This window comes from Cobetia sp. BMC6 (assembly GCF_029991385.1).
Classification (GTDB): Bacteria; Pseudomonadota; Gammaproteobacteria; order Pseudomonadales; family Halomonadaceae; genus Cobetia.
On sequence record NZ_JAKUMF010000003.1, the window covers coordinates 402,995 to 493,696 of the forward strand.

Here is a 90,702-nt window from a genome sequence, read left to right on the forward strand (position 1 = left end):
TCGTAGGGGTCAGCGTCGTCTTCTTGGTTGTTGAGCATCACTTCGCCCATGTCAGCCGGGGTCCAGGCGAAGTTGTCGAGAATCGCGTAGACCTCCGGCATGTCTTCCTCGAGCCCCTTGCGCGCCAGGGTGTGAATCTCCTCGGCACCGCCGTAGACGCCCTTCGGGTCATCCAGATACTTGAGGTCCCAGCGGGCGAACATCCAATGCGGCGTCCAGCCGGTGACGACGATCTCACGCTCACCCTTGATCGCATTGCTCAGCGCGGCGGTCATGGTCGCACCGCTGCCGGTGGTCAGGTCGATGTCCTCGAGATCGTAGTCCTCCAGCACCTGCTCGGTCAGACGCGTCAGACCTGCGCCCGGCTCGATGCCGACGATGCGCTCATCGATATCCTCGGCGTGGGTCTTGATGTCGTCGATGGTCTCGAGCTTGCTGTAGGACGGCACGACCAGCCCGAGCTTGGTGCCTTCGAGGTTGACGCCCAGGTCGTCGACCTTGTCGGCGATCTTGGCCATGTAGTCTTCGTGGGTGGTGGGGAGCCACGCACCGACCATGCCGTCGGCATCGCCGAAGGCGACTGCCTGGAACATCGCCGCCGCAGACAGCGCCTTGAGTTCGACGTTGTAGCCCTGTGATTCGAGCACCGCCTTGACCACATTGGTGGAGGCGACTTCAGAGGACCATTCGACGTAGGCCAGCGTCACATCGCCCTTGTCACCGGCGGCATACACGGCGCTTGCCCCGGCCAGTGAGGAGGACATGACAGCGCCGAGCAGCAATGCCTTGGTGGCGGCATTCATCTTCGCGGTGACGTTCAAGGTAGTGTGGGAGGCATCTTGCTTGTTCATCATTTTCCCCTTTATTCGAATTTACTCATTGTTTATCGAAGCACGTCTGTCGAAAAACGTGTGTCGACGGCCAAACGTTGAGTCGGGTATGGAAGTGCTCGAGGCGGCCTCCGCATGGGCCAGGCAATACACGGAGGCCGCTGGTGAATCCCCTCATGAACGGGGCTTCTTTTCCTTGCTGAAGGTCTGGGTCAGGCGGTCGAGCAGCATGGCCAGGATGACCACCGCGATGCCCGCTTCGAAACCATCTCCCGGACGCAGGCGCTGGATGGCTTTCCAGACCTCATTCCCCAGGCCATCGGCGCCGATCATGGCCGCGATCACCACCATCGACAGTGCCAGCATGATGGTCTGGTTGATGCCGGCCATCACGGTGGGCAGGGAAAGCGGCAGCTGCAGCTTGAAGAGCTTCTGGCTGCGGGTGGCGCCGAAGGCATCGGCGGCTTCGATCAGGTCATTGGGCACCTGACGAATGCCCAGCGTGGTGAAGCGAATCGCTGGCGGCATCGAGAAGATCACGGTGGCGAAGATGGCGGAGACCGAGCCGATGCCGAAGAAGGGAATCGCCGGGATCAGGTAGACGAAGGCCGGCATCGTCTGCATGAAATCCAGCACCGGCATGATGACCTTGTAGAAGCGGTCAGAGAGTGCCGCCAGTATCCCCAGCGGTACCGCGATGACCACGGCGACCAGGGTGGCGATCACCACCAGGGTCAGCGATTCGATCATCGGGTCCCACAGATCCAGGTTCCAGATCAGTCCCAGCCCCAGTACGGAACCGATGGCCAGGCGCGTGCCGGCCAGCCGCCAGCACAGCAGCGTCACCAGGGCGATCAGCGCCCACTCGGGCAGCCACATCAGCGCATCGTTCAGGACGTCGATGCCGGTCTCGGTGAACTTGGAGATGCCGCGCGTGATGCTGGAGTAGTTGGTCGTCAGGTAATCAAGCCCCGTCTCGATCCAGTCACCCAGCTCTATCTTCGGGATGGTAAAACCGGTTGCGTCGCTCATGCGTGTGCCTCCCCTGCTTCCGCCAGTTCCGCGAGTACGGACCCTTTGATCACCACGCCCAACAGGCGGGATTGCTCATCGACCACCGCCAGCGGATGGTGATGACCGGCAAACATCGCGAACAGGTTGTGCAGCGGTTCTTCCGGCGAGACCTGACAGCAATCGGAGTGGATGATGCTCGAGAGATCGGTGAGATTCTCGCGCACGGCACGTTCGGTATCCTCGGCGGTGATGATCCCGAGCACAGTGCGATCACGACGCACCACGAACAGGCTATCGAGGCCGTTGTCGCCCATCTTGCGCAGCGCCGTGCGCGGGCCATCATCATCGCGTGCGGTGGCACGGACATCGGTCATCGCCGAGCGGGCAGTGAGGATGCGCGACATGTCGACGCCTTCGACGAAGCGCGCCACATAATCATTGGCCGGGGAAGTGAGGATGCTTTCGGGGGAGCCGATCTGCACGATCTCGCCATCCTTGAGCAGGATGATGCGGTCGCCGATGGAGAGGGCTTCATCAAGATCGTGGGTGATGAAGATGGTGGTCTTCTTCATCTTGTGTTGCAGCGCCAGCAATTCCTGCTGCATGTCCTTGCGGATCAGGGGATCAAGCGCCGAGAAGGCCTCATCCATCAACAGCACCGTGGAGTCGTTGGCCAGCGCTCGCGCCAGGCCGACACGTTGTTGCATGCCGCCGGAGAGCTGGCTGGGGTAGGCATCTTCCCAGCCATCAAGGCCGACCTGCTTGAGCGCATCGCGACCGCGCTGATAACAGACTTCCTTCTCCTCGCCGCGCACCTCAAGCCCGAACTCGGCATTCTGCTGCACGGTGCGGTGCGGGAAGAGCGCGAAATTCTGGAACACCATCGAGAAATGCTTGCGACGACAGCGCAGCAGCGACTTGTCATCCAGCTTGGCGACATCATCGCCGTCGATGAGGATCTCGCCCTCCGTCGGTTCGATCAACCGGTTCAGGCAGCGGATCAGGGTCGATTTTCCGGAACCGGACAACCCCATGATGACCAGCAACTCGCCTTCCATCACATCAAAGTCCACGTTGGAAAGCCCCAACGTCTGGCCAGTCTTCTCGAGAATCTCGGGGCGTTTCATGCCCTCATCACGCAATTTGAGCGCCTTGTCGGGCTGATTGCCGAACACCTTGCTCAGATTGCGCACTCGAATCTTCACGTCGCGAGTGTCAGTCATTGGCTTTCCTGTCGTCAGCGGGCAGGAAATATCCACGGATTCTGTCAATTACGCACTCAATCCGGCAGGGAGAATGGCTCGCCCTGCCGCTGACATCGCGCAATCTGGCCGCAAGCATCGCTTGCCGACCTGCTGACAGAATACTGTGTCATCCCCTGCGCCATTATCCATAAAGGATTCTTATATTTGTAATTACAATACAGTTTTATTGATAAGCGCTCAAACACGAACAGACGCTTATACGACCAAGGTGGTATGCCCTTGACGCTTCTGCTGATACCTCCCTGAATCACGACATTGCATGTTGTTATTGGTCTATTGCTCTCCATTCCCTGACGCATTGCGTGTTGCCGAGAACCGCCTGGCAAGCCCGCGCACGCGCCCTTGAACAACCCCCGCACACGCCTATCAACAAGCCCAGGCACACGCCTATCAACAGGCCCTTGCACCATCAAGGCGCATCAGGCCTTGGCTTCCAGCCTCAGGCGCTGCCAATCACTGACTGGCTCGTTGAGACGGATGCTGGCATCGATGACCTGCTCCTCCATGTTGTAGCGGCAGGTGAAACCGAGGTGCTTCATCAGGGCGCGCATCGGGTGGTTGTCGATCATGATCTTGCCGACCATCTCCAGCGTGCCCAGCGAGCGGCAATAGCGCAGCATCTTCTCCATCAGCAGACTGCCGATCCCCTCGCCTTGCATGTCATCACGGATGATGACGGAGAATTCGGTGCGAATGTTGTCCGGGTCATTCCATACCCGCACCACCCCCAGCATCTCGCGCTGCGGCGACTCACCTGACTGGGCTTCCACTTCACGCTCGGCGATGAAGGCCATCTGGCGGTCGTAATTGATCTGGGCGAGCAACGCGAGATCTCGCTGAGTCAGCGCCGCCTTGTGGTGGAAGTAGCGGAAACGAATGCTCTCCTCGGATAGCCGCGCATGGAAGGCCGTGATCAAGGGCGCATCCTCGCCGCGTATCGGGCGAACCTCGACGTGCATGCCATTGTCCAGCGACACCCATTCACGCAGCTCCTCCGGATACGGCATGATCGCGAAACGGGCCGGTTTGCCGAGATCCAGCGCGAAGTCCACTGCCACGGCCTCCTCGCGATTGAGCAACAACGGATTGATTTCCAACCCTCTTATGTCACGCAAATCCGATGCCAACTGTGAGAGCTTGATCAACAGCGTGCTGACGCGCTCGAAATCGCGCTCCGGGTCCGGCGAGTGCTCGGCGATCAGGCGGGAGGCATGGCTGCGCGAGATCAGCTCACGCGCCAGTGTCATGTTGAGGGGCGGCAAGGCCACCTGGCGGTCCGCCAGCACATTGACCTTGTAACCGCCGATACCGAACACGATCACCGGGCCGAATTCGTCATCGCGCGTGATGCCTGCGCTCAACTGCAGCGAGTGTTTGCCACGCTGCATCGGCTGCAGGCAGAACTCATGAATGCGCGTGCGCTCGTGGTCACCGCGGCCACGCTCGGCATCGCCCTCCGCCACCTTCTGGGTGATGCGGCGAATCGCCAGCGCGATATCCTCCGGACCGGAAAGGTCCTGCACCACGCCGGAAGACAGCCGCTGTGGGTAGCGGCGATAGCGGAACGGCTGGCTGTTGTGTTCATGCACCACGCGCAGCGCATAGGGGCCCTGGCGAGAAGGCTTGTCGTCATCCGTGGCAGATCGCTGCAATTCGACGATGGCGCGCGCGCCTTCGGCGGCGTCGAGCACATAGCGACTGGGCGCGGTCGCGATGCCGTAGGTATCGAGCACCTGCGCCGTTTCCGAGTGGGTCAACCATTCACGGCCGGCACGCCGCGCACTGTGCACCAGATCATGGGCGCGGGCGCGGATCTCGGCACTGGTCGAGAAGGCCAGGCTCGGCGGCGTCTGCTGCAACAGTGTCTGCACACGGTGGTAATCGACCATCTGCAAGAAGGCCTTGACGCCCTTCTCCGGCGACAGATAGGTCGGAATGCCGGCCAGATGGCATTCATGGCGGGCTGAAAGCGCCTGCTCGAGCCCCATCCAGCTGGTCAGCAGGTTGCGTCGGAATTGCTTGCGATGCGCCACCAGGGCCTCGGCCGTTGCCCGTGAGGGAGCAAGGCGTGTCGGCGCATGCACGACCAGCACGGCGTCCACGCCACGGTCATTGGCCACGATGTTGACCGCGGCCAGGAAATCTTCCGGCGTGGCATTGCCGCCCAGATCCACCGGATTGCGCCCCGGCAGGCTGACATCCAGCTCGGCCTTGAGCAGCGCCTGGCGGCTCTCCTCGCTCAGCTCGGCCAGCTTGCCGCCACCCGCCATCAGCTTGTCGATGGCCAGCAAGGCCGGGCCCAACCCATTGGAGACGATCGCCAGCCGATCACCGCGCAACGGCTTCATGCGATTCAGCGTCTCCAGCGCATCGAACATGTCTTCGCTGTCATTGACGCGCACCACCCCGGCACGCGCGAGGGCAACATCGACGATCCGGTCGCGATTGGGCACGCCACGTGTGACATGTGTGCCGAACAGGTCGGCTTCCGGGGTACGGCCACTCTTGATCGCCAGCACCAGCCGATTGCGGGACGCCTCGCGCAGCGCGGTCATGAAGTGCATCGGGTCGTGAATGCGCTCCAGGTGCAACAGCAAGGCCTGCGACGGCCCGTACTGGTTCAGATAGTCGATCAGATCGGGCAGCATCACATCGACGCTGTCGCCCAGGGTCACCAGATGCGAGAAGCCGATGCCGCGCCCTGCCGCCCAGTCGATCATCGCATTGCCCAGCATCCCCGACTGGCCGAGATAGGCGACCTTGCCCTTGGCCACTGGCTGCCCGCTGAAGGAGGCATTCAGGTGCCGATTTGGCACGCAGATGCCCATGCATTCCGGCCCGAGCAGGCGAATCCCACTGCCTCGGGCGGCCTTGAGCAACCGACTGTTGAGGCTTTCCTGATCACGGTGGATACGCGGGACTTCGACACCCGGCTCTCGTGCCTGCGAGGCATCCAGCACGTCGTCCGTGCTGTCGGCGATCCGCGGGTAGCGCTCGGCGCTCGGCGCGGCAGGCTCGCCGGCCTCATCCAAAGACGACGCCTCGGTGACGGAGGGTTCGGGGCCTGGCTTGCCCGTAGTGGACCTGTGAATGCCCGGCAGACGCGGGGCAGTGAAGTTCAGCCCGTCGCGGCGTGACAGCATCTCAAGCCCCTTGCCGGTGACGCGGGCCAGCGAGCTGACCGGTGTCGGCGCGACACCTCCCGAAATCAGCAGCGCCGCCTTGACGCCGCGCCGGCCCAGCTTCTCGACCACACGCGGCAAGGTATCCGGCGGTGAGCACAGAATGGCCAGGTCCGGCACCTGCTCTAGCTCACTGACCCGCTTGACGCACGCCACGCCATGCACCGTCTCATATCCCTTGGGGTTGACCACCGTCAGGGCGCCCTTGAAGCCCCCTTCAAGCAGATTGCGCAGTACCTGCCCGCCCAGTGAATGCGGCTTTTCCGAGGCGCCGATCACCACGATACTGGCGGGCTCGAAGAAATTGCGCAGAAATCGCGTTCCCATAGGCTTGTCCTGTCAGCGGTTGCGCCTCGTCAGCGCGATATGAGCAGCATGCCGCGAAAGCGCAGGTCTGAACAGCCATCCTCGCGCCCTTCATGCGTGAAACAAGGTAGACCATCGGCGACTGGCTCATGCCATTGACGACTCTTACTGTTACGTCATGGTGCAGACCATTATGACCCGCACACTCACGCAGGCATGCCGATGATCACCTCCTACATATCCCATCGCGACTGCGGTCAGCATTTCATGGGCCCCACCCATCCCGAGAGCCCACTGCGTCTGCAGGCCATCGAGCGTCAGCTGGCGCTGAGCGGCGTGATTCAGCATGTCCAGCAATACAGTGCGCGAGCGGCAACGCTTGAGCAGCTGGCGCGCGTGCACCCCATGCGCCACCTGCAGGCGTTGGAGAAATGTCCGCCCCAGGCCGGGCAGCTGCTGACCATCAACGAAGACACCGTGATGTGTGCCGATAGCCTGGTCGCGGCGCGACTGGCCGCCGGCGCGGTGGTACGCGGGGTCGACCAGGTGATGCGTGATCAGGCCGACAACGTCTTCTGCGCCGTGCGCCCCCCGGGCCACCATGCCGAACGCGCCGATGCGATGGGCTTCTGCTTCTACAACAACGTGGCGGTGGGCGCTCTGCACGCCCGCCAGCATTACGGCGTGAAGCGGATCGCGATCCTCGATTTCGATGTACACCAGGGCAACGGCACCGTCGATATCTTCAAGCATGACCCCGATACGCTGGTGTGCTCCTCCTTTCAGGACGCCATGTACCCGTGGCGCTACCTGGAGAGCCGCTGGGAGCACATCCACAACACGCCCCTGAGCGAAGGCAGCGGCTCACTGGCCTTCCGGCGCGCCATTGAAGCCCAATGGCTGAAGAAGCTTGATGATTTCAAGCCGGAGTTGATCCTGATCTCGGCGGGCTTTGACGCGCACCGTGAAGACCCGATGGCAGAACTGTGCCTGGAAGATGACGACTATTACTGGGTCACCCTACTGGCGATGGATGTCGCGCGGCGTCACTGCCACGGGCGTATCGTCTCCGTGCTGGAGGGCGGGTATTGCCTGGAGGCGCTAGGGCGCAGCACCGAGGCGCATCTCAAGGCGCTGGCGGGCTTGCCGATGCAGGATGGCCTCGATGCACGTGCCGGCAGCCAGCACCCATCAGCCCAGCTCCCTTCAGAGCCACCGGCTTCTGAGCAACCCACGTCAGAGCGACCCGAGTCAAAGAAACCCGAACCAGACCAGCTCGATCTCGCGCCTCCCACCGTGGATGCCCTACCACCCCGCTCCGCCTCTGGCACACCAGACAGCGTACAGCCGCCGCTTTCCAAGCCCGCCGAGGATGAGCGTGATCACCCGCTATTCTAGCGCCTGGCTGTTCTAGTGCCCGGCTGTTCTAGCGCTGGGCATCCCCCGCACCGGTGACTTTCACTCCTGGCGCACATCACACCTCACGACAGGTTTCCCGCAGCCAGGAAACCTGTCGCTGCATCAAGGGAGTACCAGCGAGCCTTAGGTATCGCGAACAGCCATGTCGCGGACTGCCATGTTGGCTACGTGTCGGGATGATGCGCACTTGCCATGCTGTGATAAGCTGGCGATAAAGTTTCCGATAGTAAACTTTATCGCCAGCTGACAGCGCTGCGACTCCCGATGTCGTGCGCCGCCAATATCACGCCCATAGCGAAGCTACTCTCATGAGCACACCGACAGACAAGGACGCCGCCGTCCGGATCGCCTCCGGTCGCAAACCCTTCGTTGAGCCCCTGAAGCTTGGCGAACGCGTGAAGCAGATCCGCCTCTCCCATCATTGGACGCTGGAAGATGTCAGCCAGCGCACGGGACTGGCACGCTCGACATTGTCCAAGATCGAGAATGAGCAGATCTCGCCGACCTTCACGGCGGTCCAGAAGCTGATTCATGGTCTCAACATCGACCTGCCGCAGTTGCTGAGCCCGCCCAAGCGCCAGAGTGGCACTCTCGGGCGTCGCGACCTGACGCGCGTCGGTGATGGCAAGTCCCACCCGACACCGACCTATGAGCACGAGCTGCTGTCGTGGCAGCTGGCGCAGAAACGCATGATTCCTTTCAAGACTCGCGTGCGTGCGCGCAGCTTCGATGACTTCCCCGACTGGGTGCGTCACGACGGCGAGGAGTTCCTGATGGTCTTGGCGGGCAGCATTCTGCTCTATTCGGAATTCTATGAACCCTTGCCGCTGGGCGAAGGGGACAGCATCTATTTCGACTCCGACATGGGTCACGCCCTGGTTTCTACCAGCGAAGAAGATGCCATCGTGCTGTCGGTGTGCACTCGCAATGATTCGGATCTGAGCTGAGCCGATTTGAAGTGAGCCGGGCTGTGTTGAAGTGAGATAGGCACGTAACGCGCTGGCGGGAAGCTAAACCGTAAAGATAGCCTTCACGCGAGCGTCACCTGGCCGGTCCATTCAAAACAACGACTTGCTTGACCATGCTCGCCGTCAGCCCGCAATAAAAAAATCGCCCACTAGCCATGCGCTAATGGGCGATTTTTTGGATGTCGCAAAGACGCTCATGCCTTGCGCCGAGTCCTGACCGCCAGCATCCGCTGGGTGTTCAGCGTACCGAGCACTTCAATCGTGCTGTGCGGCATCGCCGCGCCAGATCAACTGACCGCATTCGCGCAGATCATAGCCGCCGAGGGATTGCGCCAGCTGGATGCCATTCGGCGTGGCCAGATAGTCCAGCAATCCCTGGAAGAGATCGCGGAAATAGACATTGCGCGGCACCACCAGATCGAAGGCCTCTTCACAGACCGGAACGAAGCCGAGGCCGAACTCATTGGCGGCCGACAGCGTACCGGGGCCGACGTCCACCTCGCCCCGCGCCACCATCGAGGCCACTTCACGCTCGGAATAGGCGATCGCCAGGGTATTGAGCTGCTCGGCACGCATCTGATGGCCGGACAGCCACTCCTGAAGGAAGCGCTGCGAACCCGCCCCCTCCTGTCGCACCGCCCAACGCCGCTGCGAACCGAACAGGCCGCTTGGGTCGATGGACAGATGGCGATCATCATTGCGGATGATCAGCCCCTGGGTACGGCGCGCAAGCCGCACCATCACCCATTGGCGATAGCCATCGTGACCACGAATCAGCGCCGGGTGACGCAGCGCCGCCTCCTCCGCGCGCCCCCAGTGAATGGCGCAGACGTCAGCACGCCCCTGGCTGAGCAGATCAAGCCCCAGACGCGTGCCGGTGACGCTCATGCCATAGAAGGAGCTACCGGCATGCTGCTGATTGAGGCGCATGGAGAGCGCAGCCAGCAGCGGGTCATCACTGCCGGTGATCATTAGGCGATCCGCCAGCACACCATGATGGCTGGACTCGAGAATCCATTGCTCCACCAGGCGCCGCGGAAACAACCACTTGCCGGTCACCTTGGTCGCCGGCATGGTCCCGTCACTGGCCAGCTGATAGATCTTCTTCTCGTTGAGGTGCAGCAGGCGCGCGACTTCCTGCACCGTCAGAAAGGGGTTGTCGTGGGGGACGGGAGCCTGCCGGCCGGTGGCCGCATTCAGGGGCTCGCCTGAAGACTCAGCGACAGAGCCACCTGAAGGCGCGCCGAGTTCAGAGGAAAATCCCTGTGAGGGTATGACGCCCAGCGGCGAAGAAAGACGACTCATCACTGCGCCCCCTTGTCATATCCGGCTGCGCCGTCTGCTGAAGATGGCTTGCCTGACGCATCATGGCGCGATGACTTGAGAGCGTCGCCGGCACGCAGCGGCGGGATGGCGTCCAGCACCAGCCGCCCGGCAGGGTCCACCGCCTGGAAGTGGCGCCCCTTGGCGCGCGCGATCAACAACACGCCAAAGCGTTCCGCAAGCTCCACCCCCTTCTGCGTGACGCCGGAGCGTGAGACCAGCACCGAGATCCCCGCCTGAGCCACCTTCAGTACCATCTCGGAGGTCAGGCGGCCGGTGGTGTAGAAGATGTTGGCCCCCTGATAATCACTGTCATCATCACTCAAGGGCGCCAACCAGCTCAGCCCCGCCAGCGTATCGACGGCGTTGTGGCGGCCGACATCCTCGATGAACGCCAGCACTTCATCATCCCGACACAGGGCGCAACCGTGAACCGCACCGGCCTTGCGATAGGTCGCGTTGTGCGCCGCCAGCGCCTCCAGCAGGCGATACAACAAGGCCTGACTGAAGGGGCCTGCGTCCAGCGCGGCCAGCGATTGACGCTCCAGCAGATTGCCGAATACCGTGCCCTGCCCACAGCCGGTGGTCACGGTGCGCTTGCCGAGGCGCTGCTCGATATCCTCGGGCAGATGACGCGTCACCACCGAGGCGCTCTCGACTTCCCAGTCCACCTGCAGCGCCTCGAGGTCCTCAAGCTCACCCAGCAGGCCCTGATTGCGCAGATAACCGGCCACCAGCGCCTCAGGTTCGGCACCCAGGGTCATCAAGGTGACGATCTCGCGACGATTGAGATAGATGGTCAGCGAGCGCTCGGCGGCAATGGACTGCCGATGGCGCTCACCGCGCTCATCCATGACTTCGATGTCCAGCGTAGTGGGTAGTGTGGCGCGACTGATCGCTGGCCGTGCAGAGGGCATCATGAACTCGGGTCTCCCTGATCGAGCCGGTTGGAATGGCAATTCTTGCGCTGAATCGCCGTAGAGTACCAGCCTGATGGCAGAGCTGTCCCCGCACTGACTCACGGTGACCCTGATATCGCATGCGCCGGCATGTATCTTGCACACTAGCACCATCGCAGCATTCTTTTCAGACCCGCTTGCGGGTACAGCAGTGAACAAGGAAGCCATGTCTGAATCCATCCCTCCCCGCAGTGACGACACCCGCTGGTTGAGCGTCACCCTGGCACCCACCACGCAGAAGCTGGGGCGTTTCAGCATCGACACCTGGCGGATTGCCGACCTCTCGCCCTCTGCAACGCCAGAGACGGAATCGCACGTAGCAGAGCCTGCCACCGCTGATGAAGTAGCGCATCGCCGCATCCTGCCGCTGCAGCTTCACCTCACCGAGCGCACCGATTACCGCTACAACCTGCGCTGTGAGCAGCCGCGTCTGTTCGTCCAATGCGACGAGCGCGAAGCCGACGGCATGCAGCCCCGCGTGGTGACGGCCTGTCAGGAGGTAGCATCGCATTGGATGGATGGCGACCAGCTGGTGCTGGACGTGCCGATGCCCCCTGCCTTGATGGTGTGGCTGGAAGCCTACCTCGCGCGTCACGGCGAACGACTCGACGAGGGCAAGAAGAAGAAACGCAAGGGCGCCGGGCGCGCCAGTCAGGCAGAGCAGCTCGCCGCGACGCCCAACAAGACGCATCAGCCCGGTGATGGTACGGAAAGCACGTCATGAGCCAGCACGACGATAACGCAAGCCCTGCCAATGAAGGCCTGTTCTCGCGCTGGTCACGCCGCAAGCAAGGCGACAGCCGCCGTGAAGACCAACTGGCACAGCCGGACAGCGCCGAGGTGACCAAGGGCGACAGCCTCCCGCCGTCACAGGTGGGAGTCGCCTCTGACCACAGCGCTGACGCCCCTGCAGCGAGTGGCTCGCAGCACGAAGCCCTGGGCGGCGACAGCCCCTCCTCGGCAGCAGAGCAGTCAGCCGAACAGCCAGCAGAACAGGCATCAACCGAGAGCGATCAGCAGGCAGCAGACGCTGACAACGCTGAAGCGCCAGTCATCGAGCTGCCAGACCCCGACACCCTGACTCCAGACGCCGACATCAGCGCCTTCATGCAGAGCGGCGTGGACCCGACGCTACGCCAACGTGCGCTGCGACGTATCTTCATGGGTGGCGAGCACTCGGTGCGCGATGGGCTGGATGACTACGACCAGGACTTCTCCCAGATGCGCCCGCTCGCCGAAGGTGTCGCCGACACGCTGCGCAGCTGGACCCGCAAGGTCGAAGAAGGCCTGGAAAAGCTTGATGAGGCAAGCGAGACACCCACGGCGGATACGGCGCAGGAGACAGACGACCAGATCGCTGAGCAGGCGCCTGACGGTGAGGTGCCAGTGGGCGAGTCACACGCGACGCCCAGCGACGAGATAGTCGAGTCGCCTGACCCGCAAGCAATACCAGCAGAAGACTCGCGCGAGCCAGCTCCCGCGTCAGATGATGACAGCGGGGTCCGCCACAAGCCGTGACCCGGGCTGGCCCCATAAACGCCTCCAGCGCCAGGGCTGAGCGCGTCAGGGCTCAGGACACCAGGGCGTCAGGATGACGCGCCGCACAATCAAAATGCGTCATTATGACCCACAAGAAAGCCGGATACGCCTGACCGAGGTCATCCTGATGCCTCATGGGTCACCCTGACGCGCCTCATCAAGGCGCACTGACTGCAACGCACATGCAAGATTCAGCATGACATGCCAACCCTTGAAGATTATGACTGACGTCAACCGCCTGCGCTGATGAGTGCCTGCGCGACCTGACCGCGCCCCTCTTCTCGCCGGGCGTGAAAACAGCAATGTCATCAACAGCATGCAAAGATGGTTGGCCTGTCATGAATCCCCCACTGAACGACTGTCGATCGCCGACCCGGCCCTAACCGCGAAAGACCGCGAAAGACCGCGAGAATCAGCGACGACCGGGACCTGCATCATCCGCCTGCCACCTGACGGCAGCTTGCATGCAAGGTCCGCCACGACCGAATAAGGATGAGGATGCTCAGCTCAAGCCTCGAGAGCGCTCAGCGCGCCCTCAATCAACAAGCACGCCAACGCGCCCTGTCATCCGCCATGGGTGGCTCGCCTGCCTCCAGTCTGCCGCTGTTGGCGACGGATGCCGGTAGCGCCCCCATCCGCTATCACAGTCAGGGACGCACCGTGATCATCGGCAGCGAAGCACGAGTGCGAGCACTGGCGAGTCTGCTGACCCGCCTGCCGGCTACCGCTCAGCTGCCGGTGGCACTCTTGATCAGTGAGCAGGACAACAGTGCGCTGGTGACGATGGATGAACAGCATCTCGCCGCCAGTGAGTCGCTGCCTGCGCACAGTGCTCCGCGTGACATGCTCGCGCTGAGCGGTCACCTCGGCCAGTTCAGCCTTGCCAGTGATGGCGTCAATCTGGCCGCCGCGCTGGTGCCGGCAGGTGCCGGCAGCGCGACCCATTTCGACCTGATCGCCGACCTGTCCAGCCAGCCGCTCAACCAGGCGGAACTGCCACCGCCCGGTTATCTGCAAGCCGGCGCGGACGTCATCGCCGAGCTGGATCAGCTGGTCGCCGATACTGAGGCCTCTCAGGAATCACTGTCACAGCTGACCGCCTGGGCGATGCAGTTCGCAGGCCTGATCGGCAATTTCGACAAACCGAATTACGTGACCGTCAATCTCGATACCTGCGCGCATTCCAGTGCCGGCAATATCGGCTGTACGCGTTGCCTTTCGTCGTGCAGCGCTGATGCTATCTTCTCGGTAGCCGGTCGTCGCAATGCGCATATCGAGATCGACCCTTACCTGTGCCACGGCGCAGCCAGCTGCGTCAGCGCCTGTCCGACCGGCGCGCTGAGCTTTACCCAGCCCCCGGCCGAGCAGCGCATGGAGCAGATCCAGCGCCTGCTGGAGCGCTATCAGGATGGCGGTGGCCTCTACCCGCTGCTGCGCTATCGCCTGGAGCAATCCCCTGCCTCGCAGACTGCCCTGGCGAGTGTCGACCAGGAGCGCTGCCTCGACATCACCCTCGAGGAAATCTCCGCCACCGGGCACGACGAGTGGCTGGCCGCTCTCGCACTCGGCGCGACGCAGGTCATCGTCGAACTGCCCCACGACCTGCCCGCAGGCCAACACCAGCAGCTCGATAGCGAACGTCGCCTGGCGCTGACCCTGCTCGACAGCATGGGGCTTGCCAATGCGGCCAGTGGCGAGCCGCGCATTCGCTTCGTCTCTTTGCCATCCGCCCTGCCACAAATGGATAGCAACGAGGCTGACCCCCTGCCCCTGATCACGCCGCTGTGTGTCGCTCTGGCACCGGGCGCGGACAGTGAAGAAGAGCAGCAGCCCAGCCAGCCGATCGCACGTGACTGGCTGCTGGGTCAGCCGCAGGCACGCCCCGGCAAGCGCGAACGCCTCAATCGGGTGCTCGACCACCTGGCGACACTGTCGGTCGCGGACCTGGCGCAGGACAGCGTCGCCGTGCCGACAGGCGCGCCCTTCGGCGTGGTGAACGTCGACAGCGACAACTGCACGCTGTGTCAGGGATGCGTCGCCGTCTGCCCGACCAGCGCCCTCTCGGCCAATCGCACGTCGCCTGCACTATCCTTCACTCAAGGTGACTGCGTGCAGTGTGGCCTGTGCGAGCAGGCATGCCCGGAGCAGGTCATCACCCTGACACCAGGCTTTGCTCCGCAGCCCGACGTGCGCCGCGAACCGCAGCTGATCAAGCAGGATGTGCCCTTCCCCTGCATCAGCTGTGGCACGCCGTTCGGCTCCACCGCCACCATCACGGCGATGCAGACCAAACTGGCCTCGCATGCCTACTTCCAGGGCGATGGCGCACTGCGCCTGAAGATGTGCAGCGACTGCCGCGTCAAGGACATCTGGCACGAAATGGCACGTAATCCCGATGCCCAACTCAAGGTTTGAGCCAATGACATCACCCACGTCGACTCCCGACGACTTTGCAGCAGGTGGGACTGACGATCGTGCACCTGACACCCCTGCGGCCGACTCTCTGATAAGCCATAGTGAAGAACAGCAGGCATTGCGCGCCGACCTCTACCGGCTGCTGGCGCGGCTGTTGCGCGCGGCGCCGGATGCGGAACTGATCGACTTTCTGGCCGAACTCGACCATGACGCCATCAGCCTGCCCGGGGCCGCCGAGCAGCAACTGCCGCGCGCGCTGGCGTCGCTGTCATTGGCCGCCCGCGTCAGCGACTCGCGCCGGCTGGAAGACGACTTCTTCCAGAGCCTGGTAGGCGTGGTGCAGGGCGAGGTAGTGCCCTACGCCAGCTGGTACCTCACCGGCTCGCTGATGGAAATGCCGCTGGTCGCCCTGCGCCAGGACCTGAAACGCCTCGGCTTCGAACGCCAGAGCGATGTGCATGAGCCCGAGGATCATCTCGGCGCACTGTGCGAAGTGATGGCCATGCTGATCGATGAGGTGCCCGGCGAGCAGGTCAATTTCTTCCGCCGCCATTTGGCCAGCTGGGGCGAGCGCTGCTGCGCCGACCTCGCGGGACGCGAGAGCCCCTTCTATGCCGCCGTCGGCTACCTGGGGCAGGCCTTCCTGCGGGCAGAGCGCCTGAACCTCGGTGACTCGATCCCGCTGCATGCGGCAACCGAAAACAGGTCTGGCGAGCAGGTGACGGCCGAGGCCGTCCAGCTCGTCACGCCAGCCAGTGTGGCGCCCGACGCAAGACACTGATGTCACGCATGACGTGAAGCAACATTCGAGACTGCAACGCTATCCATCTCGCATCACCCAGCAGCATTGCCGACAGGAGATCAGCATGAAGACTGATGACGCAAAAGACAGCCATAACCAGGCGCGCCAGGGGCGCCGCAAATTCCTGCGCGTATTGGGCGCCAGCACCGTAGGGGTAGCCGCAGCAGGGTCATTAGCCGGTGCCGTGATTCCGGACCAGGCCGCGCCAGAGGCACCCGCCAAGGACAAGGGCACTGACAATTATCGCGAGAGTGATCACGTCAAGGCCTTCTACGCCACGCTGCGTGACTGAATGCTAGACAGACAGTGTCCCGAGCCAGCGCCATGCGCGCGGCCAGCGGCCTGAACAACGGGCAGCGCGGAGAGGTTTCCGCCCGCCATCGACAGTGACAAGTCGGCACGGATCAGGACTGCCCCTGATCTGAAAGACCGCCGCTCCCGACATTGCCCCCTGACCCGCTCACGCGGCCCGGGCAATGATTCGGGTGACGAGGAGAGATGATGTCATGCGACTGACCCCCACCCCCTCTGCCAAAGAGACCTCAGGACTCGGTATCAACCGCCGCCAGTTCCTGAAACGCAGCGGTGTCGCCACCGGCGGCCTTGCCGCCGCGAGCTTCATGGCCGCCCCGATGATGAAACGCGCCGAAGCCAAGACCGAAGTGTCTGATGCGCCGGTCGAGACGAAGCGCACCATCTGCTCACACTGCTCCGTGGGCTGCGGCGTCTATGCCGAGGTCCAGGAAGGTGTCTGGACCAAGCAGGAACCCGCCTTCGATCACCCCTTCAACCGTGGCGCACACTGCGCCAAGGGCGCATCCCTGCGTGAGCATGGTCACTCTGACCGTCGCCTCAAGTACCCGATGAAGCTCGAAGGTGGCAAGTGGAAGAAGCTCTCCTGGGAGCAGGCCATCGAGGAAGTCGGCGACAAGGTGCTCGAGCTCACCAAGGAGCACGGCCCCGATAGCATCTACTGGCTGGGCTCGGCCAAGTTCAGCAATGAACAGGCCTACCTGATGCGCAAGTTCGCGGCCCTGTTCGGCACTAACAACGTCGATCACCAGGCGCGTATCTGCCACTCCACCACGGTTGCCGGTGTCGCGAACACCTGGGGCTACGGGGCGATGACCAACTCCTTCAACGACATGCACAACTGTCGTTCGATCCTGTTCATCGGTTCCAACCCGTCCGAAGCGCACCCGGTGGCCATGCAGCACATCCTGCTGGCCAAGGAGCGCTCCAACGCCGAGATCATCGTCGTCGACCCGCGCTTCACGCGGACCGCCGCCAAGGCCAACAAGTACGTGCGCCTGCGTCCGGGCACCGATGTCGCCTACATCTGGGGCCTGCTGTGGCACATCTTCGAGAACGGCTGGGAAGATGAGGCCTACATCCAGCAGCGTGTCTACGGCATGGATGAAGTGCGTGCCGAAGTCGCCAAGTTCCCGCCGGCGGAAGTCGAGCGCATCACCGGCGTAGCCGAGGCCGACATGCTCGACGTCGCGCGCCGCCTGTCCCAGAACCGTCCGGGCAGCGTCGTGTGGTGCATGGGCGGCACCCAGCACACCACCGGCAACAACAACACCCGCGCCTACTGCATCCTGGAACTGGCGCTGGGCAACATCGGCAAGTCCGGTGGCGGCGCCAACATCTTCCGTGGCCACGACAACGTCCAGGGCGCCACGGATCTGGGCCTGATGTCCCACTCCCTGCCGGGCTACTACGGCCTCTCAGAAGGCGCGTGGAAGCACTGGTCCAAGGTCTGGAACGTCGACTTCGAGTGGATCCAGAACCGCTACGACCAGACCGAATATCACGACGGCAAGCCGATGCACACCAACGGCATCACCGTCTCGCGCTGGGTCGATGGCGTGCTCGAGAACCCGGACCGTATCTCCCAGCGGACCGCACTCAAGGCGATGTTCTACTGGGGCCATGCCGTCAACTCCCAGACCCGCGGGCCGGAGATGAAGAAGGCGATGGCCAAACTGGACATGATGGTGGTGGTCGACCCCTACCCGACCATCGCCGCCGTCATGCACGACCGTACCGACGGCGTCTACCTGCTGCCGGCCGCGACCCAGTTCGAGACCACCGGCAGCGTGACCAACTCAAGCCGCTCCCTACAGTGGCGCGATCAGGTCATCGAGCCGATGTTCGAGTCCAAGCCTGACCACGAGATCATGTACCTGCTGTCTCGCAAGCTGGGCTTCGCCGACGAGTTGTTCCGCAACATCAAGGTCGAGGGCAGCGTGCCTGTCGTCGAGGACATCACGCGCGAGTTCAATGCCGGCATGTGGACAGTGGGTTACACCGCCCAGAGCCCTGAGCGCCTGAAGGCACACCAGCAGAACTGGCACACCTTCGACTTCGAGACGCTCAAGGCCCGTGGCGGTCCGGCCAATGGCGACTTCTACGGCCTGCCGTGGCCGTGCTGGGGCACGCCGGAAATGGGTCACCCGGGCTCTCCCATCCTGTATGACACCTCCAAGACGGTGGCCGAGGGCGGCGGCAACTTCCGCGCGCGTTACGGCGTGGAGCACAACGGCACCAACATCCTCGCGGAAGGCTCCTGGTCCAAGGGCGCCGAGATCGAGGATGGCTATCCGGAGTTCACCGACAAGCTGCTCAAGCAGCTGGGCTGGTGGGATGACCTGACGGCCGAGGAAAAGCAGGCGGCGGAAGGCAAGAACTGGAAGACCGATCTCTCCGGCGGCATCCAGCGCGTGTGCATCAAGCATGGCTGCATGCCGTATGGCAACGCCAAGGCGCGTGCCCTGGTCTGGACCTTCCCGGACCCGATCCCCAAGCACCGCGAGCCGCTGTACACCGCGCGTCGCGACCTGGTGAAGGACTACCCGACCTGGCCGGATTCCGAGTCCATCTATCGCCTGCCGACACTCTACGCCTCCATCCAGGAGAAGGACGTCAGCGCCAAGTACCCGATCACCCTGACCTCGGGCCGCCTGGTGGAATACGAAGGGGGTGGCGAAGAGACACGCTCCATTCCGTGGCTGGCCGAGCTGCAGCAGGAGATGTTCGTCGAGATCAATCCGGCTCTGGCCAATGACCAGGGCATCAAGGACGGCGACATGGTGTGGGTCGAGGGCGCCGAGGGCGGCCGCGTCAAGGTGATGGCGATGGTCACCGAGCGTGTCGGTCCGGATGTCGTCTTCATGCCCTTCCACTTCGGTGGGCATTACGAAGGCGAATCCCTCGAGTCCCGCTATCCGGAAGGCACCGTGCCCTATGTGCTCGGTGAATCGGCCAATACCGCGACCACCTACGGCTACGACCCCGTGACCCTGATGCAGGAAACCAAGGTCACCTTGTGCCGCGTCAGCCTTGCCTGACTCGAGTGACGGCCGCGTCCGAGTGACGCGGCCCGGACGCAGCGCAAGACACGATCGGACGTATCCGTTACCAGAATCATCCGGCCTGTTGACCGAGGAACCCGGCGACAGGCCGTGAAGGAGAAGCACCATGGCCCAGATGAAATTTTTGTGTGATGCAGAGCGCTGCATCGAGTGCAATGGCTGCGTGACAGCCTGCAAGAACGCCAACGAGACCGAGTGGGGCGTTCAGCGCCGCCGCGTGGTGACCCTGGACGACGGCAAGCCGAGTGAAGTCTCCATCTCGGTGGCGTGCATGCATTGCGATGACGCGCCGTGCATGGCGGTCTGCCCCACCGACTGCTTCTACAAGACCGATGACGGCATCGTGCTGCACGACAAGGACATCTGCATCGGCTGCGGCTACTGCCTGTACGCCTGCCCGTTCGGCGCCCCGCAGTTCCCGCAGCAAGGCGCCTTCGGCGAGCGCGGCAAGATGGACAAGTGCACCTTCTGCGCCGGTGGCCCGGCCGAGAGCCCGGAAGAAGAGTTCGAGAAGTACGGTGCCAACCGCATCAGCGAAGGCAAGCTGCCGCTGTGCGCCGAGATGTGCTCCACCAAGGCCCTGCTGGCCGGCGATGCCGAGACCGTCTCCGACATCTTCCGTCAGCGTGTGGTCTATCGGGGCCATGAAGACGGCGCCTGGTCGCCGGTCGACAAGGCCAGCCATCCGGAAACCTCTGCCAACCTGACCACCAGCAGCGTTCAGCAGGCGGACCACCTGGCCTACGACGCAGCCCGCAAGGGGTAAGGAGGCGACATGCGCGCGCACTTTACAGCTTCACGGTTGACCGTGGTCGCCATGTTCCTGTGCCTGATGCTGGCCAGTCTCTGGCTGGCTCCTCAGGCACTGGCCGCGAACCCTGACGGCGAGATCGGTCAGGCGGTCGGCACGGTGGACGCCGATACCTGGCGGCAGGTCAAGAATGGGGGCAACTCCATAGACAGCCGACATGACTCCAACTACAGCCTGATCAACCAGAGCGGCGAGACCTGGCGTCAGATCCGCAATCGCTGGATCTCACCGGGCGGCCTGATCGCACTGGGTGGCATGCTGGCCGTGCTGGTGATCTTCTACCTGCTGGTGGGACGCAACAATCTGGACCATCCGCGCAGCGGCAAGCTGATGCTGCGCTGGACGGCACTGGAGCGCGCCATGCACTGGACGCTGGCGACGCTGTTCCTGACGCTGGCCATCACCGGCATCAATCTGCTGTGGGGCAAGTTCGTGTTCCGCAATGTATTCGGGGATGTGTTCTGGGCCAACATGATCATGGCGACCAAGGTGATCCACAACTATGTGGGGCCCCTGTTCTCGATCATGCTGATCCTGGTGCTGGCCAAGTGGCTGAAGCTCAATCTTCCCAAAAAGCATGACCTTGACTGGTTCCGTCAGGGTGGCGGCATGATGAAGGGCAAGCATCCGGACGCCGGCTTCGCCAATGGTGGAGAAAAGGCCTGGTACTGGATTCTGGCGACGGTCGGCCTGGTAGTGATTGCCAGCGGGCTGGTACTGGACTTCCCGATCTTCGGCCAGACGCGTGACAACATGCAGTGGGCCAATGTCTTCCACGGCATCGCCTCGCTGATGCTGATCGCGGTGTCCTTCGGCCACATCTATATCGGCACCGCTGGTACCGAGGGTGCCTTCGAGGGCATGAAGACCGGTTACGTCGATGAGACTTGGGCCAAGCAGCACCACAATCTGTGGTACGACGAGGTCAAGCAGGCCGAAGCGGCAGACCCGGCAGCAGACCCCGCCACGGCACCTGACGATAGTCTGGCACGTCAGCAACGTCCGAATTAGCGCGGCGTCAGACATCCGCTGGATGAGTGAAGATACGCCCGGTCAGGTTCGCCTGCCGGGCGTTTTCGCTTGCCAGCGCCTGCTCTCTCGCTTGCCCGCGCACACTCTTTCGCGACTCTGCCACCCACTGGCGTTCCACCGGCCAACCCGCCTGCCAATCCGTCTGCCAAACCACAGACCAAACCACAGGCGTGCAGCACTGGTTCACAGCTCTGCATTAGTTGCGTAAAGTTTCAGATATCCCGCCTGGGCCCACCAGGCACCCCGACAGCATGAAGGCTGGCGCTTGGCTGCGCCTTCTCAGGAGAATTCGATGAGCGACCCGACCCCTCAAGCCGTACAAGACCTGAGCCAACTGGACGAACAGACCCGCACCGAGCTGGAAGCGGCCGCGTTCCGTCGTCTGCTCAAGCATCTGGATGACAACAAGGATGTCCAGAATATCGATCTGATGATCCTCGCCGACTTCTGCCGCAACTGCCTGTCCAAGTGGCTGATGGCCGCTGGCGAGGAGCGCGGCGTGAGCTTCGATTACGATGCGGCGCGCGAGCATGTCTACGGCATGCCCTATTCCGAGTGGAAGACACATCACCAGGCCAAGGCGACACCTGAGCAGCTGGCAGCGCTCGAGGCACGTCAACAAGGCAAGAAGGACTGATCATGAGCGGCAATGACGAACAGATCGGCCTCACCATCGCGGTATTGACCGTCTCGGATACACGCACCGCAGAGAATGACCGCTCCGGCGACGCCCTGGTCGACAACCTGACGGCGGCTGGCCACAGCCTGCATGAAAAGCGCATCGTGCCCGATGACGTCTACCAACTGCGCGCCGTGGTCAGCGAGTGGATCGCGGACCCGGCCGTGCAGGTCATCCTGACGACGGGCGGCACAGGCTTCACCGGGCGTGATTCCACACCGGAAGCCATTCGCGTGCTGCTCGACAAGGAAATCCAGGGCTTCGGCGAACTCTTCCGTCAGCTTTCACACCAGGAAGTCGGCAGCTCGACGATCCAGAGCCGCTGTCTGGGAGGGCTGGCCAACCGTACCGTGGTGTTCTGTCTGCCCGGCTCCACCGGCGCCTGCAAGACGGCCTGGAACGGCATCCTCAAGGAGCAGCTCGACAGCCGTCACCGCCCCTGCAACTTCGCCAACCTGGTGATTCCGGAGCGCGGAACCCATGCCCACTGACGCCAGTAAAGACCCGCATTCCCAGCCGTCGCCTTCCGCGGCGGCAGAATGTGGCTGCGACGCCGTGCCTGCCGGCGCCAAGGGGCTGGCGCCCCTGGCCAGTGCACTCGCAGCGCTACGTGACAGCTGCCCGCTGATGCCAGCCGAGCGCGTGGCAGTCAGTGACGCCGCCGGACGTGTGCTCGCCGAGGACGTGCATGCCGAGCTTGACGTGCCGCCTGCCGACAACTCCCAGATGGATGGTTACTGCGCCCGGGTGGCGGACATCGGTGACGGTGCCTGGCTGCCGATCAGTCAGCGTATCGCGGCAGGCCAGCCTGCCACGCCGCTGGCCGTGGCGAGTTGTGCGCGCCTGTTCACCGGAGCGGAAATCCCAGACGGCGGTGACGTGGTGGTCATGCAGGAAGAGGTGACACTGCGTGAAGGCGAAGGTGGCACCACTCTGGCCTGGCTGCCCGGGCCTCGCACCCGCGGCGACAACATTCGCGTTCAAGGCCGGGATGTCAGCAAGGGCAATCGATTGCTCGCGGCGGGCACACGACTGGACGCTGCCGCGCTGGGCCTGCTGTGTGGCCAGGGGGCAAGTCACGTGCTGGTGCGCCGCAAGGTACGAGTGGCCTTGTTCGCGACCGGCGATGAACTGATCGAACCCGGCCAGCCGCTCAAGCCCGGCCAGATCTACAATTCCAATCGCGTGATGCTCAGCCAGATGCTCAGCAACTTCGGGGCTGAGGTGGTGCTGGCGCCACTCAATGTGGCCGATACCTTCGAGGCCACCCGTGATGCTCTCGCTTCGGCGGCGCAACAGGCTGACCTGATCGTCACCTGCGGTGGGGTCAGCGTCGGCGAGGAAGACCACGTCCGCCCCGCCATCGAGGCGCTCGGCAGTCTGGATCTGTGGCGCCTGGCCATCAAACCGGGTAAACCGCTGGCGCTGGGGAGTATCAACAGCCCCCGGGGTGACACGGTGCGTGTCGTGGGCCTGCCGGGCAATCCGGTCTCCAGCTGGGTCGGTGGCTGGTTGTTCCTTCGTCCGCTACTGGGCGAGATGACCGACTGCTCTGCATTGCGCGAGCTGAAACGTCTCACGGTACGCGCGGCCTTCTCAGCCCGCACCGCCATCCGTCAGGACCATCTGCGTGTCACCTTGGCCACCGGCAGTGATGGACAGCTTGAGGCACATGCCTTCCCGGACCAGAACTCGGCGGTACTCTCCTCCTGCGCCGGTGCTCAGGCACTGGCCGTGATTCCGCCCCATGCACAGCTCAACCACGGCGACAGCGTGGAATGCCTGTGGCTCGAGCGCTGACACCGCTCCCCCCTCCCTGTTTTGACAACTGTCTTTACAACTGTCGTGACTACTGACGCGATAACTGTAACGACAACTGACGCTGGAATGCGACACCCTAGTGACACTCCAGCGTCATCTTGACCTCGCCCCTGAGTCCGGCACACTGACTGCCTTCATTCATCTGAGTTCTGACTGCCTACGGCGGCTCAGGACACTGATCGGTTACGGACTCTTGAGCAAGGACAACTCAATGCCAGCCTCTTCCTCGTCGCCCCACGCGCTGTTACGCCCACTTGCCATGGCTGTGCTGCTTGCCACCACGTCGTCATCCTTGCCGGCGCTCGCCGATGACATTGCCACGTCGCCTGCGCCGGGCACGTCGGTCACCGAATGGAGCTATGCGAGTGAATCCGCGGATGACACCAACGCCGGAGCCAATGGCCCCGAGCATTGGGGAGAGCTCACCCCGGGCTATGCCGAGTGCTCGGTCGGCAGCCAGCAGTCGCCGATCGATATCGACAGCCAGTCACGCACGCTGAATGAAGCGGGCCCGAAACTCGACTACCATTCGCCGCTGCTCGTCACGCGCGATACGGGCCACACCCTGCAGATCGAAGGGGCCAGCGGCAATACCATGACGCTGGATGGCACCCAGTACACCCTGTCGCAGGTGCACCTGCATGTGCCGTCAGAGCACGCCATCGACGGCAAGCGTGCCGCCATGGAAATCCATCTGGTGCACAGCACGCCGGAAGGCAAGCTGGCCGTGCTGGCCGTGCTGGTCGAGGAAGGGCATGACAACCTGGCTCTCAGCCGCCTGTTGAGCCGCCTGCCCCAGCGCGGCCTCTCCGAGACCCTGACAAGCGGCCTGTCTGCCAATCTGCTGCTGCCACGCGAACATGCTGGCTGGCAGTACTCCGGCTCGCTTACCACCCCGCCATGCTCTGAGCCCGTCACCTGGTTTGTCATGCAGACGCCGATCGAAGCCTCCCAGGCACAGATCGACGCCTACCATGAATGGCAAGGCGGAGAGAATGCCCGCCCCCTTCAGCGCTGATTGACAAAAGCACGTCTACTTAGGCCGGCTAGCGCAATACCAGCATGTCCGGCCACAACCGCGCGAAGCTGTCCTCGAGCATCGCGCGGTTATCCGCCAGCCAGGGCGTCATGTCCGCCAGCGGATTGGCGCCTGCATCCAGATTCCCCACTTTGTGCGTAAGCCTTCCATTGCGTGAATCACTTGTCTGGCAAGTATCACTTGTCTGGCGTAAGCGGCGCCTGGCCGTCATGCGCTCGCCGATGCTGGCAATGGTCGCGAGCGTGAACTCCAGCTCCTGATAACGCCTGAGTGCATCGCGCACCTGAATCCATTCGATGAGGCTCGACAGGCGTGACGGCACCTCCTCACGCGCCAGCAGGCGATAGAGGCGCTCGATATCGTCATCATGCATCTCGGCGGCCAGCAGGTGATCCCACATCATGTCGAAGGCGATGCCGGCGACACGTCGCGACGAAGGCGGCACCTGGGTCAACAACCAGCGTGTCTCGGGATGGGCGTCGATCACCGCGTCGCAGCGGCGGTGAAAACGGATGCCCGCCTCTACCTCCGGCGACCAGTCGCTCAGGTCACTGCCGCGCACGCCATCGGCAATCAGGTTGCCAAACAGGAAGTTATCGCTGCCCGCCAGACTCAGGCGTGCATGACCGAGAAAGTTCAAGTTGCTAGACTCCTGCTTTTGCGAATCCTGTCGCCGGTCTCATCTGGCGCGCCCTGGCTCTGCATACCCTGCTCCTGTTTCCCTACTCTACTGACTATCGAGATTCACGATGCCGTCCGCCTCCATGCCAGTCAAAGCGCCTATCGTGCGTGATATCGTCCTGATCGGCGGTGGGCACAGCCACGTCGGCGTGCTGATGCGCTTTGCCATGCAGCCAGAGCCCGGTGTCCGGCTGACCGTAATCTGTCGCGACACCGACACGCCCTATTCCGGCATGTTGCCGGGCTACGTCGCCGGTCATTATACGTTCGACGATGTGCATATCGACCTGCGCCGGCTGTGTCAGTTCGCCGGCGCCCGCTTCTATCGCGATCAGGTGATCGACATCGACCGCCGCGAGCGCCGCGTGATCTGCGCCGAGCGCCCGGCGGTGGACTACGACCTGCTGTCGATCAATATCGGCTCCACGCCTCGCCTGTCCCACATCGATGGTATCGGTGACCCTGAAGCCGCAGACGCCCCCGTGGTGGCGGTCAAGCCGATCAGCACCTTCCAGCAGCGCTGGCTGAGTCTGCTCGAGCGCGCCAGGAGCGCCGAGCGTCCGCTCGATATCGTGCTGGTCGGCGGCGGTGCCGGCGGTGTCGAACTGCTGCTGGCCATCCAGCAGCGCCTTGCCACCGAGTTGCCCGATGCGCTCGCGCCGAACCTGACGCTGATCACCCGCGGTCAGCGTCTGTTGCCCACCCATGCGCACACGGTCAGTGAGGCGCTTGCCACTACCCTGCACGAGCGCGGTATCCAGGTGCATTTCGGTGAGGAGATCACGGCCGTCGAACGCGCATCCTCGACCGCCCAGCGCCAGCTGATCAGTGCCAGCGGTGCCTGCCATCAGGCCGATGAGGCCATCTGGGTGACACGGGCCGGTGGTGCGCGCTGGCTGGAGAAGACCGGACTGAGCCTGGACGAGGATGGCTTCCTCAAGGTTCGCGATAGCCTGCAGACACTTGAGGATGACGCCATCTTCGCCGCGGGCGATATCGCACATCAGCTCAACCATCCCCGCGAGAAGGCCGGCGTGTTTGCCGTGCGCCAGGCCCGGCCGCTGGCCGACAATCTGCGACGGGCCGTGCGCGGCGAGCCACTCAAGGACCATGTGCCGCAGTCGCGCTGGCTGGCGCTGATCAGCACCGGGGATCGCGATGCCATCGCCTCACGCGGCAAGCTGGGGCTGGTCGCGCCGCGTCTGCGCCCGTGGCTGTGGCGCTGGAAGGACCATATCGACCGCCAGTTCATGGCTCGCTTCAATGAACTGCCCAGCATGCAGGACGCCGCGAATGCCGGCGACCTTTCCGGGTTGCACCAGCGCATCAGCGCTGCCTGGCAGGCACTCAGGGGACGCGTTGGCAAGCTGCATCCGCACCTGACAGCCGAGCTGGATGAGCAGGAGGCACACCAGGCCCTGTCCGCACTGGCGATGCGCTGCGGCGGCTGCGGGGCCAAGGTAGGCGCCAGCGTGCTGTCGCGAGCGCTGCAGAGTCTGGCCCCGCGCGAGAACCCGGACGTGCTGGTCGGGCTGCATGCCCCGGATGATGCCGCCATCGTGCGCGTGCCCGAAGGACAGGCGCTGGTGCACAGCGTCGACTTCTTCCGCGCCTTCATCGATGACCCCTATCTGTTCGGGCGCATCGCCGCCAATCACGCGCTGGGCGATCTCTACGCCATGGGCGCGACGCCGCATACGGCGACGGCGGTGGCCACGGTGCCACAGGGGGTCGAGCGCAAGGTCGAGCCGCTGGTACGCGAGCTGATGCAAGGCGCGACCGAGGTGCTCAACGAGGCGGGCTGCAGTCTGGTCGGCGGCCATACCGGCGAAGGTCAGGAGCTGGCACTGGGCTTCGCGCTCAATGGTCTGGTGGAGGAGAGCCTGGCCGGCGTCACCTGCAAGGGCGGCATGCAGCCGGGTGATGTGCTGTTGCTTACCAAGGCCATCGGCACCGGCACGCTGTTGGCAGCGCACGCACGCCTGGAAGCCCGCGGCCGCTGGATCGACGCCGCGCTGGACAGCATGCAGCAATCCAGTCAGCGCGCGGCGGATATTCTGAGCACGCATCAGGCGAGCGCCTCCACCGATGTCACCGGCTTCGGTCTGCTCGGCCATCTGGTCGAGATGACCCGCGCCAGCGGCGTGGATGCCGAGCTCGAGATCGATGCCCTGCCGGTGCTCGACGGCGCCGAGGACTGTGTCGCCCGCGGCGTGGTCAGCTCGCTGCAACCGGCCAATCTGCGCCTCAAGCGTGCCCTGAAGGACCAAGCCGGCGTCATCGATCATCCGCGCTATCCGCTGCTGTTCGATCCGCAGACGGCCGGTGGCCTGCTGGCCAGTGTGCCGCCCGGGGAAGCCGAGGCCTGTCTGGCCGCGCTCAAGGCCGCCGGCTATCACGCCAGCGCCATCATCGGGCGCATCACCCCCCAGGGCGATGCACTGGCGCCGATCAGCATCAAGCACTGAGCACGGTTAGAGGGTCACACGGTGAGCCAGCCAGTTGGCGGTCAATGACAACCGGCGACACCCAGCGATGCTTCACAAGCGTTGTGACATTAAGCGTTGTGACATTCAGATGCCAAGATGCCCGCCAGAGAATTCTCTGGCGGGCATCTTCATGACTGGCGACTCATGCGCGGGGCGTCTGGCAACAAGCCTCAGACTGACCGGCTACCTCAGGCTTCGGCTTCGCGCTTGAGCGCCTCGAAGGACTCCACGAACGCATCCATGGTCTCGGCGCAGTAATCCCGCAGCCCACTGACGACCAGCTTCTTGGAACCACTGCCGATGCACTGCTCGCCATCATGGATGCTGAACTCGAGCAGGGTATCGCCGCGCTTGCCGTTGACCTCGAGCGAGGACCCCACGAAGTCGAGGTGCAGGTCGGCGATATCCAGGCGCTCGAAACAGAAGCCCATGCTGTCGTAGATCACCAGCGGGCGGGCCGGGTTGAACATCACGCCCTTCTCCAGCATCAACGGCTGCAGGAAGTGCGGGAAGTTGCGCCCGGAGAAGGCGATATACTGGCGAGTGAAATTGGCGACCACTTCCTCGTCATGGGTGGTATCGCCGCTGCGCTCGACCGTCAGGTAGACCTTGCCGGCTTCATCGCGCACCAGCAGGGACACGCCATTCTCGTCGGGGGCGTCCAGCGCTTCGAAGATCAAGGGCACATCGTTGCCGACCATGCCGCAGAAACGGATGGTCATGCACTGCGACAGACCGAATTTCGCCAGCAACAGGGAGAACAGCAGGTCGCCGGGCACACAGAAGCGTCGCGCGTCCGGGTCATGAATGGGGTTGTAATCCCCCGCCATCTGCTTGGCGAAACGACTTGCCTGCTCGGCGGTGATCCGCACGCGGCCATCTTCGACCCGGTGAAACTGATCAAGAAACATGGACTGCCTTCCTGCCCTGCTTGAATGATGATCGATGGTCCGTCCTGAACCATCGCGGAAATGCCTCCGAGGGGAGGAATCGCGGTCGACGCGCTGTCACGCCTGCCCACCTGTCGTGTCATGAAGCTTTCAAGACATGCAGATGAAACGATTTTACCACTGGATGACAGTCAGGTGGTGACTCGTGACAGGCTTTGCAAGAGATTGCAGCGCGACAGATGGCCATATACTGTATATAACCCCATGCTTTCGGGCAAACTGCCGCACTGCCCGCCACTTCGACAGGTCGCCATGCAAGCCGCTCCCCTCGACAATCCGCGCTACTACCTGGCCAACTTCGACACCCTGATCGACTGGGTCTGCCAGTGTCACGCCGATCTGCTGACAGAGGCGGAGCGTGCCACGGTGGACGCCATCACTCGCCTGCCGGATGCCTCGCGGGCCTTGCTGGTGCGACTGCTGATGCGCAAGGGCGATCATTTCGAACGCTCGCAGCTGCATTATCCCGAGATCGGTGCGATCGAGGCCGCATGCCAGCCATTGATCACACCGCTCGCCGACAGTGCCACGCCTGACGGCCTGTGCCGCCACAATGCCGACCTGAGTCTGGACGAGATGCTGGCGCTGGTGACCTTGCCGCGCCTCCGGGCAGCCTTTGCCGAGCTGCCCAGAAGCACGCCCAAGCGCCGCATGCATGATGCCATCAGCGAGCTGCTGGGTGACGTCACGCCACGGCCACTGCCAGCCTGGTTGAACGACCCCGCAGCCGACACCTTGAGTGTCGGGCTGGGTGAGCTGTCGCGACGCCTGAGCCTGATGTTCTTCGGCAACCTGCGCCAGAATCTGTCGGACTTCGTACTCAGCGAGCTGGGCCTGCTGCGTTGCGAGACGGTCGCCCTGTCGCCGGCCTCTCGCGCCTTCACCCATCGCTGGGAGGTGGATCGCTATCTGGCGCTGGAGCAACTGCGTGAGGACTGGCAGCAAGCCAGCGAGCGGCTGGACCGCACGGCGAACGCTGAACTTGAGCGGCACTGGCAGCGCATTGTCGCGGCGCTGGATGCGACGGCGTCTGCAGCGGCAAACGAGCTCCACAGTGAGCCGTCCGCGACTCATCAGCTCACTGACGCTCATGCCACTGGCGGGCGTGCTATTGATGATCGTGCCAATGCCTGGCTGGCGCAGCGGCGTGACCGGCTGCGCTTCTCGCTGGCCCGCGACGCCGAGCGTCAGGGCTGGCATCAGGCGGCTGCCCGCCAGTACGCCTGTCTCGAGGATTCCGCATATGCCCCGCGTGCCATGCCGCGCCGGGTGAGAGCACTGGAGCTGTCGGGCGATATCAGCGCAGCTCACGCGCTGGCCAGCGAGCGGTTGGCGCGCGCCGAGATCACGCTGGACGAGCAGCTGGCACTCGAACGCGCCCTGCCGCGTCTGTGCCGTGGCCTCGGATTGCCCGCGCCCAGACGCGCCAGGGCGCCGACCACGCCACAGATCGCCCTCACGGTGCCCGACCTTGCCACCTCGGCGGCTGACGGTATCCACGGGGTCGAGCGCGCGGCCGCCCATGCGTTGGCCACGCCCGAGGCACCGGTCTTCTATGTCGAGAATGGCCTGATTCCCGCGCTCTTCACCCTGCTGTGCTGGGAGGTGCTGTTCGCCCCCTTGCCGGGGGCCTTCTTCCACGCCTTCCACACCGGCCCGGCGGACCTCTATCGCCCTGATTTCGTCAGCCGTCGCCAGGCCGCTTTCGAGGCCTGCTTCGCGCGCCTGAAGGACGAAAGCTACCGGACGGTGATCCGTGAACGCCATCAGCAGAAACAGGGCATTCAGGCACCCTTCGTGCACTGGGAGCTATTGAGCGAGGAACTGCTGAACCACGCACTGGACTGCATTCCGCCCGCGCATCTGGAAGCCTGTTTCCGCCACCTGCTGGCCAACCCTCGTGAACATCGCGCTGGCCTGCCGGACCTGATCCAGTTCTTCCCCGAGCACAGCAGCGACCGTTATCGGCTGATCGAGGTCAAGGCGCCCACCGACCGTCTGCAGGACAACCAGCGTCAATGGCTGGCCCTGTTCGCACGCCATGCGATTCCGGCGCTGGAATGTCGAGTCGAATGGCTGAGCGCGACCGAGGCCTCAGCGGACGAATGCTCCCGGCACAAGGCACCTCCTGCATCATGATCAAGGCGGACGAGACCCACGCTGAGCCCGCACGCTACCGGATCGCAGTACGCGAACTGTGTGCCTTTGCCGCGCGCGAGGGCGATCTGGACCTGCGCTTCACGCCATCGCCTACCGCCCAGCAGGGCATCCGTGGTCATCAGCGTATCGTGCGCCGACGCGGCAAGGACTATGAAAGCGAGATCTCGCTCAGCGGTGACATCGGCAATTTGACCATCCGTGGGCGCGCCGATGGCTATGATCCCAAGCGCAACTGCCTCGAGGAGATCAAGACCCATCGCGGCGACCTCTCCCGCCAGCCCGCGCACCATCGCGCCCTGCATTGGGCCCAGGCACGCGTCTACGGCGCACTGATGTGTCGCAGCCGGGACCTCGAAGGTATCACGCTCGCGCTGGTCTATCTGGACATCGCGGCGGATGCGCCCAGGGGCACCAAGAGCGAGCATGATGAGCAGAACGAGCAGACTGACCAGGCTGACCCCAAAAGCCGCAAGGCACAGCCTGATGAGCAGCGTCTGGAAGCCTGGTGGAGCCGTGAGGCGCTGGAGGCGGAGCTGGCACGTCTGGCGGCACGCTTCAGCGAGTTCGCCGCCAATGAGCTGGCCCATCGCAGTGCCCGCGACAGCGCGCTGAGCCGCCTGGCCTTTCCGTGGCCGAGCTGGCGCCCCGGTCAACGCCAACTGGCCGAGCATGCCTACAAGGCGGTGATGACCGGCCGCGAGCTGCTCGCCGAGGCGCCGACCGGTACCGGCAAGACCCTGGCCACGCTGTATCCGGCACTGCGCGCGATGCCCGCAAGCGGCACGGACAGACTCTTCTACCTCACCGCCCGCACCCCGGGCCGCGCGCTGGCACTCGACGCGCTGGCCACCTTGGCACCAGCCGCTGACGACAGCGAGGGGCAGAAAAAGACACCGGCGACACCGCTGCGCATTCTGGAACTGGGCGCGCGCAGCAAGACCTGCGAGCACCCGTCCCTCGCCTGTCATGGCGAGTCCTGCCCGCTGGCGCGCGGGTTCTATGATCGCCTGCCCGCGGCACGCGACGCCGCGCTCGCCGACCAACGCCCCCTGAATCTGGCGACGACACGCCGCCACGCCCTGGCCCACGACATCTGCCCCTACTTTCTCGCCCAGGAGCTCTCGCGCTGGGCGGATGTCATCATCGGCGACCATAACCACTACTTCGACAGTCATGCGCTGCTGTTCGCCCTGAGCCAGGCCAATGATTGGCGCACGGTGGTGCTGGTCGATGAGAGCCACAACCTCATCGAGCGCGCCCGCGGCATGTACAGCACCGAGCTCGACGCCCGCCAGTTCCACTTCCTGCTCAAGCAGTTGAGCCGCAAGGGCCATCCGGCCCCGCTGCGCTCGGCTTCACGCGCACTGGCTCGGCAATGGCGAGCGCTGGAGCAGCTCAAGCAGGGTGCTGACGGCGAGACACAGGCAAGCAAGGTCGATAGCAAGGACGCAGGCCACAAGGCGCAGCGCCTTGCACTGGAGGCGCTACCCGGCGACTTCCTCAAGGCCTTGAGCCAATGGACCGGCGCGATGGGCGACTGGTTGGCGGAGCCTGACAAGGCCGCAAACCCTGCTGCGGCCAGGCAACAGCCAGCGACAGCCACACAAGCCCCCGAACAGCTGGGCCTGATCGCAAGCGATGCCCCCTCTGCTGCTCCGAGTGCTACCGATACAGGCACTGCAACGACAGTCTCCGGCTCGGCCTCTTCCACGGCCAGGCGCCGCGTGGAACCCGATGTCGAGATGATGGAGGCCTACTTTGCGGCACTGACCCTGGCGCGACTCGCCGAAGGCTTTGGCGATCACTCGCTGTTCGAGGTCGAACTCTCCGCCACGCCCCCTGCGCGGCAGGCGTCGCTTGCCAGCGATTCAAGCTCGAGTTCCGGCGCAGCATCGGATGCAGGAACAGAAGCTGACGCGTCAGCCCGGCCACACAAGGCCCGCGGGCGCAGCGTGCGCCAGATCCAGCCGCGACTGCGCTGCGTCAGTCCGGCGCCGTGGCTGGCACCCCGCCTGCGCGCCAGTCACGCCATCCTGTTGTTCTCGGCCACACTCAATCCACCGGCCTATCACCATCGCCTGCTGGGTCTGGCGGACGATGCCGTCTGGCTGAGTGTCGATTCCCCGTTCAGCGCGGCCCAGGTGCAGGTCAGTCGCCATCGGCTCTCGACACGCCTGCGGGATCGCGACGCCTCCTGCCGGCCGATCGCCGAGTTGATGGCGCGCCAATACCGGCAACGCCCGGGCAACTATCTGGCGTTCTTCTCGAGCTTCGCCTATCTGGAACAGGTCGCCAGCACCCTGCAACAGCTGGCGCCGGAGATTCCCCAATGGCGCCAGACCCGCGCCATGACGGAAGCGGAGCGCACCGGCTTCATTCAGCGCTTCACGCCCGAGGGACAAGGCATCGGCTTCGCGGTGCTGGGTGGCGCCTTCGGCGAAGGGATCGATCTGCCCGGCTCGCGTCTGATCGGGGCCTTCATCGCCACCCTCGGACTGGCCGGTTTCAGTCCCGAGAATGAAGCACTCAAGCAGCGTCTTGCCACGTGGCTCGACAACGACGCACAGCGGCGTAGCCAGCCGGAACAGGCTGAAGGCGACCCACACGACGATACGCGCGCACCGTACCCGGTCATCCAGCCCTTGAATGCCGATGACTGCACCTATCTGTACCCGGGGCTCACCAGAGTGGTGCAGGCTGCCGGCCGAGTGATTCGCAGCGAGCAGGATCAGGGCGTGATCCACTTGATCGATGACCGCTTCATGCGCCCGGAAGTCGCACGGTTGCTGCCACGCTGGTGGTCACCGACGAATTGATGCGGGCTGCAAGCGTGACGCCGCCACGATGCGCCGTGATGGCACAAAGCCTGCACATCAATGGAGATGTGATTGGGTCTTCATTTCGCACTTCATTTCGCTCTTGTCTTCGCTCTTCATTACGCTCTTGTCTTCGTTATCCACCCGCAAGGAAGCCGCACGATGCCAGACACCGACAATGCCCTGTGGGGCGATGAGTATCCGCGTGACCTGATCGGTTATGCCGACACGCCACCGCATGCCAACTGGCCGGGTGGCGCGAAGATCGCGGTCCAGTTCGTGCTCAACTACGAGGAAGGCAGCGAGAACTGCCTGCTGCACGGCGATAGCGAGAGCGAGAAGTTTCTCTCCGAGATCATCGGTGCCGAGGCCTACCCCGCGCGGCACATGAGCATGGAGTCGATCTACGAATATGGCTCGCGCAGTGGCGTGTGGCGGATTCTGGATGAATTCAAGCGCCGCGAGTTGCCGCTGACCGTCTTCGGCGTCGGCATGGCGCTGGCGCGCCATCCGGATCTGGTGGCGCGTTTCCTGGAGGATGGTCACGAGATCGCCAGTCATGGCTGGCGCTGGATTCATTATCAGCACATGGATGAGGCCCATGAGCGCGCCCACCTGGAACGCGCGGTGGAAAGCTATCGCGAGCTGGTCGGTCATGCGCCACAGGGCTGGTACACCGGGCGCGACAGCCCCAATACCCGCCGACTGGTGGTGGAACACGGCGGTTTCACCTACGACAGCGATTACTACGGCGATGACCTGCCGCTGTGGATGGAGGTGACTACCGCCAATGGTGAACAGGTGCCGCATCTCGTCGTGCCCTATACCCTGGACACCAATGACATGCGCTTCGCCAGCGCCCAGGGCTTCAATAGCGGCGAGGATTTCTTCCAGTACCTGCGCGATGCCTTTGATGTGCTCTATGCCGAGGGCGACACGGCGCCCAAGATGCTCTCCGTCGGGCTGCACTGTCGGATCGCCGGCCGCCCGGGACGCTTCGCGGCGCTGAAACGCTTCCTCGATTACATCCAGTCCCACGACAATGTATGGATCACGCGACGCATCGATATCGCCGAGCACTGGCAACGCGAGCATCCCTATACCCCCGCCAGCTGACGAACCATCACCTCAATCCCAAGTGCCAGCATCAGAAACGCCGCAGCCCTTTCGGGATGCGGCGTTTCTGTTCAACTCCAGACAATGTCTGCAATCGCACATGCAAGGCAGCGCTGGTCAGTTTTCCAACATGCAGATCAGTCTTCCAACATGCAGGTCAGTTTTCCAACATGCTGGCCAGTGCCAGCAGACTCTCATCACGTCCCGGCAGGCCCAGCAATGACACGCCCCAGGGCGGGGGCGCGGCTTCCTGTGGCAGACGTGCCGCCGAGTCGGCAAGCCACGGCAGACTCAGCTGCGGCGCACCGTTCAAGCCCGCCAGTGCGGTGAGTCCCATCAGGCGATGACGATAGGCCTCCATTACCTCAAGGCTTGCACCCAGCAGCGGTGAGGCGCCCGGCGTGGTGGGCAACATGAAGACCGCCTCGCTGGTAGCTTCGGCCTGGGCGTGAAGCGCGCGACTGCCAGCCTCCGCTGGTGCCTCGCTGCCTTCCTGATGACTGGCTGCCTGGCTGGCCGGCTGACTGGCTGCCAGCTGCTGGCGAAACCAGCGGCGAACGGTATCCGCCTTGGCTTCTGCTGCCTGCTCGTCGCTATCGCTGAGCGTCATGCACCATTTGAGACGCGCCGCGATATCCGGGTTGAGGCGCGGCCAGCGCGATTCGGGCCCCTGCTCCGGCGTACTCAACCACGCCTGGTGAGTACGCCGAATCTCGCAGCCCTGCAGAATCCGGAAGGCTTCACTGGCGCGCGCCATGAAGGTCTGACTCAGCATGCGCCGCTCGCACTGAAAGCCGAGTGACTCAAGGCGCCGAGACAGCGGCCCGAGCAGGCGCTGATAAGGCCCAGCGGCGAGCCCTTCCGGCACCAGCAGGATGATGCGCGCCGGCAGTCGAGTGGCTGTCGCCGCCGGCATCAGCACCTCACTGACCTGCGTCAGCGTCCCCAGATCCCGCGTCATCCAGCCGACGGTGTCGAAGCGCGGCGCCAGCGGCTTGAGCCCGGTCATGCTGATACGACCATGGGTCGGGCGCAGCCCATAAAGCCCGCAGTAACTGGACGGCACGCGGATGGAGCCGCCGGTATCGGTGCCCAGTCCGACCTCCGCCTCACCGCGCGCCACCGCCACCGCAGAGCCCACGCTCGAGCCGCCCGGCAACCTCAGCGGCGCGCGAGGGTTCTGCGGCGTGCCGAAATGCGCATTGGTGCCATTGAGGCTGTAGGCCAGCTCATCGGTGGTGGTACGGGCACGATAATCGGCCCCCGCCTGCTGAAGCGCGAGGACAGCAGGCGCCGTCTGCCGCTCGATGGGGGCGCTGGCCAGCAGGTCAGGGTTGCCCTGGCCGATGCGCTCGCCCTTGATCGCGAACAGGTCCTTGACCACCAGTCGCTGGCCATTCAGCGGGCCTTCTTCCTGCCACCCCTGACCCCGCGGCCCCGAGAAACGTGCCGGCGCTACATAGATACGCTTGTCCACTGGGAGCGACTCCTTTCGACTCATGATGTGGTCCACCGCTGCACGCTCAAGACGCTGCACTCATAGCACCGCGCCGAGGAACTGGCGCAGCTCTTCCGTGGCCGGATTGGCGAACAGTGTCGCGGGGTCGCCCGACTCATGCACACGCCCCTGGTGCATGAAGATCACGCGATCGCCCACATCACGGGCGAAATTCATCTCATGGGTGACCAGAATCAGCGTCATGCCCTCACGTTTGAGCTGTTCCAGCACCTTGAGCACATCGCCAACCAGTTCCGGGTCCAGAGCCGAGGTGATCTCATCGCACAGCAGCACCTTGGGGTGCATCGCCAGGGCGCGCGCGATCGCCACCCGCTGCTGCTGACCACCGGAGAGCTGACTCGGCCAGGCATCGAATTTCTCCCCCAGCCCGACCTTGGCCAGCATCTCGCGGGCCTCGCGCTCGGCGATATCGCGGGCGACACCCTTGACCAGCATCGGTGCCAGCATCACGTTCTCGCCGACGCGCTTGTGGGGAAACAGATTGAAGCTCTGGAACACCATGCCGACATCCTGCGCCAGGGCGGCGGCGTCCATCTCGCTACCGTCCAGCAGCTTGCCGGCGACATGAATGGCGCCGCCGTCATGCTGTTCAAGCTGATTGATACAGCGCAGCAAGGTGCTCTTGCCGGAACCGCTGCGCCCGATGATCGACACCACCTCACCCGGACGCACCTCGAGATCGATCCCCTTGAGGACCGCCACGTCACCGAAGGACTTGGTCAGCGCCGACAGGCTGACCAGCGGTGCCTTGGCGCTCTCGGTATCAAGGGCGCTGTCGGAGACGGGAGCGCTCTCGGTGACGGCGGCCTTCTCGGAGACAGCAGCGTCGGATGAGGCGCTATCCAGCGCAGAGACTTCAGCGAGCAGTGACATTGAGACGTGCCTCCAGGTGGCGAGCCAGCCGCGACAGCGGATAGCACATGGCGAAATACAGCAACGCGACCAGCGCGAAGACGGTGAAGGGTTCCAGGGTGGCGTTGTTGAGCATGGTGCCGGCCTTGGTCAGCTCGACGAAGCCGATCACCGAGGCAAGCGCGGTGCCCTTGATGATCTGCACCGAGAAGCCGACGGTCGGCGCGATGGCCATGCGCAGCGCCTGCGGCAGGATGATGTGACGCATGGTCTTCAGGTAGCCGAGCCCCAGCACCCGCGCCCCTTCCCACTGCCCCTTGGGCACCGCCTCGACACAGCCCCGCCAGATGTCATGCAGGAAGGCACTGCTGAACAGCGTCAGCGCCACGGCCGCCGCCGTCCAGGCCGAGACATCCAGCCCGAAGACCGCCACGCCGAAGAAGGCCAGGAACAGCTGCATCAACAGCGGCGTGCCCTGGAACAGCTCGGTATAGAGACGACAGAAGAGCGCCGCCCCCGGCCAGCGGGTCAGGCGCAGAAAGGTCAGCGCCAGCCCGACCAGACTGCCGCCGATGAAGGCGATCAGGGATAGCGCCAGTGTCCAGCGCGCCGCCAGCAACAGGTTGCGCAGAATGTCCCACAGCGTGAAGTCGATCATGAGTGGGCCTCTTTCAGGACATGGGAAGACAGACAGCTGCGCGGGGCGGGCGTCAGGTGGCGAAAGCCGAACAGGCGACGCCCGATGCGGTTGAGCAAGGCGCGCATCGCGATGGCCAACAGCAGGTACATGCCTGCCGTCACCACGTAGCTCTCGAAGCTCAGGAAGGTACGTGACTGGATGAAGTTGGCCGCGAAGGTCAGATCCGCCACGCTGATCTGGGAGACCACGGCGGAGCCCAGCATCACGATCACGCACTGGCTGGTCAGCGCCGGATACATGCGTTCCAGCGCCGGCATCAGCACCACATGGCGATAGCTCTGCCAGCGGGTAAGCCCCAGTGCCCGCCCGGCTTCCCACTGGCCGCGACCGGTGGCATCGACCCCGGCACGCAGGATTTCACTGCTGTAGGCCGCCAGGTTGAGTGTCATCGCGATCACAGCGGCCATCTCGGCACTGAGTGACAGTCCCAGCGCCGGCAGACCGAAGAAGATGAAGAACAGCTGGACGATGAAAGGCGTGTTGCGCAGCAGCTCCACCAGCATGCCCAGCAGCCGGCTGAAGATGCTGGTCGGCGCACGATGGCGCTGCCAGACACACATCACCGCGCCGAGTATCCCCAGCGTGGTGGTCAGCGCCGTCAGCCAGACCGTCGTCATCAGCCCGGCCATCAGGTCGGGCAAATACGGCAACAGGCGCGGGAAATCCGGGAGATAATTCATCGATCAAGCCTCACGGGCAAAGGGATCAGACGTGTGACGTCTCGAGTCAGGCATCCAGTGACGGCAGTGGCGCCTTGAACCAGATCTCGGAGAGCGTATTGAGCGTGCCATCCTCGATTCCCTGGGCGATCAGCTCATTCACGCGCGCCTTGAGCGCCGGCGTGTCATGCCGCATGCCCACATAGCAGGGAGAATTCTTGAGCGGCAGCACGCTGACCGGCACGCGGGCAGGATTGCGTTCGGCGATGGCGGCGGTGACGAGATTGCCGGTGGCGATCATCTCGACCTGGCCTGACAGAAATGCCGACAAGGTCGTGTTGTTGTCTTCGAAGCGCTTCACGGTGGTCGATTCCGGTGCCACCTTGCTGAGTTCCATGTTTTCCACCGAGCCACGTGTCACGCCGATGGTCTTCTCGCTCAGTCCTTGCGCGGAGTCCACCTCACTGCCCTTCTCGCCGAACACGCCGAGGAAGAACGGCGCATAGGCATCGGAGAAATCGATCGCCTTCTCACGCTCGGGATTCTTGCCCAGGCTCGAGACCACCAGATCGACCTTGCGGGTCTGCAGGTAAGGGATGCGATTGGCCGAGGTGACCGGCACCAGCTCAAGCTTCACGTCCATCTCGTCTGCCAGATAGCGCGCCATGTTGATATCGTAGCCACGCGGCTTGAGGTCCGGGCCGACCGAGCCGAAGGGCGGGAAGTCCTGTGGCACCGCCACTTTCAGCACCCCGCTATCGGTGATGTCACTCAGTGCATCCGCGTGTGCACTCAGGGCGGTGGACGCCAACGTGCCCCACAGGGCCAGCAATATTCCCTTGCGGACCCAGTTGCCAAGACGCTGCTTGTTGCCTGTCCGTGTGGCGCGCTGCTGGGCCTTGCTCTCGTGACGCTTGCTCATCGGTCGACTCCGGTATCCGTCAATGCCAGGCGCTGATGCGAGGACGACTCGTCATTCACCTGGTGCCTTGCGGCAGTGGATTGTTGTTGGTTGTTGTTGATCGTCTTGCCGAGTGTCTCGCCGAGTCAGGTCCATTGACTCCTTGTCGCATTCGTCTTCAGAACCTGACCAATGAAACGAGTGATTCCCTTATCAATCTTTGCAACAGGTGTGCCAAAGCACTTCCGCCAGGTGCTCAACAAGGTGATCGAGTTGCAGGCAGCGCAGAGTCACCAGCAGCTCACACGCCTGTGCATGGGCTTGCGAACGCACTTGAGCACGCGCCTCAGCACAGGATCGAGAACAGGCCTGAAAGCAAAACAGCGAGAAGAAATGAGTAGCTACGATAAGAAGAGACACACGCCTGCGGGAGGCGAAATCGCGGATGACGCCCTCGCCTGGCGGCGAGATCAGGGCGCCGACATCAGCGACATGGCAGCAGATGGTGCAGTCAGGGAGGCATATGCGCCCTGCGGGTGCGCAGAGCGCGCCGGGTCGAATCGGGCCGCCGCACAGATCAGAAGCAAGACTGGCGGCCCACAGGGAGATAGATAGAGAGGAAGGAAAGGCAGGAGCACTTCAAGCTGGACGATCAGCCGTCGCCCAGTTCCTCCAGCGCATCGAAGGTATCCGTCACGCGGCGTATCTGACTGCGCCCGCCGACGAGGTCGTCATGCAGCAGGCGCGTGGCCAGCAGATTGATCTGGCTCATGGCTGCGGCGTAGCTGTCGAAGGCGCTGACGCTGTCCAACGGGCAGCGCAGGACATGCTCGATACCGGCGGGGATGGTGCTCAGGCTGTCATCGCAGACCAGCAGCACCGTACATGGCGCCTGCCCCAGCCATTCAAGCAATCGTGCCAGCCCATGCGGTCGCCGGCGCATGGCGAATACCACCACGGCGTCATCGACGCCCAGGCGTGCGATCTCCTCGCCGAGTGATTGGCCGGGTTGCGGCAACACCGCCACCTGCTCGCGCAACTGCAGCAACTGCTGGCGCAGGTGCAGCGCGAGTGGATAAGCATTGCGAAAGCCGATGATCTGCAGCCGCTCGGCCTTGGCCAGAGCGCCGCTCAAGGCCTCCATATCGAGCATGTCCAGCGCCGCCAGTGCCTGACGCAGGTTGCGACACTCCTGCTCATAGTGGCGCTGGTGATGGTCTGCCGTCGGCGCTGCCGCCACCGGCACACCCGAATGACGCAGACTACGCGCCTGGTCCCGCGCCTCACGGAAGTCCTGATAGCCAAGACGGCGGAACAGGCGGCTGACCGTCGCCTTGGAGACGTCGGTCAGGCGTGACAGTTCCGCGGCGTTGTATAGCGCCAGTTCATCCTGATGCGCGAGCAGAAAGCGCGCGATGCGCTGCTCATTCGGTGTGAGCTCCTCAAGCGAACGGGTCAGACGCTGATGCAGGCTCAGGCTCCTGGTGCCCTGGCTTGCGGCATGGCGAGCGAGACTGGTAGCAAGATTGACGCTGGCATCGGCATCGGGGGCAGGCGCTTCCCCATCCGGGTGCACTGCCCGGGATTTACCGGACACGTCATCCTCGGGGGGCGCGCTGTGATCTATGGGCGCTCGTGGCATGAAGACACACTCCTGAAAAGATTCTGCGTGAGCGCAGAGCAACGATTGCATCAACGATTGCATCAAGACAGTGCAAAGCCTGGGCCAGGTGCTGACTGACAGTGCATAGACGAAAGGCGTAACCCTCGAGATGAGCGCTTTTTCTTCATCCTGAACGCCTCTGACGCCCTCAAGCGCTGCACGACGCCAACCATCCGCACCGCGCGACAGACACAAGCGCCTGTTTTTACTGTTCATCACAACAAATCGGCACGCAAGCCGCTTGATCAAGACTAGCCAGCCGACAGGTCATACGCCGCGCAGTAACGCCAACGACCCTTGCCGGACTGCAATATTCCCGATAAAGCGCTCGCGATGCGCAAGGAGCATTCTCATGGCCACCTCAACGATGACTGCCCTCCTCGATACCTGCCGAGCCATGACAGCCAAGGTCACGACACAGACATTCACCCTCTTGCCCCGCTCTAGCAGCGCCACACAGGATGTCGCCAATGCCCAGTCCGCTCAATTGCTGGGCGTGATGGCGATGGGCTACGAGGCACCGCCGCTGAGCCTGAAGACAACGACGGCCCCCACGACGCCTTCACCGGCCCATGACACGCGCAGCCAGGCCGACATTGCCGCCTCGGCCGTGGCGGCCCAGGCCTCAGCCGAGACACCGACTCCGACAGCATCGCCCATCGCGCAGCAGAAAGCCGTCTTCAATCCTGACATCAACCACAAGGCTCACGCTGACTGGGAGGCGATGCACCGCCACCACACCCTGCTGCGTCAGAGCATGACGCGTCGAGGAATGCTGGCATGAGCGTCTATACCATCGGCATGGAATGCGGCATGCACATACCGCTGGAGAACAGCATCGCCCTCGCCCCGGCGCCTCGCATCAAGCTGGAACTGACCGCCGGCCAGCACGCTGGCGAGTACCTGAGCATGATGTCAGGAGCCATCCAGCCGCTGACGGATAGCGACGATGCGTTGCTGAAAAGCCTGGAGGCGCAGCTGCCGCGGCGCAGCCTGATCTGGACGGCGCGCGGGATCACCGAGGTCGGGCGTGGCTGGCGCTGGCAGTCATCGCCCGGCCATCCCCAGGCGCCCTGGCTGGACGCCGTGCATCACAGCTGGCCGAGTCATGCGCCGCGCTGGCTGCGCAAGGCGCCGGTGGTGGTAGTCACCGCCGATGCGCTGCCGCTGGCCAACCGCACCCGCCACCAACGTGACCTCGCGCGGCTGTGGGCAAGCGCCGATGCCGCGCTGATCTATCTTGCCGACGATGCCCGCGATGGCTGGCAGATGCATCAACACTGTGACATCTCTCAATTGGAGAAAGCCGAGTTGTCGGGGACCAAGCAAGAGGAAGAAGCAGTGCTGGATCGCGATGCTGGCATGCCCTTGGAGATGGCAAGCTGATCGCCTGATGGCCTTATCCTTCACATTTCCAGAATGACGCAAGAGCGAGCGACGCAAGAACGACTCTAGACTCAAGAACCAAAAAAGCCCGCCCCGGATACCGGGGCGGGCTTTTTGCTGTGCGGCGAGGTACTGACAACAGACAGCTGAAACAGGCGACCGACAGAGCGCCGAATCCGCCGGCTCAAGCGCTCATGCCGCTCATGCCGCTCATGGCTGTCGCGGGCACAGACCATCACATAGCGTGCTGGCCACGAAATCCGCCAGCTGCTCCCAGTCTTCATCGCTCTGCGGCGCTCCCCCCAGCTGATCGATCTGGGCGGCGAAATCCGCGTAATGCTGAGTGGTGGACCAGATGAGGTAGATCACCCACATCGGCTCCGCCTCGCGCAGTTTGCCCGCGGCCATCCAGGCCTTCATGACATCGCAGCGCGCCTGCACCCAGTCGCGCAGGTCGCCACTGAGATAATCGCGCAGGAAAGGCGCCCCACTGATCACCTCCGCCGCGAACAGACGCGAGGCCTGCGGTGCCTGGCGTGCCAGCTTGAGCTTGACGCGCACCAGCGCCTCCAGCACCTCACGTGGCTCGTCATCGGGCGAGATATCCTCGAGCGAAGCATTCCAGCGCGTCAGGGTCTGCTCCAGCAGGTGAACGTAGAGCTTCTCCTTGGAGCCGAAATAATAGAGCAGATTGGCCTTGGGCAACTCGGCCACTTCCGCAATCTGCTTCAAGGTGCTGCCGCGATAACCGTGACAGGCGAATACGCATTCGGCGGCCTCGAGAATACGGCTCTCGGCTTGCTCACGCGGAGAGCTGGCAGGCGGCACGCTCAATTCCGCGCTACGGGTACGACGGACTTCAGCGTAAAGGGAAGAAGGAGAATCCGCGGGCATCGGCATCACTCATCAGGTCAGAAAAAAGCATTCGAGTCTCTTGGCGACAGTCCCCTGTCTGTCTCACTCGCCAGTCAGCGACGATGTGCGCAAGCAGGAGGCTCTGGTCAAGCGGCTATCACGTGGCGTTGGAACAGCAGTGAAAACAGCCCGTTGAGACACCGGCGAACAAAATACCACAACATGCACTGACCATTTGGTCAGATTCTTGCAGGAATCACAATACGACCTGTTACATTGATAGAGACAACAGCCTGCAGACCAACGCTCGTCGCCTGGATAGAACAGGCCCGCTGGCAAGACAGCCCCAGCCCGCCGGCAGCGTAGAACAGAGGACTTGAGCGTTGGAAGTACGCTGTACGCAACAAGGCACCACAATGACAATACGACCTGACAGGATGCCCGCATGATCGACTTCACCTTGAACGGGCGCGCGTGCCGACTGCCCACACCTGCACCGGGAACGAGCGTACTCGAAGTGCTGCGCACCTCACTTGGGCAAGACGGCACCAAGGAAGGCTGTGCCTCCGGCGACTGCGGCGCCTGCACCATTGCCTTGCAGGGGCCGGGCCACAATGTGAGCACCGCCAACGCCTGCCTGATGCCCGCCCACCAGCTGGCCGGCTGTGACTTGATCACCGTCGAGGGTCTGGCGGATGCCAGCCAGACACCAACTCTCTCGGCGGTGCAGCAGGCATTGGTCAGCACCCATGCCAGTCAATGTGGCTTCTGCACCCCGGGCATCGCCATGAGCCTTGCGGTGCTGCATGCCCGCCATCAGCGCCAGATCGATCAAGGCGAAGTGATTGATGCCAGACAGCGCGAAACCATGATCGACCATGCACTGGGCGGCAACCTGTGTCGTTGCACTGGCTATCGGCCGATCCGCGAGGCCGCTCACCGTCTGCTGCAAGGCGAATTCGGGCCAGCCAGCCTGCTGGACGCTCGCGTGAGCACAGGGGAGGCACAGCACGACACCGCCCCTGATGATGAGAGAGACGCCGGCCGCTTCTATCGGCCGGTCACCTTGCAGGCCCTACTGGCGCTGCGCGCCGAGCGCCCGGATGCCGCGCTGATCGCCGGCGGCACGGACCTGATGCTGGAGCACACCCAGCGCCTGCGCGACTTCCCGGCCTTGATCGACACCACCCAGGTCGCGGCGCTCGGCAAGATAGAGGAAGGCGAGCACGCCGGTCAGGCAGGCTGGTGGATCGGGGCCGCGGTCAGCTATCACCAGCTGATGCCGCTGCTGCGGGAACATTACCCGGATGGCGCGGAGCTGCTCACGCGGCTGGGCAGTGAACAGATCCGTCATCGTGGCACCCTGGGTGGCAATATCGGCAATGCCTCGCCCATCGGGGACATGCCTCCGCTGCTGATCGCGCTGGACGCCTATATCCAGCTGATGAGCCAGGACAATGAGCGCATTCTGAAGCTCGAGGACTACTTCCTCGACTACAAGCGCACCCAGCTGATGCCGGACGAGATCATCCACTCCGTCTTCCTGCCGCGTCCGCTGCACAACCAGCGACTGGCGGTGCACAAGCTTTCCAAACGGCGTGACGATGACATCTCCACCCTGCTCGGTGTCTTCGCCTGGCGACGTGATGCCAGCGGGCGCGCGCAGCACTGGCGCGTGGCCTTCGGCGGCATGGCCGGGGTTCCGGCCCGCGCCCCGCACCTGGAGGCACTGCTGACGCTGCAAGCACTGGAATCTCTTACTCCCGCCAGGCTGACGGGACAGACTCGCCAACAGATCGAGCAGGCGGTGCAGGACGATTTCTCACCGCTCAGTGACGTGCGCGGCTCACGCGAGTATCGCCTGCTGGCGGCCAGCCATCTGATTCCCCGCGTGGCCCAGCGCATCCTGAATGAGCGTCAGACCACGACTTCCCTCACGTCACTGGAGAGCCTCGATGCGTACCTTGCACAGTCTTGAGTCCGACGCCAGCGCCGCGCCGACCGCCCCCGTCCTCCAGTCGCGTCAGCATGAAAGCGCCCAGCGCCATGTCAGCGGTGCGGCGCGTTATGTGGATGACCTGCCACTGCCCGCGGGCACGCTGCATCTGGCCATCGGCATGAGCGAGGTCGCGCACGCCAGCCTGGAGGCGCTGGATCTCGAGGCGGTGCGCCGTGCCCCCGGCGTGGTCTGCGTGCTCAGCGCCGCCGACATCCCCGGCCACAGCGATGTGGGGCCGGTCTTCCCCGGCGACCCGCTGCTGGTCAGTGACATCATCAGCCATCATGGTCAGGCACTCTTCGTGGTCGCCGCCGACAGCGAGCGCGCGGCACGTCAGGCGGCGCGACTAGCCAAGGTCGCAACGTCCCCCCTGCCGGTGTGCCTGGACCCGCGCGAGGCGGCCAGCCGCGGTGATCTGGTGCGCCCGACCCACACCCAGGCGCGGCTCGCCAATGGCCGCGCCGGCGATCTCGACAGCATCAGCGCCAGGCTCGCCAGATCCGCCTGGCAATTGAGCGGTGAGCTGGAAAGCGGCGGTCAGGAACACTTCTATCTGGAAAGTCAGGCCGCACTGGCCTTGCCGGGTGAGGATGACGAGATGCTGGTGCACAGCTCCACCCAGCACCCCAGCGAAGTCCAGAAGTTGATTGCCGAGGTGCTCGGAGTGCCCTTCCACGCCATCACGGTGGAGACCCGCCGCATGGGGGGCGGCTTCGGCGGCAAGGAAACACAGGCCGCGCCGGTGGCCTGTCTGGCCGCGATGGTCGCCCGCCGCACGGGCCGCGCGGCACGCCTGCGTCTACCACGTGGCGATGACATGCGCCTGACCGGCAAGCGCCATCCTTTCCACCATCGCTATGAATTCGGCGTCGATGACAGCGGGCGCATCGAGTCCGCCATCATCGAGCTGACCGGCGACTGCGGCCACTCGCCGGATCTGTCGGATGCCATCGTCGATCGCGCCATGTTCCATGCCGACAACGCCTACTATCTGGGCAATGCCCACGTGCGCGGCATTCGCGCACGCACCAATGTGGCGTCCAATACCGCCTTCCGCGGTTTTGGCGGCCCTCAGGGCATGTTGGCGGTGGAGGCCGCGATGGAGGATATCGCCCGACGTCTGGGGCGTGACCCGCTGGAGATCCGCAAGCGCAATCTCTACTGCGAGGGCCGTGAGACCACGCATTATGGCCAACACGTCAATCAGCACCCGCTGCTGGCGACCCTGATCGATCAGCTCGAGGACAGCGGCCGCTACTGGGAGCGCCGCGCCGAGATACGCGCCTTCAATGCCGCCAACCCGGTGGTCAGGAAGGGGCTGGCACTGACACCGGTCAAGTTCGGCATATCCTTTACCGCCAAGCACCTCAATCAGGCAGGTGCCCTGGTACATGTCTACACCGATGGCAGCGTGCAGGTGAATCACGGCGGCACCGAGATGGGCCAGGGCCTGCACACCAAGATCACCCAGGTCGCGGCCCGTGAACTGGGGCTGAGCGTGGACAAGGTACGCATCACCGCCACCCGTACCGACAAGGTGCCCAACACCTCGCCGACGGCGGCAAGCTCCGGCGCTGACCTCAATGGCATGGCGACGCGTGATGCCTGCCTGCGCCTCAAGATGCGTCTGCTCGACTTCGCCGCCGAGCATCTCGCTCAGCCACGCGTCAGCCTGAGCCTTACGGATGGCGAGCTGCATGGCCCGAACGGTGTGCTGATGACCTGGGGCGAGCTGATCCAGGCGGCGTATCTGGAACGCATCTCACTGTCCGAGAAGGGCTTCTATGCCACCCCGGATATCCATTACGATCGCGCCAGCGGCACCGGCCACCCCTTCTACTACTACGCCTTCGGCGCAGCGCTGTGCGGAGTGGTCGTCGATACGCTGAGTGGGGAGTACCGCCTGGAAAGCGCCGAGATCCTGCATGATGTCGGAGATTCGCTCAATCCGGCCATCGACATCGGCCAGATCGAGGGCGGCTTCGTGCAGGGCATGGGCTGGCTGACGACGGAGGAGCTCAAGTGGAACGAGGATGGTCGGCTGCTCACCGATGGCCCGGCGACCTACAAGATTCCGGCGATCAGTGACGTGCCAGCCGGTGCGCTCAAGGTGCGCCTGCTGGAAGGCCACCCCAACTCGGCCGCCAGCATCTATCGCTCCAAGGCGGTCGGCGAGCCACCCTTCATGCTCGCCATCAGCGTGTGGGCGGCACTGCGCGATGCACTGGCCTCGCTGACCGACTACCGCCGCGCGGTACGCCTGGACACCCCGGCCACGCCGGAACGTGTGATGCTGGCGGCGCGCGAACAGCGTGACTGGCAGGAGCAGCACGACACTCCCGGCGCAGAGTCAACGCAGGTGACGTCATGAGTGCCGGCAAGAATGTCGACAAGAGTGCCGTCCGCTGGTATCAGGCGCTCGCCGAGGCCCAGGCAGCATTGACGGCGCATGCACTGGCCACCGTGGTGACGGTGGCGGGCTCTGCCCCGCGTGGGGCCGGCAGCAAGATGCTGATCACCCCCGATACACTCCATGACAGCCTCGGCGGCGGTCGGCTGGAACAGCTGGTGGTGGAGCGCGCCCGCGAGAAGCTGGCCCGGGGGCAGTCAGGCTGCCTGCTCGAGGAGATCGCGCTCGGCCAGCATGCCCAGCAATGCTGCGGCGGCCATGTGCAGGTGCTGATCGAGCTGTACCCGGCGCTTGCGCCACGCCTCGCCCTGTTCGGCGCCGGCCATGTCGGGCAGGCGATCGTCACGCTACTGGCACCGCTGGGCTGGCAGATCGACTGGCGGGACTCACGCGCCGAGCAGCTCACGAGTGCCACGACTCCGGCAGGCTGTGAGGGCCGTGTAGCGCGTCAGACGTTCAATGTCCTCACGGAACTGCCGACCGGGAAAGCTGCGCCAGGCAGTGAGGCGCTGCCCGTGATGGCAGGCAGCCATGTGCTGGTATTGACCCATGACCATGTCGAGGACCAGGTGTTGATTGCCGCGCTCGCAGCGCGTGATGACCTGGCCTCGCTGGGGTTGATCGGTTCCAGCAGCAAGTGGGCGCGCTTTCGCCAGCGCCTGCGTGGCGATCTCGAGGAGCATCAGGCCGCCCGCGTTCGCTGCCCGATCGGCGTGCCCGGCATCCCCGGCAAACGCCCTGAGGAAATAGCGATTGGCGTCGTCGCCGAGCTACTGCAGATCGAGGCACGGCGCAGTGACGAAGCGGCCTTGAACTCGGCCGACAAGGCCGCCAGACATGGCACGTCTCTCCAAAAAAGCACGTCAGCCCAAGGCACGTCACTGGACAGCCATGGGCTGACGCGTCAGGGTGCCCGCCAGCTGCGCGCCCAGTTCGCCCCTGACGCGATGCATCAGACAGAAACGACACAGAAGGCCGAATGATGACTGACCAAGACACGTCGCACACTGCGGCCTGCCACCTGGATGAGCACCGCCTGACGGCAGCCCTGCGCGCGGCCGCCAGGGACGCTTCCTGCGTCAGCCTGCTGCGCGGAGCACTGCTGCATTTCGTCGCTGACCCTGGAGACGCCATGCTGAGTGAGGCGGCCTCGAGCGATGGCAACGACAAGGGAGACACACGAGCCTCTGACATGGCGGCGACCCTGGCACGCGCCGTCGAATACTACGCCGATGCGCTGCTGGTGATGCATGCAGGCCATGTGGTCGCCGTGGGGGATCATCACTCGCTTGCCCGACATGAGGCCGTGGGCGAGCTGATGCGCCTATCTCCGCCGCGCAACGTCGAAGGCCTGATGATGCCGGGCTTCATCGATACCCATGTGCACTTCCCGCAGCTGGATATCATCGCAAGCTACGGCCACTGCCTGATCGACTGGCTGAACACCTACACCTTCCCCGCCGAGCAGCGCTTCGCCGACCCCGCACATGCCGCCGAGGTCGCCGATGCCTTCCTCGATGCGCTGTTGTGTCATGGTTCGACCAGTGCCCAGGTGTTCGCCACCTCACATGCCACCAGTGCCGATGCCCTGTTCAGGGCCGCTCGCGCTCGCGACATGCGCGTACACGCCGGGCGCGTGATGATGGACCGCAACGCCCCGCCCGAGCTGCTGGACTCCGGAGTCGCCGCGCTCAAGGACGATGAGCGCCTGATCGCCGACTGGCACGGGCGTGACCGCCTTGGCTATGTGCTGACGCCGCGCTTCGCGCCGACCTCCACGCCCGAGCAGCTGAAGGCTGCCGGCCAACTGCTCAAGAGCCAACCGGACCTGCACCTGCAGACCCATCTGGCCGAGAATCTCGATGAGGTGAAGTGGGTCGCCGAGCTATTCCCCGACGCTCAGGATTATCTGGCGGTCTATGAGGATGTCGGCCTGAGCCATGAGCGCACCACCTTCGCCCACGGCATCCACCTGGACGATGGCATGCGCCAACGCATCGCGGATCAGGGCGCCAGTATCGCCTTCTGCCCGACCTCCAACCTGTTTCTCGGCAGCGGACTCTTCGATCGCGCCAGTGCTCGCGCCATGGGCATGAACATCAGCATCGCCACCGATGTCGGCGGTGGCTCCAGCCTGTGTCAGCTGGAGAGCCTCAAGGCCGCCTATCAGGTCGGCCAGCTTCACGGCGCGGTCGCCCATGATGTGACGGGGCTTGAGTCACGCACCAATCAACCGCTGACACCCTGGCAGGGCTTCTATCAACTGACGCTGGGCAATGCGCGCGCCATGCGTCTGCAAGACAAGGTCGGCAACCTGCGTCCGGGCATGGAAGCCGATGTCATCGTGCTCGACCCCGCCGCCACGCCCTTGCTGGCACGGCGCACTCGCTGGGGTCAGTCCAGCCAGGTATCGCTGCAGGAGGTTCTGTTCGCATTGATGATGCTGGGCGACGACCGCGTGATACGCGAAGTCCATGTGGCGGGCCAATGCCGCAAGCTGCACGGCCTGATGCTGAGTGCTTCTTCTGATGCGCCATCCAGAGAGCCTGCCGCAGCATTAATGCCATGAAAGCATCACAGCGATGACAAGCAATTGACATATGGCACCAATTCTCGGGATTGGTGCCATTTTTTCATCTTAAAGATGCGCGCAATGCGGATACTCAACGCTGAATCCACTCGCTATGATGGCGACATCTTCTTCCAAAAGGTCATGGACGCTCAGCGACTGGCCTGCCACTACGAGGACCATCATCATGACTCCCACCGCCATCATGCAACGTCGTTATTCCACCAAGGCCTTCGATCCGGCACGCAAGATCAGCGCCGCCGACTGGCAGGAACTGGAAAACGTGATGCGCCTGAGCGCCTCCAGCGTCAATTCCCAGCCGTGGCACTTCCTGGTGCTGGAATCCGACGATGCCAAGCAGCGCTTCGCGCGCGCCGGTACCGATGACAAGTACGCCTTCAACTCGCCGAAGATCACCAATGCGTCTCACGTCGTGCTGTTCTGCACTCGCTCCACCCTGGACGACGACTACCTGAACCACCTGCTGGACACCGAAGCCTCTGATGGCCGCTTCAAGAAGGATGACGAATTCAGCGCGATGATGGATGGCGCGCGTCGTCTGTTCATCGACCTGCACCGTCATGACCTCAAGGACCTGCAGCACTGGATGGACAAGCAGGTCTACCTCAACTACGGCAGCCTGCTGTATGCGGCCTCCAGCCTGAACATCGATGCGGTGCCGCTGGAAGGCATCGACCCGGTGGCGCTGGATGCGGAGTTCGGTCTGCGCGAGAAAGGCTTCAACGCCCTGGTCGCCGTGAGCCTCGGTTACCGCGCCGCTGACGACTTCAATGCCGAGCTGCCCAAGTCCCGTCTGCCGGCAGACGAGATCTTCACTCGCCTGTAAGGCTCGCGCTCAAGAGCGGATTCTGAAGATCTGTTCAGAAAGCTGTCCGCAAGACATCGACGTGCGCGCCTTGCGGGCCAACGACGGGCACGGGGGGCAAGTCGCTGCCCGTGCCCGTCGCATTGCATCCCGATGACGGACATGCCACCTTTTCGAGGCAGGCCGGCGCAGTGCATTCCCGGCGGCGATGTCCGGCTTGCGTGCCTGATTCGTTTCGCCTAACCGTCACGTCCACTTCTTACGCCCACGACAGGATTCATGCCATGTCCATCAAGCTTATCGCGACACTGACCTTCCCCGCCGACCAGCAGGACAAGGCACGCGATGCTCTCGCCGAACTGGTCGAGAAGAGCCAGTCCGACAAGGGCTGCCTGCAGTACGAATTCTTCGCGATCGACAAGAACGTCGCGGAAGGTGAGCCGGTACCGGAAGGCGACTTCGTGGTACTGGAAGAATGGTGGGATGAAGAAGCCATCGAAGCCCACGTGGCCACCGAGCACTTCCAGGGCTTCCTGAGCACCTTCGGCGAAGGCGAGATCAGCCTCAATATCCAGCGCCTGCTGACGCCCTGATCCGCTGAGCGTACGTTTGCTCAGACAAGGCGCCGCGAGAGCGCAGACAGACCCCCGCCGGGCATCACACCCGGCGGGGGTCTTGCGTTTCTGGCACACGGGCCTGGCCGCGGGACACGCTACAAGTGACGGAAAAATCGATACGAGCACTGAACTTGGTTCATATCTTGCTTATAATTGGCTGCCCGCGCTGAACACTCCAGTGCCCGACACCATTTCCGTTATTGCACCGCGAGCAGAACAAGGAGCGTCACATGAGCCAATCCTCTTCCGATTCCAAGGGGATCGACGAACCACTGCTCGGCCTCGAAAGCTGCCCGTCGGTCCCCATCTCGGCACTCGCTGGCGCCCAGCATCTGCTGGCCAGTCTGGCCGGCATCATTGCACCGACATTGATCATCACCAGCGCGCTGGGCCTCGGTGCCTACACCGCCAGCCTGCTGTCGATGGCACTGATGGTCTCCGGGGTCGCCACCTGGATCCAGTCCCAGCGTATCGGCCCGTTCGGCTCGGGGCTGTTGAGCATCCAGGGCACCAGTTTCAGCTTCGTGTCTGCACTGATCACCGCCGGGTTGATCGCTCGATCGCAGAATGCCAGTGACGAGCAGGTACTGGCGGTGCTGTTCGGCACCTGCCTGGCGGGCAGCCTGATCGAGATGGCACTGGGCACGGTGCTGCCATGGCTCAAGCGGGTCATCACGCCCGTGGTCACCGGCGTGGTGGTGATGCTGATCGGCCTGAGCCTGATCCAGGTCGGCATGACGGACATCGGCGGCGGCTTCGGCGCCGAGGACTTCGGTGCGCCCGCCAATCTGGCGCTGGCCGGTTGTGTGCTGATCACGGTGCTGGCCTGTCAGGTCTCGCGTCATCCGTGGCTGAGAATCGCCTCCATCTTCATCGGCATGGCCGTCGGCTGCATCATCGCCGCCATCGGTGGCCTCTATGATGCACCGCAGCTGGCCGATGCCGCCCTGCTGGCCCTGCCGCATCCGGCGACCCTGAATACCGGCTTCGATTTCTCGCTGGCCGCCTTACTGCCGGTGGCCTTCATCTTCATGATCACCGCCATCGAGACGGTCGGTGACCTCACCGGCAGCGCACGCGCCTCGGGTCTGGCGGTGGATGATGAGCTGCACCAGAAGCGTCTGCGCGGCGGCGTGCTGGGCGATGGCCTGAATTCCGCACTCGGCGCGCTGGCCGGCACCTTCCCCAACACCACCTTCAGCCAGAACACCGGCGTGATCCAGCTGACCGGCATCGCCAGCCGCCATGTGGGCCGCTACGTGGCCGGCTTCCTGTTGCTGCTGGGGCTGTCGCCCTTCATCGCCACCCTGCTGACCCAGATGCCGCGTCCGGTGCTCGGTGCCACCACCACGCTGATGTTCGCGCTGATCGCGGTGTCAGGCATTCGCATCCTGATGGCGCAACCCATCGGGCGTCGCGAGATGATGATCATTGCGCTGGCCCTGGGGCTGGGGCTTGGTGTCGGCATGGTGCCGGATGTCCTGAACGCCATTCCGGGCGCCTTCGCCGATGCGCTGCGCTCGCCGATCACCATGGGCGGCCTGACCGCCATCATCGCCGAGCTGCTGCTGCCGAAGATGGAAGACGCCGAGGTGTTCAATCCCAGAGCGAGTGAGCGTGAATCCACCGACAGCATCAGCGCGGACCAGGAACACGCCTGACCCGCAGGCTCAGCGATGAGACATGAAAGAACCGGCGCATCATCGGCCGGTTTTTTCATGTCGGTCTGGAAAGTTCGCACTTCGGGTGCCGGTCATCCAATCTCCACATTGGCAAGACAGGCTCGCACAGCGGTGACTCTTGCCATCGGTTACATCGTCACCTTCCTCATATCAGCACTTTCACACTCAACACCCTTACACTCAGCCCCCTGGCAGTCACTCCCCTTTCCAGCAGCATTTCAGATCGGGACGCGACATTGCGCCCCAAAGCCATTGCGCCCCAAAGCCAGACACAAGGAACGTATCGCTCATGAAGAACACTCGACTCATCTCATCAAATGCGCCGGGCTTGAACGCATCCCCCGACTCGCTCATGGCGCTGAAGGCCCTGCTGGGGGCTGCACTGCTCAGTACGCTGAGTGCCTGTGCCAGCCAGGCGGGCCATGAATGGCAGGCCGACACCACCTATCAACTGACGGTGCTGCATACCAACGATCACCACGGTCGCTTCTGGCAAAGCAGTGATGGCGAATACGGCATGTCGGCGCGCAAGACGCTGGTCGACCGTGTCCGCGCCGAGGTGGAATCCGCAGGCGGCAGCGTGCTGCTGCTGTCGGGTGGCGACATCAACACCGGCGTGCCGGAATCCGACCTCCAGCAGGCTGAGCCCGACTTCAAGGGCATGAATCGCATCGGCTACGACGCCATGGCGGTGGGCAACCATGAATTCGACAACCCGCTGGAGGTGCTGCTCAAGCAGCGCGACTGGGCCGATTTCCCGATGCTGGCCGCCAACATCTACGACAAGAGCACCGGCAAGCGGCTATTCGCGCCCTGGAAGATCTTCGATGAGCAGGGTGTCCGTATCGCGGTGATCGGTCTGACCACCGAAGACACCGTTCGCATCGGCAATCCCGAATATTTCAGCAAACTCGACTTCCGCGATCCCAAGGAAGAAGCCCGCAAGGCCATCGAGCAGCTCAACGAGCAGGAGCAGCCGGACCTGATCTTCGCAGTCACCCACATGGGCCACTATCAGAACGCCGAACATGGCATCAATGCGCCGGGCGATGTCTCGCTGGCACGTTACCTGCCCTATGGCGAACTGGACATGATCGTCGGTGGCCACTCCCAGGAGCCGGTCTGCATGGAGGGCATCAACCGGATGGCGGGCTTTGCGCCCGGCGATGATTGCCAGCCGGACCGCCAGAACGGCACCTACATCGTGCAGGCGCATGAATGGGGCAAGTACGTAGGACGCGCCGATTACGAGTTCCGCAATGGCGAGCTGACCATGCGCAACTATCAGCTGATTCCGGTGAATCTCAAGAAGACCGTCGAAGTGAACGGCGAGCGCAGGAAGGTGCTGGTCGCAGAGGAAATTGCCGAGGACAGCGAACTGCGCGAATTCCTGCGCCCCTATCAGGAAAAGGGCCAGGCGCAGCTCAACGTCACGGTCGCGCAGAGCAACGGCAAGCTCGAAGGTGATCGCGATGTGGTGCGCTTTGCCCAGACCAACCTGGGCCGCCTGATCGCCACCGCCACCATGCAGGCCGGCAAGGCCGACTTCGGCGTGATGAACGCAGGTGGCGTGCGCGCCTCCCTGCCCGCGGGCGAGATCACTTACAAGGATGTACTGACTGTACTGCCCTTCGGCAACACCGTGGGGGTCGTCAGCATGTCAGGCAGCGAGGTGCTCGACTACCTCAATGCCGTGGCGACCCAGCCGGTGGACTCCGGCGCCTATGCCCAGTTCGCCGGCATCAGCCTGCGCGTAAATCGAGCAGAAGGCAGCGTGTCCGACGTGATGATCCAGGGCCAGCCTCTGGACAGAAGCGCGCAATATCGCTTCAGCGTTCCGAGCTTCAATGCCGCCGGCGGGGATGGCTATCCCAAGGTCTCTGACCAGCCAGGTTACCTGGATACCGGCTTCGTCGATGCCGATGTGCTCAAGGCCTATCTTGCCGAGCAGAGCCCGATCGACGTCGAGGTATACGCGCCCCAGGGCGAGATCGTCTATCAGTGACGCTTGAGGCTGCTGTCATACAGCATGCACATGACAACGGAGTGCCTTGGCGCCCCGTTGTCGTTTTCAGAGCGGGAATATTCTCGCCAGAGGCGGAAGTCGGACTATACAAGTGCGGGTCGCACAGGTTTGATAAGACAGGTGCACCACTACAACAAAGACCATCGAGACCCTGGCCCATGAACCTCAACCGCACCGACAGTGAACTGCTCAACCTGCTGATCAAGGACGGTCGCATGTCCTATGCCGATATCGCCCGCAAGCTCGGCATTTCACGTGCCCATGCCCGCAGTCGCGTCCAGGCGCTGGTCGAGAGCGGCGTGATCGAACAGTTCACCGCCGTCATCAACCCCGACAAGCTCGGCAAGGGCATCTCCACCTTCGTGGACCTGACCGTCGCTCCCAGCGCCATCGAACGTATCGCCGAGGAGCTCTCCGCCTGCGTCGAGGTGGTCAGCCTCTACATCATGAGCGACCTGAAAAGCCTGCACATCCACACCCTCACCGACAGCTACGAGGCCTTCGATGCCTTCGTGCGCGCGCATATCTTCAATCGCGACGAGATCCTCTCCGTCGACTGCAAGTCGCTGATGACTCGCGTAAAGCACCGGCGTGGCGGTGCGCGGCTATAACGTCTCTGTTTCTGCCTCCGCCTCTATCTCTGACGCCGCAGCCCCGGCCGGCGCCATGGCTGTCATCTCAATCGTCATCTCCAGTATCACCTCAAGCGTCACTGCAATCTTCCCAACCCGCGCAGCAACCGTAGCGCGATCCACAGAAAGCCCAGCGGGAACAGCACCGTCTGGGTGATGAACAGCATGGTGAGGTCGATCACCTTGTCGGTCATCGCATCAAAGCCCTGGGTGATACTGGTGATCGGCCCGCCGACCCAGCCTTCCATGCTGCCCTTGAACTGCTGCCACCAACTGCGCTCCTCGTGCGCGCCGCCTACCTGCTTGTCGGCGACTTCCGCCAGCTGCTGCTGCGTCACGCTCAGCTGCGCCATCTGGGTATCGCGGCTGTCATCGAGAAAGGCCTGACCTGCGGCGCCGCTGGCCAGCGCGACACTCAGCACCGCGAAGCGCAGTGCGATGCCCCACAGAGCCAAGCGCAGTATGGCTACCTGCCACCAGCGCTGACTGGGATGCACGCCATCGACCGATTGGCGACTGCCCGTGAGCAGCCCGAGTGCCGCCAGCAGGCAGGTACCGCTGGCGAATACCTTGATGATCACGGAACCGGAGATGCCCAGCAGCAGCTTCTGCAGCGCCAGCGAGCCAGTCGCCGCGAACATCACCCACGAGAAGCGCTCGATCATGTCATTGGCGGGGTCCAGCGCTTCCCCGGGCGAGACCTGAAAGACCTGCAGGTCGATGGTCGAGGACTGCAGCACCGAGATGGTCGCGTTCAGGCCCTTGGCGATGGCGAAGGCACTGAACGCCTGGCCCAGAGTGGCGTCGAGGAAGTCCAGCGCCCACTGCTGCGGCATTTCCCACCAGGCAAGCACCGCCATCACCACGAGGATGGCGACCAACGGGATGCGTGGCACCTGCGCCCCTCCGGGTGCCCCAGGCGTGGCGGGCAAGCGAGGCCCGGCAGACTTCATCACGAAGGCGGATGAGGCGGCAGGTGAAGACACCGAGCGGGCGGCGGGCTCTTCAGGCTCATGAGGTGACATTCAAAGCTCCATCAGGACAAAGCCGCATGATGCCACCGCCCCGATAGACTGTCGTCTTTGGTGCCTCGCATGAAGGCTCGATGTGGGCGAACCGGCTCTTATTGACCTGCTCAGGTTGACCGACTCCGAGCACCCCTATCCAGATGCACCATGATCGATCGTACGCACCATCAGGTCGCAAGCATGACAATTGATCATTTCCACCCCACATTCGTGAGCCAGATGTCACCCTCTAGGTCGCTATCGGTGAACAAATGCCGCGACAAGCGCCATCTTCCGACATATGTCAGGCCCTGCCCCCTGCCAATCAGCGCTGACACGGCCTCACCTAGGCAACGCCAGGGGCGCACTCACGCTCCATCAGCGGAAAACAGCACCGAAAACCACCATCCAGTCGATTGAAAATAAAGGACAAATATCCCTACGCGCAAAATGGCACATGCCTTGCAACGTCATCCGTGTAGCCCACTGACAAATGGCAGCCTTCTGGCTGACAAATGACAGGCATCGCTACTCAAGAACATGCAGAAACACCTACACAACAAGATCGCCGGCCGCGATGTCGGCATGCCGTACAGGCGCCCCTTGAGACAGAGAACTCTTTCACAAAGAGCATTCAGAGCCGTCTGTCGCAAGGGCATTACTGGTCATCCGTCCGCAGGAGATCCTCCCATGACATTCGATCGTCGCAAGTTCCTGGGTGCCGCACTGGCAACCTCAACCGCTGGACTCGTGATGGGTGCGCCCGCCATCGTGCGCGCGGAATCCAACAAGACCTATCAATGGAAGATGACTAATGCCTACGGCCCGGGCTCGCCCTTCTATGTCGAGGGCCCGGGCAGCCCGACCGATTTCTGCCGCAAGGTGGAGGCCATGTCGGGCGGGCGCATGAAGATCCAGCACTTCGCGGCTGGTGAGTTGATTCCGGCCCTGGAGGGCTTCAATGCCGTCGCCAGTGGCGTGGTGGAGATGAACGCCGGCAATGCCTACTTCTGGGCTGGCAAGATTCCCGCCGCCCAGTACTTCACTACCGTGCCCTTCGGCATGAATACCCAGGGCATGAATGCCTGGCTGTATCACGGTGGCGGGCTGGAGCTGTGGCATGAACTCTACGCCCCCAAGGGGCTGATCGCCTTCCCGATGGGCAATACCGGCGTGCAGATGACCGGCTGGTTCCGCAAGCCGATCAATACGGTCGAGGACTTGAAGGGTCTGAAGATGCGCATCCCGGGGCTGGCCGGCAAGGTCTACGCCGAACTGGGCGTAGCCGTGCGTCTGTTGCCCGGCGGAGAGATCTTCCCGGCGCTGGAGCGCGGTGTCATCGACGCCGCCGAGTTCGTCGGCCCCTATCAGGATCGTCGTCTGGGGCTGCAGAAGGCCGCCAAATACTACTACACCACCGGCTGGCACGAGCCGACCAACGTTACCGAGCTGATGATCAACAAGGCGGCCTGGGAGGGCCTGCCCGAAGACCTGCAGGCCATCGTCAAGGCTGCCGCCCAGGCGTGCAACGTCGAGAGCCAGGCCTGGTGCGAGTCGGTGAATGCCGAGGCGCTCAATGATCTGGTCGACAACGAAGGCGTCACCGCCCAGCCGCTGCCGGACGAGGTGGTAGCGCGCCTGAAGGAAGTCACCGAGAAGACGCTGACCGACATGGCGGCGGCCGATCCGGACACCGCGCGCGTCCACGAGTCCTTCATGGCCTTCCGTGACCAGCACAAGGAATGGGCCGCCGTCAGTGAGAAGACCTTCCTGGCGCTCTGACGGCTGACATCGAACTTCCCTCTCCATCGCGCCTACTGCAGCTCACGCCCCAGAGCCTGAGCGAGTCATCGCTGGTGTCATCCCTGCTTCCCTGTCCAACGCCACGACCTGTCCCGTCGTGGCGTTCACGAGGCCATGTCATGCTGTACATCATCCATTTTCTCGAGGGCATCATCGAGCGACTGGGCGTCATCGCCCGTTACTCGCTGCTGGCGCTCGTATTGCTGGTCGCCGGTAACGTGCTGCTGCGTTACTTCTTCAGCATCAGCCCCGTGCCACTCCAGGAATTCGAGTGGCACCTGATTTCTCCCATCGCGCTGCTGGGCATCTCCTACGCCCTCAAGCATCGCGCCGACGTTCGCGTCGATGTCTTCTACGACCGTTTCTCCCTCAAGGGCCGCGCGCTGGTGGATCTGATCGGTGCGCTGATGACCATCGCCATCGGCGCCGCCATCGCCTGGCTGGGCCTGAGCTACACCGAGCAGTCCTGGCAGCTGATGGAAGGCTCGCCCGACCCCGGCGGCCTGCCCTATCGCTATCTGCTCAAGGCCTTCATTCCCCTCGGGTTCTCCGCGCTTGCGCTGCAGGGCGTGGCAGATTGCCTGCGCGCGCTGCTGGTGCTGTCCGGCAAGTCCGTCGACGGTGACCTGGAATGCGAGGTGACGCCATGAGTCCGAACGAGTGGATCGCGCTGGCCATGATCGGCGGTTTTCTGGTCCTGATGCTGATCGGCATTCCGGTCGCGATTTCCCTGGCCGTAGCCGGTTTCGTCGCAGGGCTGGCGGGTTTTGGCCCGTTGCTGTTCAGCCTGATGCCGGCACGTCTGTATGGCGTGGTCACCAACTACACCCTGCTGGCGATTCCCTTGTTCGTCTTCATGGGGGTCATGCTCGAGAAATCACGGGTCGCCGAGGACATGCTCGAGACCATCGGGCGGGCCATGGGTGGCGTCAATGGCGGCATGGGCATCGCGATCATCCTGGTGGGCGTGCTGATGGGCGCCTCTACCGGCATCGTCGGCGCGACCGTGGTCACCGTCGGCATGCTGACGCTGCCGACCCTGTTGCGGCGTGGTTACCACCCCGGCGTGGCCTCGGCCACCATCTGTGCCTCCGGCACCCTGGGGCAGATCATCCCACCGAGTCTGGTGCTGATCCTGCTGTCGGAAATTCTCGGCGAATCCGTCGGCACCCTGTTTGCCGCCGCCTTCGTACCGGGGCTGGCCATCGCCGTCATCTATATCGTCTATCTGCTGGTAGTGGGCTGGTGGAAGCCGGCTCTCGTCCCGGCCATCCCGGAAGAGGAGCGCGCCGCTGCCGGTGGCATGAAGGAATTGCTGCGTGACCTGGCGCGTAGCGTGATTCCGCCGCTGATGCTGGTGTTTGCGGTACTCGGCTCGATTCTGGGCGGCGTGGCCGCTCCCACCGAAGCGGCCTCGATGGGCGCGTTGGGCAGCATGCTGATCGCGCTGCTGGCGCGGCGTCTCAACTTCGCCATGCTCAAGGCCTGTCTGCACTCGACCCTGACCATCACCGCCATGGTCTATTTCATTCTGCTGTGCGCGCAGCCCTTCTCACTGGCCTTCCGCGGCCTTGGCGGCGAGAACATGGTGCATGATCTGTTCAACCTGCTGCCGGGTGGCGAGCTGGGCGCGCTGATCTTCCTGATGGTGATACTGTTCGTGCTCGGCTTTTTCCTCGAGTGGATCGAGATCAGCTATATCGCGCTGCCGATGTTCCTGCCGGTCTTCATCGGCTATGGCACCGACATGGTGTGGCTGGGCGTGCTGGTGGCGATGAATCTGCAGATGTCCTTCCTGACGCCGCCCTTTGGCTGGGCGTTGTTCTTCCTCAAGGGCATCGCCCCGCCAGAGGTCACCACCCGCCATCTGTATCTCGGTGTACTGCCCTTCGTGGGCCTGCAGGCTACGGCAGTCGTGCTGCTGTTCTGCTTCCCGGGGCTTGCCACCTGGCTGCCGGAAGCGATCGGTTGGTAAGCCGGCCAGCCATGTACCGGCGCGGCTCGAGACACTTGACGGGTAATTCAGCGCAAAGGCCATTGGAAAGGTAATTCAGCAACGCGTAATGTCTTGTGGCCTGCCCATCGGCTCGCCTCCCTGGAGACAGTACACCCGCCAGCGCTTCAGGCAGTGCTTCAGGGGACAAGCATCGACTGCCGATGGCGTTCATCGGCAACCTTCATCAGCAATGAACTACCCCGCGCCATACGGGGACGACAAGGAAACACCATGGAACTGTTCTCAGCCTATCCACTGCACTGGATTCTCGGCCTGATCGCCGCACTGATCGTCACCGGCATGATTGCCGGCGTGATGGCCGGCCTGCTGGGGGTCGGCGGCGGCATCGTCATCGTGCCCGTGCTCTTTCACCTCTTCAGCCTGCTGGGCGTCGATGAAGCGGTGCGCATGCACCAGGCCGTCGGCACTTCACTGGCGACCATCATTCCCACCTCGATCATGTCGGCCAGGGCGCATTACGCCAAGGGCAATCTTGACCCGGCGATTCTCAAGCGCCTGCTGCCGGGCGTGATCATCGGCGTCATCATCGGCGGCCTGCTGTCCAACCTGTTCAGCGGTGCGGTACTGATGGGGCTGTTTGCCACCGTGGCCTTCCTGGTCGCACTCAACATGTTCCGCCGTCAGTCCACCGTGCTGGGCAGTGGGCTGCCGGGTCCGCTGGGCAGCAGCGCACTGGGTACCTTCATCGGGAGCGTCTCGACGCTGATGGGCATCGGCGGCGGCACCCTGAGCGTACCGACCCTGAGCACCCTGGGCACCCCGATGCACCTGGCCGTCGGCACGGGCGCGGCGCTGGGTCTGGTCATCAGCCTGCCGGGCACTGCCAGCTTCCTGCTCAATGGCATCGGCGAACCTAACCTGCTGCCGGGCTCCATCGGCTACGTCAACCTGCTCGGCTTCGCCGCCATCGTGCCGGCCACCATGCTGTGCGCCCCGATCGGCGCGAAGCTGGCCCACGCAATGGACGCCGCCAAGCTCAAGAAAGTCTTCGCCATCTTCCTGATGTTCACGGCACTGCGCATGTTCTACGACCTGTTCACCGGTAGCTGAAACGTACTGGACGCTCAATAACAACAACGGAATCCCCAGGAGCAAGACGCCATGATTCATACCCGACGTGGTTTCGGCGGTGCCTGCGCCGCGCCTCACCATCTGGCGGCGCAAGCAGGCCGCGATATTCTGCGCGATGGCGGCAATGCCATCGAGGCAATGGTCGCGATGGCGGCAACCATTGCGGTGGTCTACCCCCACATGAACGGCATTGGCGGTGATGGCTTCTGGCTGATCAAGCGTCCGGGGCTGGCGCCGCTGGCGATCGATGCCTGTGGCCCAGCGGCAGGGCTTGCCAGCCGGGAGTTCTATGCCGCCCAAGGCTACGGTGTCGCTGATGATGAGGCTGCCGCCCCCCTGATGAATGGCGACAGCATCCCCTCGCGGGGGCCACTGTCCGCCTTGACGGTGGCCGGTACCATCGGCGGCTGGCAGGAGGCGCTGGCCTTCTCTGCCGAGACCTCGGCGGATGGACGCTCGCCCGTGGCGCTCGCGACACTGCTGGGTCATGCCATTCGGCATGCCAATGATGGCGTGGCTGTCAGCGCCAGCCAGAAGGCACTCAGCGAAAAACACCTGGCTGTGCTCTCGCAGCAGCCCGGCTTCGCTGAGCGCTATCTGGGCCAGAGCGAGTCAGGTGAGCCGATCGCGCTGGAAGAAGGCGCACGCCTGCGTCAGCCGGCGCTGGCCGCGACGCTCTCACGTCTGGCAGATGCCGGACTCGATGACTTCTATCGTGGTGAACTTGCCACGCGCATGGCACAGGAGCTGGAAGCCGGAGGCAGCCCGCTGCGCCTGGCAGACCTCAACGGCTATCGCGCCCAGCGCGTCACGCCGCTCAAGGTTCGCCTGCGTGACAGTGAGGTATACAACCTGCCAGCGCCTACCCAGGGCCTCGCGACGCTGATGATTCTGGGGCTCTACGATGAATTGAGCGCCAGGCATGGCATCAGCGAGGCGGATGGCAATACACCGCGTCATCTGCATGCGCTGATCGAAGCCACCAAGCGTTCCTTCCTGGTGCGTGACAGTCTGATCACCTCGCCGGAATGCCTCGAAGGTGGCCTGGCGGGCAGTGTCGCGACTCAGCAGAGGCATCTCGCCGCGGAGGCTCTGGCAGAACAGGCAGCCAGGGTCGACATGCAGGTCGCACTTGGCTGGCCCTACGAGCCCGCCGAGGGCGACACCATCTGGATGGGCGCCACGGATAGTGACGGCACCACCGTCAGCTTCATCCAGAGCGTCTATTGGGAATTCGGCAGTGGCATGGTGCTGCCCAGCAGTGGCGTGATGTGGCAGAACCGTGGGCTGGCGTTCGATCTGGAGCCGGACAGACTGCGCAGCCTGGCGCCGGGCCGCAAGCCCTTCCATACCCTCAATCCGTCACTGGCCTGCTTCGATGATGGCCGTGTGATGGCCTTCGGCACCATGGGCGGTGAAGGCCAGCCGCAGACCCAGGCGGCAGTCTTCACGCGCATCGCGCGCCACGGCATGTCACTCCAGGACGCCATCAGTGCGCCCCGCTGGTTGCTCGGCCGCACCTGGGGCGATGTCAGCACCAGCCTCAAGCTCGAATCACGCCTCGCGGGTGAGATGGCTCAGACACTCGCGGCCATGGGCCATGAGGTGGAAGTCCTCGATGAAGCCTTCAGCGACACCCTGGGGCACGCCGGCGCCGTGATGCGCCACCCGGACGGACAGGTCGAGGCAGCCCACGACCCACGCAGTGATGGTGGCGCGGCGCTGACGTGATGAAAGCCGGCCAGTGTCGTGTCACGAACTGGCCGGCTTATTGCTTATATTCATGGGGGATGGACCCTTCCGGCTGGCTCCCACCGCCACCGCATACTGGGCAACAATCACCACACAAGATGACAAGGAGAACAGGCACCATTAATTAGATATTCATTATCCATAAACAATGAAAATACAGCGACACGACCTTCATCTGCACTCATAACAACGACAGAGCGACTCACCACAATGACAACAGCTTCCTTCATGACACCCCGCCGCCTTGTAGCTGCCATCTCGATCGCCGCCTGCTATCTGGCCTATGGCAACCAGGCCAACGCCGCGGACCACCCGGGGGTGAAGATCTATGCCACCGGCGGCACGATTGCGGGTAGCTCAGCCTCTTCCACGGACACCACCAATTACAAATCCGGCAGCATCGGCGTGCAAGCGTTGCTGGACGCCGTGCCGGAACTGGCCGATGTCGCCGAGGTGAGCGGTGAACAGATCGCCAATACCGGCAGCAGCAATATCGATCAGGAAATCCTGCTCAAGCTGTCAAAGGCGATCAACGAAGAGCTCGCGACGGACACCACCCATGGCGTGGTCATCACCCACGGCACAGACACGCTGGAGGAGACCGGCTTCTTCCTGGATCTCACCGTCGACAGTGACAAGCCTGTGGTCATGGTGGGCGCCATGCGGCCGGCAACTGCCATCAGCGCCGATGGCCCCTTCAATCTGCTGGAGGCGGTTACCTTGGCAGCCGATGAAGGTGCAGAGGGACGTGGGGCGATGATCGTGCTCAATGACCGTATCGGGTCGGCGTATTACACGACCAAGACCAATGCCATCATGATTGACACCTTCAAGGCGACCGAGCAGGGTTACCTCGGTGCCTTCGTCAGCGGCAAGCCGCACTTCTATTACACACCGGCGACACCGACCGACAAGCCTCACTTTGATGTGACATCCCTCGATGGCCTGCCGAAGGTCGATATCATCTACGCCCACCAGGACATGGACCCGGCGCTGTTCACCGCCGCCCTCGACAACGGTGCCGAGGGCATCGTGATCGCCGGCAGCGGCAATGGCTCGATTCCGGAGACAGTCAAGCCGCTGGTCAAGCAGACCATGGCGGATGGCATCCCGGTCGTGCGCAGCACCCGTACCGGCAATGGTATCGTCAGTGCCAAGGAAGAAGGCATCGGCAGTGGCGCCCTCAATCCTCAAAAGGCGCGCATTCTGCTCTCGCTGGCGCTGACGGAGACCGATGACATGGACAAGCTGCGTGGCTACTTCGAGTGAGTTGGCAGTCACATGACGGAACGTGACTGACTATCGATGCAAAAAGGGACTGCTCAGGCAGTCCCTTTTTGCTGCGTCCCCCCTCTGTCGAGACGTGAAACGCTATCACACCTTCAAGGCGCGTTGCGCTGCGAGGGGCTGCGCGTGAAAGCACCGGGGCGCTTCTCACCGTCTTCGCACTCGTGATAACGCCTGGCGGCATTCGCCCACCAGGCAAGTTGTTCGAAGGCCCGCCCGAGATAAACATCCCATTCCCGGCCATCCTGATTGCTGGCGTAGCCGCCATCCTCGTTGAGCACTTCCTGGGCCCTGGGTACGTGGATCATCGCCGAGACCGGCAGACAGCCCAGCTCCGACAAGAAGGTGCGCATGTTGACCGCTGCGCGTACCCCACCCCACTGCCCTGCGGAATAGGTCGCGATGACCGAGGGCTTGTAGGAGTAAAGCGAGCTGCCGAAGTGATTCAGCAGATTGGCCAACGCCGGACTCATGGAATGGTTGTACTCGGGGCTGACCATCACGTAACCATCCGCCGCTTCGATTTGCTGGGCGAGATTGAGCAAGTCCGGGGGGGCATTGCGTTGCGCATAGGAGAACAGTGGCTTGAAAGGGTCTGCCAGAGCGTAATCCAGTGGATCGATCAACACCGCTTCATGGCCGCTTTCCTCGAGCAGTGCGACGCAACACCTGGCGACCCTCTCCCCAAGGCGTGCAGGTGCGGGAGGTGTGCTGGTCCGCACCGACCCCAGAAAGACGAGTATCTTCAGTGCCATTGCTATCTCCTTGTGGTGAGCCCCACGAGGTGAATTCCTGTGCTCGAAATTCGCTCTTTCATTGCATCATTTCCCGAACCCAGAACACCAGAACACCAGGGTGCAGAACACAGAATCAATTTTCGTGATGCACCTGACACAGATCATGAGTATGCATTCTCAGCCGTGCATGCCCTGCCATGAATTCCTGCCATGAATTTCTGGGCTGGTTGCTTTACCTCCTCCCGCATTCTTTCCGTGATTGTGCTGAGACATCACCCTTCCAGTACCCGCAAGGGTATGCCCTGCTGGCAATGAAGCATGTCACCCACAGTACCTGCAATTGGTGACTGATGACCCTCTGCAAAGGTAGCGTGGCGGAGTATCTGGTTTTGCGTCAGTAGCCCATCATTTTCATGACAATACCGATCTCATATCTCGCAGAGTCCAAAGGCTCAAGGCCATGCACGAGCCAATCCGGAACCATGCGAAAAATCGCAACTTCCTCTAATTTGGCATCATGTTAGCCGCTTATAACGACACTATTCTGCCGTATAAACGTCATCCATCATGTCGCACACATTTCATCAGCGCGCTGGCAATCCTGAGGTACATGCCAACGTTGCTATATCCGGTTTCGCGTCATGACGCTGCAACAAACATGCACTAAAACTAATTAAGTGCTAGCTTTGCCATCCCCATAGCATGAGAAAACCAACCCACCTCATGACACGAGGAGACAGACAGGGAATGCAAGACACTCAGGACGTAGCCGTCATCCAGCAGTTCACCTCTTCTTTCACGCATCAGGCCCATCGCGAGACTGTGTCTTTCTTTGATCGCAATCATCCGCTATTCCGCCAGGTGCTCACGCTACGCGAAGACCACCACAGCGCCTCGAAGGCCTACCTCCAAAAGCACCGTGACCACGATGATGTGATCGACAGCAACAGCCAGCATATCTGCCTGATGGATACCCAGCGCGACACCGTACTGGGCAGCATTCGCGTCACCCCCGGTAGTCTCGAGTCGCGCACACTCTTCGATGACAGCGATGCCGTGTCCATCCCCAAGGGCGCCATCTATGAATTCAGCCGGCTGGTGATGGCACCGGAGGCCAAGCGATTTTCCCACGGCAATCTACTGATGGCTGCTGCGGCACATCATGTCAGATCTGAAAAAGGCGACGGCATTCTGGCCTTGTGCAAACGCGCCAACATGAAGATATTCAAGCGTTTCGGCCTGCTGCCGATCCACGATGCCACGCTCCGGACTGACAAGCACCTGGGAGATCTCTACATGGTGTACGCCAGCATGGAGACCATAATGCACACCGCGAAACAGCGATATTGCGCGCCCGAGCAAGCGCCACAGCCAGCGTACCTCTCACCAGACGCTACCCCGTTCTCGCCGGGCCCGGGCCTCGCAAGCCAAGCTCTCTTAACGTAGAACGCTCACCAGTACTGCATCGCAGCCAGCCTACGCGCTGACAGCATATCTGTATTGCGCGCACGCCCCGGGGCCAAGCCACCTCCCCCTGATTTGCCATTCCCTCTTGCAGTCGCTGAGGCTTTGCACCATTATTGAATGATAATGATTATCATAATCATCACTATTCGCTAAAGAGACGGTAACCGAACACGGGAGGGCCTAATGGACGAATGGAAGCGTGAAACACAGGCAGGCAATTTGTTGTTCGAACAGGGCGACTACGCCATGGCAGAGCAGCATTATCTCAACGCCTACCATTTTGCCGACATCTTTCTGATGCCCTCAGCAGACCCGGATGGCGGCGTCGCGGCACTGGTCGTGAGCTATCAGAATCTGGCGGAGCTCTATCGCGCCCAGGGCCAACACCCGCAAGCGATGCGCGCCCTGCAGGCTGCCCATGCTCGCCTCTCCCATGCGCTTTCCGCCCCGGGTCTTTGCCATGCCCATCAACAAGCCTTGCTGCGCGGCAGCGGCCAGGTACGCATGGAGATCATGAATACCGTGCAATGGCTCGGCGTTACCAAGCGACGGACTCAACCGACAAAACCCGCGGAACACTCCACGACGCGGGTCTATCACTGACTCTCACCCTCACAGGAGATACGGCATGAAGAAAACCCTCACCACGAGCGGACTGCTGTTGCTGACCGCCGCCAATACGGCTCTGGCCCACCCGGGACATGACCACAGCGACTGGAGCAGCCCGCTTGTTCACACCCTGTTCTATGGTGCCATCGCAGCCATCATCGGTACCTCGTTCTTCGTCATTCGTCAGTCGCGTCACAAGCGCCAGAACACTCAGCAAAAGGAGGATTGAGCATGATTCACGCCCTGCTTCGCGGCATTGACCGCCTGGTATCAGTCCCTGCAGCTTCCGCGCACTGTGATATTCCCTGCAAGATCTACGACCCGTCTGCTGCGCAGATCGCCGCGCTCAGCGTGATCCGCTTCATGGACCTCATCAATGAGCTGGGTCAGAAGGACAGCCTGACACTGTCAGATCAGGCATTGCTCGCACGCCTGGTGGAGCAGAAGGAAAGCCACGCCGAGAAAGCCAAGCATGAGATCCGCATCATCTGGGGCGACTACATCAAGCAGCCGCAGCGTGACGCCTATCCGGACATCGATGCATTGGTCCACAGCATCATGCTGGCCGGCTCTGCCTGCAAACAGGGCATCGAGCGCGATAAGGGCGAGAAACTGCTGACCCTCATCAATGAATTCGCCGCGGCGTTCTGGGATACCAAGGGACTCACCACCTTTACCGCGACCTGCCCGTATCCGCCGTCTGAAAGCGTCGTCTATCCGAAGCTGGATTGATGGTTGTCTCATGACGTGTAGCAGGAAGTGCGAACGAATGGATAACGAGTGAACTGATGCCCATCGGACTCTACCGTGTCAATGGTGTCAGCATGTCTCCCGGCCTTGCGCCGGGAGATTACGTCGTGACGCTGAAACGCTGGAACTCACGCTATCGCATCGGGGATGTCGTGGTGGCACAGCACCCCCACTTCGGCCGCATCATCAAGCGTATCCGCGCGATACAGCCAGACGGCATGCTATGGCTGGAAGGCACCCATCCTGACAGTACCTCGACTGAAAAGATGGGCTTGCTGTCAAATCACCTGATCAAGGGGCGAGTGATCCACACCTTCTCTCAAGGCAATACGTGAGCCTTTCTTTCTCCTTGCCACGACTTCCCTTTGATATCCAATCTCTCCGCTAACCATCACACCTCCTTCATCAGCCTCAGCGCGTCGTAGATCGCCGCATGGGTATTGCGGGTCGCGACGGCGTCGCCGATGCGGTAGAGCTGGAACTTGCCGTCTGCTGTGCGTTGGGTGTGTTCCGGGCTCGGGCCATCTGCGGGTTGGGCGAGTCCCTCGATCAGGGCGTCGTAGTCCACTGCCCCGCCATTGCGTGAGTGAGGCTTGAGTTCGAAGTAGAGGTCTTCCATCGGGCGGGCGCCGTAGTTGACGACTACCTGATCGACGATTCGCTGATCCGTGTAGGCACCAGTGCCCTTGCCCTGCGCTACGGCATCATCCAGGTAATCACTGCCGATATGGGCGATGAGCTGACCCTCCTCACTGCGCGTGACACCGCCCAGGCGATAGGTCGGCGTGAAGGTGACGGCGAGACGTTGCAGGCTGCGCATGTAAGGCACCAGGTTCATGGCCATGATTTCCGGCGCGAAGGTGCGGTCTGGCGTCATCATCTCGAGCCTGGCCCCGCTGTTGGCGATCATCTCGGCGGCCTGAAGTGCGGCGTGATCTCCCGCGTCATCAAACAGCAGCACGTTGCGGCCAGGCGTGACATGGCCGGAGAGAATGTCCCAGCTGGAGACGACCAGCTCACTGCCGACCTGCGGCATGTCTTCCTCGGGATAGCCACCGGTGGCGACGATGACCACATCGGGCTGTTCCGCCAGCACATCCTCTGCTTCCGCGAAGACGTTGTAGCGAATCTGGATACCGAGCGCCTCGCAGCGACTGATTCGCCAATCGATGATGCCGATCATCTCGCGACGCCGCTCGCTCTGCGCGGTGAGGCGAATCTGGCCACCGGGTTGATCGGCGGCTTCCAGCACTACTACCTGATGCCCACGTTCACCGGCGACACGTGCGGCCTCGAGCCCTGCCGGGCCCGCCCCGATGATCACGACCTTTCGGGTGACCTCGGCAGGCGTGATGTCATGCGGCTGCTCCAGCTCCCGCCCGGTCGCAGCGTTATGGATGCAGTAAGCGGAGCCGCCCTGATAGATGCGATCAAGACAATAATTGGCCCCGACACAGGGGCGAATATCCTCTTCCTTTCCGGCCAACAGCTTGCGCACGATGTGCGGGTCCGCCATGTGGGCACGCGTCATGCCGACCATGTCGACCTTGCCGGTGGCGATGGCGTGGCGCGCGGTGGCGATGTCCTGAATCTTGGCACCGTGGAAGGTCGGGAAATCCATCGCCTCACGAATCTGTCCAGCGAAGTCGAGATGCGGCGCACTGGCCATGCCCTGGATCGGGATGACATCGGTGAGCCCTGCATCGGTATCGATATGGCCGCGCACCACATTGAGAAAATCGACCTGACCGCTATCGCGCAGCAGACGCGAGACTTCCAGGCCATCACTGGCGTCCAGTCCGCCACGCAGGCACTCATCCCCGGTGTAGCGAACGCCGACGATGAACTCGTTGCCCACCCGTGCGCGAATGGCGCTCAACACTTCCATGGTGAAGCGCAGTCGATTCTCGAGACTGCCGCCATAGGGGCCCTCCAGGGTATTGGTGAGCGGCGACCAGAACTGGTCCATCAGATGGCCATAGGCCTGCAGCTCGATACCATCAAGACCCGCCGCCTGCATCCGTTCTGCGGCATCCGCATAATCATTGATGAGACGCGTGATATCCCAGTCCTCGACCCGCTTGGGAAAGGCGCGATGAGCCGCCTCGCGACGATGCGACGCCGACACGACAGGTAGCCAGTCGGCCTTGTCCCAACGCGTACGCCGCCCCAGGTGGGTGAGCTGGATCATCACCGCGGTGCCGTGCTCATGGCAGGCATCGGTCAGCTCGCTCAGCCATGGCACCACCTCATCACGCCAGGCGAGAATATTGTTGAACACCGGCGGACTATCCCTGGCGACCGAGGCGGAGCCTGCTGTCATGGTCAAGGCGATACCGGCACGCGCACGCTCCTCGTGATAGGCGCGATAACGTGCCTTGGGCATGCCATCTTCGGGATAGGCGGGCTCGTGGGAGGTCATCATCAAGCGATTCTTGAGGGTGAGGTGCTTGAGCGTGAACGGTGTGAGCAGCGGATCCAGAGCCATGCGGCCTCCTGAACGTCAGGTCATGAGACATCACAAACAGAGATGCCTTTATCGTGTACACATGTGTACATGAGCTGACTATAGCCCTAGAATCCAGATCGTGCGTCGCTGGAAATGGCGTTCTAGTCCCGCTGGCGCAGACAGAATCGTCACTGTCGCAGACAGCATGCTCGAGACGCGCCACTCCCCCCGTGCTGGTGTCATGCTTGGGTCTTCGAGCCCCCGACGACAGCATCCCCCGCCTGTCAGCCCTTCAGGAGCCCGCCCATGACAGAGAGCACCGCCACACGACCCGAGAGTGCGAGCGCCAGGCCGGAGGGACGCGGCAAGGCCGAAGACTGGCTGGAAGCCGCCTATCAGCAACTGTTGCTCGGTGGCGTGGATTCGGTGCGCGTTCTGACGCTGGCCAAGACATTGGGACTGTCTCGCACCAGCTTCTATTGGAGCTTCAAGGACCGCGATGCCCTGCTCGCTGCCTTGCTCGCCCGATGGGATGCTCACAATACCGCTAGCTTGATCGGGCGCTGCGAGCAATACGCGGCCACGGTGGTGGAGGCCATGCTGAATGTCTTCGACTGCTGGCTGGATGAGTCGCTTTTCGACTCCCGCTTCGAGCTGGCGATCCGCAACTGGGGCTTGAAGAATGATGAGGTCGCCGCTGTCGTCGACCGGGCGGATCAGGCACGCTTACAGGCACTGACCGCGATGCTGATGCGTCATGGCCAGCCTGGCCCCCAGGCTGATGTCCGAGCGCGCACCATTTACCTGACCCAGATCGGCTATCTGTCGATGCGCACACAGGAAAGCGTCAGCGAGCGCATCAGCCGCGTCGCCGAGTACGTCGAGGTCTTCGTCGGCGAGCGCTGTGCCCCCCAGGAGGTGGCACGCTTCGCGGCGCGACATCCGGCCTGAAAAACAAAGCCCTCACCGACGTCGGTCGGCAAGGGCTTGGCGCAGGACCGAACTCAGGGTTCAGTCTGGAGCAGAGCGCGCTCAGAAGGCTTCCCACTCCTCCTCTTCGCGGCGCTGGGACCCGCGCGTGGCATTTGCCGGGGACGGGAAAGCCGTCTGCTCGGCATCCCCCATCGGCTGCGCGTTCATGTGCGACATGGACTGATGCGACATGGACTGATACGGCAAGGCCTGGCGCGACATTGATGAATTTGCCATGTCCTGGGCGCCCGCCACCTTGAAGCCTGCCATCAGCTGCTCCAGTGCCTGAGCCTGAGCGCTCATGCTGCGCGCTGCGCCACTGACCTGATTGACCAGGGTGGTGTTCTGCTGCGTCATCGCATCCAGCTCGCTGACCGCGGTATTCACCTGGCCGACGCCGGCACTCTGCTCACGCGCGCCGGCACTGATCTCGGCGATCATGTCGTTGACACGCTCGACACTGGAGAGAATCTCGGCCATCGCCTGACTGGCGTCCTTCACCTGCGCCACGCCCTGCTGCGTGTGCGAGATCGACTCGTCGATCAGGCCGCGAATCTCGCGGGATGCATCGCTCGAGCGCGTCGCCAGGGTGCGCACTTCCTGCGCGACCACCGCGAAGCCACGCCCATGCTCTCCGGCCCGCGCCGCTTCCACCGAGGCGTTGAGCTCCAGAATGTTGGTCTGGAAGGCGATGCCGTCGATCAGACTGATGATCTCGCTGATGCGCTCGGCGGAGCGGTTTATGTCTTCCATGCTCGCCTGCGCCTTGCGCATGTCGTCATTGCCGCGGCGCGCCTGCTCGGAGGTCGAATTGACCAGCTGGCTGGCCTGCTGGGCGGAATCGGCACTGTGTTGCACGGTGGTGGTGATCTCCTCCATCGAGGCCGAGGTTTCCTGCAGGCTGGAGGCGGACTGCTCGGTGCGTGCCGAAAGCTCCTCGTTGCCCTGGGCAATCTCGCCGGCAGCCTGATTGACGGCGCCCGTGGTGCCCCGTACCTGACCGACCACACGACTCAGGTCCTCGCCGACGCTGTTCATGGCCGCGGTCAGCTTGCCGATCTCATCCTGACGCTGACTGGTGATGCGCTGGGACAGATCGCCCCGCGCCAGCGCCTGAGCCAGTGACACCAGCGCATCCAGCGGACGACTGATCAGACGACGCTCGAGGAAGTAAAGGATACCGGCCACGACCAGCGCCAACAGCAGTGCCAATCCGAAGACCTGATTGCGGACCTGCGTGATGCCCGCCGTCACTTCCTGCTTGTCGATCGTGGTCGCCACCACCCAGTCCCAGGCCGGATAGTGCTGGAAGCTGGTGATACGATCGCTGTCTTCTCCCGCCAGGCGGTAATCGATCTGACCGCTGTCGGCAGCAAAGAGCGGCGCGAAGGTCGGCTCACCCTGCGCATTCTTGAAATCCATCAGCGAGCGGCCCTGCCACTGACCCGTCGTCAGTACCTTGCCCTGCTGGCCCGGCGCCGTGCTCGCCACCAGACTGAAGTCCTTCTCATGCAGCTGGATATTGGTGATGGTGGCATACAGCTCATCGATCTGCTCGCCGACATCCACCCCGATGAACGAGGCCCCGATGAGGTTGTCATTGAAGTCGGTGATCGGGCGATAGCGCGTCATGTAGTGACGGCCCGCCAGATAGAGCATGCCGGTATAGGGCTGGCCGGCATTCAGCGCATCCTTGACCCCACCACTCAGCGTCAGCCCGAGCAGGCTTGAGCCATCTTCGGTCTTGAGGGTGGTGGCGATCCGCACGAAATCCTCACCATCGCGCACGAAGAAGCTGACCGGGGCACCAGTGCGATTGGCGAAGTCGGCCAGATAACCGGATTGATTGTTGAGCATGAAGCCGGCATTGAGCAGCGCCGGGGCATCACGCTCGCCGATCGGCAGACGTCGGTCCTCGATCAGCGTGAAGTTGTCAGGAATGGTCGCCAGGAAGGCATTGAGCATGCGGGTCACGCTGGACTGCATGGTGGTGTCGAACAGCTCGATGGTGTTGGTGATCTGTTGCTGCTGCTGAGCGAGAGCGCGTTCTGTCTCGCCTTCCACCTGATGCATGCTGGCCGTCGAGAACACCAGGCCCAGCGCCGTGAAGGCTGCCATCATCAACAGCAATACCAGCAAGGCGAGCTTGCTGCCGACACTGGCGCGGGCCAGACGCTTTCTTGTTGTCATCACTACGCGATACCCCGATCCAAGAGAGAAGTATCACGTCTATCGGCCACCGGACGCAGAACTGTAGCGATCCTGCTGACGAGGGGTTGCTGAAGAGTTGGCACTGACAAGGGGGGGCTGGCCAGCGGGGCCTTGGAGTGCCGCTGATCAGTACCCCCTCATTCATGCCTCACTCATCCCTTGTCCCACATCCATTGCGTCTCATCCATTACCCCTTAGCGTCTCGTCTGCCACCAGTCATCCAGCAGCTGGCGCTCGGCATCGGTCATCTGGGTCATGTTGGCCAGCGGCATGCTCTTGTCGACCACCGTGCGCTGATGGATACGCATGGCCTGACGCTGGATGTCATCCCAGCCATTGAAGGCCACGCCGGCCGCCGGGGCCGTCAAGCCGATCAAGTTCGGCGTGTCACTGTGACAGCCGGCGCAGCGTTGCTCGACGATATGGCTGACCTTGTCTCGCAGGGCCTGATTCTCCCCCAGGCCCTGGTTGACCGCAGCGCTGCTGGCCGTGACAGATGCTGAAGACGCTGTAGTCTGGGCGGTCGCAGGCGCCGTCTGTGAGCGCGGCGCGCAGAGCAGGATCACGCCGATCAACGCCAACACTGCCCCCACGGGCACCCAAAGGCGCTTGACGCCCTTGTGATGATCCACCGTGGCGATGCGGATCAGACCGCCCATCACCAGCAACAGAAGGATGACGCCAAGGCGAGAGTCATTGGCATACAGCAGCGGGTAGTGGTTGCTGATCATCATCAGCACCGCAGGCAGCGTGATGAAGGTGTTGTGTACCGAGCGCTGCTTTGCGCGCTGGCCGTGGACCGGGTCCGGCGTTGCCCCACGCTGCGCAGCGGCCAGCAGCGCCTTCTGACCCGGGATGATCACATTGAAGACGTTGCCCGCCATGATGCTGCCCATCAGCGCGCCCATCACCAGAAAGGCAGCACGCCCCGCGAACAGTTCGGTCGCGACCCACGCCGCCAGCGTCAGCCACATACCGACCGCGACGAACAGCGCACCGGCATGGCGCTTGAAGGGGCTGCGGCACAGCGCCTCGTAGCCCAGCCAGCCGCCGACGAGCACGCCCAGAGCGCTGCACACGGCCAGGGTGCCGCTCATCTCGAACACGCGCGGGTCGATCAGGTAGGCGTGAGGCTGCAGCAGGTAGATCAGCGTGAACAGCCCCATCCCGGACAGCCAGGTGACGTAGGCTTCCCACTTGAACCAGTGGATCTCGCTGGGCAGCCGTTCGCTGACCCCATCATGGCGAAACAGATGATAGAGGCCGCCACCGTGTACCGCCCACAGCTCACCGCCGGGGCGACCATCGACCGCATGAGTAGCGGGCTTGCGCCGATTGTCGAGCCAGATGAAGAAGAACGATGCGCCGATCCAGGCGATCCCCGCCATGACATGCAGCCAGCGGGTCAGCAGCATCGCCCAATCGAGAAGATATGCGCTCATGCCGGCTCCTTAGCTGCCGCGGTAGACACTGTAGGCCCACGGGGTGACCAGCAGCGGAATGTGATAATGGCCGTTGGCCTCCAGCGTGAACTCGACCGGCACCCGGCCGAGCATGCCCTTGCCCACCGCGCGGCTGGCAAAGTAATCCCCGACCTGAAACGTCAGACGATAGACGCCGGAGAGATCAGCGGAAGCGTCGCTTTCCTCAAGCAGCGGTGCATCGAGGCGCCCATCGGCATTGGTGGTGACCTGCGCGATCTCGTGGAAGTGACCCTGCGCATCCTGGTGCTCCAGGGTGATATGCACACCGCTGGCAGCGATGCCTTCGGCCTGGTTGAGCACATGCGTCGTCAGTCTGGGCATGGCGATTTCCTGTTCTTGTGTGGGTGTGGCGGGTACGGCTGGGCCCTGTACGACGGGGGCCTGTACAAATGAAGCCCTGCGAAAGACGGCCGTGTTTCGGTTTTCTGGCTTGCCCTGTTCTGACCTGCCGTCAGCGGTTGGTGGTATTGCCCCCGATGAGTGCATTGCTGCATTCTGACCGATCGGTCAAGGTGCAAGCCGTATCTCCCCATCGCAGGCGCCGCTCGGCGCCGCCAGGCAAGTCGGAGGCGATACAGCCTTGTCGTCCACCCGCTGGCATGGCGATGCAGCGTGTGACCGAGCGTTGGTCAGGCGCGTTGCCAGCGACGGCATGTGCCTTGCAAGCTGATGATTCCGTGAGCTTTTCAAACCTATCCCCCTCTCTGGAGCAAGGCGTATGCCAATCGAGACCCCGATGCACTATCTGGTGATGCTGGACACGCTCAACGCCCTGCCACCCGAGGCGCTGGCACGACGCTTGAGTGGTCTCTATGAGCACTCGGACTGGGTGGTGGAACGCGCCGCGGCAGAGCGCCCATTCGCGAGCATGGAAGTCCTGCTGACGGCGTGTGCCAACGCAGTACGCCAGGCCAGTGATGCCGAGCGTCACCAATTGATTCTGGCCCATCCAGAGCTGGCTGCCGGCAAGCTGGAGGCCCTGACGCCCGCCTCGCAGGGTGAGCAGCGAGGCGCAGGGCTCGATCAGCTCGATGACGCCACACGTGAACGATTCCTGACGGCCAATGCCGACTATCAGGCGCGTCATGGCATTCCATTCATCATCTGCGTCAAGGGCCACAGCGCCTCAAGCATTCTCGAGGAACTGGAGCGCCGCCTGCCGCAATCCACCGAGGCGGAATATCAGGAAGCATTGGCCCAGATAAATGCGATCGCCGCAGTGCGCCTGCCGGGCCTGCTCGAGGCCAGTTGACGACCAGCACCGTTGCGGCCGCCGAGGCGCTCTGTCTCAAGCGCTCTGTCTCACACGTGCCTGGCGGCCACGGCCTCGATGCTGGCGATCAGTGCCGCCAGGGCCTTGGCGACATCGTCTTCGGACACCGCCTCCAGCGGGTGGTGGCTGATACCGCGCTCACAGCGCACGAACAGCATGCCCACCGGGCACAGATGGCTGATCGCCATGGCGTCATGTCCGGCGCCACTCGGTAGCCGGAATGGCACCTGACCGGTGACGGCGATGCCGGCATCGACGGCCTGCATCAATCCCTCGTCACAGGCCATGGCGTCGGCCGCATGCGTCTGCTCGCAGTGGAAGGTGAGGCCCCGTCGCGCCGCGATTCGGTGCGCCTCGTTCAAGAGTTCATCCAGCGCTCGGTCCCGCTGCGCATCGTCCAGCGCGCGGATATCCAGACTCAGCGCTGCCCCCCCGGGGATGACATTCACCGCCCCGGGATGCAGCTCGCAACAGCCCACGGTCGCGACCAGCGAGTGGTCCGCCATGTCAGCGCGCTTGCCCGCCTGGACATCACGCGCCAGGGCTTCCACCGCCAGTGTCCACTCCGCCGCCGCACACAGCGCATCCTGACGCAGCGCCATCGGCGTGGTGCCGGCATGCCCCGCCTGGCCGACGAAGTTGACCGCGAAGCGTCGCGCACCAGCGATCCCCGTCACGGTGCCCAGCGCCAGATTCTCGGCTTCCAGCACCGGGCCCTGCTCTATGTGGACTTCCAGATAGCCCAGCGGCGGATTAGCCTGCAGGCTGGCCCCGGCGGCCGCCTGCCCGGAAAGCCCGAAGCGTTCGAGCGCGTCACCAAGCGTGATGCCGTCCTCATCCTCTATCCGCTCCCAATCCGACTGCCAGCGTCCGGCGATGGCATGGCTGCCGAGCAGGGTCGCACCGAAGCGGGTACCCTCTTCATCACCGAAACCGACCACTTCCAGCGCGAAGGGCAAGCTCTGCTCGCCCGCATCGGCACGCTGCCTGAAATGCGTCAAGGCGGCCACCCCGAGCAGGACACCAAGAATGCCGTCATAACGGCCGGCGTCCGGCACGCTGTCCAGATGCGAGCCGATCACCAGACGCGGCACGCCGGCTTCGCTGTCAGCGGCAGCGGTGAGAGCGGGTGGACACCAGCGGCCCCAGAGATTGCCGGCGCCATCCTGCCAGCTGCGCAGACCGGCGGCCTTGAGCCAGCCAGCCGTGGTGGCGTTGGCGGCGGCGTGTTCCGGCGTCAGATAGCGGCGGTCTATCCCGCTTTCGCTGCGTGAGATCGCCGCCAGTGTGTCGCAGGCGGTCAGCACATCGGCGGCCGTTTCCAGCGGCGCGATGGCGTCTGCCCTCATGGATCCTGCATCGTTAATGGCTGGCCTCCCGTGTTGGGATTGACATGACCATTGGCCGCCTGACCCTGATGCTCCTGATAGAAGTCCAGCGCGGCGCCGACGCCACCGCCGGGCAGAGTCTTGACGCCACCACGGCGCAGGGTCTGCTCCAGCGCCGCCAGCGTGGTCAGCACGGTATCGCGACGCGCGTTGTAGCCCATCACGCCGAGACGCCAGACCTTGCCATGCAGCGGGCCGAAACTGGTGCCGATCTCGATGCCGAAGTCCTCCAGCATGCTGCGGCGCAGGCCATCGCCATCCAGGCCGTCGGGAATCATCACCGCGCTGACGTTGTTCATGCGGTGGGCCTGGTCGCCGAACAGCGCGAGCCCCAGCCCCTTCAAGCCCTCGACCATCGCCTGGCCATGCAACGCATGGCGCGCGATGGCGTTGTCCATGCCCTCATTGACCAGCAGGCGCGCACACTCACGTGCGCCATACAGCATGCTGGTGGCTTCGGTGTGGTGATTGAGGCGCAGCTCACCCCAGTAATCGAGCACCATGGAGAGATCGAAATAGTTGGAGCGAATGCGTGCGCCCGGCTCCGCCAGCCGGTCCGCCCCGCTGCTGATGCCGGCCTCGACATGGCGACGCGAATGCACCACCTCCACCGCACGCGGCGACAACGTCAACGGCGAACTGCCTGACGGACCGGCGAGGCATTTCTGCAAGCCGGCGGTGACGGCGTCCAGCCCCCAATCGTCCGTCTTGAGCGGATTGCCCGCCAGCGAGGCCGTGGCATCGCTGTAGAACAGCACGCCTTCGCGGCGACAGATGGCGCCGATCTCCTCGAGGGGTTGGCACATGGTGGTCGAGGTATCGCCCTGCACCAGAGCCAGCACGCTGGGTTTGACCTCGCGAATGGCGGCTTCGATCTGCTCCGGGCGGAACACTTGCCCCCACTCGCATTCCAGCGTATGCACCTCGGCACCGCAGCGCTCGGCGATCTCGCGCAGCAGATGACCGAAGCGGCCGAAGATCGGCACCAGCACACGCTCCCCTGGCTGGATCAACGAGACCAGCACCGCCTCGATACCGGCACGCGAGGTGCCATCGATCAACAGGGTGGCATCATTGGTGGTCTCGAAGACGCCGCGATAGAGCTGCATCGTCTCGTTCATGTAGTGCGTCATCGCCGGGTCGTACTGGCCGATCAAGGGAGCGGAAAGCGCTCGCAATACACGCGGGTCCGCATTGATCGGACCGGGGCCCATCAGCAGGCGTTGGGGAGGATGAATCTGGTCAAAGGTCGAGCTCACGGTCGCTCCTCGTGCAGCAGGGCATGGAATGCGGAAAGACTCGCCAACTCGCCGAGCCTCATGCCCAGACTACTGCAACAAGTGCGCCAGAATTTCATAAATGAAACGAATGTTGAATTGCCGGTGTATTTGACGGGCGCCCCCTCCCTGTCATGGCGTGGGCATCGAGGGGCAAAAGGCAACCAGGCAACCAGGCAACCAGGCAACCTGATAACCGAGTGACAGAAAGACACCTCGGCAAAAGACGGCATGGCTCCAAGATAACGCTATAATCTTGCTGACCACACTGCCCAGTATCGCTCTGACAGTGCATGCCTTGCCTGCCAGGCACCATGACGGGGCATGAATGAGATGAATCGACGCTTTCATTATCTGTTTCATGCGCCGGCCCACTGCCCGAGGCTGAACTCGCCACATGAGTCTGTTATACAAGGAGACATCGGATGAGTGAGGGTTGCCTCATCCGACCTGATCATCGCTGCCGGAGAGCTACATGACGCTGGAACAACGCCTGGAACGAGCAACGGAACTGGCCAGACAGGCTGGTGAACGCATGGTGCAAGCGCGCGAGGAACAGGGTTTCGCGCACCATTACAAGAAAGGCGATGAGCTGGTCACCGACATCGACGTGGCGATCGATACCTTCCTGGCGGAAGCGCTCGAAGCCGAATTTCCCGAGGATGCGCGCCTTACCGAAGAGCTGTCGCCCGAGCGGGACGTGATCGGTACCAAGGGTGGCCTGTGGGTGATCGACCCCATCGACGGTACCGTCAATTTTGCCCATGGCCTGCGCCATGTCGCCGTGTCCATCGCCTGGTGCGAGCGCGGCAAGATCCAGATGGGGGTCGTGCATGCGCCCTTCCTTGGCGAGACCTTCACCGCCATCCGCGGCAAGGGGGCCTGGCTCAACGGCGAGAGCATTTCAGTCAGTGAGACCGATGAAATGAGCCGCGCACTGGTCGCGACCGGCTTCCCCTACAACCGTGACAGCCGTCCGCCGCTGCTCAAGCGCCTCTCGGCCATGCTGCTGGTCTGCCAGGACGTGCGCCGCAACGGCAGTGCCGCGCTGGATCTCTGTGATGTGGCGTGTGGACGCCTAGATGCCTATTACGAAAGCGTCTCCCCCTGGGACTTTGCGGCGGGCCTTCTGATCGCGCGTGAAGCCGGCGCACGCACGGGGCACCTGTATCGCTGTCCGGACGGCATTCCCGATGAGCTTTATGGCGAGAATATCGTGGTGGCCTCACCAGCCTTGCATGCTCCGCTCAAGCGTCTGTTGGAAGAGGCCGATGCCAGTTCAGGGCTGCCGGGGCTGTAGCGAAGTGCTTCGTCAAAGACTGTAGTGACGCGACTGTGATGACATGACTTTCATGACGTGACTTTAATGACAGACTGCCGCTGCAATACGCAAGAGCCCCGCCAATTGGCGGGGCTCTGTGTTTCTGGCTGGCTGACACTCGGCATCAATCGCCCAAGTTACCGCCCTTCTTCTTGCCCTTGGCGGCCGACTTGCTGGAGGCCTTGCGGGAGTCTTTACTGGCGGAAGGCTTGCTCGCCGGCTTCTTGTCAGCGCCGCCCGCTTTCTTGCTGGCCGCCTCCCCTTTGGCGCTGGCCTTGCCGGTGGCAGCACCTTGAGGCGCGGTGGCGGTTGATTCAGCCTCAGCAGCCTTGGCGGCGGCTGGCGACACCGTCGGCTCCTTGAGCAGGCTCAGGCGTTGGCCGATTTCCTGCCACAGGCTGCGATAGCTGACCGCCGGTGAGCTGTTGCGCGAGAAAGTCCCGATGGGTTTGCGCTCGATTCCCATACGCTCGACCACGCTGGAATACGGGATATAGCCACTGAGTTGCAACGGATAATCCTGCTTGAGCGATTCCATCACACCCTTGTGCAATGTCTTGCGGCGATCCACCAGAGTGAAGAACGGCCAGACAGGCACATCGAGATCGATCTCGGCCAGATAGGCGTTCAGTTGCTCCAGGGTACGCAACGACAGGACCGTGGGAATGAGCGGCACCAGCAGGGTATCGGCAGAGGCGAAGACCTGCTCGGAAAGACTGGAAATGCTCGGCGGACAATCGAGGATGACAAGGTCGTAGTCATCGCGAACCGGCTTTAGGACCTTGCGCAGTCGGGTTCGCTTCTCTTCCTCGAGAATGTGGTCGAGATTGCGGTAGGAAAATTCCGCCGGCAGGACATCCAGGTTCTGATAATCCGTGGAACGAATGACGCGGGACATGTCCTGCTTGCCGCTGATCAGTTTTTCGACCCCACCCTTCAGCTTGGGCTTGGTACGCACATAAAAGGTCGCAGCGGCCTGCGGATCAAGATCCCACAGCAACACACGCAGGCCACTGTTGGCGGCACAGTGCGCCAGATTGATGGCAGAAGCAGTCTTGCCCACGCCCCCTTTGATGCTGTACACCGCAGCGATTTTCATGGCTCCCTCCCGTCATTCCAGTTTGTGCAACGTTAGCACAATCCAGTGCCATGTCCCTGACTGACCACGGCGAAACGGGAGAAAATGATATGACCGTTTTATGTCAGACAGGCTCTCGCTCATCGACCAGGCCGCGCTTGAGCAACTGGTTCGTGAGGCGGTTGAGCAACAATCCGTACATCGGCAGGAACAGCAAGATCGAGATGGCCAACTTGATCGCGTAATCCACCCAGGCGATCTCGATCCAGTGAGCCGCCATGAAAGCATCAGGCCCATTGCGGAACGCTACCGAGAAGAAGGCAAAGGTGTCAGCGAGATTGCCGAACAATGTCGACGCCAACGGTGCGATCCACCAGTGGGCATTGCGGCGCAGTCGATCGAACACCTGAATGTCGAGCAATTGACCGATCACGTAGGCAATGAAGCTTGCCAGCGCGATACGGGCCACGAACAGGTTGAAGTCCGCCAATGCCTCTACCCCGGCAAAGCTGCCCGCCTGGAACATCACCGACACCATATAGCTGACCAACAGCGCCGGCAGCATGACCACCGCAATGATGCGCCGCGCCTGATACTTGCCGAACAGACGCACCGTCAGATCCGTTGCCAGGAAAATGAACGGGAAACTGAAGGCGCCCCAGGTGGTATGGAAGCCGAACAGGGTCATCGGCAACTGCACCAGGTAATTGCTGGCGGTGATGATGAGGATGTGAAACAGGGACAGTGCGACGAGTGCGCGCTGCGTCTGGGCAGACGAGAGGAGTAGCATTGCAGGTCCTTTTTTGATCAAAGCCGTCGTCCAGGGGTGAGGGAACCCTGTCACGAGCGTGTTGAGGTTTGCGTCGTCGATGCTGACATCAGTAGCCATGGCCTGACGCCATGTCGTAGCGATCGAGCGCCGCAGGCATGGCGCAACCGGCATGCTTCACTGACAGTCGCAGCAAGGCTTGCACATCGCCAGAACACAAAATGGCCGCGCATCGTATCACGATGCGCGGCCATTGACAGGTACCTGCGGGGAAAATCTGGCCAGATGGTCAGGCCATCAGTCTCCCTAGGCGGCCCTTATGCTGCAAAGACAGTGTTGCAATGAAATTCATGCAATGAAAGCGAGTGTCAGAGTCACTTCTTCCAGATGCTGGCATCGACCTTGCCCTTGAGCTCCGGGAACTGCTCCGGATCAAAGGTCGGCTCCTTGCCGGCCTTATGCTGACGGTCGTAATCCTTGAAGATACGGAAGGCCAGCGGCGACAGCAGCAGGATGGCGATCAGGTTGATCAAGGCCATCGCGCCCATCGACAGATCAGCGAAGTTCCAGATGTTCTTCAGGCTGGCGACAGCACCGAGCATGACCATGCCGAGAACAGCGAAGCGGTAGACCATGATGACGGCCTTGGCGTTCTTCTTGCCGGAAATGTACTCGATGTTGGACTCGCCATAGGAGTAGTTCGCCACCAGGGAGGTGAAGGCGAACAGCAGAATGGCGATCGCCACGAAGCCGCCACCCCAGCTACCGACCTGTGAGGACAGCGCCGCCTGAGTGATCTGGATGCCGTCATTGCCGCCATCGTTGCCCAGGGTGCCACTCATGATGATGATGGCCGCGGTCGCGGTGCAGATGACCAGGGTGTCGATGAACACGCCGAGCATCTGGACGAAGCCCTGGGAGGCCGGGTGCTTGGTGGTCGCCATCGCGGCGGCGTTCGGGGCGGAACCCATGCCTGCTTCGTTGGAGAACAGGCCCCGCTTGATGCCATTCATCATCGCCTGGGCGATGGTGTAACCCAGCGCGCCACCTGCGGCCTGCTCAAGACCGAAGGCACTGCGGAAGATGGTGCCCAGCGCAGCCGGCAGCTCGGTGATGTTGATGGCCACGACGAAGATGGCCAGCAGCAGATAGAGCAGTGCCATGATCGGCACGATCAGCTCAGCGGTACGCGTGATGCGCTTCATGCCACCGAAGATGATCGGCACCATGACCACGACCAGCACCACGCCCATGATCCACGGCGGCACGCTGAAGGCCTGCTCCATGGCCAGCGCAATGGAGTTGGACTGCACGGAGTTGAAGGCCAGACCGAAGGCGATGATCAGACACACTGAGAACAGGATGGCCATCCAGCGCTGACCGAGGCCCTTCTCGATGTAATAGGCCGGGCCACCACGGAAGGTGTTGTCTTCATGCGAGACCTTGTAGGCCTGCGCCAGGGTGGACTCGATGAAGCTGGTGGACATGCCGACCAGCGCCGTCATCCACATCCAGAAGATGGCGCCCGGGCCACCCAGTGAAATCGCCACGGCGACACCGGCGAGATTACCGGTACCGACGCGCGCCGCCAGAGAAGTGGCCAACGCCTGGAAGGAAGAGATGCCGCCTTCACTGCCCTGACGAGATGTGGCAAGCAGCTTCCACATGTGCCCGAAATAACGGAACTGGATACCCTTGGTCATGACCGTGAAGAAGAGACCCGCTCCGATGAGCAGGTAAATCAATACACTGCCCCACAGCAGGCCATTGCCTGCATCGATCAACGCCAGGATCGGCGCTGGAATGATGGACGTTGTTTCCGACATGTCGGTCTCGCTTTGGCGGGTTTTTGGTCTTGTCGACGCTGACAGAGCAACGGAAAGCCCATGACTTTCCTGCGACTGACAGCGAGCAACCACTACGATCAGGTTGCTCGACATGCTTTGGTGAGCGCCATTCTTCATATCCCACGGGGATAAGCAAGAAGAGCCCACTGTAAAGCGGTCTTCTACGCCCGAATTCTAGGGGAAAAATAGCGCAATGGCGGTGTTTTTCACTGCGATCTAGACTTTAGATGAACACGGGAATGTTTCACGTCTTGTTTGGCTCGGGCATAATGCGCCCCCTTCCGGAAGTCGCCGCCTGCCAGTGGCGGCCCAGGACTTGTCGGGCGCATGCTCGCGACTCATCGATTGCCGTTGCGCAACGGCGATCCCGTGAGTGTGCGCTGCGATCAGGCGGTGCAACTCCCTGACACCCACGCACCATAACCGCCATCACGGCACCCGGCAGTGCGCATTGTCCCGGCGCCTGCCTTTGATTACAGGTGATACATGGAACTGACCAGCTACGCGGCGTCCCCGCTTTCGCTGCTCGCCCCGATCATAGCCATCGGTCTCGCAATACTGACACGTCGTGTCATGCTCTCCCTCGGGCTGGGTATCGTGTCAGGCGCCCTGCTGCTGAATGATTTCTCGCCGCTCGTCACGCTGCACTATCTCTGGCAGCAACTGGTTGCCGTCTTCATCGAAATGCCGGACAGCGGTCAGCTTGCCGATGCCAGCCTCAACAGCTGGAATGTCTATATTCTGCTGTTCCTGCTGGCCTTGGGTGCCATGGTCGGCGTGATCACACTGGCAGGCGGCACCCGAGCCTTCGGCAACTGGGCGCGGGCGCGAGTCACTACCCGCCGTGGCTCGCAGCTGATGACCGTGCTGCTGGGGGTATTCATCTTCATCGATGATTATTTCAATAGCCTGGCCGTGGGCAACATCTGTCGTCCACTGACCGATCGTCAGGGGCTGTCGCGCGCGCGCCTGGCCTATCTTATCGACTCCACCGCCGCTCCCGTCTGCGTGCTGACGCCGATCTCCAGCTGGGGTGCCTACATCATCAGCCTGATCGCCGGTATTCTGGCGACCCACCACATCACGAATGTCAGCCCGTTCGGTGCCTTCCTCGAGCTATCCGCCTTCAACTACTACGCGATTGCGGCGCTGGTGCTGGTGATCGCCTCCGCCTGGTTCGACATCAACTTCGGTGCCATGCGCCGTCATGCCATCGCGGCGCGCGACGGTGAGCTTTTCGATGCCAAGCGCGGCAATCCGCCAGGCAACACCCACGTGGAAGAGTCCGAGCGTGGCCGCCCGATGGACCTGCTGATCCCGATCATCGTGCTGGTCATCGCAACCTTCTTCATGATCGTGCAGACCGGCGCCAGCGCACTGGCCGCCGAGGGTGAGGCCTTCGGCCTGATTCGCGCCTTTGAACTGACGGATGTCGCCAAATCGCTGATCATCGGCGGCGCCATCGGTCTGCTGGCTGCGGTAGCGATGCTGCTTCGGCATCGCATGGGCGCTGGTCGCAGTCTCAGCGCCATCGCCCAGGGCGCCAGTTCCATGCTGCCTGCCGTCTATATCCTCGTCTTCGCCTGGCTGCTGACCGGCATCATCGGCTCTCTGGGGACCGGTCAGTACCTCGCCACACTGGTCGAGGGCGTCGTGTCTCCGACTTGGCTGCCGATGCTGCTGTTCGTGCTCTCCGGCCTGATGGCCTTTGCCACCGGCACCAGCTGGGGCACCTTCGGCATCATGCTGCCCATTGCCGGTGACATGGCGGCCGCCACCGAGCTCGCCATGATGCTGCCGATGATGGGGGCGGTGCTGGCCGGCTCCGTGTTCGGGGATCACTGCTCGCCGATTTCCGACACCACCATCCTGTCCTCGACGGGTGCCAGCTGCCACCATATCGATCACGTGATCACCCAGTTGCCCTACGCCCTGCTGGGTGCCGCGATCTCGCTGATCGCCTACCTGGTGATGGGTGTGACCGACAGCACCCTGTTCGGCTGGTTGAGCCTGGCGGGTCTGCTGGTCATCAGCATTGCATGGCTTGCACGCCGCGAGATGGCCGATCCGGTCGTGGCACGCACGTGATGCAATAAATGCTGCCTTGCTGAAAAAAGCCCCCGCCATGTCTCATGGCGGGGGCTTTTGCCTTGTTGGAGCAGCACGGACCGCGTCATGCGTCCGCGATATCACTGCATCGGCTCATGCGCCTCGATTCATGCGCTACGTGCCTCCCTCGCCTGACCGACGCCAGCATCGCTCAGGGCTTCACGCACATCCTCCAGGCTTGAGGGATCATCTATCGTCGAGGGCACCTGGTATTGCTCGCCCGCGGCGATCTGACGGATCATCTTGCGCAGTATCTTGCCTGAGCGCGTCTTGGGCAGGCGCTCGACGACCAGCACCTCCTTGAGCGAGGCAAAGGCCCCGATTTCCTCGCGTATCCGCTGGGCAAGCTCGGCGCACAGGCTGGCTTCATCCCCTTGCCAGCCATCCTTGAGAATCACCAGTCCCAACGGCATCTCGCCCTTGAGCGAGTCCTCGATGCCGATCACAGCGCATTCCGCGATCGCGGCGTGTGCACCGAGCACCTGCTCCATCTCGCCCGTCGACAGGCGGTGCCCCGCCACATTGATGACATCATCAATGCGTCCCATCACGAACAGATAGCCCTGCTCATCGAAGTAGCCGCCATCCCCGGACAGGTAGTAGCCGGGGTAGGCGGCCAGATAGGCTACATGGAAACGCCCGGGGTCCTGATAGAGTCCGGTCAGGCAGCCCGGCGGCAACGGCTGACGCAACACGACATTGCCCTGCTCTCCCGTGGGAACCTCATCCCCCATGCCATCGAGAATCTGTACATTGAAGCCCGGCAACGGCCAGGTGGCACTACCGGCACGTGCCTCGACCGGCGCCGTCACCTCGCGACTGCCTTCGGTGAGCATGTCCAGCCCCAAAAGGTTGCCGGCGATGGGCCAGCCGGTTTCGGTCTGCCACCAATGATCGACGACCGGCACTGGCAAGAGGTCGGCGAGCCAGTGATAGGTCGGCGGGTCCAGTCGCTCTCCGGCCAGAAACAGACTGCGCAGGCTGGAAAGATCGTAGTTGGCCATATGACTGGCTTCCGGGTCTTCCTTCTTCATGGCGCGGAACGCCGTGGGCGCGGTGAAGAAGCAGTTGATGTGGTATTCCTCGATCAAGCGCCAGAAGGCTCCGGCATCCGGTGTCTTGACCGGCTTGCCTTCATACATGACGGTACTGGCCCCCATCAGCAGCGGGCCATAAACGATATAGGAGTGACCGACGACCCAGCCAATGTCCGAGGCCGCCATGAAGGTATCGCCGGGGCGGGTCGCATAGAGAAGCTCCATTGAATAATGCAGCGCCACGGCGTAGCCGGCGTGATCACGCACCACTCCCTTGGGCTTGCCAGTCGTGCCGGAGGTATAGAGGACATAGAGAGGTTCACTACCCATCATGCTGACCGCTTCAGTGGCCTGGGCGCTGGCCAGACACTCATGCCAGTCATGATCACGCGGCCCGAGTGTCGCCCGCTGCTGTTCACGCTGCAGGATCAGACAGGCTTGCGGGGTATGCTCGGCAAGCTCGATGGCCTCATCCAGCCAGGGCTTGTAGGGAATGATGCGATCGACTTCCACCCCGCAGGACGCTGCCATGATCACCTTGGGCGCGGCATCATCGATGCGTACCGCCAGCTCCTTGGGGGAAAAGCCGCCGAAGACCACCGAATGCACCGCCCCTAGGCGGGCACAGGCCAGCATCGCCATCATGGCCTCGGCGACCATCGGCATGTAGATCACGACACGGTCGCCCTTCTCCACCCCGAGATTGCGCAGCCCCCCCGCCAGCAGAGCCACCTCATCACGCAGCTCACGAAACGTGTACTGCCGCTTGCTCTGGGTGACCGGCGAGTCCCAGTACAGCGCGACTTGATCCGCTCGCCCATTGGCGACGTGGTGGTCGAGCGCGGCATGGCAGATGTTCATCTCGCCATCGATGAACCAGCGCGCATGCTGTTGCTCATCCCAGGCCAGAATGGTCTGCGGCGGGCGAAACCAGGCGATGCGTTGCGCCTGCTCAGCCCAGAAGTCTTCTGGTGTCTCGTTGGCTTTCGCCGTCAGAGCTAGATAACGCTCGCGTGCACAGGAGTGATTGGCGTCGGGCATGGCGTACCTCGTGATCCACGAATGGCTTTGTGGGCATCTCTTGCCTGCCCTGACGCAAGACCTTTCCCCGGGGCCCGTTGGCCGGACCTCTTTTGATGTCGTCATTGATGTCGCTCGCCAAAGGCGATGCGACAGACGACGATGGAGAGAGGGGCAGGCAGTACAGAGACACCTGACTCGATAGTTACGTTGAAACCTTAGGCCAAAAATCGCCCTTCAAACTCACTCGCCTCACCGTTTTCAGCGTCTGATGGTCTTATACTCAGTCCTTGGTCGCAGACGGCCTGACAGCGTGAAAGGCGTCATTCGCGCAATGAAACATACGCTTGAACACGGTCTCACAGCAGATGCGACCAAAAGTCAAAGCCTGAGAACGACCATGTCGATGATTTACCGTTTAAGATTGTCTTGGACGTAGCACGCGGAGTTATTGATCATTCACTAAAACAAGGTTAGGTCATAACAACATGCCAATGGCCCATTGCGTCCCTCGGGATGCATCAAGATAGACCGACCGGGAGAGACCGCATGAACGCAACACTTTCTACAGCTGCAAGGAATAACCCCATGCCAGTGTCCAGCGATGCCATCACCCTGCACCAGGCCGGTGACCGCGTCATCGAAGAAGCCACTGCCCTGCTCAAGGCGATGGGCAACGAGAACCGCCTGCGCATCCTGTGCCTGCTCAGCGACAGCGAAATGTCGGTGAGCGAGCTCAACTCGCGCCTGGAGCTGTCGCAATCCGCGTTGTCACAGCATCTGGCCATTCTGCGTCGTGAAGGCATGGTCCGCACACGCCGCGCTTCGCAGACTATCTACTATTCGCTGCAAGGCCCCAACGCCACAGGTGTCATTCGTGCCCTGCAGGACCTCTATAACTGAAAAAGGGCGCCAGCCGGTGACTGACGCCCCTGAGGGGAATGTCGCTGAGTCACGCTGATCGTGACCCGCTAGACATCTGTATCACTCGCCGACTCCAACAAGATCGGGCAGGCCACGGAATGGCCTTCCAAGCCTCTTCTCTTTACCAGCGACGGCAATCTCTTTTATTGGCTCTTCGACGTTTCATGTGGATTTGGCTTCATCCAGCATGCGCCCCACGGGGCTGCCGATCAGGTAGATCATCGCAATGAAATTGCTTTCGTTTCGGTAGCCGCGAGCACGAGATCTGGCAGCCTGAAAGAGGCCATTCATGCCTTCCAGACGTGCGTTCGTCAGGCCTGAATACCAGCGCCTTACAACCTGGTCGGCATGTCGCTCCAACGTATTGAGTGCTTTTGCCATTGGCTTGAGAAGCGTGTGGCCGGCGACTGCCTCACGCATCACATTGAGGTAATTCGTGATGCGCCAACGAGCCCCACGCGCTGTCGGTGCGCGACGAATCCATCTCAGCTTTTCCTTGATGATCCATGCATTCGCGGTAGCCCCTTGGTCAGCAACCAGCTCGCGGAGAGCGATCAGCTGCTTTTCCGTCAGGTTGTGGTTATCCATGCTTTTCAGCACTGCCCAGCGCAGGGCCTTGGGATGGGCTTTTTCTCGACGTTCCCGCTTACGCACTTCATCCAACGCCTTGGTGAACGTCTGCACGATATGGAACCAGTCAACCGTCACTCGAGCATCAGGAAGATGTTCAGCAGTGCCATTGAGGAAGGCCGGA

At 62.9% G+C, this 90,702-nt stretch carries 72 protein-coding genes and 1 pseudogene (1 of these 73 running past the window's edge); 45 read left to right on the plus strand and 28 right to left on the minus strand.

The genetic code is table 11. The features are described from left to right. The 4 genes from MKZ40_RS09125 to MKZ40_RS09140 all read right to left on the minus strand — a co-directional run. Window positions 1-851: the 5' portion of a glycine betaine ABC transporter substrate-binding protein gene (locus MKZ40_RS09125; RefSeq protein WP_225348063.1), read on the minus strand. The gene continues 70 nt to the left of window position 1, outside the view; 851 of the gene's 921 nt are visible here — the first part of the coding sequence; it begins with the start codon at window positions 849-851; the stop codon falls past the left edge of the window. 153 nt (window positions 852-1,004) lie between these two features. Then, window positions 1,005-1,862 carry a proline/glycine betaine ABC transporter permease gene (locus MKZ40_RS09130; RefSeq protein WP_043333557.1) on the minus strand — a complete coding sequence of 286 codons (858 nt, stop codon included), beginning with the start codon at window positions 1,860-1,862 and terminating at the stop codon, window positions 1,005-1,007. Next, window positions 1,859-3,067, minus strand: coding sequence for a glycine betaine/L-proline ABC transporter ATP-binding protein (locus MKZ40_RS09135; protein WP_043333554.1), 1,209 nt, complete (start codon window positions 3,065-3,067; stop codon window positions 1,859-1,861). The genes MKZ40_RS09130 and MKZ40_RS09135 overlap by 4 nt, the downstream gene beginning before the upstream one ends. 461 nt (window positions 3,068-3,528) lie before the next feature. Beyond that, window positions 3,529-6,618, minus strand: coding sequence for a bifunctional acetate--CoA ligase family protein/GNAT family N-acetyltransferase (locus MKZ40_RS09140; protein WP_254627005.1), 3,090 nt, complete (start codon window positions 6,616-6,618; stop codon window positions 3,529-3,531). Window positions 6,619-6,819: 201 nt separating this feature from the next. On the opposite strand from MKZ40_RS09140, the pseudogene MKZ40_RS09145 reads away from it, so the two are divergent. Together MKZ40_RS09145 and MKZ40_RS09150 are read left to right on the plus strand one after the other, a co-directional pair. After that, window positions 6,820-7,746 (plus strand): annotated as a pseudogene (locus MKZ40_RS09145) (histone deacetylase family protein); the annotation flags it as partial. A gap of 578 nt (window positions 7,747-8,324) precedes the next feature. Further along, on the plus strand, window positions 8,325-8,963 hold the full coding sequence (locus tag MKZ40_RS09150) for an XRE family transcriptional regulator (RefSeq protein WP_175088731.1): 639 nt from the start codon (window positions 8,325-8,327) through the stop codon (window positions 8,961-8,963). Between the two features lie 276 nt (window positions 8,964-9,239). Here MKZ40_RS09150 and MKZ40_RS09155 read toward each other — a convergent pair whose 3' ends face one another. Next, window positions 9,240-10,289: a helix-turn-helix transcriptional regulator gene (locus MKZ40_RS09155; protein WP_175088730.1), complete on the minus strand. Its 1,050-nt coding sequence runs from the start codon at window positions 10,287-10,289 to the stop codon at window positions 9,240-9,242. Further along, a complete protein-coding gene (locus MKZ40_RS09160; RefSeq protein WP_175088852.1) occupies window positions 10,289-11,224 on the minus strand; it encodes a formate dehydrogenase accessory sulfurtransferase FdhD in 936 nt (311 codons plus the stop codon). Before MKZ40_RS09160 ends, MKZ40_RS09155 begins: the two co-directional genes overlap by 1 nt. 208 nt (window positions 11,225-11,432) lie before the next feature. On the opposite strand from MKZ40_RS09160, the gene MKZ40_RS09165 reads away from it, so the two are divergent. The 12 genes from MKZ40_RS09165 (at window position 11,433) to MKZ40_RS09220 (ending at window position 24,760) form a co-directional block, all read left to right on the plus strand. After that, window positions 11,433-11,990, plus strand: a complete 558-nt coding sequence (locus tag MKZ40_RS09165) for a DUF3305 domain-containing protein (RefSeq protein ID WP_175088729.1) — start codon at window positions 11,433-11,435, stop codon at window positions 11,988-11,990. Further along, entirely contained in the window at window positions 11,987-12,784 is a 798-nt protein-coding gene (locus tag MKZ40_RS09170; RefSeq protein ID WP_175088728.1) for a DUF3306 domain-containing protein, read from the plus strand. Before MKZ40_RS09165 ends, MKZ40_RS09170 begins: the two co-directional genes overlap by 4 nt. A gap of 519 nt (window positions 12,785-13,303) precedes the next feature. Beyond that, on the plus strand, window positions 13,304-15,220 hold the full coding sequence (locus tag MKZ40_RS09175) for a 4Fe-4S dicluster domain-containing protein (RefSeq protein ID WP_175088727.1): 1,917 nt from the start codon (window positions 13,304-13,306) through the stop codon (window positions 15,218-15,220). A 118-nt stretch (window positions 15,221-15,338) separates the two neighbouring features. Continuing rightward, window positions 15,339-16,001 carry a molecular chaperone TorD family protein gene (locus MKZ40_RS09180; protein ID WP_254627004.1) on the plus strand — a complete coding sequence of 221 codons (663 nt, stop codon included), beginning with the start codon at window positions 15,339-15,341 and terminating at the stop codon, window positions 15,999-16,001. Window positions 16,002-16,086: 85 nt separating this feature from the next. Beyond that, the gene (locus MKZ40_RS09185) at window positions 16,087-16,314 is read left to right on the plus strand and encodes a twin-arginine translocation pathway signal (RefSeq protein ID WP_175088725.1); all 228 of its coding nucleotides are present in this window, start codon (window positions 16,087-16,089) and stop codon (window positions 16,312-16,314) included. A 214-nt stretch (window positions 16,315-16,528) separates the two neighbouring features. Beyond that, a complete protein-coding gene (locus MKZ40_RS09190; RefSeq protein WP_082388779.1) occupies window positions 16,529-19,375 on the plus strand; it encodes a molybdopterin-dependent oxidoreductase in 2,847 nt (948 codons plus the stop codon). Window positions 19,376-19,505: 130 nt separating this feature from the next. Continuing rightward, window positions 19,506-20,165, plus strand: coding sequence for a formate dehydrogenase FDH3 subunit beta (gene fdh3B, locus MKZ40_RS09195; RefSeq protein WP_043333544.1), 660 nt, complete (start codon window positions 19,506-19,508; stop codon window positions 20,163-20,165). 51 nt (window positions 20,166-20,216) lie between these two features. Beyond that, window positions 20,217-21,221 carry a formate dehydrogenase subunit gamma gene (locus MKZ40_RS09200; protein ID WP_225348130.1) on the plus strand — a complete coding sequence of 335 codons (1,005 nt, stop codon included), beginning with the start codon at window positions 20,217-20,219 and terminating at the stop codon, window positions 21,219-21,221. A 313-nt stretch (window positions 21,222-21,534) separates the two neighbouring features. Next, window positions 21,535-21,879: a DUF1244 domain-containing protein gene (locus MKZ40_RS09205; protein WP_054556717.1), complete on the plus strand. Its 345-nt coding sequence runs from the start codon at window positions 21,535-21,537 to the stop codon at window positions 21,877-21,879. Window positions 21,880-21,881: 2 nt separating this feature from the next. Continuing rightward, complete coding sequence (gene moaB / locus MKZ40_RS09210; protein ID WP_054556718.1) at window positions 21,882-22,412, plus strand: molybdenum cofactor biosynthesis protein B; 531 nt, start codon at window positions 21,882-21,884, stop codon at window positions 22,410-22,412. Beyond that, window positions 22,402-23,721 (plus strand): gephyrin-like molybdotransferase Glp, encoded by a 1,320-nt coding sequence (glp, locus tag MKZ40_RS09215; protein WP_153635722.1) that lies wholly within the window; start codon window positions 22,402-22,404, stop codon window positions 23,719-23,721. The genes moaB and glp overlap by 11 nt, the downstream gene beginning before the upstream one ends. Before the next feature lie 232 nt (window positions 23,722-23,953). Then, window positions 23,954-24,760: a carbonic anhydrase family protein gene (locus tag MKZ40_RS09220; RefSeq protein WP_153635721.1), complete on the plus strand. Its 807-nt coding sequence runs from the start codon at window positions 23,954-23,956 to the stop codon at window positions 24,758-24,760. Between the two features lie 28 nt (window positions 24,761-24,788). Here MKZ40_RS09220 and MKZ40_RS09225 read toward each other — a convergent pair whose 3' ends face one another. Beyond that, window positions 24,789-25,421 carry an ACP phosphodiesterase gene (locus MKZ40_RS09225; RefSeq protein WP_175088724.1) on the minus strand — a complete coding sequence of 211 codons (633 nt, stop codon included), beginning with the start codon at window positions 25,419-25,421 and terminating at the stop codon, window positions 24,789-24,791. Between the two features lie 145 nt (window positions 25,422-25,566). On the opposite strand from MKZ40_RS09225, the gene selD reads away from it, so the two are divergent. Beyond that, window positions 25,567-27,930: a selenide, water dikinase SelD gene (selD, locus tag MKZ40_RS09230; protein ID WP_197738735.1), complete on the plus strand. Its 2,364-nt coding sequence runs from the start codon at window positions 25,567-25,569 to the stop codon at window positions 27,928-27,930. Window positions 27,931-28,139: 209 nt separating this feature from the next. On the opposite strand, the gene MKZ40_RS09235 is transcribed toward selD, so the two are convergent. Next, on the minus strand, window positions 28,140-28,862 hold the full coding sequence (locus MKZ40_RS09235) for a DUF3581 family protein (protein WP_054556084.1): 723 nt from the start codon (window positions 28,860-28,862) through the stop codon (window positions 28,140-28,142). Window positions 28,863-29,153: 291 nt separating this feature from the next. Here MKZ40_RS09235 and MKZ40_RS09240 point away from each other — a divergent pair, with 291 nt between their 5' ends. The 3 genes from MKZ40_RS09240 to puuE all read left to right on the plus strand — a co-directional run bounded on the left by MKZ40_RS09240 (window position 29,154) and on the right by puuE (window position 34,993). Next, on the plus strand, window positions 29,154-31,040 hold the full coding sequence (locus MKZ40_RS09240) for a VRR-NUC domain-containing protein (RefSeq protein WP_175088723.1): 1,887 nt from the start codon (window positions 29,154-29,156) through the stop codon (window positions 31,038-31,040). Continuing rightward, window positions 31,037-33,877: a helicase C-terminal domain-containing protein gene (locus MKZ40_RS09245; protein ID WP_254627003.1), complete on the plus strand. Its 2,841-nt coding sequence runs from the start codon at window positions 31,037-31,039 to the stop codon at window positions 33,875-33,877. Before MKZ40_RS09240 ends, MKZ40_RS09245 begins: the two co-directional genes overlap by 4 nt. A 162-nt stretch (window positions 33,878-34,039) precedes the next feature. After that, the gene (puuE, locus tag MKZ40_RS09250; RefSeq protein ID WP_175088722.1) at window positions 34,040-34,993 is read left to right on the plus strand and encodes an allantoinase PuuE; all 954 of its coding nucleotides are present in this window, start codon (window positions 34,040-34,042) and stop codon (window positions 34,991-34,993) included. Between the two features lie 157 nt (window positions 34,994-35,150). Here puuE and MKZ40_RS09255 read toward each other — a convergent pair whose 3' ends face one another. From MKZ40_RS09255 to MKZ40_RS09280, 6 genes are all read right to left on the minus strand, one after another. Beyond that, window positions 35,151-36,470 (minus strand): amidase family protein, encoded by a 1,320-nt coding sequence (locus MKZ40_RS09255; protein WP_172978660.1) that lies wholly within the window; start codon window positions 36,468-36,470, stop codon window positions 35,151-35,153. Between the two features lie 60 nt (window positions 36,471-36,530). Then, window positions 36,531-37,385: an amino acid ABC transporter ATP-binding protein gene (locus tag MKZ40_RS09260; RefSeq protein ID WP_153635716.1), complete on the minus strand. Its 855-nt coding sequence runs from the start codon at window positions 37,383-37,385 to the stop codon at window positions 36,531-36,533. Then, window positions 37,369-38,022, minus strand: a complete 654-nt coding sequence (locus tag MKZ40_RS09265) for an amino acid ABC transporter permease (RefSeq protein WP_077376658.1) — start codon at window positions 38,020-38,022, stop codon at window positions 37,369-37,371. Before MKZ40_RS09265 ends, MKZ40_RS09260 begins: the two co-directional genes overlap by 17 nt. Then, window positions 38,019-38,744 (minus strand): amino acid ABC transporter permease, encoded by a 726-nt coding sequence (locus MKZ40_RS09270; RefSeq protein ID WP_153635714.1) that lies wholly within the window; start codon window positions 38,742-38,744, stop codon window positions 38,019-38,021. The genes MKZ40_RS09265 and MKZ40_RS09270 overlap by 4 nt, the downstream gene beginning before the upstream one ends. A gap of 46 nt (window positions 38,745-38,790) precedes the next feature. Beyond that, a complete protein-coding gene (locus MKZ40_RS09275; RefSeq protein ID WP_175088721.1) occupies window positions 38,791-39,645 on the minus strand; it encodes a transporter substrate-binding domain-containing protein in 855 nt (284 codons plus the stop codon). Window positions 39,646-40,276: 631 nt separating this feature from the next. Then, the gene (locus MKZ40_RS09280) at window positions 40,277-41,266 is read right to left on the minus strand and encodes a MurR/RpiR family transcriptional regulator (RefSeq protein ID WP_175088720.1); all 990 of its coding nucleotides are present in this window, start codon (window positions 41,264-41,266) and stop codon (window positions 40,277-40,279) included. 373 nt (window positions 41,267-41,639) lie between these two features. Here MKZ40_RS09280 and MKZ40_RS09285 point away from each other — a divergent pair, with 373 nt between their 5' ends. Continuing rightward, window positions 41,640-42,071, plus strand: a complete 432-nt coding sequence (locus MKZ40_RS09285) for a hypothetical protein (protein WP_153635711.1) — start codon at window positions 41,640-41,642, stop codon at window positions 42,069-42,071. After that, complete coding sequence (locus tag MKZ40_RS09290; protein WP_153635710.1) at window positions 42,068-42,673, plus strand: hypothetical protein; 606 nt, start codon at window positions 42,068-42,070, stop codon at window positions 42,671-42,673. The genes MKZ40_RS09285 and MKZ40_RS09290 overlap by 4 nt, the downstream gene beginning before the upstream one ends. Window positions 42,674-42,883: 210 nt before the next feature. Here the strand turns inward: MKZ40_RS09290 and MKZ40_RS09295 are convergent, their stop codons facing one another. Next, on the minus strand, window positions 42,884-43,567 hold the full coding sequence (locus MKZ40_RS09295; RefSeq protein ID WP_153635709.1) for a TetR family transcriptional regulator C-terminal domain-containing protein: 684 nt from the start codon (window positions 43,565-43,567) through the stop codon (window positions 42,884-42,886). 406 nt (window positions 43,568-43,973) lie between these two features. Between MKZ40_RS09295 and MKZ40_RS09300 the strand changes: the two genes are divergently transcribed. From MKZ40_RS09300 to MKZ40_RS09340, 9 genes are all read left to right on the plus strand, one after another. Then, complete coding sequence (locus tag MKZ40_RS09300) at window positions 43,974-45,506, plus strand: FAD binding domain-containing protein (RefSeq protein WP_175088719.1); 1,533 nt, start codon at window positions 43,974-43,976, stop codon at window positions 45,504-45,506. Continuing rightward, window positions 45,484-47,898: a xanthine dehydrogenase molybdopterin binding subunit gene (xdhB, locus tag MKZ40_RS09305; protein WP_175088718.1), complete on the plus strand. Its 2,415-nt coding sequence runs from the start codon at window positions 45,484-45,486 to the stop codon at window positions 47,896-47,898. The genes MKZ40_RS09300 and xdhB overlap by 23 nt, the downstream gene beginning before the upstream one ends. Next, window positions 47,895-48,920 carry a xanthine dehydrogenase accessory protein XdhC gene (xdhC, locus tag MKZ40_RS09310; protein WP_175088717.1) on the plus strand — a complete coding sequence of 342 codons (1,026 nt, stop codon included), beginning with the start codon at window positions 47,895-47,897 and terminating at the stop codon, window positions 48,918-48,920. The genes xdhB and xdhC overlap by 4 nt, the downstream gene beginning before the upstream one ends. After that, window positions 48,920-50,506, plus strand: a complete 1,587-nt coding sequence (gene guaD / locus MKZ40_RS09315) for a guanine deaminase (protein ID WP_254627002.1) — start codon at window positions 48,920-48,922, stop codon at window positions 50,504-50,506. The genes xdhC and guaD overlap by 1 nt, the downstream gene beginning before the upstream one ends. A gap of 187 nt (window positions 50,507-50,693) precedes the next feature. Then, window positions 50,694-51,353, plus strand: a complete 660-nt coding sequence (locus MKZ40_RS09320) for an oxygen-insensitive NAD(P)H-dependent nitroreductase NfsB (RefSeq protein WP_043333519.1) — start codon at window positions 50,694-50,696, stop codon at window positions 51,351-51,353. Window positions 51,354-51,616: 263 nt separating this feature from the next. Further along, on the plus strand, window positions 51,617-51,925 hold the full coding sequence (locus MKZ40_RS09325) for a putative quinol monooxygenase (RefSeq protein WP_175088716.1): 309 nt from the start codon (window positions 51,617-51,619) through the stop codon (window positions 51,923-51,925). 254 nt (window positions 51,926-52,179) lie between these two features. After that, window positions 52,180-53,610 (plus strand): solute carrier family 23 protein, encoded by a 1,431-nt coding sequence (locus MKZ40_RS09330; protein WP_175088715.1) that lies wholly within the window; start codon window positions 52,180-52,182, stop codon window positions 53,608-53,610. A 373-nt stretch (window positions 53,611-53,983) separates the two neighbouring features. After that, window positions 53,984-55,636: a bifunctional UDP-sugar hydrolase/5'-nucleotidase UshA gene (gene ushA, locus MKZ40_RS09335; protein ID WP_175088714.1), complete on the plus strand. Its 1,653-nt coding sequence runs from the start codon at window positions 53,984-53,986 to the stop codon at window positions 55,634-55,636. A 179-nt stretch (window positions 55,637-55,815) separates the two neighbouring features. Then, entirely contained in the window at window positions 55,816-56,268 is a 453-nt protein-coding gene (locus MKZ40_RS09340; protein ID WP_043332694.1) for an Lrp/AsnC family transcriptional regulator, read from the plus strand. Window positions 56,269-56,366: 98 nt separating this feature from the next. On the opposite strand, the gene MKZ40_RS09345 is transcribed toward MKZ40_RS09340, so the two are convergent. Beyond that, window positions 56,367-57,314, minus strand: coding sequence for a hypothetical protein (locus MKZ40_RS09345; RefSeq protein WP_175088713.1), 948 nt, complete (start codon window positions 57,312-57,314; stop codon window positions 56,367-56,369). A 672-nt stretch (window positions 57,315-57,986) separates the two neighbouring features. Between MKZ40_RS09345 and dctP the strand changes: the two genes are divergently transcribed. The 6 genes from dctP (at window position 57,987) to MKZ40_RS09375 (ending at window position 65,208) form a co-directional block, all read left to right on the plus strand. Further along, window positions 57,987-59,078 (plus strand): TRAP transporter substrate-binding protein DctP, encoded by a 1,092-nt coding sequence (dctP, locus tag MKZ40_RS09350; RefSeq protein ID WP_175088712.1) that lies wholly within the window; start codon window positions 57,987-57,989, stop codon window positions 59,076-59,078. A 140-nt stretch (window positions 59,079-59,218) separates the two neighbouring features. Further along, on the plus strand, window positions 59,219-59,749 hold the full coding sequence (locus MKZ40_RS09355) for a TRAP transporter small permease subunit (protein ID WP_175088711.1): 531 nt from the start codon (window positions 59,219-59,221) through the stop codon (window positions 59,747-59,749). After that, window positions 59,746-61,074 (plus strand): TRAP transporter large permease subunit, encoded by a 1,329-nt coding sequence (locus tag MKZ40_RS09360; RefSeq protein ID WP_175088710.1) that lies wholly within the window; start codon window positions 59,746-59,748, stop codon window positions 61,072-61,074. The genes MKZ40_RS09355 and MKZ40_RS09360 overlap by 4 nt, the downstream gene beginning before the upstream one ends. 252 nt (window positions 61,075-61,326) lie before the next feature. Continuing rightward, window positions 61,327-62,166 (plus strand): sulfite exporter TauE/SafE family protein, encoded by an 840-nt coding sequence (locus MKZ40_RS09365; protein WP_175088709.1) that lies wholly within the window; start codon window positions 61,327-61,329, stop codon window positions 62,164-62,166. Window positions 62,167-62,217: 51 nt separating this feature from the next. Beyond that, window positions 62,218-63,918 (plus strand): gamma-glutamyltransferase family protein, encoded by a 1,701-nt coding sequence (locus MKZ40_RS09370; protein ID WP_175088708.1) that lies wholly within the window; start codon window positions 62,218-62,220, stop codon window positions 63,916-63,918. A 231-nt stretch (window positions 63,919-64,149) separates the two neighbouring features. Continuing rightward, window positions 64,150-65,208, plus strand: a complete 1,059-nt coding sequence (locus tag MKZ40_RS09375; protein WP_217485803.1) for a type II asparaginase — start codon at window positions 64,150-64,152, stop codon at window positions 65,206-65,208. A 113-nt stretch (window positions 65,209-65,321) separates the two neighbouring features. Here MKZ40_RS09375 and MKZ40_RS09380 read toward each other — a convergent pair whose 3' ends face one another. Beyond that, a complete protein-coding gene (locus MKZ40_RS09380) occupies window positions 65,322-65,981 on the minus strand; it encodes an NAD(P)H-dependent oxidoreductase (RefSeq protein WP_217485802.1) in 660 nt (219 codons plus the stop codon). A 684-nt stretch (window positions 65,982-66,665) separates the two neighbouring features. On the opposite strand from MKZ40_RS09380, the gene MKZ40_RS09385 reads away from it, so the two are divergent. From MKZ40_RS09385 to sodX, 5 genes are all read left to right on the plus strand, one after another. Continuing rightward, window positions 66,666-67,409, plus strand: coding sequence for a hypothetical protein (locus MKZ40_RS09385; RefSeq protein ID WP_175088707.1), 744 nt, complete (start codon window positions 66,666-66,668; stop codon window positions 67,407-67,409). A gap of 204 nt (window positions 67,410-67,613) precedes the next feature. Continuing rightward, window positions 67,614-68,033 carry a tetratricopeptide repeat protein gene (locus MKZ40_RS09390; RefSeq protein WP_175088706.1) on the plus strand — a complete coding sequence of 140 codons (420 nt, stop codon included), beginning with the start codon at window positions 67,614-67,616 and terminating at the stop codon, window positions 68,031-68,033. A gap of 25 nt (window positions 68,034-68,058) precedes the next feature. After that, the gene (locus MKZ40_RS09395) at window positions 68,059-68,268 is read left to right on the plus strand and encodes a hypothetical protein (protein ID WP_175088705.1); all 210 of its coding nucleotides are present in this window, start codon (window positions 68,059-68,061) and stop codon (window positions 68,266-68,268) included. Window positions 68,269-68,270: 2 nt separating this feature from the next. Then, a complete protein-coding gene (gene sodN / locus MKZ40_RS09400; protein ID WP_175088704.1) occupies window positions 68,271-68,771 on the plus strand; it encodes a superoxide dismutase, Ni in 501 nt (166 codons plus the stop codon). Window positions 68,772-68,827: 56 nt separating this feature from the next. Continuing rightward, complete coding sequence (gene sodX / locus MKZ40_RS09405) at window positions 68,828-69,124, plus strand: nickel-type superoxide dismutase maturation protease (RefSeq protein ID WP_175088703.1); 297 nt, start codon at window positions 68,828-68,830, stop codon at window positions 69,122-69,124. 56 nt (window positions 69,125-69,180) lie between these two features. On the opposite strand, the gene MKZ40_RS09410 is transcribed toward sodX, so the two are convergent. Beyond that, window positions 69,181-71,277 (minus strand): NADH:flavin oxidoreductase, encoded by a 2,097-nt coding sequence (locus MKZ40_RS09410; RefSeq protein WP_175088702.1) that lies wholly within the window; start codon window positions 71,275-71,277, stop codon window positions 69,181-69,183. 267 nt (window positions 71,278-71,544) lie between these two features. Here MKZ40_RS09410 and MKZ40_RS09415 point away from each other — a divergent pair, with 267 nt between their 5' ends. Beyond that, window positions 71,545-72,189, plus strand: coding sequence for a TetR/AcrR family transcriptional regulator (locus MKZ40_RS09415; protein WP_175088701.1), 645 nt, complete (start codon window positions 71,545-71,547; stop codon window positions 72,187-72,189). An 81-nt stretch (window positions 72,190-72,270) separates the two neighbouring features. On the opposite strand, the gene MKZ40_RS09420 is transcribed toward MKZ40_RS09415, so the two are convergent. The 3 genes from MKZ40_RS09420 to uraH all read right to left on the minus strand — a co-directional run bounded on the left by MKZ40_RS09420 (window position 72,271) and on the right by uraH (window position 76,226). Beyond that, a complete protein-coding gene (locus MKZ40_RS09420) occupies window positions 72,271-74,400 on the minus strand; it encodes a Cache 3/Cache 2 fusion domain-containing protein (protein WP_175088700.1) in 2,130 nt (709 codons plus the stop codon). A 215-nt stretch (window positions 74,401-74,615) separates the two neighbouring features. Then, a complete protein-coding gene (locus MKZ40_RS09425; protein WP_175088699.1) occupies window positions 74,616-75,863 on the minus strand; it encodes a urate hydroxylase PuuD in 1,248 nt (415 codons plus the stop codon). Window positions 75,864-75,872: 9 nt separating this feature from the next. Next, the gene (uraH, locus tag MKZ40_RS09430) at window positions 75,873-76,226 is read right to left on the minus strand and encodes a hydroxyisourate hydrolase (RefSeq protein WP_175088698.1); all 354 of its coding nucleotides are present in this window, start codon (window positions 76,224-76,226) and stop codon (window positions 75,873-75,875) included. A 397-nt stretch (window positions 76,227-76,623) separates the two neighbouring features. On the opposite strand from uraH, the gene uraD reads away from it, so the two are divergent. Continuing rightward, window positions 76,624-77,157 carry a 2-oxo-4-hydroxy-4-carboxy-5-ureidoimidazoline decarboxylase gene (gene uraD, locus MKZ40_RS09435; protein ID WP_175088697.1) on the plus strand — a complete coding sequence of 178 codons (534 nt, stop codon included), beginning with the start codon at window positions 76,624-76,626 and terminating at the stop codon, window positions 77,155-77,157. A 50-nt stretch (window positions 77,158-77,207) separates the two neighbouring features. Here the strand turns inward: uraD and MKZ40_RS09440 are convergent, their stop codons facing one another. After that, entirely contained in the window at window positions 77,208-78,527 is a 1,320-nt protein-coding gene (locus MKZ40_RS09440) for an allantoate amidohydrolase (protein ID WP_175088696.1), read from the minus strand. Beyond that, window positions 78,524-79,825: an alanine--glyoxylate aminotransferase family protein gene (locus MKZ40_RS09445; RefSeq protein ID WP_282627838.1), complete on the minus strand. Its 1,302-nt coding sequence runs from the start codon at window positions 79,823-79,825 to the stop codon at window positions 78,524-78,526. Before MKZ40_RS09445 ends, MKZ40_RS09440 begins: the two co-directional genes overlap by 4 nt. A 493-nt stretch (window positions 79,826-80,318) precedes the next feature. On the opposite strand from MKZ40_RS09445, the gene MKZ40_RS09450 reads away from it, so the two are divergent. Beyond that, complete coding sequence (locus MKZ40_RS09450; protein WP_043332713.1) at window positions 80,319-81,143, plus strand: inositol monophosphatase family protein; 825 nt, start codon at window positions 80,319-80,321, stop codon at window positions 81,141-81,143. 145 nt (window positions 81,144-81,288) lie between these two features. On the opposite strand, the gene MKZ40_RS09455 is transcribed toward MKZ40_RS09450, so the two are convergent. The 3 genes from MKZ40_RS09455 to MKZ40_RS09465 form a co-directional block, all read right to left on the minus strand. Beyond that, entirely contained in the window at window positions 81,289-82,263 is a 975-nt protein-coding gene (locus MKZ40_RS09455) for a ParA family protein (RefSeq protein ID WP_175088695.1), read from the minus strand. Window positions 82,264-82,366: 103 nt separating this feature from the next. Further along, window positions 82,367-83,032, minus strand: coding sequence for a 7-cyano-7-deazaguanine/7-aminomethyl-7-deazaguanine transporter (locus tag MKZ40_RS09460; protein ID WP_175088846.1), 666 nt, complete (start codon window positions 83,030-83,032; stop codon window positions 82,367-82,369). Between the two features lie 353 nt (window positions 83,033-83,385). After that, on the minus strand, window positions 83,386-84,837 hold the full coding sequence (locus MKZ40_RS09465; RefSeq protein ID WP_175088694.1) for a sodium:alanine symporter family protein: 1,452 nt from the start codon (window positions 84,835-84,837) through the stop codon (window positions 83,386-83,388). A gap of 507 nt (window positions 84,838-85,344) precedes the next feature. Between MKZ40_RS09465 and MKZ40_RS09470 the strand changes: the two genes are divergently transcribed. Beyond that, window positions 85,345-86,946 carry a Na+/H+ antiporter NhaC family protein gene (locus MKZ40_RS09470; protein WP_175088693.1) on the plus strand — a complete coding sequence of 534 codons (1,602 nt, stop codon included), beginning with the start codon at window positions 85,345-85,347 and terminating at the stop codon, window positions 86,944-86,946. A 128-nt stretch (window positions 86,947-87,074) separates the two neighbouring features. Here the strand turns inward: MKZ40_RS09470 and MKZ40_RS09475 are convergent, their stop codons facing one another. Further along, window positions 87,075-89,045 (minus strand): acetate--CoA ligase, encoded by a 1,971-nt coding sequence (locus MKZ40_RS09475; RefSeq protein WP_175088692.1) that lies wholly within the window; start codon window positions 89,043-89,045, stop codon window positions 87,075-87,077. 567 nt (window positions 89,046-89,612) lie between these two features. Between MKZ40_RS09475 and MKZ40_RS09480 the strand changes: the two genes are divergently transcribed. After that, the gene (locus MKZ40_RS09480; RefSeq protein WP_175088691.1) at window positions 89,613-89,927 is read left to right on the plus strand and encodes a metalloregulator ArsR/SmtB family transcription factor; all 315 of its coding nucleotides are present in this window, start codon (window positions 89,613-89,615) and stop codon (window positions 89,925-89,927) included. A 183-nt stretch (window positions 89,928-90,110) separates the two neighbouring features. Here the strand turns inward: MKZ40_RS09480 and MKZ40_RS09485 are convergent. After that, a partial coding sequence (locus MKZ40_RS09485; RefSeq protein WP_282627841.1) for a transposase occupies window positions 90,111-90,702 on the minus strand: 592 nt, incomplete at its 5' end.

Coding starts and splice junctions, on each gene's coding strand:
- MKZ40_RS09385 (WP_175088707.1), top strand. CDS start 66,666: ATGAGAAAACCAACCCACCTCATGACACGAGGAGACAGACAGGGAATG.
- MKZ40_RS09320 (WP_043333519.1), top strand. CDS start 50,694: ATGACTCCCACCGCCATCATGCAACGTCGTTATTCCACCAAGGCCTTC.
- MKZ40_RS09185 (WP_175088725.1), top strand. CDS start 16,087: ATGAAGACTGATGACGCAAAAGACAGCCATAACCAGGCGCGCCAGGGG.
- xdhB (WP_175088718.1), top strand. CDS start 45,484: ATGCGTACCTTGCACAGTCTTGAGTCCGACGCCAGCGCCGCGCCGACC.
- MKZ40_RS09200 (WP_225348130.1), top strand. CDS start 20,217: ATGTTCCTGTGCCTGATGCTGGCCAGTCTCTGGCTGGCTCCTCAGGCA.
- MKZ40_RS09465 (WP_175088694.1), bottom strand. CDS start 84,837: ATGTCGGAAACAACGTCCATCATTCCAGCGCCGATCCTGGCGTTGATC.
- MKZ40_RS09360 (WP_175088710.1), top strand. CDS start 59,746: ATGAGTCCGAACGAGTGGATCGCGCTGGCCATGATCGGCGGTTTTCTG.
- MKZ40_RS09260 (WP_153635716.1), bottom strand. CDS start 37,385: ATGTCACTGCTCGCTGAAGTCTCTGCGCTGGATAGCGCCTCATCCGAC.
- MKZ40_RS09415 (WP_175088701.1), top strand. CDS start 71,545: ATGACAGAGAGCACCGCCACACGACCCGAGAGTGCGAGCGCCAGGCCG.
- MKZ40_RS09285 (WP_153635711.1), top strand. CDS start 41,640: ATGGCCACCTCAACGATGACTGCCCTCCTCGATACCTGCCGAGCCATG.
- MKZ40_RS09175 (WP_175088727.1), top strand. CDS start 13,304: ATGCTCAGCTCAAGCCTCGAGAGCGCTCAGCGCGCCCTCAATCAACAA.
- MKZ40_RS09330 (WP_175088715.1), top strand. CDS start 52,180: ATGAGCCAATCCTCTTCCGATTCCAAGGGGATCGACGAACCACTGCTC.
- glp (WP_153635722.1), top strand. CDS start 22,402: ATGCCCACTGACGCCAGTAAAGACCCGCATTCCCAGCCGTCGCCTTCC.
- MKZ40_RS09300 (WP_175088719.1), top strand. CDS start 43,974: ATGATCGACTTCACCTTGAACGGGCGCGCGTGCCGACTGCCCACACCT.
- MKZ40_RS09355 (WP_175088711.1), top strand. CDS start 59,219: ATGCTGTACATCATCCATTTTCTCGAGGGCATCATCGAGCGACTGGGC.
- guaD (WP_254627002.1), top strand. CDS start 48,920: ATGACTGACCAAGACACGTCGCACACTGCGGCCTGCCACCTGGATGAG.
- sodN (WP_175088704.1), top strand. CDS start 68,271: ATGATTCACGCCCTGCTTCGCGGCATTGACCGCCTGGTATCAGTCCCT.
- MKZ40_RS09395 (WP_175088705.1), top strand. CDS start 68,059: ATGAAGAAAACCCTCACCACGAGCGGACTGCTGTTGCTGACCGCCGCC.
- MKZ40_RS09240 (WP_175088723.1), top strand. CDS start 29,154: ATGCAAGCCGCTCCCCTCGACAATCCGCGCTACTACCTGGCCAACTTC.
- moaB (WP_054556718.1), top strand. CDS start 21,882: ATGAGCGGCAATGACGAACAGATCGGCCTCACCATCGCGGTATTGACC.
- MKZ40_RS09390 (WP_175088706.1), top strand. CDS start 67,614: ATGGACGAATGGAAGCGTGAAACACAGGCAGGCAATTTGTTGTTCGAA.
- xdhC (WP_175088717.1), top strand. CDS start 47,895: ATGAGTGCCGGCAAGAATGTCGACAAGAGTGCCGTCCGCTGGTATCAG.
- dctP (WP_175088712.1), top strand. CDS start 57,987: ATGACATTCGATCGTCGCAAGTTCCTGGGTGCCGCACTGGCAACCTCA.
- MKZ40_RS09235 (WP_054556084.1), bottom strand. CDS start 28,862: ATGTTTCTTGATCAGTTTCACCGGGTCGAAGATGGCCGCGTGCGGATC.
- MKZ40_RS09245 (WP_254627003.1), top strand. CDS start 31,037: ATGATCAAGGCGGACGAGACCCACGCTGAGCCCGCACGCTACCGGATC.
- MKZ40_RS09440 (WP_175088696.1), bottom strand. CDS start 78,527: ATGAGGGCAGACGCCATCGCGCCGCTGGAAACGGCCGCCGATGTGCTG.
- MKZ40_RS09130 (WP_043333557.1), bottom strand. CDS start 1,862: ATGAGCGACGCAACCGGTTTTACCATCCCGAAGATAGAGCTGGGTGAC.
- MKZ40_RS09140 (WP_254627005.1), bottom strand. CDS start 6,618: ATGGGAACGCGATTTCTGCGCAATTTCTTCGAGCCCGCCAGTATCGTG.
- MKZ40_RS09340 (WP_043332694.1), top strand. CDS start 55,816: ATGAACCTCAACCGCACCGACAGTGAACTGCTCAACCTGCTGATCAAG.
- MKZ40_RS09150 (WP_175088731.1), top strand. CDS start 8,325: ATGAGCACACCGACAGACAAGGACGCCGCCGTCCGGATCGCCTCCGGT.
- MKZ40_RS09220 (WP_153635721.1), top strand. CDS start 23,954: ATGCCAGCCTCTTCCTCGTCGCCCCACGCGCTGTTACGCCCACTTGCC.
- MKZ40_RS09410 (WP_175088702.1), bottom strand. CDS start 71,277: ATGGCTCTGGATCCGCTGCTCACACCGTTCACGCTCAAGCACCTCACC.
- sodX (WP_175088703.1), top strand. CDS start 68,828: ATGCCCATCGGACTCTACCGTGTCAATGGTGTCAGCATGTCTCCCGGC.
- MKZ40_RS09375 (WP_217485803.1), top strand. CDS start 64,150: ATGACAACAGCTTCCTTCATGACACCCCGCCGCCTTGTAGCTGCCATC.
- MKZ40_RS09155 (WP_175088730.1), bottom strand. CDS start 10,289: ATGAGTCGTCTTTCTTCGCCGCTGGGCGTCATACCCTCACAGGGATTT.
- MKZ40_RS09270 (WP_153635714.1), bottom strand. CDS start 38,744: ATGAATTATCTCCCGGATTTCCCGCGCCTGTTGCCGTATTTGCCCGAC.
- ushA (WP_175088714.1), top strand. CDS start 53,984: ATGGCGCTGAAGGCCCTGCTGGGGGCTGCACTGCTCAGTACGCTGAGT.
- MKZ40_RS09275 (WP_175088721.1), bottom strand. CDS start 39,645: ATGAGCAAGCGTCACGAGAGCAAGGCCCAGCAGCGCGCCACACGGACA.
- MKZ40_RS09325 (WP_175088716.1), top strand. CDS start 51,617: ATGTCCATCAAGCTTATCGCGACACTGACCTTCCCCGCCGACCAGCAG.
- puuE (WP_175088722.1), top strand. CDS start 34,040: ATGCCAGACACCGACAATGCCCTGTGGGGCGATGAGTATCCGCGTGAC.
- MKZ40_RS09265 (WP_077376658.1), bottom strand. CDS start 38,022: ATGATCGACTTCACGCTGTGGGACATTCTGCGCAACCTGTTGCTGGCG.
- MKZ40_RS09165 (WP_175088729.1), top strand. CDS start 11,433: ATGTCTGAATCCATCCCTCCCCGCAGTGACGACACCCGCTGGTTGAGC.
- MKZ40_RS09380 (WP_217485802.1), bottom strand. CDS start 65,981: ATGGCACTGAAGATACTCGTCTTTCTGGGGTCGGTGCGGACCAGCACA.
- MKZ40_RS09160 (WP_175088852.1), bottom strand. CDS start 11,224: ATGCCCTCTGCACGGCCAGCGATCAGTCGCGCCACACTACCCACTACG.
- uraD (WP_175088697.1), top strand. CDS start 76,624: ATGCCAATCGAGACCCCGATGCACTATCTGGTGATGCTGGACACGCTC.
- MKZ40_RS09480 (WP_175088691.1), top strand. CDS start 89,613: ATGCCAGTGTCCAGCGATGCCATCACCCTGCACCAGGCCGGTGACCGC.
- MKZ40_RS09190 (WP_082388779.1), top strand. CDS start 16,529: ATGCGACTGACCCCCACCCCCTCTGCCAAAGAGACCTCAGGACTCGGT.
- MKZ40_RS09345 (WP_175088713.1), bottom strand. CDS start 57,314: ATGTCACCTCATGAGCCTGAAGAGCCCGCCGCCCGCTCGGTGTCTTCA.
- MKZ40_RS09460 (WP_175088846.1), bottom strand. CDS start 83,032: ATGCTACTCCTCTCGTCTGCCCAGACGCAGCGCGCACTCGTCGCACTG.
- MKZ40_RS09365 (WP_175088709.1), top strand. CDS start 61,327: ATGGAACTGTTCTCAGCCTATCCACTGCACTGGATTCTCGGCCTGATC.
- MKZ40_RS09455 (WP_175088695.1), bottom strand. CDS start 82,263: ATGAAAATCGCTGCGGTGTACAGCATCAAAGGGGGCGTGGGCAAGACT.
- MKZ40_RS09475 (WP_175088692.1), bottom strand. CDS start 89,045: ATGCCCGACGCCAATCACTCCTGTGCACGCGAGCGTTATCTAGCTCTG.
- MKZ40_RS09290 (WP_153635710.1), top strand. CDS start 42,068: ATGAGCGTCTATACCATCGGCATGGAATGCGGCATGCACATACCGCTG.
- MKZ40_RS09205 (WP_054556717.1), top strand. CDS start 21,535: ATGAGCGACCCGACCCCTCAAGCCGTACAAGACCTGAGCCAACTGGAC.
- MKZ40_RS09295 (WP_153635709.1), bottom strand. CDS start 43,567: ATGCCCGCGGATTCTCCTTCTTCCCTTTACGCTGAAGTCCGTCGTACC.
- MKZ40_RS09135 (WP_043333554.1), bottom strand. CDS start 3,067: ATGACTGACACTCGCGACGTGAAGATTCGAGTGCGCAATCTGAGCAAG.
- MKZ40_RS09170 (WP_175088728.1), top strand. CDS start 11,987: ATGAGCCAGCACGACGATAACGCAAGCCCTGCCAATGAAGGCCTGTTC.
- MKZ40_RS09450 (WP_043332713.1), top strand. CDS start 80,319: ATGACGCTGGAACAACGCCTGGAACGAGCAACGGAACTGGCCAGACAG.
- MKZ40_RS09470 (WP_175088693.1), top strand. CDS start 85,345: ATGGAACTGACCAGCTACGCGGCGTCCCCGCTTTCGCTGCTCGCCCCG.
- MKZ40_RS09420 (WP_175088700.1), bottom strand. CDS start 74,400: ATGACAACAAGAAAGCGTCTGGCCCGCGCCAGTGTCGGCAGCAAGCTC.
- MKZ40_RS09370 (WP_175088708.1), top strand. CDS start 62,218: ATGATTCATACCCGACGTGGTTTCGGCGGTGCCTGCGCCGCGCCTCAC.
- fdh3B (WP_043333544.1), top strand. CDS start 19,506: ATGGCCCAGATGAAATTTTTGTGTGATGCAGAGCGCTGCATCGAGTGC.
- uraH (WP_175088698.1), bottom strand. CDS start 76,226: ATGCCCAGACTGACGACGCATGTGCTCAACCAGGCCGAAGGCATCGCT.
- MKZ40_RS09425 (WP_175088699.1), bottom strand. CDS start 75,863: ATGAGCGCATATCTTCTCGATTGGGCGATGCTGCTGACCCGCTGGCTG.
- MKZ40_RS09280 (WP_175088720.1), bottom strand. CDS start 41,266: ATGCCACGAGCGCCCATAGATCACAGCGCGCCCCCCGAGGATGACGTG.